Origin of the sequence: Nocardia sp. NPDC056611 (assembly GCF_042792755.1) — a bacterium.
Classification (GTDB): Bacteria; Actinomycetota; Actinomycetes; order Mycobacteriales; family Mycobacteriaceae; genus Nocardia.
The window spans coordinates 844409-957109 of record NZ_JBHTVV010000002.1 but is presented as its reverse complement, the minus strand read 5'-3'; the positions used below and the strand labels follow the sequence as shown (position 1 = coordinate 957109).

At 68.3% G+C, this 112701-nt stretch carries 109 protein-coding genes (1 of these 109 running past the window's edge); 49 read left to right on the top strand and 60 right to left on the bottom strand.

Annotation, left to right across the window (positions count from 1 at the left end; all coding sequences use genetic code 11):
• The gene (ahpF, locus tag ACFRAQ_RS13085) at positions 1-1599 is read left to right on the top strand and encodes an alkyl hydroperoxide reductase subunit F (protein ID WP_379098376.1); all 1599 of its coding nucleotides are present in this window, start codon (positions 1-3) and stop codon (positions 1597-1599) included.
• Between the two features lie 60 nt (positions 1600-1659).
• Here ahpF and ACFRAQ_RS13080 read toward each other — a convergent pair whose 3' ends face one another.
• The 10 genes from ACFRAQ_RS13080 to ACFRAQ_RS13035 all read right to left on the bottom strand — a co-directional run bounded on the left by ACFRAQ_RS13080 (position 1660) and on the right by ACFRAQ_RS13035 (position 15617).
• On the bottom strand, positions 1660-2832 hold the full coding sequence (locus ACFRAQ_RS13080) for a cytochrome P450 (protein WP_379098373.1): 1173 nt from the start codon (positions 2830-2832) through the stop codon (positions 1660-1662).
• Between the two features lie 458 nt (positions 2833-3290).
• Complete coding sequence (locus ACFRAQ_RS13075; RefSeq protein WP_379098370.1) at positions 3291-4151, bottom strand: alpha/beta hydrolase family protein; 861 nt, start codon at positions 4149-4151, stop codon at positions 3291-3293.
• A gap of 207 nt (positions 4152-4358) precedes the next feature.
• Positions 4359-5615: a PucR family transcriptional regulator gene (locus ACFRAQ_RS13070; RefSeq protein ID WP_379098367.1), complete on the bottom strand. Its 1257-nt coding sequence runs from the start codon at positions 5613-5615 to the stop codon at positions 4359-4361.
• Positions 5616-5898: 283 nt separating this feature from the next.
• Positions 5899-6633 (bottom strand): DUF1365 domain-containing protein, encoded by a 735-nt coding sequence (locus ACFRAQ_RS13065; protein WP_379098365.1) that lies wholly within the window; start codon positions 6631-6633, stop codon positions 5899-5901.
• Positions 6630-7910 carry an NAD(P)/FAD-dependent oxidoreductase gene (locus tag ACFRAQ_RS13060; protein WP_379098362.1) on the bottom strand — a complete coding sequence of 427 codons (1281 nt, stop codon included), beginning with the start codon at positions 7908-7910 and terminating at the stop codon, positions 6630-6632. Before ACFRAQ_RS13060 ends, ACFRAQ_RS13065 begins: the two co-directional genes overlap by 4 nt.
• Before the next feature lie 4 nt (positions 7911-7914).
• Positions 7915-8970 carry an SAM-dependent methyltransferase gene (locus tag ACFRAQ_RS13055; protein WP_379098359.1) on the bottom strand — a complete coding sequence of 352 codons (1056 nt, stop codon included), beginning with the start codon at positions 8968-8970 and terminating at the stop codon, positions 7915-7917.
• Positions 8963-11473 carry an FAD-dependent oxidoreductase gene (locus ACFRAQ_RS13050; RefSeq protein ID WP_379098356.1) on the bottom strand — a complete coding sequence of 837 codons (2511 nt, stop codon included), beginning with the start codon at positions 11471-11473 and terminating at the stop codon, positions 8963-8965. The genes ACFRAQ_RS13055 and ACFRAQ_RS13050 overlap by 8 nt, the downstream gene beginning before the upstream one ends.
• Positions 11474-11510: 37 nt before the next feature.
• On the bottom strand, positions 11511-11942 hold the full coding sequence (locus ACFRAQ_RS13045) for a hypothetical protein (RefSeq protein WP_379098353.1): 432 nt from the start codon (positions 11940-11942) through the stop codon (positions 11511-11513).
• Positions 11943-12515: 573 nt separating this feature from the next.
• Positions 12516-14186 (bottom strand): phospholipase D-like domain-containing protein, encoded by a 1671-nt coding sequence (locus ACFRAQ_RS13040; protein WP_379098350.1) that lies wholly within the window; start codon positions 14184-14186, stop codon positions 12516-12518.
• A gap of 321 nt (positions 14187-14507) precedes the next feature.
• On the bottom strand, positions 14508-15617 hold the full coding sequence (locus ACFRAQ_RS13035) for a hypothetical protein (RefSeq protein ID WP_379098347.1): 1110 nt from the start codon (positions 15615-15617) through the stop codon (positions 14508-14510).
• A gap of 163 nt (positions 15618-15780) precedes the next feature.
• On the opposite strand from ACFRAQ_RS13035, the gene ACFRAQ_RS13030 reads away from it, so the two are divergent.
• Positions 15781-16545, top strand: a complete 765-nt coding sequence (locus ACFRAQ_RS13030) for an SDR family oxidoreductase (RefSeq protein ID WP_379098344.1) — start codon at positions 15781-15783, stop codon at positions 16543-16545.
• Positions 16546-16614: 69 nt separating this feature from the next.
• Here the strand turns inward: ACFRAQ_RS13030 and ACFRAQ_RS13025 are convergent, their stop codons facing one another.
• Positions 16615-17622 carry a hypothetical protein gene (locus tag ACFRAQ_RS13025; protein ID WP_379098340.1) on the bottom strand — a complete coding sequence of 336 codons (1008 nt, stop codon included), beginning with the start codon at positions 17620-17622 and terminating at the stop codon, positions 16615-16617.
• A gap of 93 nt (positions 17623-17715) precedes the next feature.
• Between ACFRAQ_RS13025 and ACFRAQ_RS13020 the strand changes: the two genes are divergently transcribed.
• Positions 17716-18825 carry a lycopene cyclase family protein gene (locus tag ACFRAQ_RS13020; protein ID WP_379098337.1) on the top strand — a complete coding sequence of 370 codons (1110 nt, stop codon included), beginning with the start codon at positions 17716-17718 and terminating at the stop codon, positions 18823-18825.
• Here ACFRAQ_RS13020 and ACFRAQ_RS13015 read toward each other — a convergent pair.
• Positions 18822-19574, bottom strand: coding sequence for a DUF1295 domain-containing protein (locus tag ACFRAQ_RS13015; protein ID WP_379098333.1), 753 nt, complete (start codon positions 19572-19574; stop codon positions 18822-18824). The genes ACFRAQ_RS13020 and ACFRAQ_RS13015 overlap by 4 nt on opposite strands.
• Before the next feature lie 100 nt (positions 19575-19674).
• On the opposite strand from ACFRAQ_RS13015, the gene ACFRAQ_RS13010 reads away from it, so the two are divergent.
• From ACFRAQ_RS13010 to ACFRAQ_RS13000, 3 genes are all read left to right on the top strand, one after another.
• Positions 19675-20445: an SDR family NAD(P)-dependent oxidoreductase gene (locus ACFRAQ_RS13010; RefSeq protein ID WP_379098330.1), complete on the top strand. Its 771-nt coding sequence runs from the start codon at positions 19675-19677 to the stop codon at positions 20443-20445.
• Positions 20446-20468: 23 nt separating this feature from the next.
• The gene (locus ACFRAQ_RS13005; protein ID WP_379098327.1) at positions 20469-20888 is read left to right on the top strand and encodes a nuclear transport factor 2 family protein; all 420 of its coding nucleotides are present in this window, start codon (positions 20469-20471) and stop codon (positions 20886-20888) included.
• 451 nt (positions 20889-21339) lie between these two features.
• Positions 21340-21630 carry a hypothetical protein gene (locus ACFRAQ_RS13000; protein WP_379098324.1) on the top strand — a complete coding sequence of 97 codons (291 nt, stop codon included), beginning with the start codon at positions 21340-21342 and terminating at the stop codon, positions 21628-21630.
• Between the two features lie 20 nt (positions 21631-21650).
• On the opposite strand, the gene ACFRAQ_RS12995 is transcribed toward ACFRAQ_RS13000, so the two are convergent.
• The 10 genes from ACFRAQ_RS12995 to uraD form a co-directional block, all read right to left on the bottom strand.
• Entirely contained in the window at positions 21651-21809 is a 159-nt protein-coding gene (locus tag ACFRAQ_RS12995; protein WP_379098321.1) for a hypothetical protein, read from the bottom strand.
• The gene (locus ACFRAQ_RS12990) at positions 21806-22612 is read right to left on the bottom strand and encodes a hydroxypyruvate isomerase family protein (protein ID WP_379100242.1); all 807 of its coding nucleotides are present in this window, start codon (positions 22610-22612) and stop codon (positions 21806-21808) included. Before ACFRAQ_RS12990 ends, ACFRAQ_RS12995 begins: the two co-directional genes overlap by 4 nt.
• Positions 22600-22983 (bottom strand): gamma-glutamylcyclotransferase, encoded by a 384-nt coding sequence (locus tag ACFRAQ_RS12985; RefSeq protein ID WP_379098318.1) that lies wholly within the window; start codon positions 22981-22983, stop codon positions 22600-22602. Before ACFRAQ_RS12985 ends, ACFRAQ_RS12990 begins: the two co-directional genes overlap by 13 nt.
• Positions 22984-23018: 35 nt before the next feature.
• Positions 23019-24158 carry an XdhC family protein gene (locus ACFRAQ_RS12980; protein ID WP_379098315.1) on the bottom strand — a complete coding sequence of 380 codons (1140 nt, stop codon included), beginning with the start codon at positions 24156-24158 and terminating at the stop codon, positions 23019-23021.
• A 2-nt stretch (positions 24159-24160) separates the two neighbouring features.
• A complete protein-coding gene (locus ACFRAQ_RS12975; RefSeq protein WP_379098313.1) occupies positions 24161-25597 on the bottom strand; it encodes an NCS2 family permease in 1437 nt (478 codons plus the stop codon).
• A gap of 129 nt (positions 25598-25726) precedes the next feature.
• Positions 25727-28060 (bottom strand): xanthine dehydrogenase family protein molybdopterin-binding subunit, encoded by a 2334-nt coding sequence (locus ACFRAQ_RS12970; protein WP_379098310.1) that lies wholly within the window; start codon positions 28058-28060, stop codon positions 25727-25729.
• Entirely contained in the window at positions 28057-29463 is a 1407-nt protein-coding gene (locus tag ACFRAQ_RS12965; protein ID WP_379098307.1) for an 8-oxoguanine deaminase, read from the bottom strand. Before ACFRAQ_RS12965 ends, ACFRAQ_RS12970 begins: the two co-directional genes overlap by 4 nt.
• Entirely contained in the window at positions 29460-29930 is a 471-nt protein-coding gene (locus ACFRAQ_RS12960) for a (2Fe-2S)-binding protein (protein WP_213556096.1), read from the bottom strand. The genes ACFRAQ_RS12965 and ACFRAQ_RS12960 overlap by 4 nt, the downstream gene beginning before the upstream one ends.
• Complete coding sequence (locus tag ACFRAQ_RS12955) at positions 29930-30802, bottom strand: FAD binding domain-containing protein (protein WP_379098304.1); 873 nt, start codon at positions 30800-30802, stop codon at positions 29930-29932. Before ACFRAQ_RS12955 ends, ACFRAQ_RS12960 begins: the two co-directional genes overlap by 1 nt.
• A 93-nt stretch (positions 30803-30895) precedes the next feature.
• Complete coding sequence (uraD, locus tag ACFRAQ_RS12950; RefSeq protein WP_379098301.1) at positions 30896-31411, bottom strand: 2-oxo-4-hydroxy-4-carboxy-5-ureidoimidazoline decarboxylase; 516 nt, start codon at positions 31409-31411, stop codon at positions 30896-30898.
• A gap of 164 nt (positions 31412-31575) precedes the next feature.
• Between uraD and ACFRAQ_RS12945 the strand changes: the two genes are divergently transcribed.
• Positions 31576-33084 (top strand): PucR family transcriptional regulator, encoded by a 1509-nt coding sequence (locus tag ACFRAQ_RS12945; RefSeq protein ID WP_379098298.1) that lies wholly within the window; start codon positions 31576-31578, stop codon positions 33082-33084.
• 93 nt (positions 33085-33177) lie between these two features.
• On the opposite strand, the gene ACFRAQ_RS12940 is transcribed toward ACFRAQ_RS12945, so the two are convergent.
• The 3 genes from ACFRAQ_RS12940 to ACFRAQ_RS12930 all read right to left on the bottom strand — a co-directional run bounded on the left by ACFRAQ_RS12940 (position 33178) and on the right by ACFRAQ_RS12930 (position 35702).
• Positions 33178-33528: a 4Fe-4S binding protein gene (locus tag ACFRAQ_RS12940; RefSeq protein ID WP_379098295.1), complete on the bottom strand. Its 351-nt coding sequence runs from the start codon at positions 33526-33528 to the stop codon at positions 33178-33180.
• Positions 33525-35120, bottom strand: a complete 1596-nt coding sequence (locus tag ACFRAQ_RS12935; RefSeq protein ID WP_379098292.1) for an FAD-dependent oxidoreductase — start codon at positions 35118-35120, stop codon at positions 33525-33527. The genes ACFRAQ_RS12940 and ACFRAQ_RS12935 overlap by 4 nt, the downstream gene beginning before the upstream one ends.
• Before the next feature lie 150 nt (positions 35121-35270).
• Positions 35271-35702 (bottom strand): MarR family winged helix-turn-helix transcriptional regulator, encoded by a 432-nt coding sequence (locus tag ACFRAQ_RS12930; protein WP_379098289.1) that lies wholly within the window; start codon positions 35700-35702, stop codon positions 35271-35273.
• Positions 35703-35792: 90 nt separating this feature from the next.
• Between ACFRAQ_RS12930 and ACFRAQ_RS12925 the strand changes: the two genes are divergently transcribed.
• Together ACFRAQ_RS12925 and ACFRAQ_RS12920 are read left to right on the top strand one after the other, a co-directional pair.
• Complete coding sequence (locus tag ACFRAQ_RS12925; protein WP_379098285.1) at positions 35793-37352, top strand: MFS transporter; 1560 nt, start codon at positions 35793-35795, stop codon at positions 37350-37352.
• Positions 37353-37478: 126 nt separating this feature from the next.
• Positions 37479-38468, top strand: a complete 990-nt coding sequence (locus ACFRAQ_RS12920; RefSeq protein WP_379098282.1) for a diiron oxygenase — start codon at positions 37479-37481, stop codon at positions 38466-38468.
• A gap of 16 nt (positions 38469-38484) precedes the next feature.
• On the opposite strand, the gene ACFRAQ_RS12915 is transcribed toward ACFRAQ_RS12920, so the two are convergent.
• A complete protein-coding gene (locus tag ACFRAQ_RS12915) occupies positions 38485-39609 on the bottom strand; it encodes a sulfite oxidase (RefSeq protein WP_379098279.1) in 1125 nt (374 codons plus the stop codon).
• Between the two features lie 89 nt (positions 39610-39698).
• Here ACFRAQ_RS12915 and ACFRAQ_RS12910 point away from each other — a divergent pair, with 89 nt between their 5' ends.
• From ACFRAQ_RS12910 to ACFRAQ_RS12895, 4 genes are all read left to right on the top strand, one after another.
• On the top strand, positions 39699-40598 hold the full coding sequence (locus ACFRAQ_RS12910) for a Ku protein (protein WP_379098276.1): 900 nt from the start codon (positions 39699-39701) through the stop codon (positions 40596-40598).
• A gap of 31 nt (positions 40599-40629) precedes the next feature.
• A complete protein-coding gene (locus ACFRAQ_RS12905) occupies positions 40630-41208 on the top strand; it encodes a GNAT family N-acetyltransferase (RefSeq protein ID WP_379098272.1) in 579 nt (192 codons plus the stop codon).
• Positions 41209-41238: 30 nt separating this feature from the next.
• A complete protein-coding gene (locus ACFRAQ_RS12900) occupies positions 41239-41730 on the top strand; it encodes a hypothetical protein (protein ID WP_379098269.1) in 492 nt (163 codons plus the stop codon).
• 252 nt (positions 41731-41982) lie between these two features.
• A complete protein-coding gene (locus tag ACFRAQ_RS12895; protein ID WP_379098266.1) occupies positions 41983-42987 on the top strand; it encodes a hypothetical protein in 1005 nt (334 codons plus the stop codon).
• 2 nt (positions 42988-42989) lie between these two features.
• Here the strand turns inward: ACFRAQ_RS12895 and ACFRAQ_RS12890 are convergent, their stop codons facing one another.
• The 3 genes from ACFRAQ_RS12890 to lexA all read right to left on the bottom strand — a co-directional run bounded on the left by ACFRAQ_RS12890 (position 42990) and on the right by lexA (position 44904).
• On the bottom strand, positions 42990-43616 hold the full coding sequence (locus ACFRAQ_RS12890) for a hypothetical protein (RefSeq protein ID WP_379098264.1): 627 nt from the start codon (positions 43614-43616) through the stop codon (positions 42990-42992).
• 111 nt (positions 43617-43727) lie between these two features.
• Positions 43728-44186, bottom strand: coding sequence for a DUF4189 domain-containing protein (locus ACFRAQ_RS12885; protein ID WP_357082938.1), 459 nt, complete (start codon positions 44184-44186; stop codon positions 43728-43730).
• 52 nt (positions 44187-44238) lie between these two features.
• A complete protein-coding gene (lexA, locus tag ACFRAQ_RS12880) occupies positions 44239-44904 on the bottom strand; it encodes a transcriptional repressor LexA (protein ID WP_379100240.1) in 666 nt (221 codons plus the stop codon).
• Between the two features lie 251 nt (positions 44905-45155).
• On the opposite strand from lexA, the gene ACFRAQ_RS12875 reads away from it, so the two are divergent.
• The 3 genes from ACFRAQ_RS12875 to ACFRAQ_RS12865 all read left to right on the top strand — a co-directional run bounded on the left by ACFRAQ_RS12875 (position 45156) and on the right by ACFRAQ_RS12865 (position 50899).
• On the top strand, positions 45156-49286 hold the full coding sequence (locus tag ACFRAQ_RS12875; RefSeq protein ID WP_379098260.1) for a DEAD/DEAH box helicase: 4131 nt from the start codon (positions 45156-45158) through the stop codon (positions 49284-49286).
• On the top strand, positions 49283-50413 hold the full coding sequence (locus ACFRAQ_RS12870) for a hypothetical protein (RefSeq protein WP_379098257.1): 1131 nt from the start codon (positions 49283-49285) through the stop codon (positions 50411-50413). The genes ACFRAQ_RS12875 and ACFRAQ_RS12870 overlap by 4 nt, the downstream gene beginning before the upstream one ends.
• A gap of 267 nt (positions 50414-50680) precedes the next feature.
• Positions 50681-50899 carry a hypothetical protein gene (locus ACFRAQ_RS12865; protein ID WP_379098254.1) on the top strand — a complete coding sequence of 73 codons (219 nt, stop codon included), beginning with the start codon at positions 50681-50683 and terminating at the stop codon, positions 50897-50899.
• A gap of 139 nt (positions 50900-51038) precedes the next feature.
• Here the strand turns inward: ACFRAQ_RS12865 and ACFRAQ_RS12860 are convergent, their stop codons facing one another.
• Positions 51039-51380, bottom strand: a complete 342-nt coding sequence (locus tag ACFRAQ_RS12860) for a cytoplasmic protein (protein WP_379098251.1) — start codon at positions 51378-51380, stop codon at positions 51039-51041.
• A 46-nt stretch (positions 51381-51426) separates the two neighbouring features.
• Here ACFRAQ_RS12860 and ACFRAQ_RS12855 point away from each other — a divergent pair, with 46 nt between their 5' ends.
• Positions 51427-52017 carry a TetR/AcrR family transcriptional regulator gene (locus tag ACFRAQ_RS12855; RefSeq protein ID WP_379098248.1) on the top strand — a complete coding sequence of 197 codons (591 nt, stop codon included), beginning with the start codon at positions 51427-51429 and terminating at the stop codon, positions 52015-52017.
• 58 nt (positions 52018-52075) lie between these two features.
• Here the strand turns inward: ACFRAQ_RS12855 and ACFRAQ_RS12850 are convergent, their stop codons facing one another.
• Genes ACFRAQ_RS12850 through ACFRAQ_RS12820 form a run of 7 tightly spaced genes read right to left on the bottom strand, consistent with a single transcriptional unit; the run spans position 52076 to position 58451 of the window.
• A complete protein-coding gene (locus ACFRAQ_RS12850) occupies positions 52076-52432 on the bottom strand; it encodes a metal-sulfur cluster assembly factor (RefSeq protein WP_379098245.1) in 357 nt (118 codons plus the stop codon).
• Positions 52429-52908, bottom strand: a complete 480-nt coding sequence (gene sufU / locus ACFRAQ_RS12845) for a Fe-S cluster assembly sulfur transfer protein SufU (RefSeq protein WP_379098242.1) — start codon at positions 52906-52908, stop codon at positions 52429-52431. The genes ACFRAQ_RS12850 and sufU overlap by 4 nt, the downstream gene beginning before the upstream one ends.
• Positions 52909-52911: 3 nt before the next feature.
• Positions 52912-54165: a cysteine desulfurase gene (locus ACFRAQ_RS12840; protein WP_379098239.1), complete on the bottom strand. Its 1254-nt coding sequence runs from the start codon at positions 54163-54165 to the stop codon at positions 52912-52914.
• 2 nt (positions 54166-54167) lie between these two features.
• Positions 54168-54941, bottom strand: a complete 774-nt coding sequence (sufC, locus tag ACFRAQ_RS12835; protein WP_379098236.1) for a Fe-S cluster assembly ATPase SufC — start codon at positions 54939-54941, stop codon at positions 54168-54170.
• Between the two features lie 56 nt (positions 54942-54997).
• On the bottom strand, positions 54998-56176 hold the full coding sequence (sufD, locus tag ACFRAQ_RS12830; RefSeq protein WP_379098233.1) for a Fe-S cluster assembly protein SufD: 1179 nt from the start codon (positions 56174-56176) through the stop codon (positions 54998-55000).
• Positions 56176-57612: a Fe-S cluster assembly protein SufB gene (gene sufB / locus ACFRAQ_RS12825; RefSeq protein ID WP_379098230.1), complete on the bottom strand. Its 1437-nt coding sequence runs from the start codon at positions 57610-57612 to the stop codon at positions 56176-56178. The genes sufD and sufB overlap by 1 nt, the downstream gene beginning before the upstream one ends.
• Entirely contained in the window at positions 57609-58451 is an 843-nt protein-coding gene (locus tag ACFRAQ_RS12820; protein WP_379098227.1) for a helix-turn-helix transcriptional regulator, read from the bottom strand. The genes sufB and ACFRAQ_RS12820 overlap by 4 nt, the downstream gene beginning before the upstream one ends.
• A 131-nt stretch (positions 58452-58582) precedes the next feature.
• On the opposite strand from ACFRAQ_RS12820, the gene ACFRAQ_RS12815 reads away from it, so the two are divergent.
• The 3 genes from ACFRAQ_RS12815 to ACFRAQ_RS12805 all read left to right on the top strand — a co-directional run bounded on the left by ACFRAQ_RS12815 (position 58583) and on the right by ACFRAQ_RS12805 (position 61726).
• On the top strand, positions 58583-59425 hold the full coding sequence (locus tag ACFRAQ_RS12815; RefSeq protein ID WP_379098224.1) for an SDR family oxidoreductase: 843 nt from the start codon (positions 58583-58585) through the stop codon (positions 59423-59425).
• 153 nt (positions 59426-59578) lie between these two features.
• Complete coding sequence (locus tag ACFRAQ_RS12810; RefSeq protein WP_379098221.1) at positions 59579-60586, top strand: LLM class flavin-dependent oxidoreductase; 1008 nt, start codon at positions 59579-59581, stop codon at positions 60584-60586.
• Between the two features lie 141 nt (positions 60587-60727).
• Positions 60728-61726 carry a CAP domain-containing protein gene (locus ACFRAQ_RS12805; RefSeq protein ID WP_379098218.1) on the top strand — a complete coding sequence of 333 codons (999 nt, stop codon included), beginning with the start codon at positions 60728-60730 and terminating at the stop codon, positions 61724-61726.
• A gap of 78 nt (positions 61727-61804) precedes the next feature.
• Here the strand turns inward: ACFRAQ_RS12805 and ACFRAQ_RS12800 are convergent, their stop codons facing one another.
• A complete protein-coding gene (locus ACFRAQ_RS12800) occupies positions 61805-63547 on the bottom strand; it encodes a pyruvate dehydrogenase (RefSeq protein ID WP_379098217.1) in 1743 nt (580 codons plus the stop codon).
• A 73-nt stretch (positions 63548-63620) separates the two neighbouring features.
• A complete protein-coding gene (locus tag ACFRAQ_RS12795) occupies positions 63621-64058 on the bottom strand; it encodes a DoxX family protein (RefSeq protein ID WP_379098215.1) in 438 nt (145 codons plus the stop codon).
• Positions 64059-64087: 29 nt separating this feature from the next.
• On the opposite strand from ACFRAQ_RS12795, the gene ACFRAQ_RS12790 reads away from it, so the two are divergent.
• Positions 64088-64984 carry a sigma-70 family RNA polymerase sigma factor gene (locus ACFRAQ_RS12790; RefSeq protein ID WP_379098213.1) on the top strand — a complete coding sequence of 299 codons (897 nt, stop codon included), beginning with the start codon at positions 64088-64090 and terminating at the stop codon, positions 64982-64984.
• A gap of 12 nt (positions 64985-64996) precedes the next feature.
• Here ACFRAQ_RS12790 and ACFRAQ_RS12785 read toward each other — a convergent pair whose 3' ends face one another.
• From ACFRAQ_RS12785 to ACFRAQ_RS12765, 5 genes are all read right to left on the bottom strand, one after another.
• Positions 64997-65590, bottom strand: a complete 594-nt coding sequence (locus ACFRAQ_RS12785; protein WP_379098210.1) for a TetR/AcrR family transcriptional regulator — start codon at positions 65588-65590, stop codon at positions 64997-64999.
• Positions 65591-65682: 92 nt separating this feature from the next.
• The gene (locus tag ACFRAQ_RS12780; protein WP_379098208.1) at positions 65683-66078 is read right to left on the bottom strand and encodes a DUF302 domain-containing protein; all 396 of its coding nucleotides are present in this window, start codon (positions 66076-66078) and stop codon (positions 65683-65685) included.
• Complete coding sequence (locus ACFRAQ_RS12775; protein WP_379098205.1) at positions 66078-66314, bottom strand: DUF2892 domain-containing protein; 237 nt, start codon at positions 66312-66314, stop codon at positions 66078-66080. Before ACFRAQ_RS12775 ends, ACFRAQ_RS12780 begins: the two co-directional genes overlap by 1 nt.
• Before the next feature lie 24 nt (positions 66315-66338).
• Entirely contained in the window at positions 66339-66608 is a 270-nt protein-coding gene (locus ACFRAQ_RS12770; protein WP_213556139.1) for a metal-sensitive transcriptional regulator, read from the bottom strand.
• Positions 66609-66741: 133 nt separating this feature from the next.
• Positions 66742-68895, bottom strand: a complete 2154-nt coding sequence (locus ACFRAQ_RS12765) for an MMPL family transporter (protein ID WP_379098201.1) — start codon at positions 68893-68895, stop codon at positions 66742-66744.
• Positions 68896-69059: 164 nt separating this feature from the next.
• Between ACFRAQ_RS12765 and mptB the strand changes: the two genes are divergently transcribed.
• The 4 genes from mptB (at position 69060) to ACFRAQ_RS12745 (ending at position 73524) form a co-directional block, all read left to right on the top strand.
• Positions 69060-70742, top strand: coding sequence for a polyprenol phosphomannose-dependent alpha 1,6 mannosyltransferase MptB (gene mptB, locus ACFRAQ_RS12760; RefSeq protein WP_357287607.1), 1683 nt, complete (start codon positions 69060-69062; stop codon positions 70740-70742).
• Positions 70739-71671, top strand: coding sequence for an ABC transporter ATP-binding protein (locus ACFRAQ_RS12755; protein ID WP_357287611.1), 933 nt, complete (start codon positions 70739-70741; stop codon positions 71669-71671). Before mptB ends, ACFRAQ_RS12755 begins: the two co-directional genes overlap by 4 nt.
• Positions 71668-72450, top strand: coding sequence for an ABC transporter permease (locus tag ACFRAQ_RS12750; RefSeq protein WP_379098197.1), 783 nt, complete (start codon positions 71668-71670; stop codon positions 72448-72450). Before ACFRAQ_RS12755 ends, ACFRAQ_RS12750 begins: the two co-directional genes overlap by 4 nt.
• A gap of 96 nt (positions 72451-72546) precedes the next feature.
• Positions 72547-73524: a heme A synthase gene (locus ACFRAQ_RS12745; protein ID WP_379098194.1), complete on the top strand. Its 978-nt coding sequence runs from the start codon at positions 72547-72549 to the stop codon at positions 73522-73524.
• 31 nt (positions 73525-73555) lie between these two features.
• Here the strand turns inward: ACFRAQ_RS12745 and ACFRAQ_RS12740 are convergent, their stop codons facing one another.
• The gene (locus ACFRAQ_RS12740) at positions 73556-74620 is read right to left on the bottom strand and encodes a lipocalin-like domain-containing protein (protein WP_379098191.1); all 1065 of its coding nucleotides are present in this window, start codon (positions 74618-74620) and stop codon (positions 73556-73558) included.
• Between the two features lie 13 nt (positions 74621-74633).
• Complete coding sequence (locus tag ACFRAQ_RS12735) at positions 74634-75920, bottom strand: oxygenase MpaB family protein (RefSeq protein WP_379098188.1); 1287 nt, start codon at positions 75918-75920, stop codon at positions 74634-74636.
• A gap of 120 nt (positions 75921-76040) precedes the next feature.
• On the opposite strand from ACFRAQ_RS12735, the gene ACFRAQ_RS12730 reads away from it, so the two are divergent.
• Positions 76041-76688 (top strand): TetR/AcrR family transcriptional regulator, encoded by a 648-nt coding sequence (locus ACFRAQ_RS12730; RefSeq protein WP_379098185.1) that lies wholly within the window; start codon positions 76041-76043, stop codon positions 76686-76688.
• Positions 76689-76725: 37 nt separating this feature from the next.
• Positions 76726-77415 (top strand): class I SAM-dependent methyltransferase, encoded by a 690-nt coding sequence (locus ACFRAQ_RS12725; RefSeq protein WP_379098182.1) that lies wholly within the window; start codon positions 76726-76728, stop codon positions 77413-77415.
• A 4-nt stretch (positions 77416-77419) separates the two neighbouring features.
• On the opposite strand, the gene ACFRAQ_RS12720 is transcribed toward ACFRAQ_RS12725, so the two are convergent.
• Both ACFRAQ_RS12720 and ACFRAQ_RS12715 read right to left on the bottom strand, forming a co-directional pair.
• A complete protein-coding gene (locus ACFRAQ_RS12720) occupies positions 77420-77809 on the bottom strand; it encodes a TetR/AcrR family transcriptional regulator (RefSeq protein WP_379098179.1) in 390 nt (129 codons plus the stop codon).
• A 22-nt stretch (positions 77810-77831) separates the two neighbouring features.
• A complete protein-coding gene (locus ACFRAQ_RS12715) occupies positions 77832-78704 on the bottom strand; it encodes a class I SAM-dependent methyltransferase (protein WP_379098176.1) in 873 nt (290 codons plus the stop codon).
• Positions 78705-78876: 172 nt separating this feature from the next.
• Between ACFRAQ_RS12715 and ACFRAQ_RS12710 the strand changes: the two genes are divergently transcribed.
• Positions 78877-79269: a limonene-1,2-epoxide hydrolase family protein gene (locus ACFRAQ_RS12710; RefSeq protein WP_379098173.1), complete on the top strand. Its 393-nt coding sequence runs from the start codon at positions 78877-78879 to the stop codon at positions 79267-79269.
• Positions 79270-79272: 3 nt separating this feature from the next.
• On the opposite strand, the gene nagB is transcribed toward ACFRAQ_RS12710, so the two are convergent.
• From nagB to ACFRAQ_RS12685, 5 genes are read right to left on the bottom strand one after another with little or no spacing between them, the layout of a single operon-like run.
• Entirely contained in the window at positions 79273-80055 is a 783-nt protein-coding gene (nagB, locus tag ACFRAQ_RS12705) for a glucosamine-6-phosphate deaminase (protein ID WP_379098170.1), read from the bottom strand.
• The gene (locus tag ACFRAQ_RS12700) at positions 80043-81209 is read right to left on the bottom strand and encodes an N-acetylglucosamine-6-phosphate deacetylase (RefSeq protein WP_379098167.1); all 1167 of its coding nucleotides are present in this window, start codon (positions 81207-81209) and stop codon (positions 80043-80045) included. The genes nagB and ACFRAQ_RS12700 overlap by 13 nt, the downstream gene beginning before the upstream one ends.
• Positions 81206-82861, bottom strand: coding sequence for a phosphoenolpyruvate--protein phosphotransferase (gene ptsP / locus ACFRAQ_RS12695; protein WP_379098164.1), 1656 nt, complete (start codon positions 82859-82861; stop codon positions 81206-81208). Before ptsP ends, ACFRAQ_RS12700 begins: the two co-directional genes overlap by 4 nt.
• The gene (locus ACFRAQ_RS12690) at positions 82851-83114 is read right to left on the bottom strand and encodes an HPr family phosphocarrier protein (RefSeq protein WP_379098161.1); all 264 of its coding nucleotides are present in this window, start codon (positions 83112-83114) and stop codon (positions 82851-82853) included. Before ACFRAQ_RS12690 ends, ptsP begins: the two co-directional genes overlap by 11 nt.
• Positions 83111-84400 (bottom strand): PTS transporter subunit EIIC, encoded by a 1290-nt coding sequence (locus tag ACFRAQ_RS12685; protein WP_379098158.1) that lies wholly within the window; start codon positions 84398-84400, stop codon positions 83111-83113. Before ACFRAQ_RS12685 ends, ACFRAQ_RS12690 begins: the two co-directional genes overlap by 4 nt.
• A gap of 123 nt (positions 84401-84523) precedes the next feature.
• On the opposite strand from ACFRAQ_RS12685, the gene ACFRAQ_RS12680 reads away from it, so the two are divergent.
• Positions 84524-84754: a glucose PTS transporter subunit EIIB gene (locus ACFRAQ_RS12680; protein ID WP_213556172.1), complete on the top strand. Its 231-nt coding sequence runs from the start codon at positions 84524-84526 to the stop codon at positions 84752-84754.
• 5 nt (positions 84755-84759) lie between these two features.
• Positions 84760-85209, top strand: coding sequence for a PTS glucose transporter subunit IIA (locus ACFRAQ_RS12675; RefSeq protein WP_379098154.1), 450 nt, complete (start codon positions 84760-84762; stop codon positions 85207-85209).
• Between the two features lie 67 nt (positions 85210-85276).
• Here ACFRAQ_RS12675 and ACFRAQ_RS12670 read toward each other — a convergent pair whose 3' ends face one another.
• Both ACFRAQ_RS12670 and ACFRAQ_RS12665 read right to left on the bottom strand, forming a co-directional pair.
• Positions 85277-85987, bottom strand: a complete 711-nt coding sequence (locus ACFRAQ_RS12670; protein ID WP_379098151.1) for a GntR family transcriptional regulator — start codon at positions 85985-85987, stop codon at positions 85277-85279.
• 41 nt (positions 85988-86028) lie between these two features.
• Entirely contained in the window at positions 86029-86379 is a 351-nt protein-coding gene (locus ACFRAQ_RS12665) for a hypothetical protein (RefSeq protein ID WP_379098148.1), read from the bottom strand.
• Between the two features lie 108 nt (positions 86380-86487).
• Here ACFRAQ_RS12665 and ACFRAQ_RS12660 point away from each other — a divergent pair, with 108 nt between their 5' ends.
• Entirely contained in the window at positions 86488-87453 is a 966-nt protein-coding gene (locus tag ACFRAQ_RS12660) for a quinone oxidoreductase family protein (RefSeq protein ID WP_379098145.1), read from the top strand.
• A gap of 8 nt (positions 87454-87461) precedes the next feature.
• Here the strand turns inward: ACFRAQ_RS12660 and ACFRAQ_RS12655 are convergent, their stop codons facing one another.
• Complete coding sequence (locus tag ACFRAQ_RS12655; RefSeq protein ID WP_379098142.1) at positions 87462-88067, bottom strand: TetR/AcrR family transcriptional regulator; 606 nt, start codon at positions 88065-88067, stop codon at positions 87462-87464.
• Between the two features lie 83 nt (positions 88068-88150).
• On the opposite strand from ACFRAQ_RS12655, the gene ACFRAQ_RS12650 reads away from it, so the two are divergent.
• Together ACFRAQ_RS12650 and ACFRAQ_RS12645 are read left to right on the top strand one after the other, a co-directional pair.
• Positions 88151-89617, top strand: a complete 1467-nt coding sequence (locus ACFRAQ_RS12650) for an FAD-dependent monooxygenase (RefSeq protein WP_379098139.1) — start codon at positions 88151-88153, stop codon at positions 89615-89617.
• Between the two features lie 213 nt (positions 89618-89830).
• Positions 89831-91222, top strand: coding sequence for a hypothetical protein (locus ACFRAQ_RS12645; protein WP_379098135.1), 1392 nt, complete (start codon positions 89831-89833; stop codon positions 91220-91222).
• 142 nt (positions 91223-91364) lie between these two features.
• Here ACFRAQ_RS12645 and ACFRAQ_RS12640 read toward each other — a convergent pair whose 3' ends face one another.
• Entirely contained in the window at positions 91365-92375 is a 1011-nt protein-coding gene (locus ACFRAQ_RS12640; RefSeq protein ID WP_379098132.1) for an AraC family transcriptional regulator, read from the bottom strand.
• 297 nt (positions 92376-92672) lie between these two features.
• On the opposite strand from ACFRAQ_RS12640, the gene ACFRAQ_RS12635 reads away from it, so the two are divergent.
• The 10 genes from ACFRAQ_RS12635 to ACFRAQ_RS12590 all read left to right on the top strand — a co-directional run bounded on the left by ACFRAQ_RS12635 (position 92673) and on the right by ACFRAQ_RS12590 (position 102087).
• Positions 92673-93647: a quinone oxidoreductase family protein gene (locus ACFRAQ_RS12635; RefSeq protein ID WP_379098129.1), complete on the top strand. Its 975-nt coding sequence runs from the start codon at positions 92673-92675 to the stop codon at positions 93645-93647.
• Between the two features lie 37 nt (positions 93648-93684).
• Positions 93685-94578, top strand: coding sequence for a TauD/TfdA dioxygenase family protein (locus ACFRAQ_RS12630; RefSeq protein ID WP_379098126.1), 894 nt, complete (start codon positions 93685-93687; stop codon positions 94576-94578).
• A gap of 47 nt (positions 94579-94625) precedes the next feature.
• The gene (locus tag ACFRAQ_RS12625; protein ID WP_379098123.1) at positions 94626-95678 is read left to right on the top strand and encodes a 3-keto-5-aminohexanoate cleavage protein; all 1053 of its coding nucleotides are present in this window, start codon (positions 94626-94628) and stop codon (positions 95676-95678) included.
• A gap of 139 nt (positions 95679-95817) precedes the next feature.
• Positions 95818-97155 carry an MFS transporter gene (locus ACFRAQ_RS12620; RefSeq protein ID WP_379098120.1) on the top strand — a complete coding sequence of 446 codons (1338 nt, stop codon included), beginning with the start codon at positions 95818-95820 and terminating at the stop codon, positions 97153-97155.
• Positions 97156-97179: 24 nt separating this feature from the next.
• Positions 97180-97782: an RBBP9/YdeN family alpha/beta hydrolase gene (locus ACFRAQ_RS12615; RefSeq protein ID WP_379098117.1), complete on the top strand. Its 603-nt coding sequence runs from the start codon at positions 97180-97182 to the stop codon at positions 97780-97782.
• Positions 97779-98543, top strand: coding sequence for a CoA transferase subunit A (locus ACFRAQ_RS12610; RefSeq protein WP_379098114.1), 765 nt, complete (start codon positions 97779-97781; stop codon positions 98541-98543). Before ACFRAQ_RS12615 ends, ACFRAQ_RS12610 begins: the two co-directional genes overlap by 4 nt.
• 1 nt (position 98544) lies before the next feature.
• Entirely contained in the window at positions 98545-99201 is a 657-nt protein-coding gene (locus ACFRAQ_RS12605; RefSeq protein ID WP_379098111.1) for a 3-oxoacid CoA-transferase subunit B, read from the top strand.
• Positions 99202-99219: 18 nt separating this feature from the next.
• The gene (locus tag ACFRAQ_RS12600) at positions 99220-100800 is read left to right on the top strand and encodes a long-chain fatty acid--CoA ligase (protein WP_379098108.1); all 1581 of its coding nucleotides are present in this window, start codon (positions 99220-99222) and stop codon (positions 100798-100800) included.
• Positions 100801-100842: 42 nt separating this feature from the next.
• Entirely contained in the window at positions 100843-101601 is a 759-nt protein-coding gene (locus ACFRAQ_RS12595) for a hypothetical protein (RefSeq protein WP_379098105.1), read from the top strand.
• 27 nt (positions 101602-101628) lie between these two features.
• Positions 101629-102087: a hypothetical protein gene (locus ACFRAQ_RS12590; RefSeq protein ID WP_379098102.1), complete on the top strand. Its 459-nt coding sequence runs from the start codon at positions 101629-101631 to the stop codon at positions 102085-102087.
• A gap of 71 nt (positions 102088-102158) precedes the next feature.
• On the opposite strand, the gene ACFRAQ_RS12585 is transcribed toward ACFRAQ_RS12590, so the two are convergent.
• The 3 genes from ACFRAQ_RS12585 to ACFRAQ_RS12575 form a co-directional block, all read right to left on the bottom strand.
• Positions 102159-102809, bottom strand: a complete 651-nt coding sequence (locus ACFRAQ_RS12585; protein WP_379098099.1) for a dihydrofolate reductase family protein — start codon at positions 102807-102809, stop codon at positions 102159-102161.
• A 91-nt stretch (positions 102810-102900) separates the two neighbouring features.
• Positions 102901-103773: an alpha/beta fold hydrolase gene (locus ACFRAQ_RS12580; RefSeq protein WP_379098096.1), complete on the bottom strand. Its 873-nt coding sequence runs from the start codon at positions 103771-103773 to the stop codon at positions 102901-102903.
• Positions 103774-103877: 104 nt separating this feature from the next.
• Positions 103878-104894, bottom strand: a complete 1017-nt coding sequence (locus ACFRAQ_RS12575) for a heme o synthase (RefSeq protein ID WP_379100238.1) — start codon at positions 104892-104894, stop codon at positions 103878-103880.
• A gap of 370 nt (positions 104895-105264) precedes the next feature.
• Between ACFRAQ_RS12575 and tkt the strand changes: the two genes are divergently transcribed.
• The 6 genes from tkt to ACFRAQ_RS12545 all read left to right on the top strand — a co-directional run.
• Complete coding sequence (gene tkt, locus ACFRAQ_RS12570; RefSeq protein ID WP_379098093.1) at positions 105265-107406, top strand: transketolase; 2142 nt, start codon at positions 105265-105267, stop codon at positions 107404-107406.
• A 5-nt stretch (positions 107407-107411) separates the two neighbouring features.
• On the top strand, positions 107412-108542 hold the full coding sequence (gene tal / locus ACFRAQ_RS12565) for a transaldolase (protein WP_379098090.1): 1131 nt from the start codon (positions 107412-107414) through the stop codon (positions 108540-108542).
• Positions 108543-108571: 29 nt separating this feature from the next.
• On the top strand, positions 108572-110107 hold the full coding sequence (zwf, locus tag ACFRAQ_RS12560; protein WP_357084000.1) for a glucose-6-phosphate dehydrogenase: 1536 nt from the start codon (positions 108572-108574) through the stop codon (positions 110105-110107).
• Between the two features lie 25 nt (positions 110108-110132).
• Positions 110133-111041, top strand: coding sequence for a glucose-6-phosphate dehydrogenase assembly protein OpcA (opcA, locus tag ACFRAQ_RS12555; protein ID WP_379098087.1), 909 nt, complete (start codon positions 110133-110135; stop codon positions 111039-111041).
• Positions 111034-111771, top strand: a complete 738-nt coding sequence (gene pgl / locus ACFRAQ_RS12550; RefSeq protein WP_379098084.1) for a 6-phosphogluconolactonase — start codon at positions 111034-111036, stop codon at positions 111769-111771. The genes opcA and pgl overlap by 8 nt, the downstream gene beginning before the upstream one ends.
• A gap of 197 nt (positions 111772-111968) precedes the next feature.
• Positions 111969-112701 carry the 5' portion of a hypothetical protein gene (locus tag ACFRAQ_RS12545; protein ID WP_379098081.1) on the top strand. 77 nt of this gene lie beyond the right edge of the window, so 733 of the gene's 810 nt are visible here — the first part of the coding sequence; it begins with the start codon at positions 111969-111971; its stop codon lies off the right edge, out of view.

Below are 112701 nucleotides of genomic sequence, written 5' to 3'. Positions count from 1 at the left end.
ATGCTCGACGCCTCGCTCGCACGCCAACTGAAGACACTGCTGGAGAAGGTGACTCAGCCGATCGAGCTGGTGTCCACCCTCGATGACCGCCCCAAGTCCGCGGAACTCGCCGAACTCCTCGACGAGATCGCCGGTCTGTCGGATCTGGTCTCCCACGCTCGTACCGGCGACGACCCGCGCCGGCCGTCGTTCGTGATCCGCCGCGCGGGCACCGGCATCGAGGTCGGGTTCGCCGGAATCCCACTCGGACACGAGTTCTCGTCCTTGGTTCTCGCGCTGCTGCAGGTCGGCGGCCACCCCTCGAAGGAGGCCGCGGAGCTGCTCACGCAGGTGCGCGATCTCGAGGGCGAGTTCCACTTCGAGACCTATTTCTCCCTGTCCTGCCAGAACTGTCCCGATGTCGTGCAGGCGCTGAACCTGATGTGCGTCCTGAACCCGACCATCACGCACACCGCGATCGACGGGGCACTGTTCCCGGACGAAGTCGACAACCGCCAGGTGATGGCGGTGCCGAGCGTGTTCCTCAACGGTGAACCGTTCGGCTCGGGCCGGATGAGCCTCGAGCAGATCGTCGGCCGGCTCGATGTCGGTGCCGCGGCGCGCACCGCCGCGGCGATCTCCGAGAAGGACCCCTTCGACGTGCTCGTCGTGGGCGGCGGACCGGCGGGAGCCACAGCGGCGATCTACGCGGCGCGGAAGGGAATTCGGACCGGACTCGTGGCGGAGCGCTTCGGCGGTCAGGTGCTCGACACGGTGGGCATCGAGAATTTTGCCTCGGTGCCCTACACCGAGGGCCCGAAGCTCGCCGCCGCGCTGGACGATCACGTTCGCCGGTACGACGTCGACATCATGAACGCACAGCACGCCACGGCGCTGACCCCGGCGGTCGGGCAGCAGGGCCTGGTCGAGGTGGAGCTCGGGAGCGGTGCGCGGCTGCTGGCGCGCAGCGTGATCCTCTCCACCGGGGCGCGGTGGCGGTCGATGAACGTTCCCGGCGAGACCGAATACCGGAACAAGGGCGTCACCTACTGCCCGCACTGTGACGGCCCCTTGTTCAAGGGCAAGCGCGTGGCGGTGATCGGCGGCGGCAATTCGGGCGTCGAGGCCGCCATCGATCTCGCCGGGATCGTCGCGCACGTGACGCTGGTCGAGTTCGACGCCGAGCTGCGTGCCGACGAAGTCCTGCAGCGCAAGCTCCGCAGCCTGCCCAATATCGACATCCTGCTCAGCGCGCAGACGACCGAGGTGGTCGGCGACGGCGTCAAGGTCACCGGCCTGACCTACGCCGATCGCACGACCGAAGCCCGGCATTCGCTCGCCGTGGACGGCGTCTTCGTCCAGATCGGACTGCTACCCAACACCGAATGGCTCTCCGGCACTGTCGATCTCACCCCGCGCGGTGAGATCGTCATCGACGATCACGGCCGCACGTCCGTGCCCGGCGTGTACGCGGCGGGCGACTGCACCACGGCCCCGTTCAAACAGATCATCGTCGCCGCCGGCGCCGGAGCGACGGCGGCCCTCGGTGCGTTCGACCACCTGATCCGCACCAGCCCGGCCCTCGACACCGGTACGCGATCGCTCACCCGAGCGGACTGACGTACCCTTCAGTCCCGTTTCGTCCGCGAGTCCGGTGCTGGGTCCGCCTGGTGTTCTCGATCACGGGACCAGCGGGAGGGAGGGCGGAAAGGTCACCGGGACAGTGACCGGCGCACGATGGAAAGTGCTGGTGCGCCAGGGCAGTTCGGACAGCGGGACCGCGAGTTTGATGTCGGGGAGGGCATCGAGGAGCTGGTCGAGTGCCTCGCGGGCGATGATGGAGGCTATCGGCTGGGCCGGGCAGGTGTGGGCGCCCGAGCCCCAGGCGAGGTGGGAGCGGTTGCCGGTGTGGTCGCCGGAGACGGCGGGGTCGTTGTTGCACGCGGTGATGCTGATCAGGACCGGTTGGTTCGCTGGGAGCCAGGAGTTGCCCACCAGCTGGGGCTGCTGCGGGTAGCGGGGGCATGCGTTGGCGAGTGGGGGGTCGGTGAACAGGACCTTGTCGATGGCATCGCGCAGTTGGAGGGAGCCGGCGAGGAGGTCATCGTGGAAGGAGGTGTCGTCGGCCATCAGGACCAGGGCGCTGACGACGAGATTCCAGGTCGGTTCGGCGCCCATGGCGTAGAGCTCGGCCAGTTGTTCGACGATCTCGGCATCGGTGAAACCGGCGGCGTGGCCGATCAGGGTCGAGGTGACGTCGCGGTCCGGGGAACGCCGCTTGGTGGCTACCGATTCGGCCAGGACGGCGCGGAATCGGCGCTCGGCGAGGTCGGCGGCGGACGTGTCGGTGGCCTCGATCAGATCCATCAGCGCGGCACCGGCTTCCGCGCCGAGGACGGGCGGCAGGCCCATCAATTCGTTGAGGACGCGCAGGGTGAGCGGGCGGGCGTAGTCGGCGAGCAGGTCGGCCTGCCCGGTGCCGCAGAAACTGTTGATCAGTGGCACAGCGGCGGATTCGACCGTGCCGAGGAGCCGGTACTGGTCGATATCGGCCATCGCGGCCAGATAGGCCGAACGGTGGGTCGATCGGCCTCTGTCCGCCGATTCCACGGGACCCCACTCCATGATCGGCATGACCGGGCAGCTCTCCGGAATGGTCGATTCCCAGGCACGCGAATCGGCCGGAAAGCGCTCGGGGTCACCGAGAATCCGTAGCGCCTCGCGATAGCCGAGGACCAGAACGGCAGGAATTCCGGCGGCCAGTTCGATGGGCGCCACGGGCCCGTACCGGCGGCGCAGGTCCTCGTAGGCGCGGTGTGGGTCGGCGGCGAATTCCGGCGAGTGCAGCTTCACCCGCGCGGCCCCGCGCAATGGTTCGGCGCTGGAAACTCGAACATCTTCAACGTGCAACTCCCATGAGCGGGTGAAACATGGTCGGTGAGAAGTGCTCAGAACGAACGACGTCACGTCGGTGATTGCTGCGGGGATGCGATCGGTCCTGTGCCGCATCGATATCCCGGAGCCTGCGCGGATCCCGCAGTCCGGCCCGCGGCGATGCTACCGATGCAACGGAGAGACCGTGATACGCCCGTCTATCCGGCGACACGTTAAACATGCTCCGTTGTAACAGGTTTCGTTCACTGGTCGAATGCTACCCCCAGCTACCATCGCGCGCATCCTGGATCAGATGAGGACAGTCGAGCCGCAGTCGTGAAGTCGCTCATGGTATGTCGAAGATTAGCTGATCCGTGTGATCGGCTGTGGTGCGCCACCCGTCGCCGAATTCGGGCGCGCACCTTGCCGATTGAGTGTCAGCCCGGAATCTGGTTGGCCAATCCGTTTCGCCGGAAGTCGGAGAACTGTTGGGAGTCCGCGCAGAAGCCGCAGTTGGGGCCGAAGAATTCGGTACGGGCGTTCGCGTCGTCCATCAGCCAGTACCGGAGCCAGGCGGTGGACGGGCCGCGCATGTCCCCGCCCGTGATGCCGGTGCCGAAGTGGGTGGCGCCGCGCAGTTCCGCGTACTCGGCCGGGGCCTGGTCGACGGCGTTGTACATGGCCTTCACCAGGACCGGCCACACGATGGCGTCGAACTGGCCGGCGAGGAACAGCGCCGGCTTGTGGAGCTGCCCGGGGTCGTTGAGCGGTCCCGGCTGGATCGCGACGACCGTGTCGACCCGGGGGTCGACGGCGGCGTTGATCGCACCCGACCCGCCCTGCGAGTGTCCCGCGGACCCGATCCGGTCCAGGTTGACCTTGCCGTAGAAGACGCTGGAGGGATCGCCGTTGAGCTTCTCGATGAGGTCGATCCCGCTGCGCATGGTGATCGCGAAATTGCTCACGGGTGTGTTGGCCGCCACCACGATGAAGCCGTGGCTGGCGTAGTGGCGCAGCAGCAGGGTGTACGCCCCGGGCAGCACGCCGGTTCCGTTGCCCCAGATGATCACCGGGTGTTTCTCCCCGTGTGCGCCCATGGTCTGCGGGTAGTACACCGTGTGCACGACACCGATGCTGACCTCCGGCGAATAGGGGCCCGCCGCGGCCCAGTTCCGGCCGACGTTCGGAATGCCGTCGGCGTGGGCGGGCGCCGCGACGCCGGTGAGAGTCAATGCGGTGACCGCGGCCGTGACGAGGGCCGTCACGGCCGCGCGGAGGATGGAGGTGCGAATGCGCATGCGCGAACACCTTCCCTTTCGAATGCGGCCCGAAGGGCGGATTACGCACCGGCGCAGCGTGACTGCGGTCCGGCGACTAGGCCGTTTGCCTGGCGGAAAGCTATTGCGCGTTCCCGCCGCGTGCGGCCGGAATCCGTTTCCCGGCGAAAGTCTTGTGCCTGAGCACAGACGCGCGGTCGTGAGACTGTTTCGCCTGCCCAGACCGGGCTATCGGCGGGCCGCCTCGACCGCCAGCGCGAGCTCGATCATCGCGCGGGGTTCGGTGATGGACCGGCCGGTGAGCTCCTCGATCCGCCGCAGCCGGTTCAGCACGGTGTTGCGGTGGCAGTACAGGGCCGCCGCCGCACACGCCGCCGAACCGCCCGAGTCGAGCCACGCGGTCACGGTCGCGAGCAGCATGTCACGTTCGGCCACCGGCAATCCCAGGACCGGGCCGAGTACGACGGTCCGGAGTCGCTCGGCGAGGTCGGACTGCGCGGCGACCAGCGCGGCGGGCAGGCGCCGATCGAGGATCACCACCTCGTCGGTGTCGGGCGCGCAGGTCTGCAAGGCGATCTCGGCCAGCCAACGGGCCCTGGCCACTTCGGCCAGCGAACCCACCACCGGACTGATCCCGGCCGCCACCCCCCGCTCCCGGAGCAGCCGGGCGGGCTCGGTCAACGCGTCGGCGCCGAGCGCGATCAGCCCCACTTCGTGGTCGGCCCGGATCCGCCACAGGATGTGGAAGCCGTCGGTGGCCGGGCGCCCCTGATCGCGAGGCAGACCCGCGCCGGCCCCCACCGATCGCACCGCGGCCACCGCGTAGCGAGCGCGCTCGGGCAGGCCCAGGAACGCCGACGCCTCCGCGATCAGACCGGCGCCCCCGCCCGCGGGGAAGACCGCACCCGGACCGCCCAGCAGCACATCGAGAATCGCGTTGCGCCGCTCGCCGTCCCGCGCCAGGCGCTCCGATTCCACCGCCTGATAGGCCTCGGTGACGGCGCCGATCAGCAGATCGACGATGTCCCACAGATCCCCCACGCACGGCAGCAGATCGGGCAGCGCCGCCGGATCCCGCTCCGTCACCGTCGCGATCATCGCCTCCCACAGCAGCCGGCAGCCGCGCCGATACGCGTCCTGCAGCGAGGCCAGCGGCAGCCCTTGCCGGGCCCGCGTCCGCCCGGTCCAGGTCGCGTCGGAAAGATCGATCGGCTGGTCCTTCGAACGGTCCAGCATCGAGGCCACGGTCTGCCGCAGGTTGTGCAGGATGGTGTCCCGCAGCTCCGCGGGCGCGATCAGCGCCGCGTACGCGGCGTCCTCGGCGAGGATCCGCTCGGACAGCCCACCGGCGATGCCGGGCAACCGATCCGAGAGCGGCTCGGCCACGGCGGACAGGATGTGCGATGTCTTGCCACGGTCCAGCACCCGGCCGCCGCCCTTCTCCACGAACGATCCCGCCGCCGCGCACCGGTGCGGGACCAGCATGGTAGCGCCATGCCGAAACAGCATTGCCCGTACAGGTGAAGTTCCGGCGGCCCCGATACCAGTGCAAGATCGCTCGGTTGACGGGACTCGATGCGCAAAGCGCTGAGGCGCCCATCGCGTCGAGCTGGTCAGCTGTTCGACGATCTCGTCGTCGTCGAGAAACGACGGCGTGGCCGACCAAGTCGTTGAGGACGCGGAGGGTGAGGAGGACGGGCATAGTCGGTGAGTTGGATCGACTTCCAACCCACCTGGCGCGAAGGTGCGGCGGATTGGGCGAGTCGGCTCACCGTCTTGGGTATCGCGGCAGACGGCGCATAAGCCCCATACCGTGCATCCGAATGAGCACGGCCGTTCTTATCGGAACGAGCGGATTCCGAACGAAATGTCGCCGGAGGACCGACCTCGTCGCAGGCACCGGCAGCCCGTGAAACGCGGTGGTCAGCACCTGTTCTCCGCCGACGACGAGACTCACACCAACCGTCACAGCGTGGCCATCGAGCCGGAATCGCAGCTGGTACCGGCCGGTTGGGTCGCAGAACGGTGATACGTACAGATTCTTCGACGTTTCCGCTCTGCCTTCCGCGTCAGGTGCAAGTACGTAGACGTGCCGCTCCTGATAAGTGTTGTGAACCTCCGCGAGAACACGGACGAGCTCTCCGCCGGAGTCGAAGCACCAGTACACCGATAGCGGGTTGAAGACATAGCCGAGGGTGCGTGCGCTGGCCAGCATGATGATTCGGCCGGTTGCGCCGATCTCGACACCATCGGCGCGAAGGAGACCGATGACGTTGTCTTTCGGGGATCGGGTCGGTTCCCCGAAGTGATCGGTAGGGTCGAATCCGGCCAGTAGCTTCCAAGGCCACCCCCACCGTGGAATCTCGTCGAGATCCACCAACCACAAATAGATCCGGTGCCGGAAGGAATACGGCCAGCCGGTATGCCTGGTATGCCGAACCACTCCGTTCACCAGCGCGGGCAGCTGCGGCAAGCTCGTGCCGGATGCCTCCGATGGGATCATGCAAGGTTTCCGACACTTGCGGCCGCCGCGATTCCGGATCTGCAACCGTCCTCGTGAAACCCCCAACCATGATAGGCACCTGCCAGAGCGAAGCGGTGGGTGTTCAATTCGGGGAGTCGCTTTTGGGCATCGATCACTCGCGGGGTGTAAATCGGGTGCCGATACTGCATGACCTCCACTACCAGTGTGGGCGCGATATGGTCGCGTGCGTTCAGCGAGACGAGGTACCCCGGATCCGGGTCGAGTCCATGAAGTTTGTTCATCCAGTAGCTGACCAGCGGCCGATCCTGCCGTCCGGCACAGGAATTCAGCCGGTAGTTCCACGCGGCCCGTGCGGCGGTGACCTGCGGCAGCAGGGCATTGTCGGTATGCAACACAGTCTCGTTGGTCGTGTAATCGAACACTCCGAGGACCCGCCGCTCCGCTTCGGTCGGGTCTGCGAGCAATCGCAGCGCCTGGTCGGCGTGAGTCGTGATCACCACCTTGTCGAACGACCGCACCTGGCCCGTGATATCGGCTACCTCGACTGCGTCCTCGTGCCGGACAATCGCAGTAACCGCGCGATCGGTGCTTACCGCCGGCAATCGTTCGACGAGCTTGTCGACGTATGTTGCCGCACCGCCCGCGATGGTGAACCACTGCGGTGAACCATTGATGCTGAGCATCCCGTGCTGTTCGAGGAACCTGAAGAGATAGCTCGCGGGATAGTCCAGCGCCTGTGTCTCACCGGTCGACCAAACGCACGACACCAGCGGGACGACGTAGTGGGTGACGAAGTACTGCCCGAAGGACCGGTGCCGGACGAACTCGCCAAGGGTGAGGGTGCTGTCGTTCCCGGACTCCAGCCAGCGAGTCGCGCACCGGTGAAACCGTGGAATCTGCCTGAGCAGGTTGAGAAAACGGGGCCGCACACAGTTGGCCGGTTGCGCGAACACCCCCCGCCCACGGCGGCCACCCGCGAATTGCACGCCACACTCGGCGCACGAGATACTCATGCTCATCTCGGTGGGCCGAACCTGCACCCCAAGCTCGCCGAGCAGCTTGGTCAGCTGCGGATACGTTCGATCGTTGTGCACGATGAACGCGCTGTCGATCCGACGCGAAGAACCGTCGGGTGCTCGCAGGGAATGCGTGTGGACATGGCCGCCAACACGCGTGTCGGCTTCGTACAGGTGGACATCGTGAGTATGTCGCAGGGCATATGCAGCCGTGAGCCCGGAAACTCCGGAGCCGATGACAGCGACCGTGGGGCGAGTTGCGGGGTTTGGTTGGCGCACAAGATCACTCGCTGTCTGGAGTGCGATGAATGGGTTCCAGGAGGTGGTGGGAGATCATCCATTCCTTGCCGCCGTTGGCCGACCAGATCTCCGCGGTGCAGATCAGGAATAGTCGCCAGGTTCCGAAGAGCTGTTTCGCTTGACGTTCGGTGCGTCCGATCCGAAGGATATCGATTGCGGCGTCTCGGTTGTCGTCGAGACGATGCAGCCAGGCCCGCAGTGTTCGCGCGTAATTCAGACCATTGACCGACCAGCGTTCGACAGTAGCCATGTCCGCAGTGAAACGAGTGATCAGATCGTGCGAGGGCATCACGCCGGCGGTGAAGAAGCGTTCCGCGGCCCACGTACCCTGAAATCGGTAGGCGAGATCGCGATGGGAGAAGGTCTGAACGAATAGTTGGCCTTCAGGCGTCAGCCAGCTCGCGATCCGCCGAGTGAGTTCGGCCCAATTGCGCATGTGCTCGAACATTTCGATGGAGATGACACGGTCGTACGTGGCCGACGGGTCGAATTCGTTGATGTCCGCAGTGATGACATCGATTCGGTCCGAAAGCCCTCTGTCCTTGGCTCGGTCTTCGATCCAGTCGCGCTGTCGCGCCGAGTTCGAGACCGCGAACACTCGAACATCGAATCTCTCCGCGAGCCACAGCGAGAGCGCACCCCAGCCACAGCCCAGGTCCAGGATTGTCATGCCGTCCCGGACATTCGCCCGGCGGCAGGTGAGTGCCAGCATCGACTCCTCTGCGGCTGCGAGGGAGTCGTCGCGCTCGGGCCAATAGCACCCGCTGTACTTCTGGCGCGGACCGAGGAACAGGGCGAAGAATTCCGCAGGCAGTCCGTAGTGCTGCTCATTGGCGGTGTTCACGGCCTCCGCGATGGGTCCGCTGGACATATGAGCAACGAGTTCGGCTGTTCTCGCGCGTACCGCCACGGGGCCGCCCCGCATCTCCCGACGTCGGCGGCCGCGGGTGGCAATTCGAGTCCCTGCCCGCAGCAGCGCGTCGGGGATCAGGTCGCGACCGAGCAGAAAGTCCAACGTCGCGTATTGCAGCTTAGTCAAGGCCGACTCCTCGGTCTGTCACTGAAACCGGCTGAGGGCGAGTCGATTCACATCGACCGACCTCTGTGACCGCGAAGTGCGAGGGCTTGACGATCGTCGCGTGGATGAGCCGGATCCGGTGTTCGAGAAAGCCCGCCTCGCAGTAGGCCAGGTACAGGCCCCACAATCGCTGAAACCTCAGATCGTAACCGCGTTTCTGGATATCGTCCTGTGCGCGACCGATATTCGCTCGCCAACAGGCGAGCGTGCGAGCGTAGTGAGAGCTGTAGTCGTCCAACCCCGTGATGTACATATCTGTTCGCCGAGCGACCGTCCGCGAGATCACCTCCAAGGACGGCAGACAACCGTTCGGGAAGATGTAGGACCGGATGAACGTGCGCGCCAACTTTGCGACCTCGTAGGCCCTGTCGTCGATCGTGATCGCCTGGAGCAGCATGAGCCCTCCCGGCTTCAGCAGCTCAGAGCAGCGGCCGAAGAACGTGCCGAGATTGTCGGCGCCGACGGCCTCGACCATCTCGATAGACACCAGCTTGTCGAAACTGCCCGTCGTATCCCGGTAGTCCTCGAATCTGACGTCGATAAGGTCGGTCAGGCCCAATCGCTGGACATGTTGCCTCGCGTAGGTGTACTGGGCATTGGAAATAGTCGTCATCGTCACGTGGCAGCCTCGGGTGCGGGCCGCATAGACGGCGAAACCGCCCCAGCCGCCACCGATTTCGAGAACCCGGTCATCCCTGCGGAGATCGAGCTTGGCGCACACCAGTTCCATCTTGTGATGCGCGGCCTCCGACAGCGTGGAATCGGGTCCAGGGAATACGGCACAGGAGTACGACATCGTCTCATCGAGCATGGCCGCGAACAGGTCGTTCCCTAGATCGTAGTGAAACGCGATGTCGCGCCTGCTCTGTGCGCGCGTATGCCGTCCAAGCCCCGCGCGTAGCCGCAGCAACGGTACGCGTACGAAGGCCGCTTTTCGGCGCAGATCATCGCCGACGCTGACATTGCGGGCCGCCAGACGGAGGACCGCCACGAGATCGGGCGACTCCCAATCGCCCGCGCAGTAGGACTGGACGCATCCGTGCATGCCCCGCACGAGACGTGTCCATGTCTCAGGTGAATTCACGTCGATGCGCGCGGTCGGATGTCCGCCCGGACCGATCGAGACAGTCTCACCGTATTTTTCGGCCACGACCAGCTCCCCGACCGAGATGCGACCGGCCAGGGCGAGGATCGCGCGGCGCGCGTAGCGCTGAGAGACCGTGAGTGGAACCTGGTAGGGCGTACCATTCGGAACTATCGTTCGGCCAGCGAAATCCCGGGTCAGGTGGAAGTCTCCAGCGAGCCGTTCGACTGCGTTGAAGGCCGCCCGCGCCGCGCCTTCGCCCGAGTCGACCGGGTAGCTGTTCTTCGTGTACGACCCGGCGAAATAGATGTGTTGTGCCGGCTCGACCAGAATCGCATTCTGGTCGACGAAGTCGGCGCTGAAGATCGCTTCGTTGTCCGCCTGGTTGTCGCGTTCGCGGACCTCAACGAAGTCGTGTTCGAGGTCGAGATATTCCCGCAGCCTCGCGGTGACGAAGTCGCGGCTGGTGCTTCTGGAGCGCAGGCACAGCACCACGCATCGATTGGCGCGAGGCTGGAAGAGGATGTTGAGTCCCTGGCGACTGTAGATCGCGGGTTCACGTTCGAGAATCTTCTCCCGTGGGTCCAGCACGAGGGTGAATACCTTGCAGTGAATGTGGCTGAGACGCGGGATGCGGTGTGGCAGCCCGGACGACTCCAGAAGCCGACTCGCATCGCTGGCGTAAGCGGTGACGACGACCGCATCGAACCGTTCGCTGTGGTCCGCGAGCTCTACCACCACTCCCGACGAGTCGGGATGCAAGGACAGGACCGGTGTATCGGTAACGAGAGTTACGCCTCTCGTCCGCAGATTATCCACCCACGGACCGGTCAGAACTCGGTCGGTCCGGCCGCCGAGGTCGTGGACGCTGGCGAATCGGGCCAGGCTCATGATGATTCGGAGTAGCGACCGAAGGCTGTAGTTGCGCCACGACCCATATCGGTTCGTGTTTCCGGAGAATTCCTGCTCGGCGATCAGCGGCGAGATTCGCTTCGCGCGGAGTACCCGGAGTCGGTCACCAATCGGTACCTCATCGGCGAAGATCGAGTACGTGTGGGATAGCTCGACCCAGCCGGATCTGCTACTCGCCCAGTAGCGTTGCAACGTGGTCAGTGAGTCATAGACCGTCGACCCATCACTCAGCCGGAGGTCTTTGAAGATCTCGAATAGATAGTGATAGTCGTTCAAGAACACTCTCGGACAATGCTCACCGCCGTCGAGGATATTCGCCCTTCCACCGAACGTCGACGATTGCTCGTACACAAAAACTTCCACATCGTGGTATCGCGACAAATACTGGGCGGTGGACAGCCCCGAGATGCCGGCGCCGACGACGCAGACCTTCATCACTTCTCCAATCGGGTAGAACTCACGAGTCACTCTCAACAGCCGAGTGCTCAAAGGTTGAACAAGAACGTCATTCGATGCGCGCGATCCATCGCTGGTCCACTTCGTGGCGGAACTGGTAGACGCACGCGCAGCAGGTCGAGCAACAAGCAGACCGCCAGAGCTGTTCTACCGGCACCGGCTTCACCCAGAGCGGGCAGTCGACGCGACGGCGGTAGCTGCCGGCACTGTCGCCCAACATTCGACAAGAGGCCAACTCGCTGGTCGAGTCGCTCTGGCATTGCTCTTGAACCGTCATATCCATCACGGCGTCGGGGCCGCCGCGCAACTGATCGAGTTGGACGGTTTCCCGGCGCCGGATGGTACCGGCAAGGGCATCGGTGTGGCTTGCCGGCGAGCTGCACGAACCTTCAGGATGGATACGGCGCCAAAACCAAATACCAACCGGTTTGGCAATACCTGCCGCGGCCTTGGCACTAAAGCTGGTATCTACACCGGTCACAATCCATTAGCTTGCCACCCGTGCCGTCACCCGTCCGCGAATTGACCGAAGATCCAGTAGAATTGCTGTAGAGATGCTCTGAATCCATTGTCGCGATAGACGTCCGGATCACCCTGCAGGAGTTTGAAGCTCCAGGAACCGATTTCGATAGCGAAGGCTACCTTCCCTTCCAGAATTCAGGCCAACTGTCCAGTTCCAAAACGAGTATCGCGCATTGCCGATGTAATCCAGCCCCGACCCCGCAAGATAGTGACGGGTTTCGGTTGCGCAGCAGACACTTCCCTCGTCGTGGGTTTGTTGGACAGCCGTGGTACGCGGTGGGTGCGCGTAGATGAGTCCAGCACCGCTGCACCGCCCACATATGCGACTGCACCGAAGGCGGTCGCCGCTTCCGGTCCGCGGTATTGCAGCACCGATCCAGCGTGACGGCACGATCCCGAACCGGTGCAGGATCGCTGGTGGGTGAGGTGATCGCCTGGCCACCCCTGGTGATCTCCGACATCGAATTGCACTGACCGACGGAGTCCGCGGATCAGGAATCAACCTCCCGCGGGGCAGCTATCGAGACCGCGGTCACGGTGTTGCGTGTCCGACCCAGAAGTCGATCTCGCGGTACTGCGGGCTGTCGGGTTTGAGGTGCCAGTTCTGCCAGGAGTCGCTGTCCACGAGACCTTTCCACCGCTTGTCGACGGGTTGCAGGTGCCGGCGGAAGCGCCACCGATATTGGTTGTACACGGACATGATGTTGGTGGCGTAGGCGTCAGCCAGGCCCGGGGTGTCGCGGATGACTAGCAGATTCTCGTCGTTGGTACCGCTGGCCTTCGGGCCGAGGTTGTGCGATCCGGTGAGCAGGACGGGATTCGGCCCGAAGGGGTCGATGACGATGACCTTGCTGTGCACCATCGCGAACGCGCGGTCCAGCTTCTTCAGCTCTTCCCGGAAGAAGGCCGTGGGTGCGTCGACCGCCGCGGGCAACACGACGTCGAAGTCGGCCCGTTCGGTGTTGTCCTGATCGAACAAGTGCACCGGGTTGGCGGTGGTGCTGGGGTCCTGATTGAGCACGCCGCGGATGTAGAGACGCCCGGAATGGGCGGTGTGCGCGACATCGAGGATCGTGTTGAGCAGGGTGTCCTTCGGGCCCGGGTTGAACATCAGGAACAAGATGGCGGTCCGAGCGCCGGTAATGGCGGTGCGGGCGTCCTCGAGGTCGACGCGGTCGCGGGTCGGGGTGAACCACAGTCGCAGGTGGGCCGGGTCCACCGTGAGGTCGCGCGGCGCACTGTTGGCGGCGCGCAGGGTCTCGGGAGTGTCGTCGCCGGCGTCTTTCAGGCGTTCCCACTGTTGCCGATACTGTTCGGCCAGGGCGGGATCGTCGATCAGCAGCGAGTTGTTGGCCTGGGTGCACAGGCCGGTCATGGTCCAGTTCTGGCTGCCGGTCCACACCCAGCGCGGCCGGGCGTCGTGGTCGCAGATGATCAGGAACTTGTTGTGCCCCAAGGCACGCGGGGAACACATTCGGTCGTGCAACTCGACCTGCCCCCGCAACGTGGCGCGCGCATCGGCGTTCTGATCGTCCCCCTGGTTCTTCACACTCCCGTTCGCCAGCACGACATGCGCACGCTCACCCATCCGCGCCAGCGCGGCGATCAGCTGCGGGTCATCGAGTTCATAGAGCGCCGCGTACACCTCGCGGTGGTCCTGAGCCGCGGATTCGAGCAGCGTGAACAAGCGGGCACCGAGCGGCCCGGCCAGATAGTCCCGCAGCGGATCCCCGGAAGTCCGGATCACCGTTTCCAACTTTGCGTTCTGCAGGTCGTGGCCGGTGACGCCCAACCGGCGTGAAACCCATTGCGCGGCAACGATTCCACGGTTGAACACCGCCTCGATACCGGGTGACTCCTCCGGGCTGAGAGTGACCTCATCGGTCCAGTCGCCGGCCGAGCCCGGATCAGGACGAAGGTTGGCCTTGTCGGGACCGACCATCGGAAGGACCCGATACGCCAACCTGTCTCCAGGGTCGGCCATGTAATCGGTCCACTGATACTTCTGGATCGGCCAGTTCGTGGACGCTCGCCGTTCACCGTCCACGGCCTGGTCGCCTTCGAACCCGACCCAGGTGCTGACCACCTCTTCGATACCGTTGCGGCGACGCAGCAGCGCGAACCCGCGGCACCCGGCGATGAACCCGTCGGGCTTCCACGCGATCAGTACATCGTCACCGTTGTGATGAATCTTCACCAGCATGACCTCGCACCCCCGTCGAGGTTTTGGTTTGCCAAGGCAAACAAACTAATACAGGCCGCTCCGGAATGCCGCCATCCAGGAACAGGCTTCCTCATGGTGCGTGCGGCGCGAGACCGTCACCACCACCATTTCTGGTCCAAAACAGGTATGACACAACTGATTCTAGAGCCGCAATGTCGCCGAGCACGCGTAGGCGACTACTCGGTTCGAGGCACGAATCGGAGCCCGACCCAGGTATTCCGATTCCTGCCACCAGGTGCCCGGTTCAGCCGCCGCGTTTCCGCATGCCGGACAGTGTTCGGCGGACGACCGCAGGGGAACTCAGAACCGGTACCGCAAGATCGCGGCGGCGGGGGTGCCGTCGGGCATGTCCTCGGTGCGAACTGCCAGCACCCGGCCGTCGGACAGGAGCACTCGTCTGCTGATCTCGTCGACGACACCTGGTGCGCCGGAATCCGATTCGGTCTCCAGAGTCACCGCTCCGTCATCCGCGGCGACCACTCCGGGCACGGTGACGTCGATGTCGACCAGCAAGGTGTCCACCATGCCGAGGGTGGCGGCGCGGGCGATATCGGCGATATCGGTGGTTGCTCGCCCTTCCCCGCGTCGCTGGTCGAACAAGGCGTGCAGGTCGGCCAGTTGGCTCGCGTAGTGGGTGTCGAGAATGATCCGGGACCGAGCACCGAGTTCGGCCGCGGACAGCTGCTCGGGATTGCCCGGAATGGATTCCGCCAGCAGATCCGGGTAGCTGTTGACGGACCGGTACAGCGAATCGATCGGCTCGGCCGCCGCGAGAATCAACGGCACTTCTCGCCCCGTCAGCAGATCCCTGAGCCCCTGGTCCACGGCCCTGGCGTATTGCCGCACCCGCACTTTGCGCCCCTCGGTCCCCTGAATCCGGCCTTTGGGCGCACGGCCGCTCAGCGATGCCTTGCGGGCGTGATCGGCGGCGCTCACCGGAAGACCCGGTATCCGAGTCTCCTCGGCGCCGCCATCCGAGCTGACTTCGATCAGGCGGACGGCCCCCTCCGACAGGGCGAGTACGAAGGCCGCCTGCGGAAAGGTGGTCGCCCGCAATAACGGCTTGAGGTTGAATCGGGATCCTACGAAGACGCCTTCCCGCAAGCGATTCGGGAGGCGATAGGTCCGCACCCGTTCCGGAGTGGCCAGGGCCACCAGCGTATTGGATTGGAATCGCCAGAAGTCCTCGTCGTCGACCAGATCGTCGAACTCTTCCTGCAGCGCCGCGCGGGCGTGGCGATCGTCGATCCCGCCCAGCGCATCGCGCACATGATTCGAGAATGCGATGCGGTTCTGGTCCGGCGCCGCGGTGTCGGCCACGGTCGGGGTGTATATCGCGACACTCCACGGTTCGGCCTCGGCGGCCAACGCCTTGATCTCGCCTCGCGTCGGAACATCGGTATGCAACATCTGGCCTCCTGCATCATGCGTCGAGCCGGCGTGTTCCCTGATGTATCGCGCTTCTCCCGTATCGACCATACCGAATCGAACCCTTCGGCAACTAGTCAGCAATTTTTGCCGCAGCCCCTGGCGAGATCGCTCACACCCAGGGACTGAAGTAACGTGCCATCACATGAGTGAGAACTTGGCGGGTAAGAGTGCACTGGTCACCGGGGCGAGCCGGGGTATCGGGTTCGCGGTGGCGGCGGAGCTGTTGGCTCGGGGGGCCAATGTGGTGATCTCCGCCCGGAAGGCCGAGCCGCTGGAGGAGGCGGCGGAGAAGCTGCGGGGATTGGGGCACGCGGGGAAGGTGGTGGCGGTGGCCGGGAACTCCGGGGACGCGGCGGCTCGGGCCGAGCAGGTCGCTGCCGCGGTGGCGCAGTTCGGGTCGCTGGATGTGCTGATCAACAACACCGGCATCAATCCGGTGTACGGGTCGCTCATGGAGGCCGATCTCGACGCCGTGCGCAAGATCTTCGACGTGAATGTCGTTGCGGCGCTGGGATATGTGCAGGAGGCGTACAAGGCGTGGATGGGTGAGCACGGGGGTGCGGTGGTGAATGTGGCCAGCGTCGCGGGGCTGCGTTCGACCGGGGTGATCGCCGCGTACGGGGCGTCGAAGGCGGCGCTCATCCGGCTCACCGAGGAACTGTCGTGGCAGTTGGGGCCGAAGATCCGGGTGAACGCGGTGGCGCCGGGCGTGATCAAGACCAAGTTCGCGGACGCGCTGTACTCGGCGGACGAGGAAGCGGCCGCGGCGGTCTATCCGATGAAGCGGCTGGGGTCGCCGGAGGATGTGGCGCAGTTGATCGGGTTCCTCGCGTCGGACGAGTCGGCATGGATCACCGGGACGACGATCCGCGTGGACGGCGGCCTGCTGGCCACCGGCGGCATCTGAGCGTCGGCATCGAAAAGACGTGCCCGGCACCGGGATTCGGTGCAGGGCACGGTCGTTTCGGGGAGCGGGTCAGCGGAAAGCGAGCGCGCCGAGGGTGTCGCTGTTGCGGTACTGCAGGTACTTGCTGACGGTGGCCTCGTCGACCGCGGCGGTGGCGGTGGCGACGGTGACGACGACGAACTTGCTCTGGCTGCCGTCGCGCCACTTGCCGGTCTCGAAGTCGGCGATGTAGCTGCCGTCGGGCAGTTCCAGGTCGGTGTCCTCGAACTGGTCGTGTGCGGCGGACGCCTTCGCATCGTCCGACATTGTGAGAACCAGCTGGGTGAGCATGAGCCCGCCGCTCTCGGCCTTCCACGCCATGGAGGAGGCGCGCTTGCAGCCCAGGCCGGTCATCTTCCCGGCCTTCTCGATCGGGGCGCAGGAGTCGTAGTCCTGGCCGGTCACGTAGGTGGCGTGCAGGGCGACGTCACCGAGCTTGAAGTTCCAGTCCTTGCCGTACTCGGTGTAGCTGAAGCGGCTGCCGCCGGGCGCGGCCTTGGAGGTGGTCGCGGTGGTGCGGGGCGGGGCCGAGGTGGCGGGCACCAGGGTCGGGCTCTCCGTGGTGGAGGTGGCGCCGGCCTGGGTGGCGTCGTCGCCGCCGGAGACGAGCACGATCGCGCCGATCGCCACCGCCAGCAGCACGACCGCGCCCAGCACCACGCCGATGATCAGTCCGGTGTTCGACTTCGGCTGCTGTGGCGGATAACCCGGCTGCTGCGGAACCCCGGTCGCCGGCAGGAAACCGAGCGGCTGCTGCTGGCCATACCCCAGGCTCTGCGCGAATCCCGGCGGCTGCCCGTACCCGGCGTCCTGCGGCTGGCCCGCCTGCGGATATCCCTGCTGCGCAGGCCAATTCGTTTGCGTCGGCTGCCAGCCCTGCGGGTCGGCCGGCTGCTGCCCCGGCCAGCCCGGCTGCTGGACCTGGTGTCCACCGGTTCCTTGGGCGGGCTGATCCCACCAGGCGGCATCGGGCTCGCCGGGTTGCGGCTGCCGGTGGACAGTGGGATCGCCCCCGGATCCGGCTGGTGGATAGGTCATCTGATCACCTTTCGCGGACGGCCCGAGCCCTCCCCGGCCCGGCATTCAATTCCCGAAGAGTATGCGGGCGATCCGGCATGATCCAATCACGGGGTGACCGATGATCTGCTCATCTGCGGCGCGGGCCCGGCGGGACGGGCCCTCGCCCACCGCGCCCTGGCGCACGGGCTGACGGTCACCGTGGTCGATCCGCACCCGCGCCGACGGTGGACGGCGACCTACGCGGCATGGGCGGACGAGCTGCCCGAGTGGGTCGCCGACGCGGCCGTCGCGACGAGAATCGAACGGCCCGTGGCCTGGACGACCCGCCGCATCGAGATCGATCGGTCCTATATCGTCTTCGACACTGCGGCACTGCAGGATTCGCTCGATATCGCGGGCGCGCGCCTGATCCAGGACTCGGTCACCGCGATCGACAGCGCGGCCCGCCACCGCCACGACGGGCTGGAACTCCCCTCGGTGCGGCTCTCCTCCGGCCACACCCTCCCCGCGGGCCGGGTCATCGACGCGCGCGGCATCTCCCGCTCCCCCGCCCTCGCCGAACAGACCGCCTACGGCGTGATCACCGACCGCGCCCGGTACCCCGATACGGACACCCTGTTCATGGACTGGCGCGACGACAACGGCGCGGCCCCCACCGAGCCACGCTCGTTCCTCTACGCGGTCCCCCTGGAGAACGACCGCATTCTCCTCGAGGAGACCTGCCTGGCCGGGCGTCCCGCCCTCGGCCAGCCCACCCTCGAGGCCCGCCTGACCCATCGATTGCGTTCCCGCGGAATCACTCTCACCGGCGCCGAAACCATCGAACGGGTCCGCTTCCCCGTCCACGGCGGCAAACCGAACCGGTCCATGTTCGGAGCGGCGGGAGCCTTCACCCATCCCGCCACCGGCTACAGCGTCGCCACGTCACTGCGGCTGGCCGACACCGTACTGGCCGGAGAATCAGTCTGGACCGCCTCGGCCCGAGCCGTACACCTGTTGCGCCGGGCCGGATTACGCGCTGTGCTGGCGCTTCCGCCCGCCGAGCTCCCGCTGTTCTTCGACGCCTTCTTCGCGCTGCCGATCTCCGCCCAGCGCGCCTACCTGTCCGGCCGCGACGATCTGCGCGGCACCGCGACGGCCATGGCCTCGCTGTTCGCGGCACTGCCCTGGCGGCTGCGGCGCGTCCTCGCGGCCGGGGTGGTCTCCCCCGGCAGGGTCTAGATCAGATAGGGAATCATCGCCTTACGGTCGCTCGGATAATCCTCGAACTGCTCGCGGTACCACCGATGCGTGGACACCGCCCGCGGCAACAGGTTCGCCACGGTGAACAACACGAACACCAGGCCCGCCCACGTCCACGACATGAGCGCCCAGCCGATCCACAGCACCAGCTCACCGAAGTAGTTCGCGCTCGACACCCAGCGGAACGCGCCGCCGTACGGGATGCGGTAGCCGGTGAAACCGTCACTGCGCAAGGCGATCAGCGCGCGGTCGGCATGGAAGTTGATCACCCAGCCCGCCACGGCCACCACCAGCCCGACGAGAAACCGCGGGTCGGTGAACCACCCCGAGTCCCGCAGGTGCTGCGCGTCGGCGACGGCGTACCCGTTGACGAATCCGTTGGCGGCGTTGAACACCATTCCGAAGGCGATCCCGTACACGGGGAATCCCTTGGTGGACGCCCGCAGCAGCGGATAGACCAGCCCGCGATAGAGATAGTGCACCTGCCACAGCGCGTACAACGCCACCGCCGGTGGCTGCGGATCCTTCACGACCAACCAGAACGTGACGGTGAAAGCCCACCACTGCGGGTTCTCGAACAACAGCCACGCCCACGGCCCCCGCACCGCGAAACGCTCACCATCCTTGGCGAACCGCCCATACGGGTTGGTGTAGCCGAACCCGCTGGCGAACGTCACCACCGTGAGGACGATCAGAAATCCGAGCACGAAGTGAACAGCATCCCGCATGACGTATGTACTTACTCCCCTTCGTCCCGGTAAACAATCAAGCACTTGCTTGGTTTGAGCCCGTTCGCTATGAACAGAGTGGAGCAACCGAGGAGGAATCGTGGACGACTTCAGTCACCGGGCAGGCGCGGCGCTGGTCTTGGGCGCGAGCGGCGGGCTCGGTGGAGCGTGCGCGCGGATGCTGCTCGAACGCGGCAGCCACGTCGGACTGACCTACTTCCGCTCACCACAGTCCCTCGACGGGCTCCTCAACGCCGCGCAGACCGCCGGCCCTCGCGCCCGGGCCTGGCAGCTCGACCTGTCCGACGCCGACCGGACCGGCGAAGTCGTCACCCAGGTCGCCGCGGAGTTCGGCGGCATCCACACGCTCGTCTACGCCGCCGGCCCGCACGTGCCCATGCGGCACCTGAGCAAGATCGCACCGGCCGACTTCCGCGGCCAGATCGTCGACGACGTCTCCGGCTTCTTCAACGCCGTCCACGCGGCCCTGCCGCACCTGCGTGAGTCCAAGGGCAGCATCGTCGCCATCACCACCGCTGGCACCGCCCGCTTCCCCGTGCGCGACGGCCTGTCCATCGCCCCCAAGGGCGCGGTTGAGGCGCTCGTGCGCGGAATCGCCGCAGAGGAAGGCAGATTCGGCGTCCGCGCCAACAGCGTCGGCCCCGGCATGACGACCGACGGCATGGCCGACCGCCTCATCGCCTCCGGCGACCTGGACGCCCACGCCCTCGAGGTCACCAAGAACAACATCCCCCTGCGCCGTTTCGGCGACGCCCAGGACATCGCCGAGGCGGTCTGCTTCCTCGCCTCGGACCGAGCCGACTTCATCAGCGGCCAGAAGCTCGACATCGACGGCGGCTACGGCGTCTAGCCGCCCTGGACGAGGACAACCACATGACCGACCACGCCGAGCAGATCCGATCCCTGCTCGCCCACCTCTCCCATCTCGCCGACGAGGGCCCCATCGACGAGTACTTCGAGCACTACACGGCCGACGCCGTCTGGGAGCGCGAAGGCGACCCCCAGTCCGGCATCGCACCCCAGATCTTCCGTGGCGCAACAGAAATCGCGGCCAGCGCGCAGGCCCGGCGCGACGCGGGCATCGCCGGCCCGGGAACCAGAACCCGCCACGTGACGAGCTGCACGGCCATCACCCTGCTCGGCCCGGATTCCGCCCGCGCGGAATCCGTCTGGCAATTCTTCGCCGACACCACAACCGCCCCGCGCGTGATCGGTATGGGCAGATACACCGACACCCTGGTCCGAGTCGACGGCCGCTGGCGCGTCTCGGTCCGCTCCATCACCAACGGCTGACACCCGTCGAGTGGCACATCCTGGAGGCGAATCCAGACAAATCCCCTCCAGGGTGTGCCACTCGGCGGAAGGGGTTAGGGGCTGCGCTCCCGTCGTCGGGAATTCGGAACGCGGCGCGCTCCATTGCGGTCCGAAGGCTACGCCGGAATCGGAATATATCCAGGCTATTTGGACCCAGATGCATCCGAAACGTCCAAATCACCTGTTCCATGCGCTCGCCAATGGTTTCCTGAATCTCGTCCAGTACCCGTATGACGGGAGGTTCCAACGATGTTCGGGCTTCCAGCGACCGGGCACAGTGCCCTGGCGGTGATGAATGTGGATGCGGCGAATCGCGCATTTCGTGAGCATGCGGATTGTCCGATTACCGTGTGCCCGGCCAAGTTACAGGCCAAGACGTATCTGGTGCGGATGGGCAGGCCACCGCGACGACCGCTTCGGGGGAACTGAGATGGACGATATGGCCGAGGTGGAGATCGGTGTCCTCCGGGATGTGATCGACGCGGTCGAGGAGCGGTTGCGGGCGCACGAGTCCGGGGGCGGGTCTGTGATCGCGCCGCGGGCACAGTTGTACGCGGCGGTGATCTACGCGGTGCTGGCCAGTGCCCGGGGATCCGGGTATTACGGGGCGGGGAGTCTGGCGCGAGCCCCGCTCTTGGACGAGATCCTGGCCGGGGTGGAGTCGAATCCCTGGGATAGGGCCATCTACACAGTCGTCCTGGACGACGCGTTGACCCAGTGAGCGCGGGAACCGCTGACCCCTCATCGGTCAGCGGCTCCCTGCGCGGGGTGAGTGGTCGGTAGGTCGTCCACGACCGGAAGCTGGACGGTGAAGCGCTCGATCACCCAGCCGGCGGGCAGCGCGGTGCCGCAGTGCCCGTGCGGGGTCCACGGCAGGGCTGCGGCCGGGGCGGGGGTCATGCGATCCAGCTCCAATCATGGTCGGGGTCTTTGTATTCGAGGCCGATCCAGCCGTCGTAGCCCGCGGTGTCGAGGGCGGTGAAGAGGGCTTCGAAGTCGAGGGTGCCGGTGCCGGGGCGGCTGCGGGCGGGGGCGTCCGCGATCTGGACGTGCCCGAAGCGGTCGGCGTAGGTGGCGATCACGGCGAACAGGTCCTCACCCATGCGGGCGAGATGGTAGAGGTCGCAGAGGAATCGGAGGTTCGGCGCGCCGACCTCGTCGATGACCCGAATCGCGTGGGCGGCGGAGACGATCGGATAGTCGGGTGACTCGATCGAATTCAGCGCCTCGAGCACGACCTGGGCATCGATGCGGGCCGCGGCATCGGCGGCCAGGCGGAGGTTCTCGAGAGCCAGCTCGTCCTGCGCCCGCGGGTCCACATCCGGAATCCGGTTGCCGTACAAGGCGTTCAGGGACCGGCAGTCCAGCTGTTCGGCAATGCCGACGGTGACGTCGATATTGTCCCGGAACTCGGATTCCCGCCCGGGCACCGAGACCAGGCCGCGGCCCGCGGGCACCAGGTCGATGAAGTTGAGACCGATGAGCCGCACACCGGCGTCGGAGACAGCGGAGACGAACGCGTCGACATCCTTGTCCCCCGGCACCGGGTTCTCGCCGAACGGCCACCAGAATTCGACGGCGTCGAACCCGGCCGCCTTCGCCGCCGCCGGACGTTCCAGCAGCGGCAGATCGGCGAACAGGATCGAGCAGTGCGCGTCGAATTTCCGCAACGACCCGTCGGCGGTGTACTTCATCGTGTCGATTCCTCCCGGTAGGTGTGCCAGCTGCCGTAATCGGTGATGTCGATGAGCTGCGGGTCGGAGACGACCGGTCGCCGCAGCAGCATGGACAGCACCGAGCGGTTGTCGTCCAAGGCAATCACACCGAGTTCCAGTTCCGGCGGCTCGGCCGGGAGCAGCCGGTTGCGCAGCACCTCCATGGGCACGTCGAACAGTTCACCGGTGATGGGCGCCCCGCCGTAGGCGACGGGGTGCAGGCCGGGGAAGCGGTCGCCGACCGAGTAGAAGCGGTACTGCGGCGCGGTGGTGACCTCCCCTGCGCAGGGCGCGCCCTCGAGCAGGTAGTTCAGGGGTTCGCCGCGCATGGCACCCCCGTTCAGGAAGATCAGAGGCATAGCCGTGGGCTCCTTCTCGGTCGGACGGTCACAGTTCAGGCGGTGATCCGCAGGGCGTCCGGGGAGTCCGGGACGACCACCTCCGGCACCACGACCGCGTCGCGGTGGATGGGTCCGCCGTGGGTACCGAGAGGCACTCCGGTGCCCCCACGGCGGACCGCCACGATCTCGGCGGCGATGGAGACAGCCGTCTCCTCCGGGGTACGCCCGCCGAGATCCAATCCGATGGGCGACTTCAGCCGCGCCAGTTCGGCATTCGTCATCCCGGCCGCACGAAGCCGCTGGAGGCGGTCCTCGTGTGTCCGCCGGGATCCCATCGCACCCACGAACGCCACCGGCAGGCGAAGCGCCACCTCCAATAGCGGCACATCGAATTTGGCGTCGTGGGTGAGTACGCAGACCACGGTCCGGGCGTCCACCCGGGTCCGGGCCAGATATTTGTTCGGCCATTCCACGACCACCTCGTCGGCGTCGGGGAAGCGCGCGGGGGTCGCGAAGACCGCCCGCGCGTCGCACACCGTGACGTGGTAGCCGAGGAACTTGCCGATCCGGGCCACCGCGGCCGCGAAGTCGATCGCCCCGAAGACGATCATCCGCGGCGGCGGCACATGCGATTCCACGAACACGGTGACGGCGGCGGGCCGCCCATCCAACTCAGCATCGGACCCGCATCCGATGGTGCGCACCGCGGTCGTGCCCGCGTCGAGCATGGCCTGGGCTTCGGCGATCACGCGATCGTCGAATTCGTGGCCGGAACTCCACCAGGTGCCCAGCGCCATCACGGCGCCGCTGTCGAGGTCGCGGACCATGGCCACGGCCTCCCCCTCAGCTCGCAGGACCTGTTCCACCGCGTCGCGGTTGGCGTCGGTCACCGACTGGACGAACACCTGAATCGTTCCGCCACAGGTCAATCCGACGGCGAAGGCGTCGGTGTCGCTGTAGCCGAAGGTCTCCCGGATGGTGGCGCCGGTAGCCAGCGACTCGCGGCACAACTCGTAGACCGCGCCCTCGACGCAGCCGCCGGAAATGCTCCCGACGACGGTGCCGTCGGCGTCCACGGCCAGGGCCGCGCCGATCGGCCGCGGCGCGGAGCCGCCGATCCCGATGATGGAGGCCACGGCGTAGTCCTTGCCCGCCGCATGCCATTCCAGTAGTTGTGCCGCGATGTCGCGCATGGCTAGCCTCCCAGGGCCAATTCGATGCCGTTGATACCGAAGTAGGCGACGAAGACGACGCTGACCACGGCCACCAGCCAATGGATGTCGCGGTACTTCCCGCGAGCGAGCTTGATCACGGTGTAAGCGATCAGGCCCGCGCCGACACCGTTGGTGATCGAGTAGGTGAACGGCATGAGCACGATCGTGATGAAGGCCGGCACCGCGACCTCGAGATCGTTCCAGTCGATCTTGCGGGCCTGCGTCATCATCAGCGCGCCGACCAGCACCAGCGCGGGAGCCGCGGCCTGGATCGGCACCACGGCCGCGATCGGCGTGAAGAAGATGGCGGCGCAGAACAATCCGCCGGTGATCACGCTGGCCAGACCGGTACGGGCGCCCTCACCGACACCCGTCGCGGACTCGACGTACACGGTGGAACCCGCGCCGCCGGACAGGCCGCCGACGATCTGGGCGACACCGTCGGTGGTCAGGATCTTGCCCATGCCGGGCACCTGACCCTTCTCGTCGGTCAGGCCCGCCTCGTCGCAGACGCCGAAAACAGTTCCCATGGCGTCGAAGAAGCCGGTCAGCACCAGCGTGAACAGCACCACGGTAGCGGTCACCGCGCCCGCGGTGGCGAAGCCGCCGAACAGGTCGATGTGGCCGATCAGACCGAAATCGGGAGAGGCGAACAGCGATTTGGGCTTCTCGGGGACGACGGTCCCCCACGCCTTCGGATCGATCTTCGCCATGGCGTTGACCACGATGGCGAGCACCGTGGAGATGGCGATGCTGATCAGGATCGCGCCCGGCACCTTGCGGATGAACAGCCCGAGCATCAGCAGCAGGCCGACCGCGAAAATCACGGTGGGCCAACCGGCCAGGTGCCCGTCCACGCCGAGCGTCACCGGAGGACCGCCGGGCGCGCCGTGGCCGACGACCCCGGAGGAGACCAGGCCGATCATGGCGATGAACATGCCGATGCCGACGCCGATGGCGTTCTTCATGGCCAGCGGAATGGCGTTGATGATCATCGTCCGCAGGCCGGTCGCGGCCAGGATGACGATGACGATGCCCATCAGCACCACCAGACCCATGGCCTGGGGCCAGGTCATGTGCGGCGCGGCCTGGTAGGCGACGACGGGGACCAGCCCGAGACCGGCGGCCAATGCGAGGGGCACATTGCCCACCAGGCCCATGAGGACGGTGGTCAGACCGGCGGAGAAGGCGGTCGTGGTGGTCAGCTGCGCGATGCTCAGCTTGTCCCCGTGCGAGTCGGCGACGCCGCCGAGAATTAGCGGGACCAGCAATATGACATACGCCATAGCGACGAATGTGGTGATGCCGCCACGGATTTCACGGGTTATGGTGGTCTTGCGCTCCGATAGCCTGAAGAACTTTTCGAGCGCGGACCCCCCGGTTTCCGGGGTGGTGATCGGTGATTGAGTCTGGGTCATGGCTGCCCTCCTATGGGCGTAGCCGACCAACGGCCCGGGGGTGCTGGGTAATCCCCGGGCCGCGGATTCGGTGTTGTGGGGTCCCTACCGCGCTCCACTGGTGTGGGAGGCGCGGTCTGCCCCTGTTAGTCAACTGTTCCGGATGATGTCTTCCGGACGCACGGGCACGCGGTTGATGTTTCCGGTGCCGCCCCGCTTGCGGCAGGCGTCGCGAATCGCTGCGGCGATCGCGGGCGTGGAGGAGAGAGTCGGCGGTTCGCCCGCGCCGCGCAAGCCGTAGGGGGCGTGCGGGTCCGGGTTCTCCAGAATCTCCAGCTTCTGCGGAGGTGTATCGAGAATGGTGGGAATCAAGTAGTCCGTGAAGGACGGGTTCCGCACCTTGCCGTTGGTGACCTGAATTTCCTCCATAACCGCCAGACCCAGGCCCTGAATGGAGCCGCCGTGGATCTGGCCTTCCAGCGAGAGCCGGTTCATGATCTTGCCGACGTCCTGGACGGCGTCCAGGGCAACGACTTTCACGAGCCCGAGTTCGGTGTCCACATCGACCACTGCCCGGTGCACGCAGACCGCGAGCTGGGTGTGGCTCGAGCCCTGACCGGTGATCTTGTCCATACCGGTGGTGGGCTGGTGGTGGTATTCGCGGGTCAGGTCGATCACGTCGTCGCCGAGGACGTCCTCGATCGACGCGACCACCTCTCCGTTGTTCTTGACGACCTTGCCGCCATCGAGGTGCATGAAGCCGTGGACGTCGAACTTCTTGCGCGCCAGCACGAACAGTTCGTCGGCGACCGCGCGGCAGGCGGTCATCACCGCGCCGCCGGTCATGTACGACTGGCGCGAGGCGGACGACGAACCGGAGCTGCCGACATTGTTGTCCGACGGGTGGCTGACCACGCGGTCGACGGTCAGTTCGGTGCGCGCGATCTGCGCCTCGAGGGTGATCAGGCCCTGACCGACCTCCGCGCCGGCGGTGTGCACGAGCGCGACCGGCTCGCCGCCGATCACTTCCAGGCGCACGCGGGCGGTCGAGTAGTCGTCGAAACCCTCGGAGAAGCAGATGTTCTTGATGCCGACGCCGTAGCCGACGCCGCGGTACACGCCCTCGCCGTGGGTGGTCTGGGACGCGCCGCCGGGCAGGTTGCGAATATCCGAGGTATCCACGGATTCCGGCAGTTCCATCTCGCGCAGGCTGTCGAGCATCTCCACCAGCGGAGTCGGCGCGTGCACGATCTGACCGGTGGCCAGCTTCGAACCCTGCGACACCACATTGACCTGACGGACCGTGACCGGATCCATGTCGAGGGCCTCGGCGAGCTTGTCCATCATCGACTCGTGCGCGAAACACGCCTGTACGACACCGAATCCGCGCATCGCGCCGCACACCGGGTTGTTGGTGTACACGCCGTAGGCGTCGATCTCCAGGTGCGGGACCTCGTAGGGGCCCAGCGCCAGGGAGGCGGCGTTGCCGATCACGTTCTGGGTGGCCGAGGTGTACGCGCCGCCGTCGAGGACGATGAGAACCTTGGCGTAGGTGATCTTTCCGGTCGCGGTCGCGCCGTACTCGTAGCGCATGCGCGCCGGATGCCGGTGCACGTGGCCGAAGAACGACTCCTGGCGGTTGTACATCATCTTGACCGGCTTGCCGGTGCGCATGGCCAGCATGCCCGCGTGGATCTGCATGGACAGGTCCTCGCGGCCGCCGAACGCGCCGCCGACGCCGGACATGGTCATCCGGATCTGGTCCTCGTTCAGCCCGAGGCAGGGGCCGATCTGGGTGAGATCCCAATGCAGCCACTGGGTCGCGACGTAGAAGTCGAGGGAGCCGTCCTCGTTGGGGATGACCATGCCGGACTCCGGCCCCAGGAAGGCCTGGTCCTGCATGCCGACCTCGAACTCCTCGCTCACCACGACGGTGGCCAGGGTCTTGCCGATCTCGATGTCACCGGACCGCACCGGCTGGTAGCGGGCGATGCCGCCGCGCTCCTGCACGGCCAACCCGACCGGATCCTCGATCACGGCCATCGGGTCGGTGATCGGTTCCAGCACTTCGTATTCCACCTCGATGGCGGCCACGGCGCGGCGCGCGATCTCGGGGTGGTCGGCGGCGACCAGGGCGATGGCCTCACCGTGGTGTCGCACCTCGCCGAAGGCCAGCACGGGCTGGTCCCAGGTGTGGTCGAGGCCGTAGACCTTGCGGCCGGGCACGTCCTCGTGGGTGAGCACGGCGTGGACGCCGGGCATGGCCAGGGCCTTGGACGTGTCGATGCCGATCAGCTTGGCGCGGGCGTGCGGGCTGCGCAGGGTCGCGCCCCACAGCATGCCGTCGATCCACAGGTCCGAGGAGTAGGCGAACTCGCCCTTCACCTTGAGGGTGCCGTCGGGACGCAGCGGGCTCTCACCGATGCCGCCGGCGCCCGGGATCGCGACATCCTCGGGGAACCGCGTGGTGCGTGCGATGGTCATCGGTTCTCCTGCTTCATGATTCGCTTGCGCGCCGCCACGCCGTTCTGCCCGACCTGATCGTGCGGCATGGTCTTGAGCTCGTCGTTCTCGACGACGGTGTTCCCGCCCACGAGCAGACGCGCCAGCGGCGGCTGCGGGCCGAACACCAGCGAGCACACCGGGTCCTCGATGGCGGCGCGGAAGCCGTCCACCTTCCAGACCGCGATATCGGCGAGTTTGCCGACCTCGAGGGAGCCGATCTCGTTCTGGCGGCCCAGGTTCCGCGCACCGCCGAGGGTGCCGACTTCGAGGGCCTGGCGGGCGGTCATGGCGCGGGGGCCGTGCACGGCGCGCTGGAACAGCATGGCCTGCCGCATCTCCCCCGCCATCGAGGTGAGTTCGGAGGAGGCCGCGCCGTCCACGCCCAGACCGACCGGTGCGCCGGCGGCGAGCAGGTCCATCACTCGCGCGATGCCCGCGCCCAGACGCGCGTTGGAGGTCGGGCAGTGCGCGGAACCGGTGCCGGTCTTCGCGAAGGCCGCGATGTCCTTGTCGTGCAGGTGCACCGCGTGCGCGAACCACACGTCGTCGCCGAGCCAGCCCAGCTTCTCCATGTATTCGACCGGGGTGCAACCCATCTGCTCGATGCAGTGCTCCTCCTCGTCGAGGGTCTCGGCGAGGTGGGTGTGCAGGCGGACGCCGTGCTGACGGGCCAGGGCGGCGGATTCCACCATCAGGCCCTCGGACACCGAGAACGGCGAGCAGGGGGCGACGGCCACGCGCAGCATCGAGTCGAACGACGCGTCGTGGTACTTGTTGATGATCTCCTCGGTGTTGAGGAGGATCTCCTCGCGGTTCTCGACCACCTCGTCCGGCGGCAGACCGCCGTGCGACTGCCCGCGGTCCATGGAACCGCGGCACGGGTGGAAGCGGATGCCCAGCTCGCGGGCGGCGCGCACCTCGGCGTCGAACAGATCGCCACGGCCCTGGGGGAACACGTAGTGGTGATCGGTCGAGGTGGTGGTGCCGGTCAGCGCGAGCCAGCCCAGGCCGGCCGAGGCCGCGCCGTAGACGATCTCGGCGTCCATGGTGGCCCACAGGCGGTACAGCCCGGTCAGCCACTCGAACAGGGTGGCGTCCTGGAACAGGCCCTGGGTGGCCCACTGGTAGAGGTGGTGGTGGGTATTCACCAGGCCCGGGGTCACCAGGCAGCCGGTGCCGGAGAGGCGTTCAGCACCCACCACCATCGGCGCAGGTCCTGCGCCGAGAGCTTCGATCCGGCCGTCGTCGCCGACGATCAGATAGCCGTTGGGGATTTCGGCACCGACGACCGGTGCGATATAGGCGTTCTCGATGACGAGCTTGCGCCCGCCCGTCGCCCCACCGCCACCCCTGACGGAATCGCTTCGCGATGCAGTACTCATTTCGCCGCCTTCCGCTCGGCCGCCATGCGCACGGCATCCAGAATCTTCTCGTAACCCGTACAGCGGCACAGGTTTCCAGCCAGCGCCTCACGGATCTCGACGTCCGACGGGTTCGGCACGCGCTCGATCAGGTCGTGTGCCTGCACGATCAGGCCCGGCGTGCAGAAGCCGCACTGGACCGCGCCGGCCTCGACGAACGCCTGCTGCATCGGGTCGAGCTTGTCGCCGTCGGCCAAACCTTCGACGGTGCGGACCGAACGGCCCTGCACCTGACCGGCGGCCACCAGGCACGAGCACACCGGGGTGCCGTCCAGATAGACGGTGCAGGAACCACATTCGCCCTGCTCGCAGGCGTTCTTCGCGCCGGGCAGGCCGACCCGCTCGCGCAGCAGGTACAGCAGGCTCTCGCCTTCCCAGACGTCGTCGGCGGTTTCCTGGGATCCGTTGACGGTGAAATCGATACGCATCAGGCCGCCCTCCTCTCCGCGGTGTAGTCGTTCCACGCCCAGCCGAGGGTCCGGCGGGCCATCACCGACAACGCGTGCCGGCGGTAGTCGGCGGTGCCGCGCACATCGTCGATGGGCTTGGCCGCCGCGCCGACCAGACGGCCGAACTCGTGGGCCAGCTCCTCGTTCAGCGCGCCGCCGTTGTCCCAGTCCAGGTTGGCGGCCAGGAAGTCCTGGGCCTCGACCGGACGGATCGGGGTCGGACCGGCCGAGCCGATGCCCGCGCCCGCCGTGCGCGAATCCGCGTGCAGGGCAACCGAGAACGAGCACACCGCGATCACCATCGCGTTGCGGGTGCCGACCTTCGAGAAGTACTGCGGGCCCGAGGCGGGGCGCAGCCACACCGCGCGGATCAGCTCGTCCGGCTCCAGGGAGTTCTTCTTGACCCACACGTAGAAGTCGTCGATGTCGATCATGCGGGTGCCGCGGGCGGCCGACTCGACCTCGACCACGGCGTTCGCGGCCAGCAACGCCGGGTGGGCGTCACCGGCGGGCGACGCGCCGCCCAGGTTGCCGCCCACGGTGCCGCGGTTGCGGATCTGCGGGGAACCCACGGTGCGCGAGGCCTGCGCCAGACCGGGCAGGCGATCCTGGTACCGGTTGATGATCTTCACGAACGGGACACCGGAGCCGAGCCGGATGCGGCCGTCGGCCTGCTCGTCCACCCCGAACAGCTCCCGGCACGGGTTCAGATCCAGCAGGGCGTCCGGGCGGTGCACGTCGAAGTTCATCTCGACCATCACATCGGTGCCACCCTGGATCGGAACCGCTTCGGGGCGTTCCGCTTTCAGCTGGAGCGCCTCGGCCCAGCTGCCCGGTTGTAGGAAATCCATTGCGTTCCTCTAGATATCGGTTCTGCGCAGGTACGACAGCCTCGGCTGCCCCGGTACGTAGAGAAGGAGTAGGTACTCAGTTGCGGGGGTCGTTCATCGCTCCTCCAGGAGCATGCGCACCCGGCGGCCGGTGATGTCGGCCAGCTCGTGGCGCACCACGCGGTGTTCCTCGGCCACCGGGTTGCCCAGGCGGTGCCGCAGCTCCGCGAGCATCTCCGCGGCGCTGCGGCCGGCGGCCCGGATCAGGAAGACATGGCCGAAGTGTTCCTCGTAGGCGAGGTTCCCGGCGGCCAGCTCGGCCAGCACCCGGGCATCGGCCTCGGACGCTCCGGACTGCTCGTCGGCCGACCACCGCGCCTCACGCTCGGACTGGTGCCGGGCCGCCTCGCGCTCACCGATGCGGGGGTGCGCGTCGAGCGCTTCCTCGACATCGGCCCAACTCAGTTCGGCGACCCCGGCCACGGCCGCGGCGATCAGACTCGACTCGTCCGCGTACGGCCGGTTCGCCACCATCTTGCGAGCCCAGGTCCGCGACGCGTTGCAGGTCAGCAGGTGCGTCTCGGCTTCTTCCAGGGGCAGCGAACCGAGCCATTCCAGGCGACTCGACATCCGACCTCCATCCGTGTTTGGCGTGTGTCAACCACTAAACCCGGGGGGTGGTCATGCCCGATAGGACGAGACCTCCGAACCTGTGGCCTGCTTCACAGGGGCGCGTTCGTAGTTACATCCAAGTTCGGTAACCGTCGCGTCACTCACTGTTAGCCTCGAGAATCATGCGGTTACGTTCCCTGCTGACCATGCACGATCTGGGCCTGCGGCTCGTCTCCGGAGAGGACGAGCTGGACCGCTTCGTACGCTGGGTCGTAACCACCGACATGCTCGACCCGGGCCGGTACCTCTCCGGCGGCGAATTCGTGCTCACCGGGCTGCAATGGCGGCACGGCCCCGAGGACAGCGACACCTTCGTCGGCGCGCTCGCCCGCGCCCGGGTCGCCGCGCTCGCCGCCGGTGACGCGCTCTACGGCGAAGCGCCCGAGGATCTGGTCGCGGCTTGTCAGAAACACCGAATCCCGCTGTTCCGCGTCGAGGAGCGGATCGCGTTCGCGACCGTCACCGAGACCATCAACCGGAAATTGTCCTCCGGGCGGGCCGCGGACCTGAGCGCCATCCTGGACCGGCATCGGCAGCTGGTCTCCGGCGGCGGACTGGACTCGGTCCTCGACCTGGTCCACCGCACCCTCGGCACCCGCTGCTGGGTGGTGTCGCCCATCGGCCGCGTGGTCGCCGGGCCCACCCGTGACCTGCCCGAACAGGTGCGGTCGGCGTTCCTGAGCGCGCGGCGGCTGCCACATGTGCTGTCCCACAACCAGATCCGGTACACACTGTTCGCCGTCGACGCCGACGCGACCTCGCGGATCGCGGACTGGTTCCTGGTCTTCGAGAGCGACTTCAAGGACTGGCCCGAGGAACGCCGCGCGCTCATCGGCGAACTCGCGGCGGTGGTGTCGCTCGAACGCGCCCGCCACGACGACCGGCACAGCGCCGAGGGCCGCCTCGCGCAGGAACTGATCGAACTGATCATGTCCGAGGCCAAGTCCGCCGACATCATCTCGCGACTGGAACTGACCGGGCTGGGCCTGTCCGACCGCTACCTGGCCGTCGCCGCGACCGCCGACTCCGGCGCGGTGCGGCCCGGCGAACTGCGCGCGGTGCTGCGCGAAATCCTGTACGGCAGAAGCCCCGCCATCGGCGTCGTGGACGGCGAGGTCATCCTGCTGGTCGCGCTCGGCGACGAACAGGCCCTCGACGACTACATCCACCGCGCCATCGAGGCCCTCGAACCCGGGCTGCAACTGAGCCGCCTGTCCGTCGGCATCAGCGGCGCGGTCGACGGCGAGGGGCTGCGCGGCGCGGTCGAGGAGGCCCGCTACGCCCGCCGCATGGCCGCCGAACGACAGCAACCCACCAGCGTGGTCCGCCACGACGAACTCGCCACCCACATGCTGCTGCTGGCCAGCGTCCCCGACGAGGTCCGCCGCATGTTCCGGGTGCGCCTCCTCGACCCCCTGCGCGTCTACGACCAGGACAACCGCGCCGACCTGGTCCACACCCTCGAGACCTTCCTCGAAGTCTCCGGTTCCTGGACCAAGTGCGCGGATCTACTGCACGTCCACGTGAACACGCTGCGCTACCGCATCCAGCGCATCGAGGAACTCACCAACCGCGACCTGTCCCGCCTCGAGGACCGCGTCGACTTCTTCCTGGCCCTGGCCCTGCGCTGACACGGCTGCCTGCCGTGCCGGGCCCGCCGGCGAGGGCGGGCGGGCCCGGCACGGGAGGCAATCACAGCGACGCGCACGGGGCTACACCGAAACTCAGCGCACCACGCGCCCGATCAGCCGGGGCGGCAGGGCGCCGTGCGGCAGGGCCGGGCCGACCGCGACGAGACTGCCCGGGGCGCGGCCCTTTCCCCAGCCGAGCTGCTCGCGGTAGCGGCCGATGTGGGATTCGGGGATGGCGTCGCGGTCCGCGAGCGGGGCGGCCTCGGGCGCGACGTAGAGGGCGTCGGCCGGGCAGTACGCCTCGCACATGAAGCAGGTCTGGCAGTCGGATTGCCGTGCGATGAGCGGGATTCCGCTCTCGGTGCGGTCGAAGACGTCGGTCGGGCAGACGTCGACGCACTTGTCGCAGGCGATGCAGTCCTCGGCGCGCACCAACTCGATCATGACGCCACCGCCGCCGAGACGGGTGCGGTCGCCGACGTCGCGGTCCACAGCTCGCCGAGACCGCCGGACAGGATGTGGTGGTGCTGGCCCGGATCCAGCTCCGGGTGATCCGCGCGTTTGCTCATACCGCGAGTCTCCGTGCGCGCCAGAGTGGATCGGTACATCAGGCGACCGACCGCGGTGATGGCGGCGGCCTGCCGGGCGCGGACCCGGTCCGCGCCGGACCCGCCGCCGAGGCCACGCGCGGCCCGCTCCCAGAGGGCATCGAGTTCGGCCAGTGCGGGCACGATGCGGGCACCGTGGCGCAGATAGTTCTTCTCGAACGGGATCAATTCGCGCTGCGCGCCGGACACCACCTCGTCCGCGGACACCGATTCGGTTGCCTCGGGCCGTAATCCGACCCGTCCGATGCCCTGGACCGCGGCAGAATCGACCCGTCCGGAGCGCAGCGCGAACCGCGCCGCTCCCGAGCCCGCCCAACTCCCCGACGACATGGCCCACGCCGAATTGTGGCTGCCGCCGCCGGTGAATCCGCCGCAGATCCGTTCCCGGGTCGCCGCGTCGCCCGCCGCGTACAGGCCGGGAACCGTTGTCGCGCAGTCGTCGTCGACGACATCGATCCCGCCGGTGCCGCGCACCGTGCCCTCGGCGAGCAGGTCCACTTCGAAGCGATCGGTGAACGGGTCGATCCCCCGGCGGTCGAACTGGAGGAAGAAGTTGGGCTGACCCAGCCGCATCCGGGCCTGCACGTCGGCGTCGGCCCGGTCCAGCTGCGCGAAGACGGGCTCCGACAACAGGGTCCGGGCGATCACCGACCGCCCCTGCGCCGAACCCGCGCCCTCGAGGACGCGGCCGTCGGCGTGGAAGAACGTCGCGTAGCCGTAGTAGGCGGTCTTGGTGATGGTCGAACCCTTGGGCACAATGCCGTAGGCGTTGGAGAACTCCATGCCCGAGAACCGCGCTCCGGCCTCGGCCGCCATGAGCGCGCCGTCACCGGTGTCGACATTGGTGCCCAGGGCCCGGGACAGGAAGGCACAGCCGCCGGTGGCCAGCACGACCGCGCCCGCCACCACGCGATAGTCCCGCTCGGCATGCCGCTGATATCCGGCGGCCCCACGGACGACGCCGTCGGCGTCGACAAGCAGTTCCAGCGCCGGGGCGTGGTCCAGGATCCGCACGCCGAGCCGTTTCACCCAGGCGCGCATGCGCCGCATGTACTCCGGTCCCTGCACGCCCGTGAGCAGGGGCTCGCCCGTCTCGGAATCGGCCGGGAACGGGTAGCGGCCCTCGACGGCGAGACGGTTCATGTTCACGTAGGTCTGATCGAGGACCCGGTCCATCCAATAGTGGTCGGCCAGATGCCCGCCCAGCGCCTCGCGACTGGCCTTCGCCTTGGCGCGGGCGGTGGTCTCGGGGGCCACGTACCAGACGCCGGTGCCCGAAGGCGCTGTGGCGCCGCTGGTTCCGCAGTAGCCCTTGTCGACCAGCACCACCTCCGCCCCCGCTTCCCGGGCGTGCACCGCCGCCCAGCACGCGGCGGGTCCGCCGCCGATCACCAGCACGTCGGTCCTGGTCTGCCATGGTTCGCTCATCGGCACAGTCCTCCCGGGAGAGTTGGTGCCGGAACGGTAAGGCGGCCGGTCCCACTCGCCGAAGAGTTGCGATCAGGCCGATCCTTTGGCGGCGGAATTTCCCACATCGTGGCAAACCGCTTGCGTCTCGCGCCGCGATCACCCTTCGGCTCAGCGGCAGGCTTCGGCCATGCCGGTGAGCCATTCGCGGACCGCGGCGCGCTGTTCGGGTGTGAAGTCGGCTTCCAGTTCGGCTTCGCGGCGGTTCACCGCGGCATGGGCTTTCGCGTAGACCGCGCGTCCCTCATCGGTGACGAAGATCTGATGGGTGCGCCGGTCGGTGGGGTGGGGGCGACGTTCGATCAGGCCCGCATTCTCCAGGCCGCCCAGCATCTCGTTGGCGGCCTGACGGGTGCTGCCGACGTCGCGGGCGATGTCGGAGACCGACTTTCCGCCCTGCTCGCGGGTCATCATCAGCGTCGCGTACTGCGAGGTGGTGAGCCCGAATTCCGCCAGCTCGTCACCGATGGCCGAGCGCATGCTCAGCCACACCGTGCGGACCATGAAGGTCAGGGATCCACCCTGCGATCCGGAACAGCTCACCGGGACAACCCCTTCCAGAGATTGACAGGTTCCTGACAATCGCCCACACTGGCGATCGTCAGGTTCCTACCAATCTTAGCGAAGGTATCCATGGCCGTGCCCGCGACGCTGCCGAAAACCCGGCAGCGGCTCATCCTCGCCGTCCTCCTGCTGTCCTCCCTGCTGATCTGGCTCGACAACACCATCCTCGCCACCGCCCTCGAGACCCTCGCCGACCCGGTCCGCGGCCTCGGCGCGAATCCCGCACAGCTGCAATGGGCCTCGGGGTCCTACACCCTCGTCTTCGCCGCGCTCATGTTCAGCGCCGGAGCGCTCGGCGACCGCTACGGACACCGCAGCGTCCTCTCCGCGGGACTGATCATCTTCGCCGCCGCCTCGATCTGGGCCGCCTACGCCGGGAATCCGGGACAGCTCATCACCGCCCGCGCGGTCATGGGCGTCGGCAGCGCGCTCATCATGCCCGCCACCATGGCGACGGTGACCTGGACGTTCACCGGACCGGCCCGCGCCTCCGCGATCGGACTGTTCTCCACCTCGGCCGGCGTGGGGCTCGCGGCCGGGCCGCTGCTCGCCGGAGTGCTGCTCGACCATTTCTGGTGGGGCTCGGTGTTTCTGGTGAACGTACCCGTCGTCGCGGTCGCGCTGATCGGGATCGCAGCCCTGGTCCCCAACTTCCGCAGCCCCACGCCGCGGCCGCTGGACCTGACCGGTCTCGCATTGTCGATCAGCGGCTTGACCGCCCTCGCCTACGGATTGATCCGGGCCGGACAGCTCGCGGCCTGGACCTCGATCCAGGTCTGGGCGCCGATCGCCGCCGGACTGGCCCTGCTCGCGGGCTTCGTCATCGTCGAAATGCGGTCCGCGCAGCCCAGCTTCGATCCGCGACTGCTCGCCGATCGCGTCTTCGGGGGCGGCAACGCCACACTCGGGCTGCTGTTCCTGGCCATGACCGCGGCCGGGTTCTACGGCGCGTTCTATCTGCAAGGCGCGCGCGGCTTCTCACCATTGGCCGCGGGTCTGATCAACTCCCCCGCCGCCGTCGGCGTGATCATCGGCGGGCCGCTGGGCATCCGCCTGGTCCGGCGCTGGTCGCTGCGCGCGGTCTCGGCGACCGCGCTCACCGTCGGAGCGCTGTGCATGGGCAGCCTCGTGTTCTTCGGCTTGCACACGCCCGTGGTCTGGAACGTGATCGGATCCGCGATCCAGGGCCTCTCGATCGGCCTGGTCATCGGCCCGGTGACCAGTGCGCTGATGAGCACATTGCCCCTTGACCGCGCCGGCGCCGGATCCGCGGTGACCAATACCGTCCGGCAAACCGGCAGCGTGCTGGGTATCGCGCTGGGCGGCACCATCATGGCCATCGCCTACCGGACCGGCGTCGAGGGCGCACTGGGCACGCTGCCCGAGGACGCGCGGGAGCCCGCGGGCGCCTCTGCCGAGCAGGCCAGACACGTCGCGGCCGTGCTCGGCCGTCCCGAACTCGCCGACGCCGCCGATCACGCCTTCGTTCACGCCATGCACGTGGGCGCGCTCTGGTCGCTGCTGTTCGCGCTGGCCGGGGCCGTGATCCTGGCAGTCACGCAGCGTCCCGGATCCCCTCGACCGGCCGAAACCGCGGCGCGACCCGTCGAACGCGCGGAAATTTCATGACACGTGACCGAAGAGGTCTTGTGTGTAACTTGGATTAGCACTTACCTTGGAGTGTGTCGCACCGCACAGGACAGGCCACGGCCGCGGAGAGCCCGGGCGGGGCGGCACACAGACGAGGAGGCAACGATGGCTCTGACGACGAGGTCGGATGCAGGTACCGAGGCACACGCGTACGCGGATGTGCTCCACACCCTTTCGGAGGGATCGGTGTACCGCCGGTTCGATCCGTATCTCGATATCCCCTGGGACTCCCCCGAATTCGCGATCGACCCGCACGATCCGCGCTGGGTGCTGCAACCCGATATCGACCCGCTGGGCGCGACCCGCTGGTACCGGGATCAGCCGATCGAACGGCAGATCGAGATCGGCAAGTGGCGGATCGCCAATGCCATCAAGGTCGGCGCGGCCTTCGAGAGCATTCTGATCCGCGGAATGATGCAGTACATCATGAAGCTGCCCAACGGGTCGCCGGAGTTTCGCTACTGCCTCCACGAAATGACCGAGGAGTGCAACCACATCCAGATGTTCCAGGAGCTGGTGAATCGGATCGGCGTCGATGTTCCGGGAATGCGGCCCTTCTTCCGGAAACTCTCACCGCTCATCGGAGTTGCCGGCGGATACGCCTGGCCGATTCTGTTCATCGGCATTCTCGGCGGCGAGGAACCGATCGACCACTATCAGAAGGCCGTCATCCGCAACGGCGCGAATCTGCCGCCCGCGGTCGTGCGCTGCATGGAGATCCATATCGCCGAGGAAGCCCGGCACATCTCCTTCGCCAACGAGTTCCTGAAAAGACACATCCCGCGACGCAGCCCGATGTACCAGAATCTCTGCGGCATCGCCTTCCCGCTCGCCATGCGCTGGCTCGCCGGGGAGATCATGGCCCCGCCGCCGGAATTCGCGCGCACCTTCGACATTCCGCGCGAGGTCATCAAGGAAGCGTTCTGGCAGTCACCGACCGCGTCGAAGATACTCACCGGCTATTTCGGCGACATGCGTTCTCTCGCCGACGAACTGGGCCTGATGAACCCGGTCACCAAGCGACTGTGGAAGACCCTCGGCATCGACGGCGACCACTCCCGCTACCGCAGCGAACCCGACCGCCGGGTGGCCTGACCCCGACGGGTCCCGGTCACTCGTCGGTCTCCAGGCAGAGCACCGGGACCCGCTCGACCAGATTCACGGCGAAACCACCGCGATTCCAGGAATGGTCCAGTGGCTGGGTGTTGCCATCGGCATCGGTCGCCCGGGCACCGAGGACGTAGTCGCCCGGGGTCGCGGTCCAGTCGAAATGCCAGCGCCGCCAAGCCCATCGGCGGCCCTGGTCCGGATCCAGCCGCGCCGCCTGCCAACGGTGCCCGCCATCGGTACTCACCTCGACAAGGGTGACCGGCGCCCGGCCCGACCAGGCTCGCCCTTCGAGCGGCACCAGGCCCGGTCGCACGACCCGCGATCGCGACATGTAATCCGGGAAGCCGGGCGGAACCAGCAGCGCGCGCGGCGCGATCCGGGTCACCGGCTCGCCCGCCTCATCGGCGTCCTGCCGGATCCGATACGCCACCGCCTGCTGGTACCCGGCGAACGGAGTGTCGGTCACCGTGATCTCCCGCAGCCACTTCACCTGCGCCATGCCATACCAGCCGGGCACGATCAGCCGCACCGGATAGCCGTGCTGCGGCGGCAGCGGCGCCCCGTTCATCTCGTAGACGACGAGCACCCCCGACTCGACACCCATGGCCACCTCGACCGGCAGCGCCCGCTGATAGTCCTGTTCGACCCCGTGCTCCACCCCGTGATCCGCGCCGGTGAAGACCACCTCGACCGCGTCGGCCTCCACACCGGCTTCCGACAGCAGCAGCCGCAACGGCACACCCGTCCACTCGGCGGTGCTCACCGCCCCGAGCAGCCAGGGCTGACTCACCGGACGCGGCATCAGCAAGGCCCGGCCATTGCCCGCGCATTCGAGCGTCACCCGCGTGGTGACCTGCGGGAGCGCCTTCAGGGCGGCCACATCCAGCCGCAGCCGACGCCGTACCCGGCCCCCGATCTTCAGCTGCCAGGGCTCGTTCGGCGGGACGAAAGGAATGTCGAAGTGCGTCAGCACGTAATGCAGACCCGGCGGCGTGATGTCGTACCGCAGCGCCTCGAGCGGCAGTCCGTGATTGCGCGCCGCGAGCGCCAGCTCATCCAGGCCGATGCCCTCGTCGGGGGCGGCCAGCCGGGGGCGGGTGCTCGAATCAGCGAGTCGACGACCCATCGGCTCATTATCGCGCCCGAACGCCTCGACCGTGGCGGGAGTCGATGGCATTCCCCGTCCGGAGCCCACCGCCCAAGTACGATCGGACTATGCGGTCCATTTGGAAGGGCTCCATCGCGTTCGGATTGGTCAATGTCCCCGTGAAGGTGTACACCGCCACGGAGGACCACGACATCAAGTTCCACCAGGTGCACGCCGCCGACGGCGGGCGTATTCGGTACGAGCGGCTGTGCACCGTCGACGGGCAGCCGGTGCAGTATTCCGATATCGATCGGGCCTACGAATCGCCCGACGGTGATCGCGTGATTCTCACCGATGAGGACTTCGCGAAACTGCCCGCCGCGGAGAAGCACGAAATTCCGGTCCTGCAATTCGTGCCCTCGGAACAGATCGATCCGATTCTCTTCGACAAGAGCTACTACCTGGAACCCGATTCCACCACGCCCAAAGCGTATGTGCTGCTGGCCAAGACCCTCGAACGAGTGGACCGGGTGGCGCTGGTGCATTTCACCCTGCGGCAGAAGACGCGACTGGCCGCGCTGCGGGTGCGCGACGGGGTCATGGTGTTGCAAACCCTGCTGTGGCCCGACGAGGTGCGGTCGGTGGCCTTCGACAAGCTCGACGGCGTCGCCGAACCCAAGGCGCAGGAACTGAAGATGGCCGAGACGCTCGTCGACACGCTGTCCGACGACTTCGATCCTGGCCTCTACGTGGACGAATACCAGATCGAGCTGAAGAAGCTGCTCGACGAGGCCATCGCCAGCGGCTCCAGCAAGGTCACCCGGGCGCCGGAAGCGGCCGCCCCGGAGATGGACGCCGAGGTCGTCGACCTGGTCGCGGCCCTGCAGCGCAGCCTCGAGGCGTCCGGGCGCAAGACCGGATCGGCCCCGGCCGCCAAGGCCGCCCCCGCCAAGAAGGCCGCCGAGAAGAAGCCGGCCAAGAAAGCCGCGAAGAAGGCTCCGGCCAAGCAGACCCGCAAGGGTGCCTGACCCTCCAGCACCCACCTGGCAAACTAGCGGCATGGATCCCGACATATCCATCCACCCGGACATCGCCATCGTGCCCATGGGGCTCGGACACCTGCGGCAGGTCATCGACCTCGGCTACCAGGTGTTCGACACCCAGGCCAAGCCCTACACGTCGTGGTCGCTGACCTCGGTCGCCGAACACCTCGACAGCCCCGGCAAATCCTGCTGGGTGGCGGTGGATTCGGATCAGGTGGTCGGATTCGTGCTGGCCTCCATGGAATTCGAGCTCCGCGAGGACTGGGCGTACCTGGAGTGGATCGCCGTCTCCCCCGAGGTGCAGGGGCGCGGTGTCGCCAGCAAACTCATGACCGCCTGCTGCGACCTGCTGTTCCGGCACGGCGCGGCCCGCATCGTCACCGACGTCGAGATCCACAACACCGCCTCCGCGGCCATGATGCGCCGCAACGGATTCTCCGAAGGCACCACCGTGACCCTGTTCGTGCGCCCCAACCCCGACGACCGCGTCGCCGGCGAGGACGAACAGGTCACCCTCGGCCCCGGCACCAAACGCGACCTCATCCGCCGCGGCCGCATCACCGGCGACGGACGCCACGGCCGTCCCGCCCGCTAGTTGTCGGTCCCGCCCGCTACGGTCGCCGTCATGACCGCCCCCGATCCGACCATGACCGCCATCAACGACGCCGTAACCCTTGGACGCCACGGTGATCCGGCGACGGCCCGCCAACAGCTGACCTCGCTGTGGGACGAGATCGGGGCGGGCGGCGACCCCCTGCACCGAGTGTCGCTGGCACACTTCCTCGCCGACCTGCAGGACCACGCGGCCGACGCCCTCACCTGGGACCTCCGCGCCCTCGACGCCGCCGACTCGCTCACCGACGAACGCGCTCAGGCCCATCACGCCGGCCTGAGCGTGCGCGGCTTCTACCCCTCGCTCCACCTCAATCTGGCCGACAACTACCGCCGCCTCGGCGCTTTCGACACCGCCCGGCGGCACCTCACCGCCGCCCACGCCCGCCTGGACGCGCTCGACGAGGACGGATACGGCCTCGGCGTGCGCGCCGGACTCGCCAATGTCGAAGCGGCGCTGGCCGATCAGTCCACCGAACCGCTACCGACGCATCCGGCCCCGTAGCAGCCGAGCGCGCACGTATGTCGGCGCGGTGCATCCGCGACGTGCACCCTCACCTGCGCGCTCCGCGAACCGCGCGAGCACTCGCCCCGCCGCTTACTCCGCCGAGCCATCGCGGCCTGTCGCCGGACGGACGCGGGTGGCGAGACCGTCTCACGGGTCGGTGTCGGGCAATCACGGTCCGAGCCGCATTGCTGGGCCGCAATGGCCGATATACGCTGGCCGCGATCACCAGCCAGCGAAAGGAACGCGTCGATGCCGAAACCGCTACCGAATGCCGTTGCGCCGCAATTGGATTCTCGGGGACGACGCTTCTTCGCGGGCGCCGCTGCGCTGCTGGCGATGACGGCCGTGGTGAGCGGGCCGGTCGGCACGGGCGGCCAAGCCGCCGCCGAGGCGCCCGGAGCACCTATCGCGGGATCGGTCTCCTGCGCGCCCACCGAGGCGCGGGTGGCGCTGCCCACCCGCGCTCCGCTGCTCGACTGGTCGGAGAACCTGACGTTCGACGAGGCGACGGGGAGCTTCTGGGTCTCGCGCGCGCAGCGCAACGTGGTGGAGAAGTACGACGGGGACGCCCGCCTGGTCGCGAGTGTGCCGGTGCAGGGTCCGGGTGCGGTCCGGCGGGGCCCGGACGGGCTGATGTACGCGACGTTCGGCAATTCACCGCTGTCCGGACTCTCGGGAGGCAGCGGCGTGGTGCGGTTCGATCCCGCCGCCGCCGGACCGAAGCCCGAGGTGTTCGTGACCGGGCTCGGACAAGCCAACGGCGCGGCCTTCGACGCCGACGGCACCCTGTACGTGGCCGACACCTCCGCCAACACCGTGGTACGGATCCGGCCCGACGGCAGCATCGACGCCGACTGGACCACCCGCAGCCATACGGCGCTGGCGGCCCTCGGCCTCGGAGCCGACGGTATCGTCGCCGCGGACGGCATCCTCTACGTGACGCTGCTGGAGAGCCCGACCGCGCGGGTCGTCGCCCTGCCGATCGACGATCCCGCGCGGGCGACGGTGGCCGTGGATCTGGCCCCCGCTCCCCTGTCCGGCCCACTGCTGCCCGACGACCTCGCGATCGTCGACGGGCTGCTCTACATCGCCACCGGCAGCGGGCAATTGGTGCTCGCGGATCCGGTCACGCACACCAGTTGCACCCTGTTGTCGGGGCAGCCGCTCACCTCCGTGGCCGTCGCCCCGGCCCCGGCGCGCACGCTCCTGCTCGGCACCGAGGGCGGGGACGTCCTGAAGGCCCACTACCGCTGACGTCAGTTGTCCTGTGCCGCATGGACTCTGCCCTCGTGGAAGAACTCCATGAGGCTCTGTACCGTCGCCACTTCGGTGCGGGGCCGCATGGCTCCGAAGGGCGCGTTCCAGAACTCGCCGCGGCGGCGGCTCCACGGGCCGACGTAGGCGTACGGCGTCGGATTGTCCCAGTCGCCCGGGGAGACACCGTAATTCACCTCGTCGACCGCCACCGACAGGTCGAAGTGCTCGGGCCACAGCACCGGCTGCTGTTCGGCGGCGAAACGACGTAATGCGGTGTCCCCCACCGCGAACCAGTCGTGCACGGCGGTGGCGGCCTCGGAGTCGACCTTGAACGGCTCGTCCGGATCCATCCGGGTGCCGTCGGAATACAGCCCGTCCGGCGGGCCGTCGGCCTCGAAACCGGCGGTCGAGGCGAGGTCACTGTAGGTGCCGTGCAGGCGGGTCCGGCCCTGCGGCCACACCAGATCGGTGCCCGTCACCGACACCGGCCACTTCATGCCGGTGAATCCGCCCAGCACGATGCGCATGCGGATGCTGCCGAACCGGCGATACTGCGGACCGGCGATCAGCAGTTCGGCCGCCGCGTGCAACGCGAAGCGGGTGTCCTCGTAGGTGATGTCGTCCACGGGGAAATCATCGCCGCCGAGCCCGGCGTGTTGCTGGAAAATGGACTCCCGCAAACAAAACAGCGCCACACCGGACGAATCCGGTGTGGCGCATGAGTGTTTCGTGGAACGTCAGCTCGCGTTGTCGGTGCAGGCCGAGAGAATGACCTTGGCCTGACGCGGCGAGGACGAACCCGTGTCCGGGAAACCCGGCGCACTCTTGCCGAGCACATTGATGGCGGCCGACTCGGCCTCCACCTTGGACGGCGCCCACGCCCAGCCGAAGCGGGTGTCGGCGCCCTGGGCGACCGCGCCACAGGCATTGGCGAAGTGCACGACGACGGCACAGTCGCCGCCGCCACACTGGCTGACCGCGGAGGAGTCCGCGGCGTCCCAGCTGCCGTAGTTCACGGCATACGCGACGTTCCCGGTGCTCTTGGACAGCGCCAGCGCGCCGTACAGGTCACCGGAGGTCGCGATGAAGACCGGCTCGCCGTTCTCCGCCGCGGAGGCGGATCCGGCGGCCACGGTGCCCATCGCGGCCATCGACGTAACGGCGAGGCCGACACCGGCCTTGCGCAGCAACGACATTCGATACTCCCCGGGGATGGATGGTGATAACGGCGGTCATCATGCCAGACGCTCAGACCCGGCGCATGACCGAGACGACCTTACCCAGTACCTGGGCATTGTCACCATCGATCACCGGGTACGCGGGATTGCGCGGCTCCAGGTAGACATGCCCGTTCGCGCGCTTGTAGACCTTGACCGTGGCCTCGCCGTCGATCATGGCGGCCACGATCTCGCCGGTGTGCGCCTCGTGCTGTTTGCGCACCACGACGATGTCTCCGTCGCAGATGGCGGCGTCGACCATGGAGTCGCCGCGCACCCGCAGACCGAACACGGTGCCGCGGCCCACCAGCTCCCGCGGCAGCGAGAGCACATCGTCGGTGTGCTCCTCCGCCAGGATCGGGGTACCGGCCGCGATATCGCCGACGACCGGCACCGGCACCGAGTTCTCGTCCTGCCGCCGCGCGGGCGCGGATGCCCGCAGGAACAGCCGCACGTCCATGGGACGCGTCACCGACTCACTGCGCTTGAGGAACCCGCGCTCCTCCAGCTCACGCAAGTGCCTCGACACCGATGACGCCGACTTCAGGCCGACCGAGTCCCCGATCTCCCGAGTACTCGGCGAATACCCGTGCCGCTGCACCCAATCCCGAATGCTGCACAGAATGCGTTGCTGGCGTTCGGGCAACGTGGAGGTGTCGAGATGCTCGAATCCGTCGAAGTCGTCATAGGTCACCAGAGGATCCTACGGCGACGCGCCGCCTATCCCCCGGCATGACCGGCCGTAATCGCCGACGTTCCGAGAGCCGGGGAATGCCATTCCCCGGTATTCCCTCCGCCACCCTCGACCCGCCCATTGCCTTCCCCTATTCCCCCCGGTTCGCTCGAAAGGCAGCGGTGCGTACAACTTTCGCTCGCTAACCACCGCAACTTTTGCCACGGCACTCGCGATCAGCCGTCGAGGCCATCACAGTAGACGTAGGAGGACAGATGTCGGATCCCGCTTGGCCGAACTGGTTGGAGCCGGACTGGGACAGCCGGCCCCTCGGACGCGGAGAGCAGCCCGCCAGCGCGCGGGACCGATTCCCCGGCGACTACTCGTGGTTGGCCCGCTGGACGATGTACGCGGAGCTCATGGCGCACGCCAAGTATCGAGGCGTGCAAGGGCAACGCACCGCCGCGGACGATCGCACGCTGGCATGGCTGGGAGATCCCGCCCGCACTATCCACGCCGAACTCCATGAGCGCCACCTCGCCTTGCCCCGCCACGATCTCGGCCGCAAATTCCTCGACGAGCTGATCCTGCCTGCCATCGCCGAGGGCTGTGAACAAGGCATCCCCACCGCCCATGGGTCCGTGCCCAGTCCCGCCGAGCTCAACGGCGAGCAGAAGACCCTCCTCGGGTGGTACCACTCCCTGCACGAACGCTCGGAAGAGATGGCGGGCAGTGCCGTCAACAGGCGAATCGTCGCCACATACAAGGACATCAACACCACCCTGCGGGATGCCAGGTGGGAGAAGGGCATGCACGATCCGGAGGGGTTCCCGGCCCGCTCCCAGCGCGCCTTGCGGTACCTGACCACTCTGCTGGACCAGCGGTTCGAGGCGTTCCGTCGCGAAGATCCCGATCGCAGGTTCGGCCCCGACGATCTCGATGTTCTCCTTCCCGCGGCGCTCGCGAACAAAGTCCGGCAGGGCGAACAGGAGTTGCTGCGCTTCCGGCTCGACAATCCCGATGAGCCTGACGTCCAGCAAGGCATCAGTGAGTCGGGGCGGCTGCAGATTCTGGATGGGCTACTCCCCCAACTCGCCCGCCGCATGCTGGCCCGGCAATCGATGCTCATGCTGGGCCCGACCTCCAGCGGCAAGAGCCACGCCGGTCGGATCGTCGCCTCGCACATCGCCAACCGCGGGATGAAGGCCATCATCCTGCTGCCGATCAAGGCACTCGTCACCCAGGCCGTACAGGAATGGGCGGAATGGCTCGCCGAAACCGATCTCGAAGAGTGGAGCATCGTCCCCGGATCCCGGGACTACCCGCAACACGACGAGACCCTGGTGCGCGGCGACTTCCGTGTCGCGGTGATGATCCCGGAGAAGCTCGCCGCCCTGCTCGGGCGCGGCATGCGGCTCGACGGCGTGGGCGCGATCATCGTCGACGAACTGCAGATGCTGTCCACCGATAGTCGCGGCACCAATCTCGAAATGCTGATCACCCGATTGCGCAGCGAACATCCGCTGATTCCGCTCATCGGGCTGGCCGCCCCGCTCGATCAGTCTTCCACCGATCGGATCCGCAATTGGCTCGGGATCGAGGAGAAGGCCGTGATCCAGTCCAGCGTGCGCCCGGTGCCGCTGGAGAAGATCGTGCGCGGCATCGATGCCGAGGAGATGGTGCTGCGCTCGGACGGCGAGACCGCCGAGGCCCGTGAGATTCCCGCCTCGGCGAGCAAGACCGGCCGCATGCCGACCGGACTCAGGCTCAACGGTGACCAGACTCGCGTGCTGACACTGTGCCTGGACCTGCTGGCGGAACGGTCGATCGTGAATGGATCCGAGGAGTTCAGCATTCGCGGAGTGCTGTGTTTCGTCCAGAACCGTGATCTCGCACAACGATTCGCAGGGGCCGCGCAGACGGCGCTCAACAGCTGGGACATGGGGCCGGATGTACGCCCGGCCGGGCTCGACAAGAATCCCTTCCTGGGCCGCTTCTCGACCCTCGACGAGGACATCGCGGACAAACGGTGGCGCAAATTCCGGCGCATACCCGAGAGCCGCGAACGCACCCGGGTGATCGACGCGCTCCGCTCCGGAGTCGGATTCCACACCGCGCGACTGGACCCCTTTCTCCGCGAGGAGGTCGAGTGGGCCTTTCGCGAAGGCAATATCCGACTGCTGTTCGCCACCGACACCCTCAAGCTCGGGATCAATCTGCCCGCCGAAGCGGTCGTCGTCGCGTCGGTCACCACCCCCAACAACGTGCTGACCAACAGCGTCATCGATCGCGACACCGTCGCCCAGCGCCTCGGCCGCGCCGGACGGCTGGGCATCTCCAACAGCGGCCGCGGCTATCTGGTCATCCCCGCGGAGCCGTTGCCCGACCGGGACCTGGAGTTCGCCGCCGATGACGAAGAGGAACTGGCAAGATATGTGCTTCCGCGGGTCGGGCTCACCACCGTCCGGCAGCGGGCCCTCGCAGCGCTCGCCGATCGCGACGCGGTCTTCAACCACTACATCAAATACCGGCAGCGCGGCGGCAACGTGCAGTCCCGTCTGGACCAGAACACGCTGGCATACCTGCTGCTCGAGCACTCCCGGCGGATCTTCGACGAACGCGACCGCGAATCACTCGAACACGAGGTCAACCGGATGTTCGAGCTCTCACTCAAGGCACAGCAGCCGGGCGCGCGCGACACGATCTCCGCGGCGGCGGTGGTCGACACTCTCATCGACTCGAAGCTGCTGAAGGAGACCCGGCCGAACTTCCTGCGCATCACCGCGCTCGGACGAGCCATCGGGCACAGCGGGATCCCACTCGACGACGCCGCAGCGGTCGAAGAGATCGCCGACGCACTCGCCGCAGGCGCCGGTCAGCTGACCCTGCTCTACGAGGCGGTCCGCACGCGTCAGGTCGTTGACAGCACCAACTGGGTTGCGTTGCGCAACAACCTCCCCCTCGAATCGGAGAGCGAGCAGATTCGTGGTGTCATCCAACTGGCCACGTTGCTGATCTCCGGCGCCCCCGACACCACCGATGTGCGTCTACCCGCTACGACTCTCGCCGCATTGCGCAGGTTCGTCCCCGAGGCCGAGGAATTGATGGGGCGCGGGCCCAGCGCGGACCGGCTGCGCGACCTGATCGATGTCCGCACGAGCGAACCACGCCGCGAGGATGCCAGCGCTCTCCTGCGCGCCTGCGTCCTGCTGTTGTGGATGCGGGGCTGTCCCTTCCCGACTATCAACGATTGTGTCGAGGTCATCGTGCGGCACCGTCCCGATCGTGCCAAGCCGAAGGGCGAGACGAGTCCCCCGATCCACCCCGTCGATGTGCGAAATCTCGGGGAGAACACCAGCTATGTCTTCGACACCGTCTCCGACTACATCGGAGTGCTGCCCGAGAACAACAACTTCCGGCGGTTCGAGCGCATGTCCGACGCGGTCGCTTATGGTCTGCCCGTCGAGCTGGCCGCGCTCTCCCGTCTCAACCTCCGTGCCACACACCGTGATCGACTCGTGCATATGGTTCAGGCCATCGATGACGGCGCCTACGAGGACATCCCGGATCTGCTGCGCCGCAATACTCGCCGCCCGAACGTTCGAGCGATGACACAGAAGCAGGACAACGACCTGCGGAACACGAAGTTCGAAATCGGTGAGTACAAACAGATTCTCGATCGCATCCACCAGCGGGAGGCCCGGAACCGGGAGTACGCGGACACGCTCTCCCCAGGGATCGGAAAGAAGGTCATGCCGGGACCTGGATATACGGCCGAGACGGTGGTGCGCCTACTCGGCGACACCGACGCGGCCAGTGCGGCGGCTCAGCTGGCGGTCCTTTTCCGTGACCTCGGGCTGCAGGTCACCGACGAGGCGAACGGCACCCTGCGGATGCACGGGACCGGTGACTCCGACCACGAACTGACGGTCGAGGCGGTCACGGAGGAGGTGACCCTGCGAGACGCTCGGGCCCGTGCCGATGAGGGCATCATCATCGTCGCCTGCGGCGGCGTCGCGCTCGACGTCTTGACCGCGCCACTGGTCGACTCCGACCAGCAGACCGTCATCGTCGAACCCTCCGTACTGGTCGAGGCCGCGTTCAAGCTCGCGGAGCTGGAGCGCTCCCCCGCGTCTCCGGAATTCGGAGACCAGGATCTCGACGACTTCATCGGCATCACCGACGAGGACCTGAACGCGTTCGATGACCGCGAGCCCTCGGTCGACCAGGAGGAGTTCGATTTCGACCCGATCCGCATGGAGACCGGCGAACGGATGCTACGCATCCTGCGTTCCGCGCCGCCCATGATGAGCCGCAACGACGCACAGCGGCTGTTCGATGGTGTGCGGCTGACGATCACCGATCCGGACACCGGGGCCGGCGAGCGGAAGGCGAGTGCGCGATGAACGTCAAAGACATCGGACTGTTCGTCAACGCTCGATACTTCGAGCAGGTCTCGGCACACGATCGGACTCCGGACACCCTCCTCGATCGGGTGCAGGAGACCGCCGCGCTGGTCACCCTGGCGGGCGGCTTCAGCCATAAGGTCGTGTGCGCCGACTGCGGTCGCGATTCCGAACGCGCCATCGCCGACGAGCTCGCGCTGGCCGGCGGATTCCGGGTCCGGCACTGTCCGGCGGCCGGTCCGGACCAGTCGGTCGTCCTGGGCGCCGAGATATTGGAGGCGTGCGCCACCGACCCCGGGCCGAAGACGATCGTCATCGGCGACTCGCTGGCCGACCAGGCCGCCGTCGTGGATATCGTTCACCGCCAGCGTCGTTCGGTGATCGCACTCGTCGCCGAGTACCCCCGGCAACCTCGCATCGCCGACCTCACCTACACCTTGCCGCTGGCACCGGAGGCTCTGCTCGTGGTGGTGCGGGAGGTCATCGACGCGGTGCGCGCGGGCAATGGCGAGCCGGCCGGCGCAGCCGTCTACGCCGGCCTGTGCCAACGGATCACGGGCTTCCAGCCCGGCGCCTACGGCTACGCCTCGATGGCAGATCTGATCGGCGCCGCGGAGGGTGCGGGCGGCCCGAGGCCGTCAGCGGCGAGGAATCGGATCATCGAGTCGATCACCAAGACGCGGAAATCACCGAAACCGAAGCGAGCGGCACCGGTCGTACAGCGCTCCACCATCCGCGAAACCATCCGTGAACTGCCGGGATTCGCCGACGATCAAGTCCACCAGATGGCCGATCACCGGATCGGGGCACGGGTCTTGAAACTTCTCGAAGCGCACGCCGAACTGCACCCGCAGCTCGAGGCCGGGGAGCTGGACTTCCCCGATGCCGTCCAGCACTTCCTCGGCGACGACGCCTGGAAGCCGCGGACCTCGCACTGGCGGATCATGATGCACCGGGCGTCCCTCGAGGCGGGCGGCTGGCTGCTCGCGACGCCGCCCGGCACCACTCGCTCCCAGCTGGTCCTCGGCGAAACCGTGCCCGAGGGTTGGTCGTTCGACGATCGATACGCGGACAAGCCCGGGGAATCGACCGCGCCACCGAGCGAAGGGGCGGCGGGTTCAGACTGAAATGCGCATGTCCACAACGCTTTCCGGTTGGGTTGCCGAGCCTGGGCGATTCCCAGGCTATTCCCCGGCACGGACGCGCCGACGTGGTGGCATTCTCGCTCTCCCGGGTATTGGGTGAAAGACGGCGGCAATGGGGCCGCTCCGGCGGAAAGACTTCGAAGCCGGTCCGGGGCACGTGATCGTACGGAGACCACGTGCCCCGGGAAGCAACAGCCACGCACCCGCACCAAACCTCGGGTGCACCTATCTCAGAGAGACGACATCAGTATGACTCCGAACCAACGCAATCCGCAGTCGGAACGACCGACCAGCCGCGCACGCCCCGGAACCACCGCACTCGATCTGGTGGTGCTGATCCTCTTCGTGGCCGCCGCCGTCACCCTGGTGGTGTTCGGCCACGCCGGCGCTGCCGTGCTGACCGCAGCGGCCGCATTCATCGCCGGCGGATTCGGGCTCTGGCTCGGACGCCACAAGCGGCGCGGATAATTCTGAAAACCCATCCACCGGCCCCCGATCCGCGAACGCGGATCGGGGGCTTACCTTTCAGTCGGGTATGGCATCGCCGCGACACCGGGCGTCCACCATGAAGGTGCCAGGCGCTCGGCAGGCCGTGGCTCGCGAGGCGCTAGCCCTCCGAGGGCCCCAGCACCGACTTGATGCGCCTGGGCGCGGGCTCCTTGAGTTCGATGAACAGCGCGTGGGTCTCCCCCTCGCCGATGTTCTCGCCCGAATGATCCTGCGCGCCGAGCCACCGCACCTGCCCCGCGGTGAGCTCCACCTCCACTTGCTCCCCATTGGCCGTGATCCGACGCCGGAAGGAGTTCAAGGGGTACAGGACGCTGTCGGGATGGCGGTGGGGCGATGTGCGGTCGCCGGGCTTGTCGCGGTACTCCAGCACCCGCACGCGCTCGTTCTCGAAGACGACCCGGTACAGGTCCGGATTCACGACAGCGGGATCGGTGCTCATAGCGGCCCTCCGGGACTCGAGATGGGATCAGAGTACCATCATGGGCATGGCCGTACCATATGAGAACACCGGGCGCACCAACCAGAAATCCCGCACCCGCACGGCCCTGGTCACCGCGACCCGGAAGCTGTTGGCGCAGGGCGCGATACCGACCGTCGAGGACGCCGCGCAGGCCGCCGGCATATCCCGCACCACCGCCTACCGCTACTTCCCCAACCAGCGCGCCCTCCTGGCGGCCGTACGCCCCGAGATCGACCGGGCAACCCTGCTCCCCGACCCCGCCCCCACCGACCCGCGCCAACGCCTCGACCTCGTCATGCGCGAATGCGTTCGCATCAACCTGGAGTGGGAACCCGAACTCCGCACCTCCCTGCGCCTGTCCCTGGACCCCGCCGCGGGCAACCCCTCGCCGCTCCGGCGCGGCCGGGTGATCGGCTGGCTCGAACACGCGCTGGAACCCCTGCGAATCACTCACCCGGACATCGATATCCACCGCCTGGCCATCGCCATCCGCTCCGCCACCGGCATCGAATCCTTCATCTGGCTCGTCGACATAGCCGCCATCCCCCGCCCGGAGGCCGCCGAGATCCTCTGCGCCACAGCCAGAGCCCTCCTGAACGAGGCACTGGGCCGCTGAAACGACGATGCGGACCGATCCACCAGGGATCGATCCGCATCGTCGGAGTGTGTTCCGTTTACACCGTGAAACCGAGGGCACGCAGCTGTTCGCGGCCGTCGTCGGTGATCTTGTCGGGGCCCCACGGGGGCATCCAGACCCAGTTGATCTGCAGGTCCTCGGCGAGGCCGGAGCGGACCAGGGCGTTGCGGGACTGGTCCTCGATGACGTCGGTGAGGGGGCAGGCCGGGGAGGTCAGGGTCATGTCGAGTTTGGCGATGCCGTCCTCGAAAGCCATGCCGTAGACGAGGCCCAGATCGACGACATTGATGCCGAGCTCGGGGTCGACGACATCACGCATCGCCTCCTCCATGTCGTCGAGGTGCTGAAGCTCCTCGGGAGTGAGTTCCGCGGCCTGCTGCTCTGTCTCGCTCATCGCTTCTCCCCGTTGCCCATCGTCTTCTTGGCTTCCTCGGCCGAGGCTATCCGCACCACGGCGTCCTTGAACGCCATCCAGCCCAGCAGCGCGCACTTCACGCGGGCCGGGTACTTGGCGACGCCGACGAACGCGACACCGTCGCCGATCACGTCCTCGTCACCCTCGACGGTGCCGCGGCCGGTGATCATCGCGTCGAACTCCTCGACCACCTTCAGCGCCTGCTGCACCGGCAGGCCGATGACCTGATCGGTGAGCACCGAGGTGGAGGCCTGGCTGATCGAGCAGCCCTGGCCGTCGTAGGACACGTCCTTCACATCGCCGTTGTCGTCGATGTGCACGCGCAGGGTCACCTCGTCACCGCAGGTCGGGTTGACGTGGTGCACCTCGGCGCCGAAGGGCTCACGTAGCCCCCGGTGGTGCGGGTGCTTGTAGTGGTCCAGGATCACTTCCTGGTACATCTGCTCCATGCGCATGGTCTATGCAACTCCGAAGAAGCTCTGGGCCTTCCGCACCGCGGCCACCAGCTGATCGACCTCGTCGAGCGTGTTGTACAGCGCGAAGGAGGCCCGGGCGGTGGCGGCGACGCCGAAATGCCGGTGCAGCGGCCACGCGCAGTGGTGACCGACACGGATGGCGACACCCTGGTCGTCGAGGATCTGGCCGACATCGTGGGCGTGGATACCGTCCACCAGGAACGACACCGCGCCGCCGCGGTTCACGTTCTCGGTCGGGCCGATGATCCGGACGCCGTCGATCGCGCCGAGGCCCTCGAGCGCCGCGCTGACGAGCGTGTGCTCGTGCGCCGCAACCGCATCCATCCCCACCTCGCCGAGATACTTGACGGCAGCGCCCAATCCGACGACCTGCGAGATCATCTGCGAGCCCGCCTCGAACCGCTGCGGCGGCGGGGCGAAGGTCGAGTGATCCATGAACACGGTCTCGATCATGGAGCCGCCGGTGATGAACGGCGGGGTGTCCTCGAGCAGCTCACGCCGCCCGTACAGGATGCCGACGCCCGAGGGGCCCAGCATCTTGTGGCCGGAGAAGGCGGCGAAGTCGACGCCCAGTTCCTTGAAGTCCACGCCCATGTGCGGCACCGACTGGCAGGCGTCCAGCACGACGATCGCGCCGACTTCCTTTGCCCGGCGCACCAATTCGGCGACATCGGCGACCGCGCCGGTCACATTCGACTGATGCGTGAACGCGACCACCTTGGTGGCGGGCGACAACTCGAGCGAATCCAGGTCGATGCGGCCGTCGTCGGTGATGCCGTACCACTTCAGCGTCGCACCCGTGCGGCGCGCGAGCTCCTGCCACGGAACGAGATTCGCGTGATGCTCGAGCTCGGTGATGACGATCTCGTCACCGGGACCCACGTGGTACGGGAAGCGGTCGTCGGAGAAGGCGTAGGCCACCACGTTCAGCGACTCGGTCGCGTTCTTGGTGTACACGATCTCGTCCGGGCCGGCGCCGACGAACGCCGCGATCGCCGCGCGCGCCGCCTCGTAGGCCTCGTTGGCCTCCTCGGCGAGCTGGTGCGCGCTGCGATGAACGGCCGCGTTGTGCTCGAGCAGGAATTCCCGCTCGGCGTCGAGCACCTGCAGCGGACGTTGCGACGTCGCACCGGAATCCAAGTACGCCAACGGTTTCCCGTCACGCACGGTCCGGCTCAGGATCGGGAAGTCGGCCCGGATCCTGGCGATATCGAGAGTCCCCACGGTGCTGGTCATATTCAGGCTCCTACAGCAGCTGAAGTAAAGCGCACGTAGCCGTTCGCGTCGAGTTCCTCGGCCAGCTCGGCGCCGCCCTCGGCGACGATCTTGCCGCCCACGAACACGTGCACGAAGTCGGGCTTGATGTAGCGCAGGATGCGGGTGTAGTGGGTGATCAGCAGGATGCCGCCGGTCTCCCGCTCCTTGTAACGGTTCACACCCTCGGAAACAATCCGCAGCGCGTCGACGTCGAGGCCCGAGTCGGTCTCGTCGAGCACGGCGATCTTCGGCTTGAGCAGGCTCAGCTGCAGGATCTCCTGGCGCTTCTTCTCACCACCGGAGAAGCCCTCGTTGACCGAGCGCTCACCGAAGGCCGGATCGATCTCCAGCTCGGCCATGCCCTCCTTGACTTCCTTGACCCAGGTGCGCAGCTTGGGGGCCTCGCCGCGGATGGCGGTGGCGGCGGTGCGCAGGAAGTTCGAGACCGAGACGCCCGGCACCTCGACGGGGTACTGCATGGCCAGGAACAGGCCGGCACGCGCGCGCTCGTCGACCGACATCTCCAGCACGTTCTCACCGTCGAGGGTGATGGTGCCCTGGGTGACGGTGTACTTGGGGTGGCCGGCGATGGCGTAGGACAGGGTCGACTTGCCGGAACCGTTGGGGCCCATGATCGCGTGGGTCTCACCCGACTTGATGGTCAGGTTCACGCCCTTGAGGATCTTGATGGGCTCGGCGTTCTCGTCCGGGTTGGCGACCTCGACGTGCAGGTCCTTGATTTCCAGGGTGGTCATCGAATCGGATTCCTTTGCGGGGATGGGAAGTTGGTGTCAGACGCCGACAGCGCCTATTAAGCTCCGACAGCGGCGAGCTCGGCCTCGATGGCCGCCTCGAGCCGCTCCCGGACCTCGGGGACGGAGATCTTCTGCAGCACCTCGAAGAAGAAGCCACGCACCACCAGGCGGCGGGCGACCTCCTCCGGGATACCGCGCGAGCGCAGGTAGAACAGCTGCTCGTCATCGAAACGGCCGGTGGCCGAGGCGTGTCCGGCCCCGACGATCTCGCCGGTCTCGATCTCCAGGTTCGGCACCGAGTCGGCGCGCGCACCGTCGGTGAGCACCAGGTTGCGGTTCAGCTCGTAGGTGTCGGTGCCCTCGGCGGCCGCCCGGATCAGCACGTCGCCGACCCACACGGTGTGCGCGTCCGGCTTGTCCGAGGTCGGATCACCCTGCAGCGCACCCTTGTACTGCACGTTCGACTTGCAGTTGGGCTGCGAGTGATCGACCAGCAGGCGCTGCTCGAAGAACTGGCCGTCATCGGCGAAGTACACGCCCAGCAGTTCCGCGTCGCCGCCCGGGCCCGCGTAGCGGACATTGCCGGTCAGGCGCACCAGATCGCCACCGAGGGTGACATTGGTGTGGCGCAACACGGCGTCGCGACCCAGCATGGCGTGGTGCGCGGTGACGTGCACGGCGTCATCGGCCCAGTCCTGCACCACGATCACGTTCAGCGCGGCGCTGTCACCGAGGATGAATTCCACGTTCTCGGCGTAGGTTCCGCTGCCCCGCTGGTCGATGACCACCGTGGCGCGCGCGAAGTTGCCCAGACGGATCTGGGTGTGGCCGAAGGCGACCTTGCCCGCACCCGGACCGGTGATGGTCACGGTAACCGGTTCGGCCACTTCGGTTTCCGCGCCGACCGACACGATGGTCGCCTGCTCGAAACCGGAGTACGCCTGCGCGGCGACCCGATCGGTGGGAGTGCCGCCCTGGCCCAGGCGGGCGTCGGCGCGGTCCACCGTCTCGGCGGTGACGCCGGTGGGCGCGGTCACCTCGACGGTCGACTGACCGTCACGCACGGCGGTGCCGTCGTGCAGGCCGTTGAGGCGGCGCATCGGGGTGAAGCGCCACGCCTCGTCACGGCCCGACGGGATTTCGAAGGCGTTCACGTCGAACGACGCGAACACCTCGCCCTTGTTCAGAGCAGGGGTACGAGCCTCAGCGGCCTCGGCAACGTTGTCGACGGCCATCAGCCGACGGCTCCTTCCATCTGCAGTTCGATCAGGCGGTTCAGTTCCAGGGCGTACTCCATCGGGAGCTCCTTGGCGATGGGCTCCACGAAGCCGCGCACCACCATGGCCATCGCCTCGTCCTCGGTCAGACCGCGGGACATCAGGTAGAACAGCTGGTCCTCGGACACCTTCGAGACGGTCGCCTCGTGGCCCATGGTCACGTCGTCCTCGCGGATGTCGACGTAGGGGTAGGTGTCGGAGCGGGAGACGTTGTCCACCAGCAGCGCATCGCACTTCACGGTCGACTTCGAGCCGTAGGCGCCCTTGTTCACCTGCACCAGGCCGCGGTAGGAGGCACGGCCACCGCCACGCGCCACCGACTTGGAGATGATGTTCGAGGAGGTGTGCGGCGCCAGGTGCAGCATCTTCGCACCGGTGTCCTGGTGCTGACCCTCACCGGCGAACGCGATGGAGAGCACCTCGCCCTTGGCGTACTCGCCGGTCATCCACACGGCCGGGTACTTCATGGTGACCTTGGAGCCGATATTGCCGTCGACCCACTCCATGGTCGCGCCCGCCTCGGCCTTGGCGCGCTTGGTCACCAGGTTGTAGACGTTGTTCGACCAGTTCTGAATCGTGGTGTAGCGGCAGCGGCCGCCCTTCTTCACGATGATCTCCACGACCGCCGAGTGCAGCGAGTCCGAGGAGTAGATGGGCGCGGTGCACCCCTCGACGTAGTGGACGTAGGCGTCCTCGTCGACGATGATCAGCGTCCGCTCGAACTGACCCATGTTCTCGGTGTTGATGCGGAAGTACGCCTGCAGCGGGATGTCCACGTGCACGCCCGGCGGCACGTAGATGAACGAGCCACCCGACCACACCGCGGAGTTCAGCGCGGAGAACTTGTTGTCACCCGACGGGATGACCGAACCGAAGTACTTCTGGAACAGCTCGGGGTGCTCCTTGAGACCGGTGTCGGTGTCGAGGAAGATGACGCCCTGCTTCTCCAGGTCCTCACGGATGGAGTGGTAGACGACCTCGGACTCGTACTGGGCCGCGACACCGGCGACGAGACGCTGCTTCTCGGCCTCCGGGATACCCAGCTTGTCGTAGGTGTTCTTGATGTCCTCGGGCAGCTCTTCCCAGGACGCGGCCTGCTTCTCGCTCGAGCGCACGAAGTACTTGATGTTGTCGAAGTCGATGCCGTCGAGCTTCGAGCCCCAGCCCGGCATGGGCTTCTTGTCGAAGATGCGCAGTGCCTTGAGGCGGAAGTCGAGCATCCACTCGGGCTCGCTCTTCTTGGCCGAGATGTCGCGCACGACCTCCTCGGACAGTCCGCGCTTGGCAGCGGCACCGGCGACATCCTTGTCGGCCCAGCCGTACTCGTAGGTACCCAGGGACGCGATGGTCTCTTCCTGGGACAGCGGCTGCACCTGGTCGGTGGTCGTCGTCATTCGGCACTCCTTCCGGAGTCATGTGTAGAAGTCGTTGCGGGCTGCACAACGGGGGTCTGGGCGGAACTTTCGGGGGCGGTATCGGGCATAGCGGGCGAAGCAATGAGGGGAACGTGCGTGGTGCAGGCGCAGTCACCGTTGGCGATGGTCGCCAGGCGCTGCACATGCGTGCCGAGAATCGCGCGGAAGGCCTCCAACTCGGCCGCGCACAACTCCGGGAATTCCTCGGCGACGTGCGAGACCGGGCAGTGGTGCTGGCAGATCTGAACGCCGGCGCCGACCTTGCGGGTCGAGGCCGCGAACCCGGCATCGGTGAACGCTTCCGCGATCTCCTCCGCCTTGGCCTCGGTCTCGGCCGGGGCGTGGACGGCGAGATCGCCGACCCCGGCCACGATGGACGCCACCCGCTTGCGCGCGAAATCGGCGATGGCCTGATCGCCGCCGATCTCCCGCAACTGCCGCATGGCCGCTCCGGCGAGGTCATCGTAGGCGTGCGCGAGGCGGCCCCGGCCGGTGGCCGTCAGCTGGTACTGCTTGGCGGGACGACCGCGGCCCTTCTGCTGCCACGGCGCCGACCTGGTCGCCTGCGCCTCACCGGACTCGATGAGCGCGTCCAGATGCCGCCGCACGCCCGCCGGACTCAGACCCAGCCGCTCGCCGATGGCGGTCGCGGTGATCGGGCCCTCCTCCAACAGCAGCTTGACGACAGCTTCGCGCGTGTGTCCCTCACCCGCCGGCCCGGACACGACAACAGACCGGGCACCGTCGTGCTGGTGCCCGGTTTGTTCCGCATTCCGCAAACCCACGGTTTTCACAACACAAGTGTGACGGAATTCCATTCCCCGATCCAGTAAGGGTCCCCTGACCGAAAATGCGCGACCTGGGGATATGGCATCGCATGTGAGCTGGCACACCATATACATCCCGGCAATTCGGAAATCAGGGCCGGTCATGAGGGGTTCTGGACGGTGTGAACAGTGTGCTCGTAGTGGGCGGGACGGGAAAAGTCGGCCGAAAAGTCGTCGCGGATCTGACGGTGGCGGGTGTGCGGACTCGGGCCTTGGTCCGGGATCCGGCAGCCGCGGGGCTTCCACCGGAGGTGGAAGTGGTGCGCGGCGATCTGGCCGAACCGGGCTCGCTGGCGGCGGCCGCGGACGGGGTCGATTCCGTCCTACTCATCTGGCCGTTCCACGACACCGGGAACGCCGAACGCGCGGTGCGGGCGTTAGGCGGACCGGACCGGCGGCTGGTGTATCTGTCGTCGACCACCGTGAACGACGAAGGGCCGCAATCGGATCTGATTCCGCTCTTGCACGCGGAGATGGAGGCGGTGGTCGAGGCGCACGCCTCGGAGTGGACGGTGCTGCGCGCGGACACCCTCGCGTCCAACGCGCTGAGCTGGGCGGGTCAGATCCGCGCGGGTGCGGTGGTGCGCGGGTTCGCGGTCGCGCCCAGCGCGGTCGTGCACGAAGGGGATGTCGCCGCGGTGGCCGCGCGGCTGCTCACCGAGTCCGGGCACGCCGGGCGGAAATACCTCGTGACCGGGCCGCGAGTGGTCGGCCGGGCCGAGCAGGTAGCGGCAATCGGGGCGGCGCTGGGGCGTGAGCTGCGATTCGAGGCGCAGCCCGTGGGCGTCGCGCGGGAGTCGATGACAGCGGCCGGATTGCCCGCGCACCTGATCGAGGTGTTGTTGTCGATGGCCGAGTTCCGGCCACCCTCGGAGCTGGTCACCAGCGTGGTGGCCGACCTCACCGGGAGACCGGCTCGCGATATCCGGGACTGGGCGGCAGAGCACGCGGCGGCATTCCGGTAGCCGACCGGTCGCTTGCCGGCGCGGGCCGGCGGCGCGGGCACGAGAAATCCGGCGGGCGGGCATAAGTTCGACGCTGATCGAATTAGTACTGAGAAGTGGGCGCACCCCGCCCGCCGTCCGAGAAACAGCCGATCCACGAAAGCCGGTGCCAGCATGCCCTTCGCCGTATCCATCCTCGACCTGGCGACGGTCGCGCCCGGGCAGACCGCGCGCGACAGCTTCCAGCACAGCGTGGCGCTGGCGCGGGCGGCGGAACGCAGCGGGTATCGGCGGGTCTGGTACGCGGAGCACCACAATATGAAGTCGATCGCCTCGAGCGCGACCAGCGTGCTCATCGGGTACGTGGCCGCGCACACCGACAGCATCCGGCTCGGTGCGGGCGGGGTCATGCTGCCCAATCACTCGCCGCTGGTGATCGCCGAGCAGTTCGGGACGCTCGAATCGCTGTATCCGGGGCGGATCGACCTGGGGCTGGGGCGGGCGCCGGGCAGTGATCAGGAGACCATGCGAGCGCTGCGGCGCAATCCGTCCTCGGCGGACACCTTCCCGCAGGACGTGCTCGAATTGCAGGGGTTCCTCACCGGCAACAGCCGGATTCCGGGCGTGCAGGCGGTACCGCGGGCGGAAGGCGTTGTGCCGCTCTACATTCTGGGGTCGTCGCTGTTCGGGGCGCAGCTGGCCGCGCACCTGGGACTGCCGTACGCGTTCGCCTCGCACTTCGCGCCGGACGCGCTGCACCAGGCGGTCACCGAGTATCGGGAGCGGTTCCGCCCGTCGGAGCAGTTGGCCGAGCCGTACGTGATGGCCGGGGTCAATGTGTTCGCGGCCGAGGATCGCGACGTGGCCGAGGAACAGAAGACAGTCTCGTATCGGGCGCGCACCCGGGCCTTCATCAAGCGGGGCGCGGCGGGCATGGACTTCTCCGACGAGGAGATCGACGCGTTCCTGGCCTCCCCCAACGGCCGTCATCTGGCGGCGATGACCACCTACACGGCGGTCGGCACGCCCGCCGACGTGGTCGACTACCTCGAGGATTTCGCGGGCGGAATTCAAGCCGACGAACTCATCCTCGCGCACCACGCGCAGAACATCGACGACCGCGTCCGCTCGGTCGAGCTGACCGGCGAGGCCGTGGCCGCGCGCGCATCTCTCGCCTCCTGACCGAATCCGCCTCTCGCCCAAGGGGCCGGCCTCAGCAGCCGTGCCCCTGAAGCACCAACCGTTGGTCCGTCATTAGAAATCCATTCGCGGGCGGCGGGACCCTTTGTGCGAACCTCCTCCAACCAGCACAAGGACTGCCCCGTGAACATCAAGACCACCGCCGCAGCAGCCTTGGCAGTCGCCGCGGGCGTGAGCCTGTTCGCCCTCCCGGCCGCCCACGCCGAGACGTTCACCCACTGCGATGTCGACAGTGCCGCGCTCAAACTCAATGGTGAAGAGCCCGAAGTCTTCACCGCCATCAACACGATGCGCACCGACGCGGGCCTGCGGGCCCTGACGTACAGCGAGACCATGGCGCGCCCGTCGGAGTGGGCCGGCAATGACAGCGCGAATCGTGGTGTGGCACCGGCCAACCACGTGGACTCGCTGGGTCGTGACATCAAGACCCGGTTCGCCCAGTGCGGTGTCCCCGCGAACTCGTCCAAGATCGCGGAGATCAACTATTACGGCACCAATGTCACCCCGTCCGACGCCATGACCTGGTGGAAGAACTCGCCCACGCACAAGGCGATCATCCTGGACGGCGCATTGCAGAACGTCGGCGTCTCGGCGATCTACAAGAACGGAAAACAGTTCTGGACGGTCACTTTCAACGCCGGCGGGACCACGGTCGACAACGGCACCCACGTGAAGTTCACCGAAACCCGATCCAACCTGACCGGCGCGCAGCACCAGGCGGAATTCGACAAGCTGACCGCCACGGGCTACCGGCTCACCGACATCACCGCCACCAGCGGCAGCGATCCCCGCTACTCCAGCACCTGGGTGCTGAACGACGGCCGCGCCTGGCAGGCCCGCCACGGCCTGACCTCCGCCCAGTACCAGGCGACCTTCGACCAGCTCAAAGCGCAGGGCTACCGGCCGACCCTGGTGAACGGCTACGAGGTCAACGGTTCCTCCCGCTTCGTCGCCATCTGGGAGAAGACCGACGGCCGAGCGTGGGAAGCCCGGCACGACATCGACCTCGCGACCTACAACGCCACCGCGACGCAGCTGTCGAACCAGGGCTACAAGCTGGAGCACCTGAGCAAGTACATGGTGAACGGCACGATGCGCTACGCCGCCCTCTGGGACAAGTAGTCCGCACCGACCAGGCCCGGTGCGGCGCAGTATGCGCGCCGGGCCCGTGGACAAGACCTGACACGACCTGCGCGCTCGTTACGGGCGCGGGATGTTGCGGAGGTTGGAGCGGGCCATGTCGACCATGCGACCGACGCCGCCCGCCAGCACGATCTTGCCGGCCGCCAAGGCGAAGCCCTTCACCTGTGCGGCATCGATTTTCGGCGGCAGTGATAGCGCGTTCGGATCGGTGACGACGTCGACCAGCATCGGGCCGGGCTCGGCGAAGGCCTTGGTCAGCGCGCCCCGCACCTGAGCGGGGTCGGTGACCCGGATCGCGGGCATGCCGACGGCCGCGGCGATCTCGGCGTAGTTCACCGGCTCCTGATCGGTGCCGTAGTCGGGCAGGCCGTCGACGAGCATCTCGAGTTTCACCATGCCGAGGGTGGAGTTGTTGAACACCACGATCTTCACCGGCAGCCGGTGCCGCCAGACCGTCAGCAACTCCCCCATCAACATGGCCAGGCCGCCGTCGCCGGACAGCGAGATCACCTGCCGCCCAGGGAAGGCCGACTGCGCGCCGATCGCGTGCGGCAGCGCGTTGGCCATGGTGCCGTGCCGCCAGGAGCCGATGATGCGGCGGCGGCCGTTGGGGGTCAGATAACGAGCGGCCCAGACATTGCACATGCCGGTGTCGACGGTGAAAACCGCGTCACTGTCGGCGATTTCGTCGATCAGCGACGCGACGTACTCGGGGTGGATGGGCGTGTGGTGGTCGATGTCGTGGGTGTAGGCGTCGACCACATTCTCGAGGGATGAGGCGTGGCGGCGCAGCATGTCGTCGAGGAAGGCGCGGCTCGGTTTCTGGTGCAGCAGTGGCAGTACCGCGTCGATGGTCGCGGCCACGTCACCGTGCACGGCGACGTCGACGATCGCCCGGCGGCCGATGCGGGCGGGGTCGCGGTCGATCTGGGCGACCCGGCCGTCCTGCGGCAGGAACGTGTCGTAGGGGAAATCGGTGCCGAGCAGGATCAGCAGATCCGCTTCGTGGGTGGCCTCGTAGGCCGCGCCGTAGCCGAGCAGGCCGCTCATGCCGACGTCGTAGGGGTTGTCGAACTGGATCCACTCCTTGCCGCCGAGGGCGTGGCCGATCGGGGCGTGCACGCGCTCGGCCAGGGCCATGACCCGCGGGTGCGCGCCACGGACACCCGCGCCCGCGAACAGCGCGACGGTGTCGGCGTCATTGATGGCTTCGGCGAGGCGGTCGACCTGTTCGGCGGGCGGGACCACGGTGGCCGCGGACGTCACCAGATCCGAGGGGCGGCCACGGTTCTCGGCGTCCGCGCTCAACACGTCACCCGGGACGACCAGGACCGAGACGCCGTGACGGCCCAGAGCGGTCTGCATCGCGATGGTGGCCAGGCGCGGCATCTGCGCCGGGGTGCTCACCATTTCGCAGAAGTGGCTGCATTCCACGAAGAGTCGTTCGGGGTGGGTCTCCTGGAAGAAGCCGGTGCCGATCTCGCGGCTCGGGATGTGCGAGGCGATTGCCAGCACCGAGGCGCCATTGCGGTGCGCGTCGTAGAGGCCCTGGATGAGGTGGGTGTTGCCCGGTCCGCAGCTGGCCGCGCAGACGGCGAGATGTCCGGTGAGGACCGATTCCGCGCCCGCGGCGAAGGCGGCGCTCTCCTCGTTGTGGCAGTGCACCCAGTCGATGCCCTCGGTGCGGCGCAGCGCGTCGACGAAGGGGTTCAGACTGTCGCCGACCAGGCCGTACACCCGTTGGACGCCGGCGGCGACGAGGGCGTCCACCAATTGACTGGCAACCGAGTTGCGGCCCATCATCGCTCCGTTCGCCGTGCCGAGACCGAGCATGATCGAAGGTCACTGTAACCGAATTCGGGCCGTCGGGTAGCTAGATGGTTGCCGCTTCGTCCGTTACCGCGGGCTTGCCAGGGATGAAACGGCGATCGGCGGGACGGGTCGCCCAGGAGACGGCAGTCAATGTGGCCATGACGAGCAGGATCGGCACCTCGATGAGCTTCTCCCCGGTGGTCAGGTGCGAGGCGATGGCTCCCGAATAGACGAAGAAGGTCCCGGCGTAGGCCCACTCCTTCACCAGCGGCAGCCGCGGGGCCAGCAGCGCCACCGCGCCGAGCAGCTTCCAGACGCCCAGGATGACCAGGAAATAGGTCGGATAGCCCAGTGCCGCCACGACCTCGCGAACATTCGCGGTCCGGGCGACATCCCACCAGCCGCCCACCACCAGTTCGGCGGCGACCAGCACAGTCGAGGTCCAGTAGAGGAAGGCGCGGTCGGGAACGATTCGTGTGACGATGGTGTGTGTAGTCATGTCACCGCGACGTTCGGCGAGCACGAAATATGTCGGTCAGCGACTCCGGATCCCCCGCAGCCCGATTCGAGCGGCGGCGCGCCCGCCTGACCGCCCAGGCCTTCCGGATGCTCGGCGCGTCCGGCGAGGCCGAGGACGCGGTGCAGGACACGTGGATGCGATTGAGCCGCACCGATATCGACACCATCCGCAATCTGGACGGCTGGCTCACCACCGCGCTCTCCCGGATCTGCCTGGACGTGCTGCGCGGCCGTCGGGTCGACGACCGGTTCCCGCTCGGGCCCGGCGCGCCGGAGCCGTTTCCCGAGGCGGCGATCCTGGAAACCCCGGAAGACCGGGCGATCCTCACCGACGAACTGGAACGGGCGGTACTGGTGCTGCTGCGGCGACTGCCGCCCGCCGAACGGGTCGCGTTCGTCCTGCACGACATGTTCGCGGTGCCGTTCTACGAGATCGGCGAGATCCTGGACCGGACGCCGAACGCGGCGCGACTGCTGGCCGGCCGAGCCCGGCGCCGGGTGCTCGACGACGGCGACGGGCTGCGGCCCGAGGCGCTGCGGGAGGACCGGATCGTGCGGGCCTTCCTGGCCGCGGTCCGGGCCGGAGACATCGAGGCGGCGCTGACCGTGCTGGATCCGGAGATCATGGTGTCCGCCGACCGGGTGGCCGCGCCCGGATCCGTGCCGGTCACCGCGCAGGGCACGCGGGTGGTGGCCCGGCTGGCGGCCGGGTTCGCGCGGCGCGAGGAGTTCTCGGCGGTCATTCTGATCGATGGGCGGCCCGGCGCGCTCGTGGTGTCACACGGCGAATCGCCGGAGGTCATGGCCTTCACCATCACCGCCGAGCGGATCACCGCCATCGACGTGATCGCCGAGCCGGAGGTGCTGGCCCGCCTGCGGCTCACGGTGCCTGATTTCACCGCGTGATCGGGGAGCCCCTCAGGGTGAATGCGCCTCGACGGCAACGGCTTCGGCGAGACTCAGGCGCAGCAGCCGGGCCATCGACTCCGACACCGTGTGCAGCGGCTCGTCGGTGCGCCGCACCCGGGCCAGGATGGTCGCGCCCTCGTAGGCCGCGACCACCGTGGTGGCCAGGCCCCGCGCCTCTCCCGGCTCCAGCCCCAGCTCGATCAGCAGTTCGGCGAAGCCGCGCCCCATGGCATCGAATGCCGAAACGCACGCCGTGCGCACCGATTCGACGTCGCTGCCGCCGTCCAGGGCGGGCGTGCCGACCGGACAGCCGGTGGTCCAGTCGGTCTCGTCCAGCTTCCCGGCCATGAAATCGAACAGCGTTGCCGCGGTATCGAACACATCGCCGGGCGCCTGCCGGATCATGCGGCCGACCAGCACCCCGGTGCCGGTGATGGCCGCGACCGCGATCTCCTCCTTGCCGCCCGGAAAGTGGTGGTAGATCGACCCATACGGCAGCCCCGCCGCCTCGCTCAACTTCTTCAGCCCGAATCCGTGGTAGCCGTGCCGGGCTAGCAACCCGGCCGCGGCCGCCTCGATTCGCCGTTTCGAATCGGACACCATTCATCCAGAGTATGAGCGGGGTCCGACACCGGCAGGGCGAATCGTGTTCGGGCAGTGGAGCTACCGGGCCTCAGCGGCCCGGATCCGGCGGATCAGCCCAGGGCAGCGATGGCCGCACCGAGCTTGGCGGCGGCGGTGTCGGCCACCTCCTTCAGCCCGGGATCGCCCGCGACCTGCACCATCAGCTGCGGGTCCATGGCTTCGACGAGCACCGCGCCCTCGTGTGAACGGTCCTCGCGCACAATCACATTGCACGGCAGCAGCAGCCCGATCTGGCGGTCGACCTCGAGGGCGGCGTGGGCCAGCGGCGGGTTGCAGGCGCCCAGGATGAGGTAATCCTCCAGGTCGGCGTCGAGCTTCTGCTTCATGGTGGCGGTGACGTCGATCTCGGTGAGGATGCCGAAACCCTGCTCGGACAGGGCCTTCCGGGTGCGCTCCACCGCGGTGGCGAAATCGGTGTAGAGGGTGGTCGACAGGGCGAGGGTCATCACGCGGTCCTTTCCGTTGCGGGGCTGCCCGTCCGGGGCACCCCCAGGCGTCGCAGGAGCAGGGTCGCCGGGCACCAGCCGACGAACCCGTAGAGCAGCAGGTTGGCCGCCACGAACGTGGTCAGCAGCAGCCACCAGGGCGAGAACGCGAGCACCAGCGCGATGCTGAGCAGCACCATGGTCCCGGCCAGGACCGGCACGATGCGGTCGATGGTCCAGCGGCGGGTCGCGGTCATCATGACTTCCTTTCGATCCCGGCGTCAGGCGAGCGCCAGGAAGAGTTTCTCCAGTTCCTCGACCGTCATCGGCTCCGAACCCTCGGCCTGTTCGCCGGTCAGGCAGTCGCGCAGACCGGTGGCGACGATCTTGAAGCCCGCGCGGTCCAGCGCCCGCGAGACCGCGGCGAGCTGGGTGACCACGTCCTTGCAGTCGCGGCCCTGCTCGATCATGGAGATCACGCCCGCGAGCTGGCCGTGTGCGCGGCGCAGGCGGTTGAGGACCAATGCGATGCTGTCTTCGTCGCCGATCATGAGGGTTCCTTCCCTGAGTTCGATGACTCCATCATACCCCTGGGGGTATGCGAGGGCCGTGAGAGCGGGCTCACCGTTTTCCCACGGCCCCCACCGTTCAGTGCGCGACGCCGATATCCGCGACGCTGCTATCTCAGTGCGCGAAGCTGATGTCCGGCAGCACCTTGCGCAACCAGCGCGGCGACCACCAGGCGGCATGCCCGGCCAGGCGCAACAGCACCGGCAGCAGGATCAGGCGGATCAGCACGGCGTCCAGCAGCACGGCGACGCCGAGAATGATGCCCATCTCCTTCGGCGGCAGCGGATCGGCCAGGGCGAAGGTGAAGAACACCGCCACCATGACCGCCGCCGCGGCCGCGATCACCCGGCCCGAATGGGCGATGCCGTCGATATGAGCCACCGCGGGATCACCCGAGCGCTCGTAATGCTCCTTCGCCGTGGCCAGCAGGAAGACCGTGTAATCCATCGCGATCGCGAAGATCATGGCGAAGAAGAACACCGGGCCCCAGCCGTCCAGGAAACCCTGCGGGGTGAAACCGAGCAGGCTCGCGCCGTGACCGTCCTGGAACACCAGCTTCGCCACGCCGAACGCGGCCGCGGTGGACAGCAGGCTGACGCCCGCGCCGAGCAGCGCGATGAGCGGGGCGCGCAGGGCGACCAGCAGTAGCAGGAAGCCCAGCACCAGGATGATGCCGACGACCAGGGGCAGGTAGTCGTTCAAGGCCTGTTGCAGGTCCAGGTTCTCGGCGACCGCGCCGCCGACCAACGCGTGGGCCGGGAGGGCCGTGCGCAGGGAGTCGACGATGTCGCCCATGGCCGGATCAGAGGGATCGACGCTCGGAGTCGCCTGGATCAGGACCAGTCCGCTGCCGTCGCCCGCGGGCTGGGGCGGCGAGACCATGCCGATCCGGCTGTCCGAGGCCGCGATTCGGGTGACATCGGCGGCGTCCGAGACCGGGGCCACGATCTGCAGCATGCCCGGTGCGCCCAGCCCGAATTCGCGCTGCACCAATTCGTAGCCCTGGCGCACGGACGAATCCGCGGGCACCACCTGAATCGAGGGCATGGCCACCTTCAGGCTCGTCACCGGAATCGCGAGCGCGATCAGCACCAGCAGCGAACCGATGGCGAACGGCCACGGGTGGCGGTGCAGCAACCGCCCCCACCGGGCGAAGACCGGCGAACGATGCTGCTGGCGCGCCACATACGGCAGCGAGCCCGCGTTCACCCGCTTGCCCAGCGCGCCGAGCACAGCGGGCAGCAGGGTCAGCGTCGCCAGCAGGACGAACGAGACCGCGAACATGATGCCGACCGCCATGGTGCGCACGGCCGGCGCGGGCACGACCAGCACCGCCGACAGGCTGACCAGCACGGTCAGGCCGGAGAGCAGGACCGCCTTGCCCGCGGTGGCCATGGTGACCGCGACCGCGGTGCGCGGCGGGGTGTCGCCGCGGATCGCGTCGCGGAAGCGCGAGACCAGGAACAACGCGTAGTCGATGCCCAAGGCGAGGGCGAACATCATGGCGAAGTTCATGGCCCACACCGAGATCGGCGTGATCTGGTTGAGCAGGACCAGTCCGCCCGCGGAGGCGACCAGACCGGTGAGGGTCAACAGCAGCGGCAGACCGGCGGCCACCAGGGAGCCGAAGGCCAGCACCATGATCGCCAGAGTGACCGGCCAGGAGAACATCTCGGCCTTCATCATGGCGTCGTGGTTGGCCTTGTTGAAGTCGCTCCACAGCGCCGAGGCGCCGGTCGGGTAGATGTCGAAGCCGTCGGCGGCGGCGTCCTTCAGTGTCGGGCCGAGGTCGGTGACCGCGGTGACCATGTCGTCGGTGCTCGCGTTCGCGCCCGCCAGCAGGATGCCGGTGTGGCCGTCACGGCTCACCGACTGACCGGGCGTGGGCGGGACGATCGCGCCGAAACGGCTGTCCGCCTGGAGGACCGCGGTGACGCCGGCGACCAAACGCTTCGCGTCGGGGCTGTCCATCGTTGCGGTGTCGGAGTGGATCACGACCTGCACGGCGGCGGCCGAGTTGCCGCCGAAGTGTTCCTGCGCGAGGTCGCGGACCTGCACGGATTCGGAGCCGTCGGCCTGCCAGCCCGCGCCCGCGAGGGAGTCGAACACCGAGGGCGCGGCCGCGCCGAGGGCCACCGACAGGATCAGCCAGAAGCCGAACACCCAGCGGGCGCGGTCGGCCATGACCGCGCCGAGGCGGCCCAGGAGACCGCCGGGGGCGGCCGTGCTCGGAGAAGCGTCGGCGACGCCGACTGTCGTACTTCGCATCTGAGACTCCTTCCATACCCCCAGGGGTATGTCACGACTATACCCCCAGGGGTATCTGAAGCAAGCGGGTGTGACCGACGGCAACCATCGGGCACACCCTCGACCCCCCGCTACGGCCATGCGATCGGCGGCCGACCCGCGGCTCCGGACTAGGCTTCGGTCCTGTGGCGGTAGCGGAAGGCGCGGGGCGCAGAGTCATCGATATCGGACGCCGGGCCCTGGGCCTGGACGTCCCCGCCGCCGATCACACCGTCGCCGTGCTGCACAGCGTCGACCACGACGTGCCCGGCCTGGACCGGCGAGAAACCCTGCAGCTGATGCGAATCCGGCTGCTCGGGGCGACCGGCGCGGTCATCATGGCGATCTCGGCACTCGGCGTCGGCGCGCAGCCGGTGCATCAGAACCCGACCTCCGGGCTGCGGGTGCTCGGCTTCTTCGCCCGCGCCGGCACCTCCACGCTGGCCATGTGCATGATCGGCACCGTCCTGGTGATCATGGCGTGGCTGCTGCTGGGACGCTTCGCGGTCGGCGGATGGGGCGGGGATCCGCGGCACCGGCTCAGCCGCTCGCAGATGGATCGGACGCTGCTGCTGTGGATCATTCCGCTCAGCGTCGCGCCGCCCATGTTCAGCAATGACGTGTATTCGTATCTGGCGCAGAGCGAGATCGCGAACCGCGGCTTGGACCCGTATTCGGTGGGGCCGGTCGACGGGCTCGGGCTCGACAATGTGCTGACCAACAACGTGCCCAATATCTGGCGCTCCACCGCCGCGCCCTACGGGCCGCTGTTCCTCTGGATGGGTCGCGGGATCGCGCAGATCACCGGCGACAACATCGTGCTCGGCGTATGGCTGCACCGGGCGCTCGCGCTGGCCGGCGTCGCATTGATCGTGTGGGCGCTGCCGCGGCTCTCGCGTCGCTGCGGGGTCGCGCCGGTGAGCGCGCTGTGGCTGGGCGCGGCCAATCCGCTGGTGCTGTTCCACCTGGTCGGCGGCGTGCACAATGACGCGCTCATGCTCGGCCTGATGCTGGCGGGCCTGGAGTTCTGCCTGCGGGCCATCGACGACTCACCGGAGTTCGATCGGCGGGCGTGGGCGCTGCTGATCTTCGGCACGGTGGTGATCACACTGTCGTCGGCGGTGAAGATCACCTCGCTGGTGTGCCTCGGATTCGTGGGCATGGCGCTGGCCCGGCGCTGGGGGCGCGGACTCAAACAGGTGCTGCTCGCGGGTGCGGTACTCGGCTCGGTCGCGCTGGTTACGACACTGTTCGTGAGTTTCGCCAGCGGTCTGGGGTTCGGGTGGGTCAATACCGTAGGCACCGCAACCGCAGTGCGCAGCTACCTGTCGTTGCCAACGGCGATCGGGATCATCACCGGATTCGGCGGGGTGCTGCTCGGGCTCGGCGACCACACCACCGCGCTGCTCGACATCACCCGGCCCATCGCCGAATCCGTCGCGGGCTTCGTGACGTTGCGCATGCTCATCGCCGCCTGGACAGGACGCTTGAATCCGATCGGCGCACTGGGTGTTTCACTCGGCGCGATCGTGCTGCTGTTCCCGGTAGTCCAACCCTGGTACCTACTGTGGGCGATCGTCCCCCTCGCCGCGTGGGCCAACCGCCCCGCCTTCCGGGTCCCCGCGGTCGTCCTGTCGGTGATCGTCTCGGTGATGGTGATGCCGCGCGGCGCCGACTTCTACGTCTTCCAGATCGTCGAATCGGCCATCGCCACCCTGATCGTCGGCGGCTCCCTGATCTTCCTCACCCGAAATGTGCTGCCGTGGCGCAATCAGCCGGGGGTGTCGGCTCGGTCACAGCAGCCCACGCCTTACGGTGTGTCCTCGTGACCGCAGCATCCGGACCCGCCGTACGCGTCGACGGCGTCGTGAAACGCTACGGCGAGACCACCGCGGTCGACGGCATCAGCTTCGACATCGAACGCGCGCAGGTGCTGGCCCTGCTCGGACCCAACGGGGCGGGCAAGACGACCACCACCGAGATGTGCGAGGGGTTCGTGTCTCCCGACGCCGGGAGCGTGCGGGTGCTGGGGCTCGACCCGATCGCCGACTCCGATCAGCTGCGACCGCGCATCGGGGTGATGCTGCAGGGCGGCGGGGCGTATCCGGGGTCCAAGGCCGGGGAGATGCTCGATCTGGTCGCGTCCTACTCCGCGAATCCGCTCGACCCGGCCTGGCTGCTGGACACGCTCGGGCTCAAGGACGCTCGCCGGACGCCGTATCGGCGACTATCGGGCGGGCAGCAGCAGCGGCTCGCGCTGGCGTGCGCGCTGGTCGGGCGGCCCGAGATCGTGTTCCTCGACGAGCCGACCGCCGGACTGGACGCGCAGGCGCGGCATCTGGTGTGGGAGCTCATCGACGCGCTGCGCCGCGACGGGGTCAGCGTCCTGCTCACCACTCACATGATGGACGAGGCCGAACAGCTCGCCGACCAGCTGGTCATCATCGACCACGGACGGGTCGTCGCCCAGGGCACGCCCGCCGAGGTCACCTCGCACGGCGCCGAGGGGCGACTCGCGTTCACCGCGCCCCCGAAACTCGACCTGTCGCTGCTGGAAGCAGCGCTGCCGGAAGGGTTCACCCCGCGCGAGACCGCGCCCGGCTCCTACCTGCTGCAAGGCGACATCACCCCGCAGGTGCTGGCCACCATGACCGCGTGGTGCGCGCGAATCGACGTGCTGCCCACCGACATTCGCATCGACCAGCGCCGGCTGGAAGACGTGTTCCTCGAACTGACCGGGCGGGAGCTGCGCGGGTGACCGAGACCGAGAACCGATTCGCGGCGGGCACCTTCTCCCCCGCGCCCCAGCCGACCACGCGCGCGAGGATGCTGGCGGCGCAGACCCGCATGGAACTGATCCTGTTGCTGCGCAACGGGGAACAGCTGCTGCTCACCATGTTCATTCCGATCACGCTGCTGATCGGGCTGACGCTGCTGCCGGTCAGCGGGCTGGGCGAGCATCGGGTGGATCGGGTCGTGCCCGCGGTGATGATGGTGGCGATCATGTCGACCGCGTTCACCGGGCAGGCCATCGCGGTCGGCTTCGATCGGCGATACGGGGCGTTGAAGCGGCTCGGGGCGACTCCCCTGCCGCGGTGGGGCATCGTCGCGGGCAAATGCTCGGCCGTGCTGATCGTGGTGGTGTTGCAGTCGATCCTGCTGGGCGGCATCGGGGCCGCGCTGGGCTGGCGGCCGTCGCTGGGCGGGCTGCTGCTGGGCGCGGTGGTGATCGGGCTCGGGACCGCGACCTTCGCGGCGCTGGGGCTGCTGCTGGGCGGGACGCTCAAGGCCGAGGTGGTGCTGGCGCTGGCCAACATCCTGTGGTTCGTGATGCTCGGGACCGCGAGCCTGGTGTTCATGTCCGACGATCTGCCGCGCGCGGTGAGCGTGATCGCGCGGATCATTCCGTCCGGGGCGCTGTCGGAATGTCTGGATCGGGCGATGCGCACCAGCGTCGACTGGTACGGGCTGGCGGTGCTCGCGGGGTGGGGTGGTCTCGCGGGGTGGCTGGCCACCCGGTTCTTCAAGTTCGACTGAGGCGGGCCGCGAAACCCGGTCCGCGACCGGGTGTTTAACGACACGTTGTAGTAGGGCGGGTGAGGGGGCGAAATACGCCCCCGCTACCATCGGTGCGTGCTGTCTCGCGCCTTCCAGCGACTTGCCGACCTGTTCCCGATGCCCTCCTTGCGGGTGCAGCGGCTCATCGCCTTCCTGGTCATCCTGTCCCAGGCCGGAATCTCGGTGACCGGCGCGGTCGTCCGCGTCACCGCCTCGGGCCTGGGCTGCCCCACCTGGCCGCAGTGCTTCCCCGGCAGCTTCGTGCCGACCGCGGTGGCCGAGGTGCCGGTGGTGCATCAGGTCGTCGAATTCAGCAATCGCATGCTGACTTTCGTGGTGTCGCTGGCCGCCGCGGCGATCGTGCTCGCGGTCACCCGGGCGCGGCGGCGCCGCGAGGTGCAGATCTACGCGTGGCTGATGCCGGGCGGCACCGTGTTGCAGGCCGTGATCGGCGGTATCACCGTGCGCACCGGGCTGCTGTGGTGGACGGTCGCGGTGCATCTGCTGGCGTCGATGCTGATGGTGTGGCTGGCCACGCTGCTGTGGGCCAAGGTCGGCGAACCCGACGACGGCATCGACACCGTGCGGGTGCCGCGACCGCTGCGGCTGCTCACCGCCCTGAGCGGTGTCGCGATGACCGCCACCCTGATCGCGGGCACCCTGGTCACGGGCGCGGGCCCGCACGCGGGTGACAAGAGCGCCGAGCGACAGGTCGAGCGCCTCCAGGTCGAGATCGTGACCCTGGTGCACCTGCACGCCGAACTTCTCGTCGCCTACCTCTCGTTGCTGGTCGGACTGGCCTGCGGGCTGGCCGCGATCGGTATGAACAAGACCCTTCGTCAGCGGATGATTCTGGTGATCGCGCTGGTGTGCGGGCAGGCGTTGGTCGGCATCGTCCAGTACTTCACCCACGTGCCCGCCGTGCTGGTCGTCGTCCACGTGGGCGGCGCGGCCGCCTGCATCGCCGCCACCGCCGCCCTGTGGGCCGCGATGCGCACCCGCGAACCGCTGCCCGCCTCGGCTCCGATTCCGGCGGGCCAGAGCGCCGCGTAGGTCTCGCACGCTCGATCGCCTGCCGCGCGGTTCAGCGCAGGGCGACGAGTTCGTGCAGCGTCGTGCCGGATTCGCGGTAGGGCGCGCCAGCGTTGTGGACGGTCAACTCGAAGGTGGACCGGAACCGGAAGTAGGCCGGGTGGCCGATGAGCCTGTGCAGGAGCGGGCGCAGGGCACGCGATCGCACGAGCGGGACGTCGTCGAGCAGGTCGTGAGCGTGGATGACCGCGTCGACGGTGAGGCGTAGATCCAGCTGGTCCGGTACACGCAACTCGATCCATTCCGGATAGTCGCGCCCGGCGATCGGGTCGTGGCGTTTCGGCCCCTCGGTGAGAACCGCCTCGCCCGTGGACAACACGACATCGTCCCGACACGCGAGCATCAACGGCGCGATGGCGTGCGAGCCCTGCCTGGGCTGGGTCAGAACCTGCGCGTACAGCAACGAGTAGTCGTCGGTGTAGAGCCGACCCCAATGCCAGCGGTCGATGATGCGTTTCATATCGCCGGCGCCCCAGTTGTGGTCGGCGTAGCCGCGGCCGGTCACCGTCGACCGTCGCCCATCGATTTCCAGCGTGCCGTGCACTCTCGCACGCGGTGCGCCGACCACCCACCCGAAGCTCTCGCCACCGGCGAAGCGAGTCTCGCCCTTGCCCGGCATCCACGCGGGCGTCTCGTTCTCGAAGGTCAGCTCGAAGGCCAGGCCGTCTTCGGCCAGGCGGACGTGATGCCTGGGCAGCCCGTCGGCGGCGACCTCCGACCAGGCACGATTGTCGCCGATGCGCACATCGCACCGGTCGGCCGAAAAGCTGGTCGCCGCGGGCGAATACCGTTTGGACGTCTGCAGCCGGTCGCCGTCGGGTGTGTAGACGATCAATTCGACCCAGGGCCGCGCCCACGGCAGGTCCTCCGGGCGGCGTTTGATGAGGAAGCCGACGACGACGTGGCCGCTGTCGAGTTGCGCGTCGAAGTACCAGTGCTCGAACGCCATTCGGCTCGGCGATGGATGCCATCCGTTGTGATGGGGTTCGACGGTCGTGAGGACGCCGTCGCGACGTCCCGGCCCGTTCCAGACCTCGGTGATCCCGATACTCGTCACTGTCCGGCTCCTTTCAGCGCCGCAACGCGCCGGTGGCGTCGAATTGCGCTTCCCGGCCCAGCATTTGGGCGCGGTACCAGTTCTCGCGGTGGCGCACCATGACCCGCTCGTGCAGCCGCGCGAACGGCGGGCAGGTCCGCCGCGCCACTTCCATCGCGGTGATCAGCGGAAACCGCGCCACCGGCACCAGAATCCACGGGAACACCGCGGGCATGCGGTAGCGGCGGCGGGTGCCGGGGGCCATGTACATCGCCGCGTAGACGGAGTTGATCCGGTAGCCGTAGGCGGCGCGCACACGTTGCAGCCCATGCTGATTCGCACGCGGTGCGAACGCCGCCGGATACGATTCGATCAGCTCCGCGCCGTGGGCTCCCGCGTCGTAGGATCTGGCGACGATCGTCATGGCCAGCACCCGCAGGCCGTCGGCGATCGACTCGGGATACCAGCGCACCCGCACGCCGAGCAGATGGCCCAGATAGCGCTGGAAGTGCAGGAGCGCACGGATTTCCGAGGGCGTGGTCTGATAGCCGAGCAGCCACAGGCCCAGGGCCGGGGTGACGCTGCCGCCGAGCAGGGTCAGCAGCTGGTAGGTCTGGCTGATCGGCAACCCCCACCGTTGCGTGTCCCATTCCGAATGTCCGGCGACGCGGGCCCGCACCGAGACGTGCATGACCCGCACCTTCATCGCGGTGGCGCGGCCGGCGGACCCGGGTGTCAGCAGCGCGCCGGGCTGGGAGACGTCGATCCAGAAGCGGCAGGTCTCGAGGAAGCGCCGCAGCGCGCTGTCCCCGGCGTATCCGCCGGCCAGCGAGAGCGGGGTGGCGACGGCCGCCTCGGTGTACATCTCCAGGGTCTCGGCGCCGGCGAAGCTGAACAGCATGGTGCCCCACCGCCGCCAGATGGCCGCGCCCTGCTCCACCAGGTCCGGGTCCACCCAGGCGGGACGAGTGTCGAACTCGGCGAACAGCTCCCGCATGGCCGCGGGCGCGTCGGGCACCGCATCGAGGCCCGAGGCGAGCGCGGTGTCGAGCATGGCGCGCCCGGCCCGCGGCCCGGCCTCGCCGTGTATCACCTCGGCCACGAAGCGTTCGGCGACCGGGTCACCGGTGAACAGGTCCTCGCACAAGGCGCTCGCCTGCGCATCGGTGGGGAACGGCCCGCGGCCGGTGAGCGCGGTGAGAACGCGTTCGAAACGCTTGGCGGCGGGCGTGTTCCGGCCTTCCCAATAGCGGAAGGCGGTCGGGCAGCGCGCCGGAACGGACTGGTCAGCAGTGGGAGGCAAGGGAGTGTCCACCGACATGAGGATCCTTTCGATCCGATCCTGAACGGATCACACCATACTCCGAAGTATGGAATCGGTACCCTAAAGTATGGAATCCGCCTTCTACGATCGAGGAGTGCAAACCATGAACAGGCCCCGATGACCGCCGAGCCACCGCGCGCGGCCGCCACACCGCGCAGGTCCCGGAAAGCCGAAACACAGCAGCGCGATTCGGCGACCACCGCACGCACCGGAGGCCGCACCCCCCGGCTCTCCTACGAGGACTGGGTGGACGGCGCGCTGGCCCTGCTGGCCCGCGAAGGACCGTCCGCGCTGCGCATTCCGCGCCTGTGCGCGGAACTCGGGGTCACCAAGGGCAGCTTCTACTGGCATTTCGACGACATCGGCCGGCTCGAGGAAGCCATGGCCGACCATTGGATCACCACCCAGGCCCGGGTGATCGCCGACCTCGCCGCGGTCGACTCGATTCCGGTGGAGCAGCGCATCGAAGCGATGGGCGCGCTGCTCGTCGAACGCAACTGGCTGGTCGAGGCCACGGTGCGCGAGTGGTCACGGACCCGCCCGCAGGTCGCCGACGCCGTGCGCGAACTGGACCGCCGCATCTTCCAGGTCATCCAATCCGCCCTGGCCGAACTCGGTTTCGACGCCGAAGCCGCCCGGCTGCGCGCGGGCGCGATGGTCTATCTCGGCATCGGTTTCATCCACGGCCACGACAGCCTGCCGACCCCGACATCCGAACAGATCAACACGGTCCTGGCGCTGCTCACCGCACCCGAACGGAGCTGAGCGAGCGGCTGGTCGACGTCCATCCACACCCGGCAAGATGGGTAGCGTGCCCGACCTGCTCGACGACGCCCACCTGGAACGGACTGCGGTAGTGGCGAACTCCGCCATGAACCGCGACCGCCGCCTCCCCGCCTACCGCCGCGAACTCGGCTTCGACCCCTCGGCCTGGCTGAGCGCACGGCCGGGCCCACAGCGCTGGCTCGATGTCGGATGCGGCAGCGCCCTAGCGCTTTTCGAGGCGGCGGAGGCCCTGTCGGGGCACACCCGGATCACCGGATTGGACCTGGTCGGCTACTTCGGCGGAACACCTCGACCCGGCGTCGACCTGGTCACCGGTTCGGTCCTGTCCTGGGAGCCCGACGCCCCGATCGACCTGATCACCAGCGTCCACGCCATCCATTACGTCGGCGACAAACTCGACGCGCTGAGCCGCATGTCGTCGTGGCTCACGCCCGACGGCCACCTCGCGATCAATTTCGACGCCACCGCGATTCGCGATGCCACCGGGTCCCCGCTGGGCCGCCGGCTCTCGACAGCCCTGCGTCACAACGGTTTCAGCTACTCCGCACGAACCCACCGTCTGACCCGGACCGGCCACGGCACGCCCCGGTGGGACTTCCACTACCTGGGCGCGGACCCGTCCGCGGGGCCGAACTACACGGGTCAGGAGGCGGTGACCTCCCACTACGCGTCCGAGGCTGCGGCGACCGCCGATTCTCGACGCTGAACTGTCAGCGCAGGAAGTGGGTGAGGGCGGCTCGGACGGCGGGTTGGCGGCGGTCGGCGTGGAGTTCGAGGAGGAGCGCTTTCACGCCGCGGTCGCGGAGGCAGGCGTCGAGGTAGGCGGTGGAGCCCGCCAGCAGGCGGGTGCGGCCGGGCGGGTGCGGGGCGATCGCGGCGTCGATATCGGCTTGCAGGCGCTCGTGGAATTCGCGGTGCAGGGCCAGCAGGTAGTTGGCGCGGGAGCCGAAATGGTGGAAGAACGTGCCCTTCGAGACACCCAGTTCCGCGACCAGGACGTTGACGCTGACCGCCGCCAGACCCAGACTCTCGGCCAGCCGCAAACCGCTGTCGACCAGGGCGGCACGCGTGCGCGCGGCGGAATCCTCCCGCAAATTCACCGCGCGAATTGCTAGCGCAGATTCAGAGTCGGTCGGCGGTGAGGATGTGGCCGTCGGCTCGGAGGGAGCGGTGTTTGCCCTCGACTTTCGTTTCCACGGCCAGGGATTCGAGGTCTCGGTCGGCGGTGACGGTGAAGCCGTGGGTCGCGAGGAGGGTTGCCAGTGCCGCGGGGGTCCAGGTGGAGCGTTGGGGTTCGTGGGCCATGGGGTTGGGGCGGCCGGAAAGGGTGAGGATGAGTTGCATTGCCTTGCGGCCGTATTTGTAGGCGCGGTTGGGGGTGGGGTAGGTGACGATCAGGCGGCTGGCGGGGGCGCTGCACTGCGCGATCGCGGCTACCGTCGCGGTGACCTGGGCCGGGGTCAGGTAGGGGACGACGCCTTCCCAGATCCAGGTGGTGGGGACGGAGTCGTTGTGGCCGGCGGCGGCCAGAGCGGCGGGGAGGGAGTCCTTGGCGAAGTCGACCGCGACGAAGTGGATGTCGGCAATGGATTCGTGGTCGCCGAGGCGGGCACGTTTCTCTGCCTGGGAGGACGGGTGGTCGACTTCGTAGACGGGGATGCCGCGCAGGTCGGGCATTCGCCAGGCTCGGGCGTCCAAGCCCGCGCCGAGGATGACGAGTTGGGGATTGGCCGCGGCCAGCACGGCGTCGTCGATGGCGATGGTGCGGACCGCCATGACTTCGGCCGTGGCGGAGAGAAGTTCGTATTCCATGCGGGGGCCGAAAGAAGCCGGGACCGCGCCGGCTCGGACCAGGGTGACGAGGGCGCGTTCGTCGTCGGTCAGGAGTTCGGTGGCGATCGGGTCGGAGAATCTCCCGATACCCAGTCGGCCGTCGGCGACGGCCCGGCCCTCGCAGACCAGGATGGCGGTGCGGCTCGCTGCGCGCTCGGTCACTGGATCATTATTGGCGGTGAGGAGGGATTTCGCGCAGCGGCAGGCCGTGGCGGGTCGATGAGACAGGGATGGGGTCGAGTCTCATGGCGAGAAGAGGGTTGACAGTGCCGGGGTGGGGCGGGAGTTTGGCTGCTGTAGGTCAGGTCCGTCGTAGGAAAGGTCTCCCGCAGCAGTGAGCATCGAACACGCCAGCCAGTCCCCCGCCGAGGTCGTCAACGCGTTGTGCGCCGAATGGCTCACCGGCACACCGGAATCCATCGCGGAGTTCTTCACCGAGGACGCCGTCTACCACAACATTCCGATGGATCCGTTCGTCGGCAAGGCCGCGATCCTGGAGTTCCTGCGCGGGTTCATCGGCGCGTTCGGCGGGATCGAGTTCTCGATCCACCATCAGGCCGTCACCGGCAACATCGTGCTCAATGAGCGCACGGATCGATTCAGCCTCGGCGACAAGAAGATAGAACTGCCGGTCACCGGCGTGTTCGAGGTGCGCGACGGGAAGATCGCGGCGTGGCGGGACTACTTCGACATGGCCCCGTTCGCGGCCATGCAGGCGGGCGCGTAGCGGTCAGAAACTCTGCCAGGAAGGCTTGTTCGCGACCGCGAAACGGTAGTAGTCGACGGCCTTCAGGTTCGCCGCGGCGGCCGGGTCGACGATGACCGTGACGTGCGGGTGCATCTGCAGGATCGAGGCGGGGCAGAACGCCGAGACCGGGCCCTCCACGGCGGTCGCGACCGCCTCGGCCTTGCCCTCACCGGTGGCGATCATCAGCAGATGGCCCGCGTCACTGATGGTTCCGAGGCCCTGGGTGAGCACGTGGGTGGGCACCTGCGCGAGGTCGTCGTCGAAGAAGCGGGCATTGTCCTCCCGGGTCTTCGGGGTCAGGGTCTTCACGCGGGTCCGCGAGCGCAGCGAGGAGCCGGGCTCGTTGAACCCGAGGTGGCCGTTGGCGCCGATGCCGAGGATCTGCACCGAGATCGGGCCGTTCGCGGCGATGGCGCGCTCGTAATCGGCTGCGGCGGCGGGGATGTCGGTGGCATTGCCGTCGGGGCTGTGCACGTCGGCGTCGGCGAAGTCGACGTGGGCGGTGAATTCGTCGCGGATGAACTGGCGGTAGGACTGGGGGTGCCCGGGCGGCAGGCCGATGTACTCGTCGAGCAGGAACGCCTGCACCCCGGCGAAACCCAGCCCTTCCTCCCGGTGCTGCCGGATCAGCTCCCGATATGCCCCCAACGGCGAGGACCCCGTGGCCAATCCGATGGCGCGGGCTCCGCGGCGGACGTGGTCGGCCATGATGCGGCCGGCCAGAACACCGGCCTCGGCGGCGTTGTCGGTGATCACGAGTTCCATATCGCTCCGTTCTTGTACACGCTCACGGGATCCAGGAAGTGGTCGGTGACCAGCAGGTCGGCGCGCATACCCACCGACAGCGCGCCGAGGTCACCGGCCAGGCCGAGCAGCCGGGCGGGGGTGGCGCAGGCGGCGGTCACGGCCGCGGTCAGGTCGACACCGGCCTGGAAGACGGTGCGGCGCAGGACATCCGACGCGGTGGCGGTGCCACCGGCGATGGGTCCCTCGCCGTTCGGGTCGTAGAGGCGGGAGACGCCGTCCTTCACGACGACATCCAGACTGCCCAGCTGGTAGCGGCCGTCGGGCCGGCCCGCGGCGGCCATCGCGTCGGTGATGAGGGCCAGATTGTCGGGGCCGATGGTGTCGAAGACCATGCGCACGACCCCGTCGGCCAGATGTACGCCGTCACCGATCACCTCGGCCACCACGTCCCCGCGCCCGGCGGCGGCCATGGCGGCGGTGAGGAAGTTGGCATCGCGGTGCGCCAGCTCGGGCATGGCGTTGAACAGGTGGGTGATCGACACCCGCCGCCCGCGTCGCAGCGCGTGCACCGACCGGGCGTAGTCGGCGACGGTGTGTCCCAGGGAGAGAATCACATTCGCGTCGGCGAGGACGCTGGCGACCGCGTCGAAGTTGGCGGTTTCCGGGGCCACGGTCACCGACAGGATGCGCCCGCCCGCGTAGTCCAGCAGCCGCTCCAGCAACGCCGGATCACCGGGCAGGATGCGGTCCGGGTCATGGGCCCCGCACCGGTGCTCGCTGATGAACGGGCCCTCCAGATGGATACCGGCCAGCAGTCCCGCGTCCACGGCGGCGCCGACCACGTCGATGCGGTCGCGCAGTTCGGCTTCGGTGGCCGATACCAGCGAGGCGACCAGGGTGGTGGTGCCGCGCCCACGGTGATAGCGGGCGGCGGCGGCCACACCCGCGGCGTCGGCCTCGGGGAAGCCGAATCCGCCGCCACCGTGGCAGTGCACGTCGATCAACCCTGGCAGGATGATCGGCGACTCCTCGTTCGTCTCCGGCAGCTCTCCGTCGAATTCCGCTGCCGGACCGACATAATCGAGAAACGGGCCGTCGAACGACACCACCCCGTCGGCGAGCTCGCCCACCTCGGTGAGTGTGACGACCCGGCCCCGCAGGGTGGTCCTCACGTATCCGCCCCCAGGGCGGCTCGCGCGGCCGATAAGGCGTCCGCGGCGGTGCGGGCCGACACCACCGCCGCCGCGGCGGCTGCACACTGGGCCCGGGTCACCGACGCGAGCCGGGCACGCACCCCGGCGAGGGAGCGGGGCGCCATGGACAGTGTCTCCACCCCGAGACCCACCAGCACACAGGCGAAGTCGGGATGGGAGGCGGACTCCCCGCAGACCCCGACCTTCACGCCCTGCTTCGCGGCCCCGGACACCGCCAGGGCGATGGTCGCGGCCAGCGCGGGCTGCCACGGATCGTGCAGCGCCGCCACCGCCGAGGACATCCGGTCCGCGCCGAACAGATATTGCGACAGGTCGTTGGTCCCGAGGGAGAAGAACTCCACCTCCGCCCCGAGCTGCTCGGAACGCAGTGCGGCGGCGGGGATCTCGATCATGATGCCGGGCGTCTCGAGCCCGGCCTCGCGGGCGCGGGCGGCGAAGTAGGCCGCCTCCTCCACGGTGGCGACCATGGGCGCCATGACCTTGACCGGGGTCCCGGTCGCCTTGACCGCGGCCTCGATCGCGGCGAGCTGGCCGAGCAGCGTCCCCTCATCGACGCTGCTCAATCGCAGTCCGCGCACACCCAGTGCCGGGTTCTCCTCGTCCGGGAGGTCGAGATACGGCAGCGGCTTGTCCGAGCCCGCGTCGAGGGTGCGGACGATGACCGGCCGGTCGCCCATGACCCGGAAGATCTCCGCGTATCGCTCGGTCTGCTCGGCCACGGTGGGCGCGGATTTCCGGTCCAGGAACAGGAATTCGGTCCGGAACAGGCCGACGCCCTCGGCCCCGAGTTCGACGGCGAGCCGCGCATCGGCGGCGGAGCCGACATTGGCGAGCAGGGGCACCGCGTGGCCGTCGGACGTGCGCCCCGGACCGGTCGGCGCGTCTGCCTGACGCGCCCGAAGAGCCGCGACTTCCTGGCGACGGCCCGCGTTCGGTTCGAACTCCACCACACCGGCGGTCCCGTCCAGCACGATCTCGGTGCCCTCGGTGATCCCGGCCGCGTCCGGCGCGGCCACCACGGCCGGAATGCCCAGGGCCTTGGCCAGAATCGCGGTGTGCGAGGTGGGCCCGCCCGCCACGGTGAGCAGCCCGATCACCCGCTCCGGATCGAGCGTCGCGGTGTCCGCGGGCGCGAGATCCTGGGCGGCGAGTATGAAAGGCGTCGCGCTGTCCGGGATTCCGGGCGGATCCACGCCCAGCAGTTCCGCGACCACCCGCTGCCCCACGTCACGCAGGTCCGAGGCCCGTTCGGCCATCATCCCGCCGAGCGCGGTGAGCTGTTCCCCGAAGTGCGCGACCGCCCGGGTGACGGAATGCGCGGTCGGCGTCCCGCCCCGGATCTCGGCGCGCACCTGGTCCAGCAGGGCCGGGTCGGCGGCCAGCGCGGAGGTCATGAACAGGATGTCGGCCGCCGGCCCGGCGGCCTCGAGCGCCTGCGTGGAGTACCGGCCCGCGACGGTCTCGAAAGCGGTGTCCGCGCGCGCGATCTCGGCTTCGACGTCGCTCCCGGGTGCGTCGTCCGGACTGGTGACGGGCGCGGCGGCCAGCCACTTCACCGATCCGATCGCGATCCCGGGGGCGGCGGCGACGCCGCGCACCTCACGCGTCAAGATCTGTCTCCAGCATCGAGACCAGCTTATCGAGGGCCGCCTCGGCCCCGTCCTCGGCGTGCAGGGTGACGGTGTCGCCCTGTTCGGCGCCGAGGGTCATGATCTGCAGCAGCGAGTTGGCGGCGACGGGATCCTTGCCCTCCTTCGAGATCTTCACGGGCACACCGGCCTCCCCGGCGGCCTTGGCGAACAGGGCAGCGGGCCGAGCGTGCAGTCCGGTCTTCGAGGCGATGACGGCGGTTCGGGTGATCATGCTGCGATGTTCTCCTTCTCGATTTCGGACTCGTCCGGTTCCCGCCCGGGTGTCGGCAGGTTCCAGCGCTTGATGATGAAGCTGAAGGTGACGTAGTACAGCGCCGCGTACCCGAGTCCGATCGGGATCAGCAGCAGCGGGTGCGTGGCCTTGCCGAAGTTCAGCAGGTAGTCGATGGCGCCGGCCGAGAAGGTGAAGCCGTCGTGGATGCCCAGCGCGTTGGTCAGCGCCAGCGCCGATCCGGTGAAGAGGGCGTGGATCAGCAGCAGCGGCCACGCCACGAAGATGAACGAGAACTCCAGCGGCTCGGTGATTCCGGTGAGGAACGCGGTCAGACCGGTGGACAGCATGACGCCGCCGATCATCTTGCGGTGCTCCGGGCGGGCGTGTCGCCAGATGGCGATGGCCGCGGCGGGCAGGCCGAACATCATGATCGGGAAGAAGCCGGTCATGAAGGTACCCGCGGACGGGTCGCCGGCCAGGAAGCGCGGGATGTCGCCGTGGACGCCGTTGTAGTCGCCGATCACGAACCACACCACCGAGTTGATGATGTGGTGCAGGCCCAGCGGCAGCAGCATGCGGTTGGCGAAGCCGAACACGCCGCCACCGGCGACCGAGTTGTCGGCGACGGTGGTGCCCAGCCAGGTGAGCGCGGCATTGAAGGCGGGGTAGATGAACGACATGAGCACGCCGATGACGACGGCGGCGCACGCGGTGAGGATGGGCACCAGGCGGCGGCCGGAGAAGAAGCCGAGGTAATCGGGCAGCTGGGTGCGGTGGAAGCGGGACCACAGCGAGGCCGCGGTCAAGCCCATGACGATGCCGCCGAGAACACCGAAGTTCACCAGTTGCGAGGCCTTGGCGGTGGCCATGTCGGCCACGACGGGGCAATCCCAGTGCGCCGCACGGAACAACCAGCCAAGCACCGGACCACAGCTACCATCCAGCACAACCGGCGACATGGCCTTGAGGACGCCGGTGAAGGCGAGGTAGCCGACCACTGCGGCCAGTGCGGTGGACCCGTCGGACTTCTTCGCCCAGCCGATGGCGATACCTACCGCGAACAGCAGCGGAAGGTTGTCGATCAGGGTTCCGCCCGCGCCCGCGAGGACCGCGGCGACCGAGTGCAGCGGCGAGAATCGGCCGAGCATGTCGTCTTGTCCCAGCCTCAGCAACAGTCCTGCGGCGGGTAGCGTGGCAATCGGCAGCATCAAGCTACGGCCGAGCTTCTGCAGTCCGGATAGATCGAGCTTCTTACGAGAGCTCTCGGCGGCGGCGTCGGCCATGGCGGGTCCTCAGTTTGTGAATGGTGTCACGCGCACTGCCTACGATCAGTTAGCGTCACTGGTTATAACCAGACATATACTGGTTATAACCAGCTTTGTCTACTCGACACGCACGGAGGAAATATGTCGAAAGCGAATCAAATCGTCGCGGGCCTGGGTGGCGCGGACAACATCGTCGAGGTGGAGGGCTGCATCACCCGCTTGCGCGTGGAGGTCAAGGACGCGGGCAAGGTCGACGACAAGGCGCTCAAGGCCGCCGGCGCGCACGGCGTCGTGAAGATGGGCGACGCGGTGCAGGTCGTCGTCGGCCCCACCGCCGACGCGCTCGCCGAAGACATCAACGACATGATCTGACGGCCATGAGCACCGAGATTCTCGCGCCGCTCGACGGCCGCTCCATGCCCCTGTCCGAGGTTCCCGATCCGGTCTTCTCCGCGGAGATGGTGGGCGCGGGCGCGGCCATCGAACCGCCCGACACCGATGCCGCGACCACCGTGGTCGCCCCGGTCGCCGGATCGATCGTGAAGCTGCACCCGCACGCGGCGGTCATCGTGACCGCCGACGGCACCGGCGTGCTGCTGCACGTCGGCATCGACACCGTCGGCAAGCCGGATCTGTTCGAGGTCAAGGCCGCCGAGGGCGATCGGGTCGAGGTCGGCGATCCGCTGATCACCTTCTCCCCCAACGCGGTTCGCCGCCTGGGCCTGAGTGCCGCGGTGCCGGTGGTGGTCATGGACAGCACCCCCGGCTCGGCCCGCGGAGTCACCGCCGGTGAGATCGCCACGGGCGCGGTCCTTTTCACCATCTGACCCCGCGACGACAAGAGCCGCTGTCCCGGATGGGGCAGCGGCTCAGTCGTTTCCAGGCGTCGAAAGGCTAGGCGTCCTCAGCCGAGACGGTCATGTACACCTGGTAGCGGTCGGCCCGGTACCAGGACTGCGCGTGCTCGACGGCCCGATCACGCGAGTACGAGATCCGATCGAAAGCCAGGAGCGGGGAACCGGTTTCGGTGCCCAGCCAGCCCGCGTGCCGTTCGTCGGCGGCCACCGCGCGCACGCTCTGCTCGGCCCGGTCGATCGGGCAGTCGTACTCCCGCGACAGCAGCGCGTACAGCGACTGCGTCAGTTCGTGGTCCAGCAGATCCGGCAGCAGATCGACGCGGTACCAGCCGTCGTCGATCGACATGGGCAGGCCGTCGGCCAGCCGCAGCCGGACCAGGTGATACGCCTTGGTGTTCGCCGCCAACCCCAGCGCGCTCGCCGAGGCGGCGGGCGGCACCGCGTAATCGGTGTGCAGCACCACGGTGCCTGGGGTACGGCCCAGGCGGCGCATGTCGTCGGTGAACGACGCCATGTGCAGCCGCGATCGGGCCACCCGTTCGGCCACGAAGGTGCCCTTGCCGGGGACGCGGGTGATGACGCCCTCGGATTCGAGCTGGCCCAGCACCTCGCGCACGGTCATGCGGCTGACTCGGTAGTCGTCGCAGAGCTGGCGTTCGCTGGGCAGCATCTCACCGGGACGCAGGGTGGCGCACAGGGTGGTGAGGGCCGACCGCAACTGCGCCTGTTTGGTCACCCGACCCGGCACGTCGTTCCGGTCCTTTCCGCCCCCGCCTGCTGCGGGCGCGGTCATTTCTCGTTGCGCGCCTTGGGGAATCGCTTCTGACGCGCGACCCAGCCCGCCATCTTGGCCCAGTGCCCCTTCGCGGGGGTCACCTTGGAGATCAGCTCGCGGTCCCATTCGTCGGCCTCGGTCAGGCCGTCGACGGTCTCGACGAGGGACTTGGCGGACTCCAGCGAGCCGACGACCCGGTCACCCAGCACGCCGTCGGCGCCGACGAGGGTGACACGGACGCCGACGCGGCCGATGGGCTGCAGCACCGCGGTCGCCGAACCGCCGTGCTCGGCGACGAATCCCTTGACGGAATCCACGACGGACGGCGACAGCTTCTCGGGTGCCGGGGCGGCGGTAGCGCTCATGTGTCGCAGTTTACCCACCGGTAAAACAGCGTCCATGGACCGCCGTGCATCTCACACTCGGCGTGCCGCCGCACCCGCCGATTCCACGCCGGTGTCAGACTGGTCGGCATGCGCGCCATCCAGGTTTCCGAGCACGGCGGTCCCGAGGTCCTGCGGCTGGTGGAGGTGCCCGACCCGCAGGTGAGTCCGGGGCAGCTGCTGGTGCGGACGCAGGCCATCGGAATCAACTTCATCGACACCTACATTCGGACCGGGCGCTACCCGCAGCCGGTGCCCTACATCCCGGGCGCCGAGGGCAGCGGCGTGGTGGAGGCCATCGGGGACGGCGTCACCGACTTCCGGGTCGGGGACCGGGTGGCGTGGGCGGCCGCGCCGGGCAGTTACGCCGAACTGGTGGTCGTGCCTGCGGCCGTGGCGATTCCGGTGCCCGCCGGGGTGGACGCGCCGGTGGCGGCGTCGGCGCTGTTGCAGGGCATGACCGCGCACTACCTGATCGAGTCGATCTACCGGCCCGAGCCGGGCGAGACGGTGCTCGTGCACGCGGGTGCGGGCGGGGTCGGGTTGATCCTGACCCAGCTGCTGAGCGCGCGCGGGGTGCGGGTGATCACCACGGTGTCGACCGACGACAAGGAGAAGCTGTCGCGCGAGGCCGGGGCAGCCGACGTGTTGCGCTACGACGGCGACATCGCCGCGCGCGCCCGCGAACTCACCGGCGGGGAGGGCGTGGCCGCGGCCTACGACGGGGTCGGCGCGTCCACCTTCGAATCCAGCCTGGCCGCGACCCGGATCCGGGGCATGGTGGCGCTGTTCGGCGGGGCGAGCGGGCCGGTGCCGCCGTTCGATCTGCAGCGGCTCAACCCGCTGGGCTCACTGTTCGTGACCCGGCCGACGCTGGTGCACTACACCCGCGATCGGGCCGAATTGCTGTGGCGGGCAGGCGATATCATGAACGCCATCGCCGAGGGGACGCTGCGGGTGCGGGTGGGCGGCAGCTATCCGCTCGCCGACGCCGAGCAGGCGCACCGGGACCTGGAGGGTCGCCGGACCACGGGCTCGATCGTGCTGGTGCCCTGAGGTTTTCGTCAGTCCGGATCGCGGCCGGTGAGGCCGCGGTAGATGAATCGAGTGAGGGCGTCCACGGCCTGCTCGTCGGTGAGCGCCAGGCCACCCTCCTCGACCGCCTGCAGCAGGCCCGTCGCCGAGGCGAACATCATGGACAGGCTCGCGTCGTCGGAGCCGGGTAGGCGCGGGCCCGCCGGACCGAAGCCGTCGAGATGGTCGGCCACCTCGTCGCGTTGTTCGGTCGCGAAACGCGTTGCGATGCGGGCGAAGTCGTCGTTGACCAGGGCGGCCTGCTGGATGGCGCGCAGGACCGGCCAGTTCTTGCGGGCGAAGGCCCAGTAGCTCGCGATGTGGAAGCGCACCGAGGCCGGATCGGTGAAGTCGGCGATGTGCGCGGGATCGGCGGCGGAGATGTCGCTCTCGTCGGCCAGGTCCTTCAGCAGCGCCTGGAGCAGTTCTTCCTTGCTCGCGAAATGGTTGTAGAACGAGCCCGCGGCGCGATCGGCCGCGGCCGTGATGTCGGTGATCTTCGTGTTGAGGTAGCCGCGCTCGGCGAACAGCCGCCGGGCGGCGGCTTTGAGCGCCTGCTCGGTCTCGGCCGACCTCTCACTGCGGCGTGCTGCCACGATCCACCTCCTTGACAGCGGAAGGTACCACCCAGAATACTGAATTCCAGTTCAGTGAATTTGCATTCAGTATTGGAGTTGTCATGAATCCGCAGGTCATCATCGTGGGAGCCGGACCGACCGGGCTCACCCTCGCCATCGATCTGGCGCGCCGCGGGGTCCCGGTGCGCATCGTGGACCGCGCCGCGGAGTTCTTCGCCGGATCGCGCGGGGACGGACTACAGCCGCGCACCCTCGAGGTCTTCGATGATCTCGGCGTACTCGACGCGGTGCTCGCCCACGGCGCGCCGCAGGCCCCGCTGCTGGTCCACCTGGACGGGGAATTCGTGATGGAGCGGCGGATGAGCGCCTGGCGCGAGCCCACCGCCGATGTGCCGCACCCGAATCCGTGGGTGCTCGCCCAGGCCGACACCGAGCGGGTACTGCGCGAGCGGCTGGCGGAGTTCGGCGTGCGGGTCGAATCCGGCACGGCGCTGGCCGATTTCAGCGCCGACCCGGACGGGGTGACGGTGAGGCTGGAACACGACGGCGTGACCGAGCAGGTGCGGGCCGGGTACCTGGTGGGCGCGGACGGTGGCCGCAGCACCGTGCGCAAGGCGCTCGGGATCGCGTTCGAGGGCGTCACCGACGAGTCGATTCGCCTGCTGCTCGGGGATGTGTGCGCGGACGCGCTCGATCATTCGGTGGGCTACTGGTTCGCCGATTCCGACTCCCCCATGGACGGAATCGCGTTGATGCCCTTGCCCGGCGGGCGGAAATTCCAGTTCGCGACCGGACTCGACGCCGACTCCGGAACCGGCCTGGAGGTGTTGCAGGAGCATGTGACACGCCGGTCGCGCCGCGCCGACATCGTGCTCAGCGACCTGAGCTGGTCGACGGTGTGGCGGCCGAATGTCCGTCTGGCGCAGCGGTATCGGTCCGGGCGGGTGTTCCTGGCCGGGGACGCGGCGCACGTGCATCCGCCGACCGGCGGGCAGGGTCTCAATACCGGCGTTCAGGACGCCTACAACCTGGGCTGGAAACTCGCGGCCGCGCTGCGTGATCCGGGGGCCGCGACCGATGCCCTGCTCGACAGCTACGAGACCGAGCGGCGGGCGGTGGCCGCACGGGTGCTGGGCCTGAGTTCCGAGCTGCTCGACAAGACCGTGAAGGGCGATCCGGACGCCATGGATCGGGAGGGCACCCATCAGCTCGACATCAGTTATCGGGACGCTCAGGACAATTCGCCCGCAGTGCGGGCCGGGGACCGCGCACCGGACGCACCGCTGATCGACGCGAACGGCAAGACCATCCGATTGTTCGACCTGTTCCGCGGTCCGCACGCCACCCTGCTGGTGTTCGGCCGGGACACGACCGGCGATCCGGACCGCTCCCCCGTGACCGACCTGCGGACCGTACGCCTGACCGGAACCGAAACCGCGCTGGTCGAGGGCGAATTCAGCGATGCCGAAGGGCACGCGCGCCGCGCCTACGACGCCGCCGACGGCACCTGGATGATCGTGCGCCCCGACGGCCATCTCGGCGCCGTCGGCACCGCTACCGCGCGGTAGCTCGCGGGTCCCGGGTTCCCGGTCCCGAGCTGTGCAACCCCTGGGAACCCGGGCGCCGCGTGAACCGTGCAGAATGATCATGCTGCCGCGCAAGACGATTCGCCCGGACCGAACATTTTCGGCCACGCGAGGGAGTCGCGACCCCGTAAGGTGGTCGCGGCGAGGGTTCGGGCGGCCGGCAGGTAGAGGCGCATCGGTCAGAGGTGGTCTGGGATGTTGGTAAAGGTCCGTAACGACGACCCGTCGCGGCTGTCGAGCACCGAGCGCACCGTGGTGAACTGGCTCAAATCCTGGAGCGGGCCGCACGCCGTGCCCGGCATCGCCGTGGTGCAGTGCCAGGACGCCGACGTGGTGGTGTGGACGCCGCAGACCTGTGTGGTGGTCGGGGTGCACGGATTCACCGAGCGGGTCACCGGGACGCTGTCGTGCGCGCAAGACGAGCCGTGGACCGTGGACGGGGAGCCCGCGCCGATCGACGGCGACGGCGATCCGCTCGACGGGGTGCACCGCCAGACCATGGACCTGGCCGAGCAATTGCGTTCGGCCCCCGGCCGGGAGGCGGTGCCGGTCAGCGGGCTGGTGCTGCTGGTTCCGCAGCTGGGCAGCCGGGTCAAGCTGGAGAAGGGTGACCTGCCCACCGGCATCGACGTGCTCATCGGCGACGGACCGTCCTCGCTGCGCGCCTACTTCACCACCCTCGCCGAGGGCGCGCCCGCGTCCTGGCACGCCGCGCAGGTCGGGCAGGCGCTCGGCGCGCTCGGGTTCGCCGCCGCCGCAACCTATTCCGATCTGGTGGCGGAAGGCTTCCCAGTACCGGACTCCGCTCGCGACGCACCGCTGCCGTTCGCCAACCGGCCCACCGAGGTGATGGTTCCCTCCGTGCCGCCGGCAACGTCCATCCCCGAGGACAGCAGACCCCCGCTGTCCAGGCGAGAGCCGGGCGCGACCGGGCACGGCAGTGCCGAATCCCGCAGCGGCGCGCCCCGGTCCGGCGATCGTCCTGTGGCGCAGCAGGAACCGGCCGCCGGGCACGGTCCCGGCGTCGGCGCCGCCATCGCGGGCGCGACCTCCGCCACCGCCGCCGAGCGAGCCTACCGTGCACTCGCGGGCACCTCGGAACCCCAGCCGGGACCCGGCCGCACCCCGCCGCCCCCGACGCCCGTTCCGGGCGCGGCCCAGGCCGGACGACCGCCGGGACCGCCGCAGGCCCAGCCGCCGGCGCCGCAGCCCCGGCCGGGCATCGGCCCGGACCCCCAAACCCGGCCCGACCCCGCCCGGTCCGCTCCCCCGCAATGGTCGGTGCCGACCGCTCAGCAGGAACGCGACCGGTTCCCCGTCTGGAACGAGCCGCAGCCGAGCGGGGACGGCCGCAAACGCCGCCGCGACCTGCCGATCCTCGGCGGGCTGCTGCTGGCTCTGGTCATTCTCTTGATCGCCATCGCCTGCGTGGGCGGCGGGAGCACTCCGACGAAGTCGCCGGACAAACAGCCGCAGCCGACGCATTCGTCCGTCGTCGACACGCCCCCCTCAGGGCGCTCGGTCGATCCCACGCTGCCGCATACGACCGTTCCTCCGGCCTGCTTCCCATTGCAGCCTTGCCGCTGAGCCCGGATGTCGTTGTGCGGCACTACGGCAGACGAGAGAACTCGAGACCGGACACCGTGCCGACGACCGGCGAGCCGTTAGCCGACGTGACGCATCACCCCTGACGCGCCCGTCTTCGATTCGACTGGACCAGCGCCCGGAATCACTCGGTGCGAGTGCCCGCCGCGGCACGCCACTGGCTGGGCGTGCAACCGTGGCGTTGCCGGAACCAGCGGGTGAAGTTCGCCGGGGCGGAGAAGGCGAGGAGTTCGGCGATCTCGGTGAGGGTGTGGCGACGGTTGGCGACCAGGTGCTGGGCCAGTTCGGCGCGGGTGGAATCGACCAGGGTGGTGAAGGTCTCGCCCTCCGCGGCGAGGTGGCGGTGGATGGTGCGGCGGTCCACGCCGAGGCTGCGCGCGACCTGGTCGGCCGAACAGCGACCGGTGGGCAGCAGCAGTTCGATGAGTTCGCGGACCCGGTCGAGGGTGGTCGTGGTGCGGGCGTCGGGTGTCGAGTCGAGCAACTGTTGGGCGTAGGCCCGCAGCTGCGGGTCGGACATCACGTTCGGCGCGTCGAGATCGGCGGCGTAGGTGAGGATCCCGTTGAAGTCGGCGTCGAAGACGAGGTGCGGGCCGAGCACGCGGTGATGTGTGCGGCGATCACGGGGCGCGGGATGGCTGAACCGCACTTCCAGTGGCTGCCATTCACTTCCGAGGAATCCGCGTAGCAGACCGTGCAGCACGCCGACCGCCAGCTCGATGGCTTGCCGGGTGCTGCCGGGACCACCCAGGTCGAGGGCCAGGCGGATGGTGGCGATGCCGTTGTCCTCCGTGAGCCGGGTGCGCAAGGCCTCGTTGTACATGTTCTCGTGGCGCGACAGGACCCGCAGTGCGCCACGAACATCGGGCTCGTCGCGGATCACCAGGCTCAGCGGGCCGAGATTGGCGAACCGGCGGCGCTCGGCCAGCAGCAGTCCGAAATCCTCGTTCCCGCTGGCGATCGTGGAGCGTTCGAGCAGGTCGGCGATGGCGGCCGCGGGGACCCAGCGGTCCTGCAGGCTCAAGCTGGCCGGATCCAGACCACCCGCGCGGATCAGTGCGACCGGGTCGAGTCCCAGCGATTGACCGAGCTCGACATACCTGTGCAGCGCGGCGTAGCGGGCCAGTGGCCTCAACGCATCCTCCCGAAAATGTCCCAATATGAACAAAATTCTGTCCCGACAGGATAAGCATCCGGTCATCATCCAGCTTAGTGTGGGTTCCATCACAGCGACGGTGACCAGCGGACAGGAGGCACAACGTGATCGGCGAGCGTACCCGACACAGCCTCCCGCTGACACCTCGCACTCGATAGCCAGATCCCAGCTCGCCCGCCCACCGAGGCACGGCGACATCGGATCGATATCCGTTCACCGGATCCGAGCACGGCCGCGCCCAGCCGGGGTGCGGCCACGTCGAAGAGGAGATTTGTTGTGGCACAGGCTGTTCGCTTCTACGAGACCGGTGGCCCGGAGGTCCTGCGCTGGGAAGAGGTCGCGGTGGGCGCACCCGGCCCCGGCGAGGTGCGCATCCGCCACGAGGCGGTCGGACTGAACTTCGCGGACACCTATTTCCGCAGCGGCCTGTACCCGGCCGCCTTGCCGGCGGGCATGGGTGTCGAGGCGGCCGGTGTGATCGAGGCCGTCGGCCCCGGGGTCGACGGATTCCGGCCCGGCGATCGGGTCACCTATACCGGCAGCCCGCTGGGCGCCTACAGCACCGAGCGGGTGATGTCCGCCGAGCATCTGATCGCGATCCCGGACGAGATCGGCTGCGATGTGGCAGCGGCGATGACCATGCGCGGGCTGACCACGGCCTACCTGCTGCGGCGCATCCACCCGTTGAACGCCGGGGACACGGTGCTGTTGCACGCCGCCGCGGGCGGCGTCGGATTGATCTTCACGCAGTGGGCGAAGCTGTTGGGGCTCACGGTGATCGGGACCGTGTCGAGCGAGGAGAAGGCCGAGATCGCCCGAGCACACGGCTGCGATCACGTGGTGCTCTACACCCGCGAGGACGTCGCCGCCCGGGTCCGGGAGATCACCGGCGGAGCGGGCGTGCCCGTGGTGTACGACAGCATCGGCAAGACCACCTTCGACGCGTCACTGGATTCGCTGGCGCGGCGCGGGCTGCTGGTGTGCTTCGGCACCGCCTCGGGCCCGACGCCGCCGATCGAGGCCATGCGTTTGGCGGTCAAGGGCTCGCTGTTCGTGACCCGTCCGGCCCTGGCCGACTACATCGCCGATCCCGCCGAGCGCGCCGAACTGGCCGGGGAGCTGTTCTCCCACGTCGCGGCCGGACGCATCCGCATCGAGATCAATCAGCGCTACGAGCTGCCCGACGCGGTGCGCGCGCACCGCGACCTGGAGTCCGGACGCAGCATCGGCTCCTCGGTCTTCACGCTCTGATCACCCGGCCCTCAGAGCTCATCGTTTGGAGGAACTCATGACAACCATTGCCCCACTCCCGAATTCGACAATGCGCGGCGCGATCGGCGTGCAGCCGCTGGCCTGTTCGATCGGCGCCGAACTTTTCGGCGTCGACCTCGCGCGGGCGGCGCACGACGACGCGCTGTTCGCCGAGCTGCGCGCCCTGCTGCTGGAATACAAGGTGCTGTTCGTTCGTGATCAGGACATCAGCCGCGCCGATCATGTCGCTCTCGCTCAGCGTTTCGGGCCGCTCGAGGACCATCCCGTGGCGGGCAGCGATCCCGACCATCCGGGACTGGTCCGCATCTACAAGGACCTCGACAGCCCGCCCGAGCACTACGAGAACGCCTACCACTGCGACGCCACCTGGCGGGTGAACCCGCCCATGGGCGCGATCCTGCGCTGCGTGGAAACGCCGCCGGTGGGCGGCGACACCATCTGGGTGAACATGGTCGAGGCCTATCGGCGACTGCCCGAGGACGTGCGTGACCGCATTCGAGGGCTGCGCGCGCGCCACAGCATCGAGGCCAGCTTCGGCGCGCGGATGCCGATGGATCAGCGCCACGAACTGGCGCAGCGCTTCCCCGACGCCGAACACCCCGTGGTGCGCACCCATCCCGAGACCGGTGAGCAGATCCTGTTCGTCAACTCCTTCACCACCCACCTGGTGAACTACCACACCTCCGAGCACGTGCGGTTCGGCGCGGACTACGCGCCCGGCGCCGCCGAGCTGCTGCACTACCTGATGCGACAGGCCACCATCCCCGAATACCAGGTGCGGTGGCGGTGGACGAAGAACAGCTTCGCCATCTGGGACAACCGCTCCACGCAGCACTACGCCGTCCAGGACTACTGGCCCGCGGTCCGCAAGATGGAGCGCGCCGGGATCATCGGCGACGCAACCTTCTGAAATCTCTTCACTCCCCACATTATTCGATTCCCGATCGGAGTATTTCCATGCATTTCCACGATGATTCGCTGTTCCCGGAGAACCAGGAGAAACTGGTCATCACCGTGGCCCCCTACGGTCCCGAATGGGAACTCGACGACTTCCGCGAGGACCTGCCGCTGACCATGGACGAGCATGTGCAGGCCGCGGTGGACTGTTACGAGGCCGGGGCCACCGTGCTGCACATTCACGTGCGCGAACTCGACGGCAAGGGCTCCAAGCGGCTCTCGAAGTTCAACGAACTGCTGGGCCGGCTGCGCGAGGCGGTACCGGAGATGATCCTGCAGGTCGGCGGCTCCATCTCGTTCGCGCCGGAAGGTGAAGGCGCGGACGCGAAATGGCTGTCCGACGACGCCCGGCACCTGCTCGCCGAACTGGATCCGGCGCCGGACCAGGTGACCATCGCCATCAACACCAGCCAGATGAACATCGTCGAGCTGATGACCGACGACGACATCGCCGGCACCTCCTTCACCCGCCCCGAGGTGTACGACGCCTACCGGGAAATGGTGGTCCCGGCCGGTCCCGCATGGGTCGAGGAGCATCTGAAGCGGTTGCAGGCCAAGGGTATTCAGCCGCATTTCCAGCTTTCCAGCATTCCGCAGCTGGAGACGGTGGAACGGTTGATCCGCCGCGGCGTCTACACCGGCCCGCTCATGCTGACCTGGGTCGCCATCGGCGGCGGCTTCGACGGACCCAACCCCTACAACATGATGGAGTTCGTCCGCCGCGTCCCCGACGGCGCCGTGCTGACCCTCGAGACACTGATGCGCAGCTGCCTGCCGGTCAACACCATGGCCATCGCCATGGGCCTGCACGCCCGCTGCGGCAACGAGGACACCCTGTGGGGCCGCAAGGGCGAGAAGATGACCTCGGTGCAGCAGGTGCAACAGCTGGTCCGTATCGCCGGGGAACTGGGCCGCGAGGTCGCCACCGGCAAGGAAGCCCGCCAGATCTACAAGCTCGACGAGCGCTACGGCAGCGCCGAGGAGACCCTCGCCAAGCTCGGGTACGCCCCCAACCGCAAGCCCGGCCAGGTCGGATTCACCCAGCACGCCTGACCTTCCCGGCCTCGGGCGGGCACCGCGCCCCGCCCGCCCGAGGCGGGCCGCACTCCGCCGTGCGCGCCGCCCTCGTACGTCCGTCAGCTCTCCGGCCCGCCGCACCCCGTCTCGGCGCGCCGGATTCGTAGGAGCATCAATGGAGTTGCACCCCACCGCGGACCCGGCGCCCGGCCTCGCCGACGCCCCGGTCCCGGCTCACACCCCCGCGCCCGCTGCCCGCAGCCGCTATCCATGGCTGGTGTTCGCGCTGGCCTTCGGGCTGCTGCTGGCCGACTACATGTCCCGGCAGGTCCTTAGCGCGGTCTTTCCGTTCCTGAAAACCGAATGGGCACTATCGGATTCCCGGCTGGCATCACTGACCAGCGTCGTGGCCCTGATGGTCGGGATCCTCACCCTGCCACTGTCGATCCTGGCCGATCGCTGGGGACGCGTGCGCAGCCTGGTCCTGATGGCCGTGCTGTGGAGCGCGGCGACCCTGCTGTGCGCGCTCGCCACCGGGTACGGGCAGATGCTCGGAGCTCGCTTCCTGGTCGGTGTCGGCGAGGCCGCCTACGGCAGCGTCGGCATCGCCGTGGTGCTCAGCGTGTTCACCCCGCGGGTGCACGCCGCCCTCAGCGGCGCGTTCATGGCCGGCGGTTCGTTCGGATCGGTGCTCGGCGTCGGGCTGGGCGGCGTCATCGCCGTGCACCTGGGCTGGCGGTGGTCCTTCGCCGCCATGGCCATCGCGGGCCTGATCCTGGCGGTGGCGTTCCGCGCCCTGGTCACCGAGGCGAAGCTGGCCCAGCACGCAGCTGACCAGGATCACCGGCCCGGGCAGCCCGGCCACGGCTACCGGGCGCCGGTATCGACGCTGTTCACCAATCCGGCGGTGCTGTGCGCCTACGTGGGCAGCGCGCTGCAGATCTTCACCGCGGCGGTCCTGCTGGCGTGGATGCCGAGTTTCATCAACCGCTCCTACGGTCTGGCCCCGGACCGGGCGGGCGCGGTCGCCGCGGTGTTCTCGCTGCTCATCGGCACCGGCATGATCGTCTGCGGCGTGATCACCGACCGTGTCGGCCGCCGCGACCTGACGCGGAAGTGGAGCGCCGCCATGGTGTTCTGCGCCATCTCGCTGCTGTGCCTGGGCGTCGGTTTCGGGATCGGCACCGGGCCGGTGCAATTGGCGCTGATCGGGATCGGCGCCTTCTTCTCCGGCGGCTCATCCGGTCCCACCGCGGCCATGGTCGCCAACCTCACCCATCCTTCGGTGCGGGCCTCGGCGCTGGGCACCCTCACCCTCGCCAACAGCTTGCTCGGGCTGGCGCTGGGCCCCTTCGTCGTCGGCGTCCTGGCCGATCACCTGGGACTGACGGTCGCATTGCGGCTGGCCCCGCTCGCGTACCTGGCCGCCCTCGCCGCTCTGATGCTGGGCAAACGCGCCTATCCGGCGGGGCTGCGCAGACTGGCCGCACTCGAGCCCGCGCCCTCGGTCTGATCTCGAAAGGAACTGCCACCCACCATGAATGACGCCAACGAACCCACCATCGTGATCGTGCCCGGCCTGCGCGACCATGTGCCCGACCACTGGCAGACGCGCCTCGCCGAACGCCTGACGCGGGTGCGCACGGTCCCGCCGCTCGAGCACGACACCCTCTCGCGCGCAGCCCGGGTCGCCGCACTCGACGCCGTGATCGCCGAGATCGACGGCCCGGTGGTGCTGGTCGCCCACAGTGCCGGCGTGATGATCGCCGTGCACTGGGCGCAACAAGCCACCCGACCCGTGCGCGGCGCGCTGCTGGCCGCACCCCCCGATTTCGAAACACCACTGCCACCGGGATATCCGGACACGGGCGAACTCGACGCCGCCGGATGGAATCCGATTCCGTGGCGACGGCTGCCATTCCCCAGCACCGTGGCCGCCTCCACCACCGACCCGCTCGCGTCCTTCCGGCGGGTGGCGGGAATGGCCGAAGCGTGGGGCAGCCGCCTGGTGGATCTCGGGGACGTGGGTCACCTCAACCCCGCCTCCGGCTACGGCTATTGGCCACGCGCGGAAGAACTCCTGCGGGAACTGATCGACGCCACCGCGGTCTCGACGCCGGGTGCGGGGGTCGCGCTGTGAGCAAGATCGTCGCCTCCGCGGCCGCGGCGGTCGCCGACATCGCGTCCGGATCGTGTCTGGCGGTCGGCGGGTTCGGGCTGTGCGGGATTCCTGACGTGCTGATCGAGGCGCTGGCCGCGACCGCGGTCACCGACCTGGAGATCATCTCCAACAACTGTGGCACGGACCGGTACGGGCTGGGAATTCTGCTGGCCGACAGGAAGATCCGCCGCATCACCGCCTCCTATGTGGGCGAGAACGGCGAGTTCGCCCGCCAATACCTGTCCGGCGAGCTCGAGGTCGAGCTGACGCCGCAGGGCACGCTGGCCGAGAAATTGCGGGCCGGCGGCGCCGGAATCCCGGCGTTCTTCACCCCGGCCGGGGTCGGCACCCCGATCTCCGAAGGCGGTCTGCCGTGGCGGTACGCCGTCGACGGATCGGTGGCCGTGGCCTCGCCGCCCAAGGAGGTCAGGGCCTTCGGCGGGCACCGGGATCAGCGGCGCTACGTGCTCGAGGAAGCCCTCACCGCCGACTACGCGCTGATCCACGCGCTCATCGGCGATACCGATGGCAATCTGGTGTTCGACAAGGCCGCCCGCAACTTCAATCCGCTGGCAGCCGCGGCCGGTCGCGTCTGCATCGCCCAGGTCGAAAACCTCGTTCCCGCCGGCGAACTCGACCCGGACCGGATTCACCTGCCCGGGATCTTCGTCGACCGCATCGTGCACACCGGACCGCAAACCAAGCGCATCGAGAAGCGCACCGTCGCCCAGGAGCATTGACATGAGTACTGCCACCACGGTTCTCGGCTGGTCCCGCACCGCCATGGCCGCCCGCGCCGCGCGGGAACTGCGACCCGGCGAATACGTCAACCTCGGCATCGGACTGCCGACCCTGATCCCCAACCACATGCCCGACGGGGTGCACGTCACCCTGCACTCGGAGAACGGCATCCTCGGCACCGGCCCCTACCCGCACGAGACAGCGATCGACGCCGACCTGATCAATGCCGGGAAGGAGACCGTGACCGTCGTCGCGGGGGCGTCCTTCTTCGATTCGGCGACCAGCTTCGGCATGATCCGCGGCGGCCACATCGACACCGCCGTGCTGGGTGGCATGCAGGTCTCGGCCACCGGCGATCTGGCGAACTGGATGGTGCCCGGCCACCTGGTGAAAGGCATGGGCGGCGCAATGGACCTGGTCCACGGCGCCCGCCGGGTCATCGTGCTCATGGAGCACACCGACAAGACCGGCGCATCGAAGATCGTGCCCCGCTGCACTCTTCCGCTCACCGGTGCGGCGGTCGTGCACCGCATCATCACCGATCTGGCCGTCATCGACGTCACCGCCACCGGGCTGGTCCTGCGCGAATGCGCACCCGGCGTGACCGAATCCGATGTCCGCGCGGCCACGGCCGCCCCGCTGACCACCGCGGCCTGACCGCTCCGAGAGGTTCCTGTGCTCAATCTCGCTGTACTCCTGGAGGATTCGGCACGCCGGTATCCCGGCATCGATGCCGTCGTGGGTGACCTCGAGCGGCTGACCTATGCCGAACTCGACGCACGCGCCAACCAGGTCGCCCACCTGCTGACCGCCCGCGGAATCCAGCCGGGCGACAAGGTTGCGCTCTCGTGCCCGAATCTGCCGGAGTTCGTGATCTGCTATTACGGGATCGTCAAAGCGGGCGCGGTGGTGGTGCCGCTCAATATCCTGCTGCGTCCCCGCGAAATCGCCTACCACCTCGACGATTCCGAAGCGGCGCTGTATCTCTGCTTCGAAGGCACGGCCGAACTGCCGATGGGCGAATACGGCTGGGCGGGATTCCAGCAGGCGCCGGACTGCCGGCACATGGTCCTGATCACGGCTGATCCGCGGGCCCGATCGCCGTACCCGGGTGTCGACATCTTCGCGCGGGCCGTCGCGGAACTACCGGGGAGGTTCGGTACCGTCGCCCGCCGCCCCGAGGACACCGCGGTCATCCTCTACACCAGCGGAACCACCGGCCGACCCAAGGGCGCAGAGCTCACCCACGCCAATATGGTGATGAACGCCCTGACCGCGAACCGGCTCTTCGACAATCGGCCCGACCGGCGCGACAGCCATCTGGTCACCCTGCCGCTGTTCCATTCCTTCGGCCAGACCATCCATATGAACGCCGGGCTGTCGGTCGGGTCCACGCTGGTACTCATGCCGCGATTCGACGCGGCCGCGGCACTACGGGTACTGGCCGACGAACGCGTCACCTTCTTCGCCGGTGTGCCGACGATGTACTGGGGGCTGCTGCGGGCGCTGGACGACACCGTCGACGTCGGCCGTATCGCCGCCACCCTGCGCAAGGCCGTCTCCGGCGGCGCGGCGCTGCCGGTCGAGACCACGACGCGCTTCGCGCAGCGATTCGGCGTGCCCATCCTCGAGGGGTACGGGCTGTCCGAGACCTCACCGTTGGCGTTGTTCGCCGATCCGGAGCGCGATTCCCGGCCCGGATCGATCGGAATTCCCGTGTGGGGCATCGAAGTCCGGCTCATCGACCCGGAATGGAACACCGTCGCCGACGCCGGTGAGATCGGCGAGATCGCGGTGCGCGGCCACAATGTCATGAAGGGCTACCACCGCCGGCCCGACGCCACCGCGCAGGTGATGCGGGACGGCTGGCTCCGCACCGGCGACCTCGCCCGCCGCGACGCCGACGGCTACTACTACATCGTCGACCGCGCCAAGGACATGATCGTGCGGGGCGGATTCAACGTCTATCCCCGCGAAATCGAAGAAATCCTGCACACCCATCCCGCCGTCTCACTCGCCGCCGTCATCGGCATCCCCGACGAGCATTACGGCGAGGAGATCAAGGCCTGCGTCATCCCCGAACCCGGGGCCGCGGTCACCGCGGACGAGCTGATCGACTGGTGCCGGGAACAGCTGGCCGCCTATAAGTATCCGCGCGTCGTCGAATTCACCGCCACGCTGCCGATGACCGCCAGCGGCAAGATCCTCAAACGCGAACTCGCCCGAGCCCACAACCGGATCACCGTCTCTCGGTGAGGCCGGAAATCCCGTACCGATGATGAGGAAACAGGAATGAAGATGAGGAACACTGCCGTGACAGCGGCGCTCGCGGCCTCGACGCTGGTCGCCACCGCCGTCACCGCCCACGCGGCACCGACGGACGAGACTCCCTCCACCGCAGTGCATTACGAGGTGACCCGGGCCGGAGACTCCGCCGTCCTGACCGTCGCCGGCGGCACCGTACGGCAGCTCGACCAGCAGCTCGCCGTCCTCGACCGCGACAATCGGTTGATCGCCGCCATCCCCTTGACCTACCGGGTCGATGACACCGCCTACCCGATCACCGCCCGCATCGACGGCGCCACCGCGACGCTGACCCCGTCGAAGGACAACCCCCAGCACGTCACGCCGGTGGCCGCCGCCGACGTCGTGACCGCCGATCGGGCGGCGGCACAGATCGCCGAATCCTTCACTCCCCGTGACGCGCAAGCACTGGGCGCGTTCGCTCAGCGCGCCGCCATCGGCGCGGCGGTCAGTGCCGTGCTCGGCGCCGTCGTCGGCGCGGGCGTGGGCTGCCTGGTCGGCGCGGCCGCCGGAGCCGTCCTGAGCAGCCCCGTGATCGCATTGCTGGTGCCGTTCGTCGGCGCGACCATCGCCGGGTGCGTACTCGGCATGGCCACCCTCGGCGCCGTCGGCTCGATGGGCGGCGTCGTGGTGGCGGGCGGCCCCATCACCCTGTTCTCCGCCATCCAGTACTTCTCGACCATCCTCGCTCCGTGTCCGCCCGAACTGCCCTACTGCAAGGACCCCGCTCAGCCCGCGCCGCCGGCCAAATAGTCCGCGCCACAACTCAGGAGCTCCCCGATGACAATCCGACATGCGACGCTCACCCTCGTCCTCGCCTGTCTCGCCACGGCCACCGCCTGCTCGTCCGGCGACACCTCTTCCCCGCCCGCATCCGTCCCCCCGACGCCCGCCACGCCGGCCTCGATCGGCGTGACGTCGTCGGCGGGTCGAGATATGTTGACAGACAAGGCGGGTAAGTCCCTCTACGTCTTCGCGAAGGACACCCCCGGCACCTCGGCGTGCGTCGGCGAGTGCCTCACCAAATGGCCCGCACTACCGGGACCGGTCATCGCCGGCCCGGGTGTCACCGCGGGCCTGATCACTACCCTCACCCGCCCGGACGGGACCACCCAGGCCGCCTACGCGGGCAAGCCCCTCTATTATTTCGCCGCCGACTCCGCCCCCGGCGACACCCGCGGCCAGGGCCTGATGGGCGCCTGGCACCTGATCGCACCCGACGGCCAACCCGTGCCCTGACCACCCGCACGACGTGACCCGGTGGTCCGAGAACGCCTATACGGGAAGGGGTTCCAGCAAACCGCCCGCCCTCAGGACGCTTCCGCTCGGGTGAACCACAGGTGGGTGACGGCTCCGGTGCTGAGCATGTCGGCGAGGCGGTAGCCGGGGAGGGTGCCGAGGTTGTCGTAGAGGCGCTCGCCGGAGCCCAGGAGGACCGGGACTATCGCCAAGTGCAGGTCGTCGATCAGACCCGCGGCGAGGAAGCGGCGGACCGTGCTGACGCCGCCGCCGAGGCGGACGTCTCGGCCGGCGGCGGACTCGAAGGCCTGCTTCAGGACGGCTTCGGGGGTGTCGGCGACGAAGTGGAAAGTGGTGCCGCCCTTCATCGGGAGGGCGGGGCGGGGGTGGTGGGTCATGACGAAGGTGTCGTGGCGGTAGGGCGGGGTGTCGCCCCACCAGCCGGTCCAGGAGTGATCGGGCCATTCGCCGCGGACGGGGCCGAACATGTTGCGGCCCATGATGGTGGCGCCGATATTGTGGTCGCCGGCGGCGAGGATGTCGTTGTCGGGGCCCGGATCGCCGCCGGGTTCACCCATCATGTCGCGGCCGTAGCGAGTGCGGAAGACCCAGTCGTGGAGGCGTTCACCGCCAATGCCCAGCGGGGCATCGGCGCTCTGGTCGCAGCCGGCGGCGTAGCCGTCGAGGGAGACCGCGAAATTGTGGACGCGAAGTTTCGGCATGGCGCGAGCCTCTCGAGAGTGTGAGGGCGGCGTGTTCCGCCCTCACCTTCTCATCGATCGGCGGACGGCCGGATCGACACGCGGTGGGTCGCTATCCCTGGTTCTCGTCGAGCAGTTCGCGCAAGCGGTGGGCGAAACGCTCGGGTTGTCCGGGGTAGCCGGAGTCGGCGCTGGTGAAACCACCGTGGTGGCTGGGGAAGACGGCCGGGGCCGAACCGAGCAGGGCCGCGGTGGCCTCGGCGGTGCGGGCGGTGAAGGTGCCCGCGGATTCCTCGCCGACCGCGATGACGACGCGGGTGGGCGCGGCCCGCAGCGCGGCGGCGTCGGGGACGTAGCCCGTGATGGCCCAGGACGCGTCGGACAGCAGCGGGTCGTCGCGGGTGCCGTCGTCCTCGGTGGGCATGCCGAACATCGCCGGATCCGCCGGGGGCTGGGCGAAGTAGGCGTCGGTGAATTCGCCCTGCCAGGAGGTGAGGGCGATGAACGCGGCCATGCCCGCGAACGAGCCCTTCGCCTGGTAGGCGTCGCGGACCTGGGCCTGGGCGCGGGCGGCGGCCTCGGCGTCGGGCAGCACGGTGATGATCGGGGGCTCGTGCGCGACGAGCGTGGTCACATCGCCGGGATGGGCGGTGACCAGGGCCAGGGCGGTGACCGCGCCGCCGCTGCTGGCGAACAGATCCACCGGGCCCACCTGCAGGGCGGTGAGCAGGGCGTGGAGGTCCTCGGCCTGGACGGTCGGCGAGTTGTCGGAGCGCCCGTCGGTGCGGACGCTGCGGCCGAGCCCGCGCGGGTCGTAGGTGATCACGGTGCGATCCGGGAAATACGCTGCCAGCGCCGCGAAACCCTCCGCGGTCATGGGCTGGCCGATCATCAGCAGCGGCCGGGGCGCGCTCTCGGCCGGGGCGGGGCCCAGCAGATCGTAGGCGAGGTCGGCGTCGGGCAGGGCCAGAACGTGTTCGGTCATCAGGCGGTCGTTCCTCTCGGGCGAGGGCGGCGGGTCCGCCCTACCTTCTCATCGAACGACGACAGCCTGAATCGACACGCGTGCCCGAATCGGGCCGGAAACGATCAGGACCAGCCGAAGAGAGTGTGGCCGACGGTATTCCAGCCGAGCACCGAGTCCACGGCCAGACCGCAGAACACGACGGCCAGATAGTTGTTGGACTGCAGGAACAGTCGCAGCGGCTTGACCGATTCGCCCTTGCGGACACCGGAGTACAGCTGGTGCGCCATCAACAGGAACCAGGCGCCCGCGACCAGCGCGGTCGCGGCGTAGATCACGCCCGCCGCGGGGACCAGGGCGAAGGTGGCCAGCACGGTCGCCCAGGTGTAGAGGACGATCTGCCGGGTGACGGTCTGCTCGGTGGCCACGACCGGGAGCATCGGGACGCCCGCGGCCTTGTAGTCCTCCTTGTACCGCATGGCCAGCGCCCAGGTGTGCGGCGGCGTCCAGAAGAAGATGACCAGGAACAGCACGATGGCGGGCCAGCCGATAGTGCCGGTGACCGCGGACCAGCCGACCAGGGCGGGCATGCAGCCCGCCGCGCCGCCCCACACCACGTTCTGCGAGGTGCGGCGCTTGAGGCCGAGGGTGTAGACGAAGACGTAGAACAGGATGGTCGCCACGACCAGCGCGCCGGAGAGCAGGTTGGCCTGCCACCACAGCCAGGCGAACGACGCCAAGCCGAGGGTGACGCCGAACACGAAGGCGTTGCGGGTGGGGACGGCCTCGCGGGCCAGCGGACGCTTGGAGGTCCGCTTCATCACCTTGTCGATGTCGGCGTCGGCGACACAGTTGAGGGTGTTGGCGCTCGCCGCGCCCATCCAGCCGCCGAACAGGGTGACCAGGATCAGACGGATGTCGACATTGCCGCGGTCGGCCAGCAGCATGGTGGGAATCGTTGCGACGAGCAGCAATTCGATGACCCGGGGCTTGGTCAGCGCAATGTAGGCGAGCACCCGCCTGGTCGCCGCCGAGATCGGGCCGCTACCCGTCACCCGGTCGGCGAGCACCGCCCCGGAGGAGCCGTGAGCGCCACCCGGCTGTTGCCCAATCCCCACAGTTTCTCCTCGCACGCCGTGCATCATCCGATCGGTCTGGATTCAGTGGTGCGCGATCCAGACCCGGTCCGGTGCGAAATCCGGACACGGTGCGGCGCGGCCACTACTACAGAGCATGGTAGACCCACGGCGACCATGCTCCCGACCAGGTCCACCCCGACGCGCACCGAGACCGGTTCGCGACGCGTACGCCGGGCAGTCACGAACAGGTCCGCGAAACGCCACGAACCGACGACGCGGCGGCAAGTGAATGCGGGTTCCCTTATGACCACGAAACGCCGCCCTTTAGGGTGGTTGTAGATCGGTGCGGCCGCGTCGCACCCGGATCGAACGCAGCGATTCCCGCCGCCGCCCACAACCGCATCGTTGACGAATGGTCAGGAGAACCTCGGTCGTGTCAGTCACAGACGACATCCGCGCGCTCACTCAGCCGAACCACCCCACCGACTGGACCGATCTGGACACCAGAGCCGTCGACACGGCCCGGGTCCTCGCCGCCGACGCGGTCCAGAACACCGGCAACGGCCACCCGGGCACCGCGATGAGCCTCGCTCCGCTGGCCTACACCCTGTTCCAGCGCGTGATGCGCCTGGATCCGGCGGATCCGGCGTGGGTGGGTCGCGACCGTTTCGTTCTGTCGTGCGGCCACTCCAGCCTCACCCTCTACATCCAGCTGTACCTGGCCGGCATGGGTCTCGAGCTGACCGACCTCGAGCACCTGCGCAAGTGGGGTTCGCTGACCCCGGGCCACCCGGAGTACCGCCACACCGACCACGTCGAGATCACCACCGGCCCGCTGGGCCAGGGCCTGGCCTCGGCGGTGGGCATGGCGATGGCGTCGCGGCGTGAGCGCGGCCTGTTCGATCCCGAAGCGGCGCAGGGCGAGAGTGCGTTCGATCACTTCATCTATGTCGTCGCCTCCGACGGTGACATGGAGGAGGGCGTCACCTCCGAGGCGTCCTCGCTGGCGGGCACCCAGCAGCTGGGCAATCTGGTCGTCTTCTACGACGACAACAGGATCTCCATCGAGGACGACACCCGCATCGCGTTCACCGAGGACGTCGCGGCGCGCTACGCGGCCTACGGCTGGCACGTGCAGACCGTCGAGGGCGGCGAGAACGTCACCGCCATCGAGGAAGCCATCGCCGCCGCGCAGGCCGTGACCGACAAGCCGTCGATCATCCTGCTGCGCACCATCATCGGCTTCCCGGCCCCGAACAAGATGAACACCGGTTCCTCGCACGGCGCCGCGCTGGGCGTCGACGAGGTCGCGGCCACCAAGAAGATCCTGGGCTTCGACCCGGAGAAGAGCTTCGACGTGGACGCCGCCGTGATCGCGCACTCGCGCGGCAATGTCGCCGACCGCGGCAAGGCCGCCCGCGCGGCCTGGCAGGAGCAGTTCGAGGCGTGGGCCGCCGCGAACCCGGAGAACAAGGCGCTGTTCGACCGCCTGCAGGAGCGTCGCCTGCCCGAGGGCTGGACCGAGACCCTGCCGGTGCACGAGCCGGGCAAGGCCATGGCGACCCGTAAGGCGTCCGGCGCGGTGCTCGCGGCGCTGGCCCCGGTGCTGCCGGAGCTGTGGGGCGGTTCGGCCGACCTCGCCGAGTCCAACAACACCACCATGCCGGGTGCGGCGTCCTTCGGCCCGGAGTCGATCTCCACGGGCGCGTGGAAGGCCAACCCGTACGGCCGGACCCTGCACTTCGGTGTGCGTGAGCACGCCATGGGCTCGATCCTGAACGGCATCGCCCTGCACGGACCGACCCGTCCGTACGGCGGCACCTTCCTGGTGTTCTCCGACTACATGCGTCCCGCGGTGCGCCTGGGCGCGCTCATGCGCACCCCGGTCACCTACGTGTGGACCCACGACTCCATCGGCCTGGGCGAGGACGGCCCCACCCACCAGCCGATCGAGCACCTGGCCGCGCTGCGCGCCATCCCCGGCCTGAACGTGGTCCGCCCGGGCGACGCCAACGAGACCACCTACGCCTGGCGCACCATCCTGGAACGCGATAGCGCCGAACGGCATTCGCACTTCCTGGTCTCCGAGCCGCCGCACCAGGACGGCCCGTCCGCGCTGGCGCTGACCCGTCAGGACCTGCCGATCCAGGAGGGCACCAGCTACGAGGGCGTCCGCAAGGGCGGCTACATCCTGGCCGAATCCTCCACCGGCACACCGCAGGTAATCCTGATCGCCACCGGTTCGGAACTGCAGCTCGCGGTCGACGCGCGCGCTACGCTCGAGGCACAGGGCATCGGCACCCGCGTGGTGTCCATGCCGTGTGTGGAGTGGTTCGACGCGCAGGAGCAGTCCTACCGCGACGAGGTGCTGCCGCCGTCGGTGCGGGCCCGCGTCACGGTGGAGGCCGGCATCGCGATGCCGTGGCACCGTTTCACCGGCGACGCCGGTGAGAACGTCTCCATCGAGCACTTCGGTGCCTCGGCCGACTTCAAGACGCTGTTCCGCGAGTTCGGCATCACCGCCGATGCCGTGGTCGCCGCTGCCACCCGCTCGCTCGCCAAGGTGAAGGGATAGTTGTCATGACCCAGAACACGAACACCGCGGCCCTGTCGGCCGCCGGGGTTTCGGTGTGGCTGGACGACCTGTCACGCGATCGCATCAAGTCCGGAAATCTGAAGGGCCTGATCGACTCCCGCAATGTCGTCGGTGTCACCACCAACCCGACCATCTTCCAGGGCGCGCTGTCGAAGGGCCACGCCTACGACGAGCAGGTCACCGAGCTCGCCGCGCGCGGCGCGGACGTCGACTCGGCCATCCGCACCATCACCACCGATGACGTGCGCGCGGCCTGCGACGTGTTCGCCGACGTCTTCGCCGCGTCCAAGGGCGTCGACGGCCGCGTCTCCATCGAGGTCGACCCGCGCCTGGCCTTCGACACCGACGGCACGGTGGCCCAGGCCATCGAGCTGTGGAAGATCGTGGACCGGCCCAACCTGTTCATCAAGATCCCGGCGACCGAGGCCGGCCTGCCGGCCATCACCCGGGTCATCTCCGAGGGCATCAGCGTGAACGTGACGCTGATCTTCTCGGTGCGGCGCTACATCGCGGTGATGGGCGCCTACCTCGACGGTCTGCGCAACGCCACCACCTCCGGGCACGACATCGCCAAGGTCCAGTCCGTCGCCTCGTTCTTCGTCTCCCGTGTGGACACCGAGATCGACAAGCGGCTCGAGGCCATCGGCACCCCGGAGGCCCTGGCGCTGCGCGGCAAGGCCGGAATCGCCAACGCGCACTTGGCCTATGCCGCCTACCAGGACATTTTCGACGGCGGCAAGCACACCGACGTGTTCAACAAGCTGTCGTCGCAGGGCGGCAACAAGCAGCGCGCGCTGTGGGCCTCGACCGGTGTGAAGAACCCCGAGTACTCCGACACCATGTACGTGACCGAGCTGGTCGCCCCCGACACGGTGAACACGCTGCCGGAGAAGACCCTCGAGGCCGTCGCCGACCACGGCGTGATCGTGCCGAACGCGGCCGTCGGCAAGGCGGAGCAGGCACAGGCGGTCTTCGACCAGCTGGTCGCGGTGGGCATCGACCTGGACGACGTGTTCGGTGTGCTCGAGACCGAGGGCGTCGACAAGTTCGTCGCCTCCTGGCAGGAACTGCTCGACGCCACCACCGAAAAGCTGCAGGTCGCGGGAGGCAACTGACCGTGGCTCGCGCGGCGACGACGGTCGCGATGCCCAACCCGCTGCGCGATGATCGCGACAGCCGGGTGCCCCGCATCGCCGGACCGTGCAACGTGGTGATATTCGGCGTTACCGGTGACCTGTCGCGGCGCAAAGTGCTGCCGGCCATCTACGATCTGGCGAACCGGGGGCTGCTGCCCCCGGGCTTCTCGCTGATCGGATTCGCGCGCCGGGACTGGACCGACGAGGACTTCGCGAACCTGGTTCACGAGTCCGTGTCGTCCTCGGCGCGCACCCCCTTCCGCGAGGAGGTGTGGCAGCAGCTCAAGGAGGGTCTGCGTTTCGTCCGCGGCACGTTCGAGGACGACGCGGCCTTCCACAAGCTGGCCACCACCCTCAAGGATCTGGACCGGGATCGCGGGACGGGCGGCAATACCGCCTTCTACCTGTCGATCCCACCCAGCGACTTCCCCATCGTGCTGGAACAGCTGTCGAAGAACGGGCTGGCCAAGCCGACCGATTCCCCCGCGGGGCAACCGGAACCGTGGCGGCGAGTGGTGATCGAGAAGCCGTTCGGGCACGACCTGAACAGCGCGCAGGAACTCAACGCGCTGGTCAACACGGTGTTCCCGGAGCGGTCGGTGTTCCGCATCGACCACTATCTGGGCAAGGAGACGGTCCAGAACATTCTGGCGTTGCGCTTCGCCAATCAGCTGTGGGATCCGATCTGGAACGCCAACTATGTGGACCACGTGCAGATCACCATGGCCGAGGACATCGGCCTGGGTGGTCGCGCGGGGTACTACGACGGCATCGGCGCGGCCCGTGACGTCATCCAGAATCACCTGCTGCAACTGCTGGCGCTGACGGCCATGGAAGAGCCGGTGAGCTTCCAGCCCAAGCAGTTGCAGATCGAGAAGATCAAGGTGCTCTCGGCGACGAAACTCGTTGCGCCGCTGGATGAGACGACCGCGCGCGGCCAGTACACGGCGGGCTGGCAGGGCAGTGAGCCGGTGGTGGGCCTGCTGCAGGAGGAGGGCTTCGACCCCAACTCCCGCACCGAGACCTACGCCGCCATCACCCTGTCCGTGGCGACCCGCCGCTGGGCGGGCGTGCCGTTCTACCTGCGCACCGGCAAGCGTCTGGGCCGGCGCGTCACCGAGATCGCGGTGGTGTTCAAGCGCGCCCCGCACCTGCCCTTCGACCAGACCATGACCGAGGAACTCGGACAGAACGCGCTGGTCATCCGGGTGCAGCCGGACGAGGGCATCACCATGCGATTCGGGTCCAAGGTGCCCGGGTCGTCCATGGAGGTGCGCGACGTGAACATGGACTTCAGCTACGGCGAGGCGTTCACCGAGGACTCCCCCGAGGCCTACGAGCGGCTCATCCTGGACGTGCTGCTCGGGGTGCCGTCGCTGTTCCCGGTCAACGAGGAGGTCGAATTGTCCTGGCGCATCCTCGATCCCGCGCTCGAACACTGGGCCGCGACCGGCAAACCCGACCCGTACGAGGCGGGCGGCTGGGGTCCGGAATCCGCCGACGAGATGCTCGCGCGCAGCGGGCGGGAATGGCGGCGGCCGTGACCACACCCACCCAGGAGCCCGCCCGATGATCATCGACATGCCCGACACCGACACCCGCGAGGTGTCGAAACGCCTTGTGCAACTGCGGGAATCCAATGGCGTGGTCACCATGGGCCGGGTGCTCACTCTAGTCGTGTGCACCCTCGACAGCTCCGAGGCCGAGGACGCCATCGACGCGGCCAACGACGCCAGCCGTGAACACCCGTGCCGGGTGATCGTGCTGGCCCGCGGCGACCGCATGGCCCAGACGCGGCTGGACGCGCAGATCCGCGTGGGCGGCGACGCGGGCGCGGCCGAGGTGATCGTGCTGCGGCTGCAGGGCGATCTGGTGCCGCACGAGGCCAGCGTGGTGATCCCGTTCCTGCTGCCCGACACCCCCGTGGTGGCGTGGTGGCCGCGGGGCGCGCCGGAGTTCCCGTCCAAGGATTCGGTGGGCCGCCTGGCGACCCGCCGGATCACCGACGCGACTTTCGCGGCCGACCCGCAGGCCACCATCAAGGGTCGCCGGCACTCCTACGCGACCGGCGACACCGATCTGGCGTGGAGCCGGGTCACCTACTGGCGGGCGCTGCTGGCGGCGGCGCTCGACGAGGCCCCGTTCGAAACCGTTGAGTCGGTGACGATTTCGGGCCTGAAGGAAGAACCGGCGCTGGACATGCTGGCGGGCTGGCTGGCCGCGCGGCTGGACTGCCCGGTGGTGCGGCGCACCGGCGAGCTGAAGGTGGAGATGCACCGGCCCTCGGTGTCGATCGCCATCTCCCGCCCCCAGCACGGCCGCACCGCGACCCTGTCCCGCACCGGCGAGCCCGACCAGCGTTTCGCGCTGGCGCGCCGCGAGACCAAGGACTGCCTGGCCGAGGAACTGCGTCACCTCGACGCCGACGACATCTATGCCGAGGCCCTCACCGGAATCGAAAGGGTGACCTATGAGTAAGCCCGCCGTCACGGAAACATTCACCACCGTCGACGATCTGGTGATGGCGGCGGCCGCCCGCTTCGTCGCGCAGGTGGTCGAGGCGCAGCGGCTGCGCGGCTCCGCCTCGGTGGTCCTGACCGGCGGCGGCACCGGCATCGCGCTGCTGGAACTGGTGCGCAAGGCCCCCGGCGACATCGACTGGGGCAAGCTCGACATCTTCTGGGGCGACGAGCGTTTCGTGCCCACGGGCGACCCGGAGCGCAACGAACTCCAGGCCCGCCACGCGCTGCTCGACCACGTCCCGGTCGACCCGTCCCGGGTGCACCCGACCGAGACCTCGAGCGGCGACTATCCGGACCCGCTGGAGGCCGCGGGCGAGTACTCGGCCACCGTGCACGCGCACCTGGCCGAGCACGGCGCGTTCGACCTGCACCTGCTCGGCATGGGCGGAGAAGGGCACATCAACTCGCTGTTCCCGCATACCGACGCCACCCGCGAGGAACACGAGCTGGTTGTCGCGGAGACCAATTCGCCCAAGCCGCCGGCCGTACGAATCACGCTGACGCTGCCCGCGATCCGCAAGTCACGCCACGTCATGCTGATCGTGTCCGGTGAGGCGAAGGCGGCCGCGGTGGCCGCCGCCCTCAACGGGGCGTCGCCGCTCGATATCCCGGCGGCGGGTGCTATCGGCACCGAGTCCACCACCTGGCTGCTGGACGAGAGCGCCGCGGCGGACCTGCCGCGCTAGTTCCACCGACGGCGGGCCCGGATCGATCGATCCGGGCCCGCCGTTCGTCGTTTCCGCCGACATCCTGGCCTCCCCGTCCGACGCGCGGCGTCCTCGCATGCCCTGATCGGCTCGACCGCTGTAAACGGGTAGCCGACTACTCGCGATTAGCTGGTAGGACGCTTCTATCGTCGAATCCGCGCCGAAAGGTTCGGTGCATGGAGGGGAAGGCCATGATCGACATCATCACCCTGCGCGGCACCGGCGAGCAGCGCAACTCGGACGGGGCACCGGCGGGCATGCTGCACGATGTCGCCAAGCTGCTGGACCCGAGCAAGTTCAGCACGTTCGAACCGGACTGGCCCGCCGAGATCGGCCCGGTGCCCAGCACCTGGGGCTCCTCGCTGAACACCTCGGTGCGGCTCGGGGTCGCGGCGGGGGTCAAGGCCATCCAGGATTCGCCGAATGTGTGCGGCCTGCTGAGCTATTCGCTCGGCGGGATCGTGGCCAGCACGATCCTGCAGGGTGTGCGCGCGGGTGTCTACACCAATGTCGACGGGGCGCCGCTCAAGATCGCGTTCACGGTGAACATCGCCAACCCCATGCGCCGCAAGGGCCAGTCGGTCGGCGACCTGTGCCCGCCGCACACCTATGGCCTGCACGGGCAGCGCGGCTCCTGGCCGGTGGGCCTGGACGTGCGCGAGTACGCCAACCCCGACGACATCATCACCTCTTCCCCCGGCGACTCCCCGCTGCGCGCCATCGACACCGCCATCTCCCCCTTCTCCCTCGTCGAGGGCGCGCGCATCGGCAATCTCACCCCGATGCTGTTCCACGAGCTGCTGAACTTCCTGCTCCAGAATCCGGTCGCCAATCTGGACCGCTACACCACCGCGATGCGCGGCCTGCTCGGCTACCTGACGCCGTGGCCCGACGGCGAGCACGTCCGGT

What these genes read in the sequence shown, in the direction of transcription:
- ACFRAQ_RS12690 (WP_379098161.1), bottom strand. Translation starts at nt 83,114, where the DNA reads ATGATCACCCGAACCGCCGTCATCGCCTCGAAGACCGGACTGCACGCT.
- ACFRAQ_RS12675 (WP_379098154.1), top strand. Translation starts at nt 84,760, where the DNA reads ATGAGCACCGAGATTCTCGCGCCGCTCGACGGCCGCTCCATGCCCCTG.
- ACFRAQ_RS12735 (WP_379098188.1), bottom strand. Translation starts at nt 75,920, where the DNA reads ATGTCGGTGGACACTCCCTTGCCTCCCACTGCTGACCAGTCCGTTCCG.
- ahpF (WP_379098376.1), top strand. Translation starts at nt 1, where the DNA reads ATGCTCGACGCCTCGCTCGCACGCCAACTGAAGACACTGCTGGAGAAG.
- ACFRAQ_RS12585 (WP_379098099.1), bottom strand. Translation starts at nt 102,809, where the DNA reads ATGCCGAAACTTCGCGTCCACAATTTCGCGGTCTCCCTCGACGGCTAC.
- ACFRAQ_RS13075 (WP_379098370.1), bottom strand. Translation starts at nt 4,151, where the DNA reads ATGCGCATTCGCACCTCCATCCTCCGCGCGGCCGTGACGGCCCTCGTC.
- ACFRAQ_RS12860 (WP_379098251.1), bottom strand. Translation starts at nt 51,380, where the DNA reads ATGAGCACCGATCCCGCTGTCGTGAATCCGGACCTGTACCGGGTCGTC.
- opcA (WP_379098087.1), top strand. Translation starts at nt 110,133, where the DNA reads ATGATCATCGACATGCCCGACACCGACACCCGCGAGGTGTCGAAACGC.
- ACFRAQ_RS13040 (WP_379098350.1), bottom strand. Translation starts at nt 14,186, where the DNA reads ATGCTGGTGAAGATTCATCACAACGGTGACGATGTACTGATCGCGTGG.
- ACFRAQ_RS12850 (WP_379098245.1), bottom strand. Translation starts at nt 52,432, where the DNA reads ATGAGCGAGACAGAGCAGCAGGCCGCGGAACTCACTCCCGAGGAGCTT.
- ACFRAQ_RS12915 (WP_379098279.1), bottom strand. Translation starts at nt 39,609, where the DNA reads ATGGGTCGTCGACTCGCTGATTCGAGCACCCGCCCCCGGCTGGCCGCC.
- ACFRAQ_RS12895 (WP_379098266.1), top strand. Translation starts at nt 41,983, where the DNA reads ATGCCGAAACCGCTACCGAATGCCGTTGCGCCGCAATTGGATTCTCGG.
- ACFRAQ_RS12995 (WP_379098321.1), bottom strand. Translation starts at nt 21,809, where the DNA reads ATGACCCCCGCCCCGGCCGCAGCCCTGCCGTGGACCCCGCACGGGCAC.
- ACFRAQ_RS12680 (WP_213556172.1), top strand. Translation starts at nt 84,524, where the DNA reads ATGTCGAAAGCGAATCAAATCGTCGCGGGCCTGGGTGGCGCGGACAAC.
- ACFRAQ_RS12820 (WP_379098227.1), bottom strand. Translation starts at nt 58,451, where the DNA reads ATGGAATTCCGTCACACTTGTGTTGTGAAAACCGTGGGTTTGCGGAAT.
- sufB (WP_379098230.1), bottom strand. Translation starts at nt 57,612, where the DNA reads ATGACGACGACCACCGACCAGGTGCAGCCGCTGTCCCAGGAAGAGACC.
- ACFRAQ_RS12645 (WP_379098135.1), top strand. Translation starts at nt 89,831, where the DNA reads ATGTTGGTAAAGGTCCGTAACGACGACCCGTCGCGGCTGTCGAGCACC.
- ACFRAQ_RS12945 (WP_379098298.1), top strand. Translation starts at nt 31,576, where the DNA reads ATGCGGTTACGTTCCCTGCTGACCATGCACGATCTGGGCCTGCGGCTC.
- ACFRAQ_RS12595 (WP_379098105.1), top strand. Translation starts at nt 100,843, where the DNA reads ATGAGGAACACTGCCGTGACAGCGGCGCTCGCGGCCTCGACGCTGGTC.
- ACFRAQ_RS12905 (WP_379098272.1), top strand. Translation starts at nt 40,630, where the DNA reads ATGGATCCCGACATATCCATCCACCCGGACATCGCCATCGTGCCCATG.
- ACFRAQ_RS12665 (WP_379098148.1), bottom strand. Translation starts at nt 86,379, where the DNA reads ATGAGCGCTACCGCCGCCCCGGCACCCGAGAAGCTGTCGCCGTCCGTC.
- ACFRAQ_RS12965 (WP_379098307.1), bottom strand. Translation starts at nt 29,463, where the DNA reads ATGAGTACTGCATCGCGAAGCGATTCCGTCAGGGGTGGCGGTGGGGCG.
- ACFRAQ_RS12685 (WP_379098158.1), bottom strand. Translation starts at nt 84,400, where the DNA reads ATGGCCGACGCCGCCGCCGAGAGCTCTCGTAAGAAGCTCGATCTATCC.
- ACFRAQ_RS12925 (WP_379098285.1), top strand. Translation starts at nt 35,793, where the DNA reads ATGGCCGTGCCCGCGACGCTGCCGAAAACCCGGCAGCGGCTCATCCTC.
- ACFRAQ_RS12770 (WP_213556139.1), bottom strand. Translation starts at nt 66,608, where the DNA reads ATGATCGGCGACGAAGACAGCATCGCATTGGTCCTCAACCGCCTGCGC.
- ACFRAQ_RS13065 (WP_379098365.1), bottom strand. Translation starts at nt 6,633, where the DNA reads ATGATCCCATCGGAGGCATCCGGCACGAGCTTGCCGCAGCTGCCCGCG.
- pgl (WP_379098084.1), top strand. Translation starts at nt 111,034, where the DNA reads ATGAGTAAGCCCGCCGTCACGGAAACATTCACCACCGTCGACGATCTG.
- ACFRAQ_RS12855 (WP_379098248.1), top strand. Translation starts at nt 51,427, where the DNA reads ATGGCCGTACCATATGAGAACACCGGGCGCACCAACCAGAAATCCCGC.
- ACFRAQ_RS13015 (WP_379098333.1), bottom strand. Translation starts at nt 19,574, where the DNA reads ATGCGGGATGCTGTTCACTTCGTGCTCGGATTTCTGATCGTCCTCACG.
- ACFRAQ_RS12625 (WP_379098123.1), top strand. Translation starts at nt 94,626, where the DNA reads ATGCATTTCCACGATGATTCGCTGTTCCCGGAGAACCAGGAGAAACTG.
- ACFRAQ_RS12980 (WP_379098315.1), bottom strand. Translation starts at nt 24,158, where the DNA reads ATGCGCGACATCGCGGCACAACTACTGGAATGGCATGCGGCGGGCAAG.
- ACFRAQ_RS13035 (WP_379098347.1), bottom strand. Translation starts at nt 15,617, where the DNA reads ATGTTGCATACCGATGTTCCGACGCGAGGCGAGATCAAGGCGTTGGCC.
- ACFRAQ_RS12630 (WP_379098126.1), top strand. Translation starts at nt 93,685, where the DNA reads ATGACAACCATTGCCCCACTCCCGAATTCGACAATGCGCGGCGCGATC.
- ACFRAQ_RS13005 (WP_379098327.1), top strand. Translation starts at nt 20,469, where the DNA reads ATGACCGACCACGCCGAGCAGATCCGATCCCTGCTCGCCCACCTCTCC.
- sufC (WP_379098236.1), bottom strand. Translation starts at nt 54,941, where the DNA reads ATGACCACCCTGGAAATCAAGGACCTGCACGTCGAGGTCGCCAACCCG.
- ACFRAQ_RS12780 (WP_379098208.1), bottom strand. Translation starts at nt 66,078, where the DNA reads ATGACCCTCGCCCTGTCGACCACCCTCTACACCGATTTCGCCACCGCG.
- ACFRAQ_RS12615 (WP_379098117.1), top strand. Translation starts at nt 97,180, where the DNA reads ATGAATGACGCCAACGAACCCACCATCGTGATCGTGCCCGGCCTGCGC.
- ACFRAQ_RS12795 (WP_379098215.1), bottom strand. Translation starts at nt 64,058, where the DNA reads ATGACTACACACACCATCGTCACACGAATCGTTCCCGACCGCGCCTTC.
- ACFRAQ_RS12865 (WP_379098254.1), top strand. Translation starts at nt 50,681, where the DNA reads ATGACTCCGAACCAACGCAATCCGCAGTCGGAACGACCGACCAGCCGC.
- ACFRAQ_RS12975 (WP_379098313.1), bottom strand. Translation starts at nt 25,597, where the DNA reads ATGACCCAGACTCAATCACCGATCACCACCCCGGAAACCGGGGGGTCC.
- sufD (WP_379098233.1), bottom strand. Translation starts at nt 56,176, where the DNA reads ATGGCCGTCGACAACGTTGCCGAGGCCGCTGAGGCTCGTACCCCTGCT.
- ACFRAQ_RS12940 (WP_379098295.1), bottom strand. Translation starts at nt 33,528, where the DNA reads ATGATCGAGTTGGTGCGCGCCGAGGACTGCATCGCCTGCGACAAGTGC.
- ACFRAQ_RS12660 (WP_379098145.1), top strand. Translation starts at nt 86,488, where the DNA reads ATGCGCGCCATCCAGGTTTCCGAGCACGGCGGTCCCGAGGTCCTGCGG.
- ACFRAQ_RS12580 (WP_379098096.1), bottom strand. Translation starts at nt 103,773, where the DNA reads ATGACCGAACACGTTCTGGCCCTGCCCGACGCCGACCTCGCCTACGAT.
- ACFRAQ_RS12730 (WP_379098185.1), top strand. Translation starts at nt 76,041, where the DNA reads ATGACCGCCGAGCCACCGCGCGCGGCCGCCACACCGCGCAGGTCCCGG.
- ACFRAQ_RS12810 (WP_379098221.1), top strand. Translation starts at nt 59,579, where the DNA reads ATGCCCTTCGCCGTATCCATCCTCGACCTGGCGACGGTCGCGCCCGGG.
- ACFRAQ_RS12875 (WP_379098260.1), top strand. Translation starts at nt 45,156, where the DNA reads ATGTCGGATCCCGCTTGGCCGAACTGGTTGGAGCCGGACTGGGACAGC.
- ACFRAQ_RS12575 (WP_379100238.1), bottom strand. Translation starts at nt 104,894, where the DNA reads ATGCACGGCGTGCGAGGAGAAACTGTGGGGATTGGGCAACAGCCGGGT.
- ACFRAQ_RS12970 (WP_379098310.1), bottom strand. Translation starts at nt 28,060, where the DNA reads ATGACCATCGCACGCACCACGCGGTTCCCCGAGGATGTCGCGATCCCG.
- ACFRAQ_RS12765 (WP_379098201.1), bottom strand. Translation starts at nt 68,895, where the DNA reads ATGCGAAGTACGACAGTCGGCGTCGCCGACGCTTCTCCGAGCACGGCC.
- ACFRAQ_RS12935 (WP_379098292.1), bottom strand. Translation starts at nt 35,120, where the DNA reads ATGAGCGAACCATGGCAGACCAGGACCGACGTGCTGGTGATCGGCGGC.
- ACFRAQ_RS12920 (WP_379098282.1), top strand. Translation starts at nt 37,479, where the DNA reads ATGGCTCTGACGACGAGGTCGGATGCAGGTACCGAGGCACACGCGTAC.
- ACFRAQ_RS12605 (WP_379098111.1), top strand. Translation starts at nt 98,545, where the DNA reads ATGAGTACTGCCACCACGGTTCTCGGCTGGTCCCGCACCGCCATGGCC.
- ACFRAQ_RS12790 (WP_379098213.1), top strand. Translation starts at nt 64,088, where the DNA reads ATGTCGGTCAGCGACTCCGGATCCCCCGCAGCCCGATTCGAGCGGCGG.
- ACFRAQ_RS13000 (WP_379098324.1), top strand. Translation starts at nt 21,340, where the DNA reads ATGGACGATATGGCCGAGGTGGAGATCGGTGTCCTCCGGGATGTGATC.
- ACFRAQ_RS12955 (WP_379098304.1), bottom strand. Translation starts at nt 30,802, where the DNA reads ATGGATTTCCTACAACCGGGCAGCTGGGCCGAGGCGCTCCAGCTGAAA.
- ACFRAQ_RS12910 (WP_379098276.1), top strand. Translation starts at nt 39,699, where the DNA reads ATGCGGTCCATTTGGAAGGGCTCCATCGCGTTCGGATTGGTCAATGTC.
- sufU (WP_379098242.1), bottom strand. Translation starts at nt 52,908, where the DNA reads ATGCGCATGGAGCAGATGTACCAGGAAGTGATCCTGGACCACTACAAG.
- ACFRAQ_RS12870 (WP_379098257.1), top strand. Translation starts at nt 49,283, where the DNA reads ATGAACGTCAAAGACATCGGACTGTTCGTCAACGCTCGATACTTCGAG.
- ACFRAQ_RS12785 (WP_379098210.1), bottom strand. Translation starts at nt 65,590, where the DNA reads ATGGTGTCCGATTCGAAACGGCGAATCGAGGCGGCCGCGGCCGGGTTG.
- ACFRAQ_RS12800 (WP_379098217.1), bottom strand. Translation starts at nt 63,547, where the DNA reads ATGGGCCGCAACTCGGTTGCCAGTCAATTGGTGGACGCCCTCGTCGCC.
- ACFRAQ_RS12650 (WP_379098139.1), top strand. Translation starts at nt 88,151, where the DNA reads ATGAATCCGCAGGTCATCATCGTGGGAGCCGGACCGACCGGGCTCACC.
- zwf (WP_357084000.1), top strand. Translation starts at nt 108,572, where the DNA reads ATGCCCAACCCGCTGCGCGATGATCGCGACAGCCGGGTGCCCCGCATC.
- ACFRAQ_RS12590 (WP_379098102.1), top strand. Translation starts at nt 101,629, where the DNA reads ATGACAATCCGACATGCGACGCTCACCCTCGTCCTCGCCTGTCTCGCC.
- ACFRAQ_RS13030 (WP_379098344.1), top strand. Translation starts at nt 15,781, where the DNA reads ATGAGTGAGAACTTGGCGGGTAAGAGTGCACTGGTCACCGGGGCGAGC.
- nagB (WP_379098170.1), bottom strand. Translation starts at nt 80,055, where the DNA reads ATGGAACTCGTGATCACCGACAACGCCGCCGAGGCCGGTGTTCTGGCC.
- ACFRAQ_RS12775 (WP_379098205.1), bottom strand. Translation starts at nt 66,314, where the DNA reads ATGACCGCGACCCGCCGCTGGACCATCGACCGCATCGTGCCGGTCCTG.
- ACFRAQ_RS13025 (WP_379098340.1), bottom strand. Translation starts at nt 17,622, where the DNA reads ATGACCTATCCACCAGCCGGATCCGGGGGCGATCCCACTGTCCACCGG.
- ACFRAQ_RS12885 (WP_357082938.1), bottom strand. Translation starts at nt 44,186, where the DNA reads ATGTCGTTGCTGCGCAAGGCCGGTGTCGGCCTCGCCGTTACGTCGATG.
- ACFRAQ_RS12960 (WP_213556096.1), bottom strand. Translation starts at nt 29,930, where the DNA reads ATGCGTATCGATTTCACCGTCAACGGATCCCAGGAAACCGCCGACGAC.
- uraD (WP_379098301.1), bottom strand. Translation starts at nt 31,411, where the DNA reads ATGTCGAGTCGCCTGGAATGGCTCGGTTCGCTGCCCCTGGAAGAAGCC.
- ACFRAQ_RS12985 (WP_379098318.1), bottom strand. Translation starts at nt 22,983, where the DNA reads ATGCCTCTGATCTTCCTGAACGGGGGTGCCATGCGCGGCGAACCCCTG.
- ACFRAQ_RS12620 (WP_379098120.1), top strand. Translation starts at nt 95,818, where the DNA reads ATGGAGTTGCACCCCACCGCGGACCCGGCGCCCGGCCTCGCCGACGCC.
- ACFRAQ_RS12840 (WP_379098239.1), bottom strand. Translation starts at nt 54,165, where the DNA reads ATGACCAGCACCGTGGGGACTCTCGATATCGCCAGGATCCGGGCCGAC.
- ACFRAQ_RS12725 (WP_379098182.1), top strand. Translation starts at nt 76,726, where the DNA reads ATGGGTAGCGTGCCCGACCTGCTCGACGACGCCCACCTGGAACGGACT.
- tal (WP_379098090.1), top strand. Translation starts at nt 107,412, where the DNA reads ATGACCCAGAACACGAACACCGCGGCCCTGTCGGCCGCCGGGGTTTCG.
- ACFRAQ_RS13070 (WP_379098367.1), bottom strand. Translation starts at nt 5,615, where the DNA reads ATGCTGGTCCCGCACCGGTGCGCGGCGGCGGGATCGTTCGTGGAGAAG.
- ACFRAQ_RS12900 (WP_379098269.1), top strand. Translation starts at nt 41,239, where the DNA reads ATGACCGCCCCCGATCCGACCATGACCGCCATCAACGACGCCGTAACC.